The sequence below is a fragment of the Streptomyces sp. MNU89 genome (assembly GCF_020982505.1).
GTDB lineage: Bacteria > Actinomycetota > Actinomycetes > Streptomycetales > Streptomycetaceae > Streptomyces > Streptomyces xinghaiensis.
This window is the reverse complement of record NZ_JAJKLL010000001.1, coordinates 967,420-1,082,762: the sequence shown is the minus strand read 5'-3', so window position 1 is coordinate 1,082,762 and position 115,343 is coordinate 967,420. Positions and strand designations below refer to the sequence as shown.

Annotated in this window: 87 protein-coding genes, 13 pseudogenes and 1 CRISPR repeat array (1 of these 101 running past the window's edge); of the genes and pseudogenes, 60 read left to right on the top strand and 40 right to left on the bottom strand. The window is 70.1% G+C overall.

The features are described 5' to 3' along the window. The 5 genes and pseudogenes from E4N63_RS04710 to E4N63_RS04690 all read right to left on the bottom strand — a co-directional run. A protein-coding gene (locus E4N63_RS04710; protein ID WP_230239978.1) for an FAD-binding oxidoreductase crosses the window boundary here: on the bottom strand, window positions 1–727 show its 5' portion. 668 nt of this gene lie to the left of the window's left edge; the window shows 727 of its 1,395 coding nt (coding positions 1–727); it begins with the start codon at window positions 725–727; the stop codon falls past the left edge of the window. A 58-nt stretch (window positions 728–785) separates the two neighbouring features. Then, a pseudogene (locus E4N63_RS04705) lies at window positions 786–1,745 on the bottom strand (acyltransferase domain-containing protein); the annotation flags it as partial. 112 nt (window positions 1,746–1,857) lie between these two features. After that, the gene (locus E4N63_RS04700) at window positions 1,858–2,139 is read right to left on the bottom strand and encodes an acyl carrier protein (protein WP_230239976.1); all 282 of its coding nucleotides are present in this window, start codon (window positions 2,137–2,139) and stop codon (window positions 1,858–1,860) included. Window positions 2,140–2,153: 14 nt separating this feature from the next. Then, window positions 2,154–3,377, bottom strand: a complete 1,224-nt coding sequence (locus E4N63_RS04695) for a ketosynthase chain-length factor (protein ID WP_230239975.1) — start codon at window positions 3,375–3,377, stop codon at window positions 2,154–2,156. After that, window positions 3,374–4,644: pseudogene (locus E4N63_RS04690) on the bottom strand (beta-ketoacyl synthase). The gene E4N63_RS04695 and the pseudogene E4N63_RS04690 overlap by 4 nt, the downstream one beginning before the upstream one ends. Window positions 4,645–4,832: 188 nt before the next feature. On the opposite strand from E4N63_RS04690, the gene E4N63_RS04685 reads away from it, so the two are divergent. From E4N63_RS04685 to E4N63_RS04675, 3 genes are read left to right on the top strand one after another with little or no spacing between them, the layout of a single operon-like run. After that, window positions 4,833–5,633: an SDR family NAD(P)-dependent oxidoreductase gene (locus E4N63_RS04685; RefSeq protein WP_230239974.1), complete on the top strand. Its 801-nt coding sequence runs from the start codon at window positions 4,833–4,835 to the stop codon at window positions 5,631–5,633. A 27-nt stretch (window positions 5,634–5,660) separates the two neighbouring features. After that, entirely contained in the window at window positions 5,661–6,386 is a 726-nt protein-coding gene (locus E4N63_RS04680) for a class I SAM-dependent methyltransferase (RefSeq protein WP_230239973.1), read from the top strand. After that, the gene (locus E4N63_RS04675) at window positions 6,383–7,603 is read left to right on the top strand and encodes a thiolase family protein (protein WP_230239972.1); all 1,221 of its coding nucleotides are present in this window, start codon (window positions 6,383–6,385) and stop codon (window positions 7,601–7,603) included. Before E4N63_RS04680 ends, E4N63_RS04675 begins: the two co-directional genes overlap by 4 nt. Before the next feature lie 144 nt (window positions 7,604–7,747). Here the strand turns inward: E4N63_RS04675 and E4N63_RS04670 are convergent, their stop codons facing one another. Both E4N63_RS04670 and E4N63_RS04665 read right to left on the bottom strand, forming a co-directional pair. Continuing rightward, entirely contained in the window at window positions 7,748–8,524 is a 777-nt protein-coding gene (locus E4N63_RS04670) for an enoyl-CoA hydratase/isomerase family protein (RefSeq protein ID WP_230239971.1), read from the bottom strand. Next, window positions 8,521–10,095, bottom strand: coding sequence for a class I adenylate-forming enzyme family protein (locus E4N63_RS04665; protein ID WP_230239970.1), 1,575 nt, complete (start codon window positions 10,093–10,095; stop codon window positions 8,521–8,523). The genes E4N63_RS04670 and E4N63_RS04665 overlap by 4 nt, the downstream gene beginning before the upstream one ends. A 245-nt stretch (window positions 10,096–10,340) precedes the next feature. On the opposite strand from E4N63_RS04665, the gene E4N63_RS04660 reads away from it, so the two are divergent. Further along, window positions 10,341–10,796: a nuclear transport factor 2 family protein gene (locus E4N63_RS04660; RefSeq protein ID WP_230239969.1), complete on the top strand. Its 456-nt coding sequence runs from the start codon at window positions 10,341–10,343 to the stop codon at window positions 10,794–10,796. A 68-nt stretch (window positions 10,797–10,864) separates the two neighbouring features. On the opposite strand, the gene E4N63_RS04655 is transcribed toward E4N63_RS04660, so the two are convergent. From E4N63_RS04655 to E4N63_RS04635, 5 genes are all read right to left on the bottom strand, one after another. Further along, entirely contained in the window at window positions 10,865–11,716 is an 852-nt protein-coding gene (locus E4N63_RS04655; protein ID WP_230239968.1) for an AfsR/SARP family transcriptional regulator, read from the bottom strand. 1,391 nt (window positions 11,717–13,107) lie between these two features. After that, complete coding sequence (locus tag E4N63_RS04650) at window positions 13,108–13,914, bottom strand: APH(3')-V family aminoglycoside O-phosphotransferase (protein ID WP_374112683.1); 807 nt, start codon at window positions 13,912–13,914, stop codon at window positions 13,108–13,110. Between the two features lie 26 nt (window positions 13,915–13,940). Next, the gene (locus E4N63_RS04645) at window positions 13,941–15,176 is read right to left on the bottom strand and encodes an MAB_1171c family putative transporter (RefSeq protein WP_230239966.1); all 1,236 of its coding nucleotides are present in this window, start codon (window positions 15,174–15,176) and stop codon (window positions 13,941–13,943) included. Further along, on the bottom strand, window positions 15,166–15,684 hold the full coding sequence (locus E4N63_RS04640; protein ID WP_230239965.1) for a hypothetical protein: 519 nt from the start codon (window positions 15,682–15,684) through the stop codon (window positions 15,166–15,168). The genes E4N63_RS04645 and E4N63_RS04640 overlap by 11 nt, the downstream gene beginning before the upstream one ends. A 578-nt stretch (window positions 15,685–16,262) precedes the next feature. Continuing rightward, complete coding sequence (locus E4N63_RS04635) at window positions 16,263–16,772, bottom strand: hypothetical protein (protein WP_230239964.1); 510 nt, start codon at window positions 16,770–16,772, stop codon at window positions 16,263–16,265. A gap of 217 nt (window positions 16,773–16,989) precedes the next feature. Between E4N63_RS04635 and E4N63_RS04630 the strand changes: the two genes are divergently transcribed. From E4N63_RS04630 to E4N63_RS04565, 12 genes are all read left to right on the top strand, one after another. Further along, window positions 16,990–18,012 (top strand): zinc-binding dehydrogenase, encoded by a 1,023-nt coding sequence (locus E4N63_RS04630; RefSeq protein ID WP_230239963.1) that lies wholly within the window; start codon window positions 16,990–16,992, stop codon window positions 18,010–18,012. 79 nt (window positions 18,013–18,091) lie between these two features. Beyond that, complete coding sequence (locus E4N63_RS04625; protein ID WP_039823026.1) at window positions 18,092–19,366, top strand: DegT/DnrJ/EryC1/StrS aminotransferase family protein; 1,275 nt, start codon at window positions 18,092–18,094, stop codon at window positions 19,364–19,366. A gap of 55 nt (window positions 19,367–19,421) precedes the next feature. Further along, window positions 19,422–20,597 carry a 2-deoxy-scyllo-inosose synthase gene (locus E4N63_RS04620; protein WP_230239962.1) on the top strand — a complete coding sequence of 392 codons (1,176 nt, stop codon included), beginning with the start codon at window positions 19,422–19,424 and terminating at the stop codon, window positions 20,595–20,597. A 71-nt stretch (window positions 20,598–20,668) separates the two neighbouring features. Then, window positions 20,669–21,937 carry a glycosyltransferase family 4 protein gene (locus E4N63_RS04615; RefSeq protein WP_227957256.1) on the top strand — a complete coding sequence of 423 codons (1,269 nt, stop codon included), beginning with the start codon at window positions 20,669–20,671 and terminating at the stop codon, window positions 21,935–21,937. Further along, the gene (locus E4N63_RS04610) at window positions 21,934–23,769 is read left to right on the top strand and encodes an ABC transporter ATP-binding protein (RefSeq protein WP_230239961.1); all 1,836 of its coding nucleotides are present in this window, start codon (window positions 21,934–21,936) and stop codon (window positions 23,767–23,769) included. The genes E4N63_RS04615 and E4N63_RS04610 overlap by 4 nt, the downstream gene beginning before the upstream one ends. Then, on the top strand, window positions 23,766–25,550 hold the full coding sequence (locus E4N63_RS04605) for an ABC transporter ATP-binding protein (protein ID WP_230239960.1): 1,785 nt from the start codon (window positions 23,766–23,768) through the stop codon (window positions 25,548–25,550). The genes E4N63_RS04610 and E4N63_RS04605 overlap by 4 nt, the downstream gene beginning before the upstream one ends. 77 nt (window positions 25,551–25,627) lie before the next feature. Beyond that, on the top strand, window positions 25,628–27,253 hold the full coding sequence (locus E4N63_RS30445) for a GMC oxidoreductase (protein ID WP_268270960.1): 1,626 nt from the start codon (window positions 25,628–25,630) through the stop codon (window positions 27,251–27,253). Between the two features lie 50 nt (window positions 27,254–27,303). Next, window positions 27,304–28,203, top strand: coding sequence for a radical SAM protein (locus E4N63_RS04585; protein WP_230239958.1), 900 nt, complete (start codon window positions 27,304–27,306; stop codon window positions 28,201–28,203). Continuing rightward, window positions 28,200–28,871: a histidine phosphatase family protein gene (locus E4N63_RS04580; RefSeq protein WP_230239957.1), complete on the top strand. Its 672-nt coding sequence runs from the start codon at window positions 28,200–28,202 to the stop codon at window positions 28,869–28,871. The genes E4N63_RS04585 and E4N63_RS04580 overlap by 4 nt, the downstream gene beginning before the upstream one ends. Then, a complete protein-coding gene (locus tag E4N63_RS04575; RefSeq protein ID WP_019710663.1) occupies window positions 28,868–29,116 on the top strand; it encodes a DUF6137 domain-containing protein in 249 nt (82 codons plus the stop codon). The genes E4N63_RS04580 and E4N63_RS04575 overlap by 4 nt, the downstream gene beginning before the upstream one ends. Beyond that, window positions 29,109–30,170, top strand: a complete 1,062-nt coding sequence (locus E4N63_RS04570; protein ID WP_019710662.1) for a hypothetical protein — start codon at window positions 29,109–29,111, stop codon at window positions 30,168–30,170. Before E4N63_RS04575 ends, E4N63_RS04570 begins: the two co-directional genes overlap by 8 nt. Continuing rightward, complete coding sequence (locus E4N63_RS04565) at window positions 30,163–31,014, top strand: PIG-L deacetylase family protein (RefSeq protein WP_230239956.1); 852 nt, start codon at window positions 30,163–30,165, stop codon at window positions 31,012–31,014. The genes E4N63_RS04570 and E4N63_RS04565 overlap by 8 nt, the downstream gene beginning before the upstream one ends. Window positions 31,015–31,040: 26 nt before the next feature. On the opposite strand, the gene E4N63_RS04560 is transcribed toward E4N63_RS04565, so the two are convergent. Beyond that, the gene (locus E4N63_RS04560) at window positions 31,041–32,966 is read right to left on the bottom strand and encodes a phosphoribosyltransferase (RefSeq protein WP_230239955.1); all 1,926 of its coding nucleotides are present in this window, start codon (window positions 32,964–32,966) and stop codon (window positions 31,041–31,043) included. A 113-nt stretch (window positions 32,967–33,079) separates the two neighbouring features. On the opposite strand from E4N63_RS04560, the gene E4N63_RS04555 reads away from it, so the two are divergent. Beyond that, window positions 33,080–34,330 carry an aminotransferase class III-fold pyridoxal phosphate-dependent enzyme gene (locus E4N63_RS04555; RefSeq protein WP_095756584.1) on the top strand — a complete coding sequence of 417 codons (1,251 nt, stop codon included), beginning with the start codon at window positions 33,080–33,082 and terminating at the stop codon, window positions 34,328–34,330. Window positions 34,331–34,456: 126 nt separating this feature from the next. After that, entirely contained in the window at window positions 34,457–38,116 is a 3,660-nt protein-coding gene (locus tag E4N63_RS04550; RefSeq protein WP_230239953.1) for a hypothetical protein, read from the top strand. 38 nt (window positions 38,117–38,154) lie between these two features. Here E4N63_RS04550 and aac(3)-VIII read toward each other — a convergent pair whose 3' ends face one another. From aac(3)-VIII to E4N63_RS04535, 3 genes and pseudogenes are all read right to left on the bottom strand, one after another. After that, window positions 38,155–39,018, bottom strand: a complete 864-nt coding sequence (aac(3)-VIII, locus tag E4N63_RS04545) for an aminoglycoside N-acetyltransferase AAC(3)-VIII (protein WP_230239952.1) — start codon at window positions 39,016–39,018, stop codon at window positions 38,155–38,157. A 121-nt stretch (window positions 39,019–39,139) separates the two neighbouring features. Beyond that, window positions 39,140–39,496 (bottom strand): annotated as a pseudogene (locus tag E4N63_RS31410) (transposase family protein); the annotation flags it as partial. Between the two features lie 338 nt (window positions 39,497–39,834). Then, window positions 39,835–41,139, bottom strand: a complete 1,305-nt coding sequence (locus E4N63_RS04535; protein WP_230239951.1) for an aspartate aminotransferase family protein — start codon at window positions 41,137–41,139, stop codon at window positions 39,835–39,837. Between the two features lie 145 nt (window positions 41,140–41,284). On the opposite strand from E4N63_RS04535, the gene E4N63_RS04530 reads away from it, so the two are divergent. The 15 genes and pseudogenes from E4N63_RS04530 to E4N63_RS04460 form a co-directional block, all read left to right on the top strand. Then, window positions 41,285–42,517, top strand: coding sequence for a M20 family metallopeptidase (locus tag E4N63_RS04530; RefSeq protein ID WP_230239950.1), 1,233 nt, complete (start codon window positions 41,285–41,287; stop codon window positions 42,515–42,517). After that, window positions 42,514–43,329, top strand: a complete 816-nt coding sequence (locus tag E4N63_RS04525) for an IclR family transcriptional regulator (protein WP_230239949.1) — start codon at window positions 42,514–42,516, stop codon at window positions 43,327–43,329. The genes E4N63_RS04530 and E4N63_RS04525 overlap by 4 nt, the downstream gene beginning before the upstream one ends. A 107-nt stretch (window positions 43,330–43,436) precedes the next feature. Further along, entirely contained in the window at window positions 43,437–44,513 is a 1,077-nt protein-coding gene (locus E4N63_RS04520; RefSeq protein ID WP_227957243.1) for a substrate-binding domain-containing protein, read from the top strand. 44 nt (window positions 44,514–44,557) lie between these two features. After that, the gene (locus tag E4N63_RS04515) at window positions 44,558–45,517 is read left to right on the top strand and encodes a zinc-binding dehydrogenase (protein ID WP_230239948.1); all 960 of its coding nucleotides are present in this window, start codon (window positions 44,558–44,560) and stop codon (window positions 45,515–45,517) included. Continuing rightward, window positions 45,517–46,473 carry a thiamine pyrophosphate-dependent dehydrogenase E1 component subunit alpha gene (locus E4N63_RS04510; protein ID WP_230239947.1) on the top strand — a complete coding sequence of 319 codons (957 nt, stop codon included), beginning with the start codon at window positions 45,517–45,519 and terminating at the stop codon, window positions 46,471–46,473. The genes E4N63_RS04515 and E4N63_RS04510 overlap by 1 nt, the downstream gene beginning before the upstream one ends. Further along, entirely contained in the window at window positions 46,466–47,464 is a 999-nt protein-coding gene (locus tag E4N63_RS04505; RefSeq protein WP_230239946.1) for an alpha-ketoacid dehydrogenase subunit beta, read from the top strand. The genes E4N63_RS04510 and E4N63_RS04505 overlap by 8 nt, the downstream gene beginning before the upstream one ends. Window positions 47,465–48,125: 661 nt before the next feature. Next, window positions 48,126–48,332, top strand: a complete 207-nt coding sequence (locus E4N63_RS04500) for a hypothetical protein (RefSeq protein ID WP_157916241.1) — start codon at window positions 48,126–48,128, stop codon at window positions 48,330–48,332. A 431-nt stretch (window positions 48,333–48,763) separates the two neighbouring features. After that, window positions 48,764–49,843, top strand: coding sequence for a substrate-binding domain-containing protein (locus tag E4N63_RS04495; RefSeq protein WP_230239945.1), 1,080 nt, complete (start codon window positions 48,764–48,766; stop codon window positions 49,841–49,843). After that, window positions 49,840–51,354, top strand: a complete 1,515-nt coding sequence (locus E4N63_RS04490) for a sugar ABC transporter ATP-binding protein (RefSeq protein WP_230239944.1) — start codon at window positions 49,840–49,842, stop codon at window positions 51,352–51,354. The genes E4N63_RS04495 and E4N63_RS04490 overlap by 4 nt, the downstream gene beginning before the upstream one ends. Before the next feature lie 28 nt (window positions 51,355–51,382). Next, entirely contained in the window at window positions 51,383–52,414 is a 1,032-nt protein-coding gene (locus E4N63_RS04485; RefSeq protein ID WP_019710645.1) for an ABC transporter permease, read from the top strand. Further along, a complete protein-coding gene (locus tag E4N63_RS04480; protein WP_227957238.1) occupies window positions 52,411–52,902 on the top strand; it encodes a nuclear transport factor 2 family protein in 492 nt (163 codons plus the stop codon). The genes E4N63_RS04485 and E4N63_RS04480 overlap by 4 nt, the downstream gene beginning before the upstream one ends. Next, window positions 52,886–54,355 (top strand): amidase family protein, encoded by a 1,470-nt coding sequence (locus E4N63_RS04475; RefSeq protein ID WP_230239943.1) that lies wholly within the window; start codon window positions 52,886–52,888, stop codon window positions 54,353–54,355. The genes E4N63_RS04480 and E4N63_RS04475 overlap by 17 nt, the downstream gene beginning before the upstream one ends. Before the next feature lie 13 nt (window positions 54,356–54,368). Continuing rightward, window positions 54,369–55,181 (top strand): acetoacetate decarboxylase family protein, encoded by an 813-nt coding sequence (locus tag E4N63_RS04470; RefSeq protein WP_230239942.1) that lies wholly within the window; start codon window positions 54,369–54,371, stop codon window positions 55,179–55,181. Between the two features lie 25 nt (window positions 55,182–55,206). Further along, on the top strand, window positions 55,207–55,377 hold the full coding sequence (locus E4N63_RS04465) for a hypothetical protein (RefSeq protein ID WP_230239941.1): 171 nt from the start codon (window positions 55,207–55,209) through the stop codon (window positions 55,375–55,377). 69 nt (window positions 55,378–55,446) lie between these two features. Beyond that, window positions 55,447–55,614: pseudogene (locus E4N63_RS04460) on the top strand (DDE-type integrase/transposase/recombinase); the annotation flags it as partial. A 29-nt stretch (window positions 55,615–55,643) separates the two neighbouring features. On the opposite strand, the gene E4N63_RS04455 reads toward E4N63_RS04460, so the two are convergent. Then, the gene (locus E4N63_RS04455; RefSeq protein WP_230239940.1) at window positions 55,644–58,127 is read right to left on the bottom strand and encodes a SpoIIE family protein phosphatase; all 2,484 of its coding nucleotides are present in this window, start codon (window positions 58,125–58,127) and stop codon (window positions 55,644–55,646) included. Between the two features lie 353 nt (window positions 58,128–58,480). Here E4N63_RS04455 and E4N63_RS31405 point away from each other — a divergent pair, with 353 nt between their 5' ends. Beyond that, the gene (locus E4N63_RS31405) at window positions 58,481–58,615 is read left to right on the top strand and encodes a hypothetical protein (protein ID WP_374112682.1); all 135 of its coding nucleotides are present in this window, start codon (window positions 58,481–58,483) and stop codon (window positions 58,613–58,615) included. A gap of 1,141 nt (window positions 58,616–59,756) precedes the next feature. Further along, a CRISPR array of direct repeats spans window positions 59,757–60,390; the repeat unit is 29 nt; unit sequence GGGACCATCCCCGCGTGCGCGGGGAGCAG. Between the two features lie 643 nt (window positions 60,391–61,033). Here E4N63_RS31405 and E4N63_RS04445 read toward each other — a convergent pair. Beyond that, window positions 61,034–61,525, bottom strand: a complete 492-nt coding sequence (locus tag E4N63_RS04445; RefSeq protein ID WP_230239939.1) for a hypothetical protein — start codon at window positions 61,523–61,525, stop codon at window positions 61,034–61,036. 129 nt (window positions 61,526–61,654) lie between these two features. Then, window positions 61,655–62,608 (bottom strand): hypothetical protein, encoded by a 954-nt coding sequence (locus E4N63_RS04440; RefSeq protein ID WP_230239938.1) that lies wholly within the window; start codon window positions 62,606–62,608, stop codon window positions 61,655–61,657. Between the two features lie 816 nt (window positions 62,609–63,424). On the opposite strand from E4N63_RS04440, the gene E4N63_RS04435 reads away from it, so the two are divergent. Then, window positions 63,425–64,057, top strand: coding sequence for a hypothetical protein (locus E4N63_RS04435; protein ID WP_230239937.1), 633 nt, complete (start codon window positions 63,425–63,427; stop codon window positions 64,055–64,057). Window positions 64,058–64,725: 668 nt separating this feature from the next. Here E4N63_RS04435 and E4N63_RS04430 read toward each other — a convergent pair. Continuing rightward, entirely contained in the window at window positions 64,726–65,343 is a 618-nt protein-coding gene (locus tag E4N63_RS04430) for a DUF5959 family protein (protein ID WP_230239936.1), read from the bottom strand. A 310-nt stretch (window positions 65,344–65,653) separates the two neighbouring features. On the opposite strand from E4N63_RS04430, the gene E4N63_RS04425 reads away from it, so the two are divergent. Beyond that, entirely contained in the window at window positions 65,654–66,445 is a 792-nt protein-coding gene (locus E4N63_RS04425; protein WP_230239935.1) for a calcium-binding protein, read from the top strand. A gap of 154 nt (window positions 66,446–66,599) precedes the next feature. Here the strand turns inward: E4N63_RS04425 and E4N63_RS04420 are convergent, their stop codons facing one another. Then, complete coding sequence (locus tag E4N63_RS04420; RefSeq protein WP_230239934.1) at window positions 66,600–67,334, bottom strand: hypothetical protein; 735 nt, start codon at window positions 67,332–67,334, stop codon at window positions 66,600–66,602. A 724-nt stretch (window positions 67,335–68,058) separates the two neighbouring features. Between E4N63_RS04420 and E4N63_RS04415 the strand changes: the two genes are divergently transcribed. After that, a complete protein-coding gene (locus E4N63_RS04415; RefSeq protein WP_230239933.1) occupies window positions 68,059–68,994 on the top strand; it encodes an alpha/beta fold hydrolase in 936 nt (311 codons plus the stop codon). Window positions 68,995–69,125: 131 nt separating this feature from the next. Here E4N63_RS04415 and E4N63_RS04410 read toward each other — a convergent pair. Both E4N63_RS04410 and E4N63_RS30945 read right to left on the bottom strand, forming a co-directional pair. Continuing rightward, a pseudogene (locus E4N63_RS04410) lies at window positions 69,126–69,929 on the bottom strand (Tn3 family transposase); the annotation flags it as partial. Window positions 69,930–70,013: 84 nt separating this feature from the next. After that, window positions 70,014–70,523, bottom strand: a complete 510-nt coding sequence (locus E4N63_RS30945) for a hypothetical protein (protein WP_308188642.1) — start codon at window positions 70,521–70,523, stop codon at window positions 70,014–70,016. 632 nt (window positions 70,524–71,155) lie between these two features. Here E4N63_RS30945 and E4N63_RS04400 point away from each other — a divergent pair. Further along, on the top strand, window positions 71,156–71,848 hold the full coding sequence (locus tag E4N63_RS04400) for a response regulator transcription factor (protein WP_125623552.1): 693 nt from the start codon (window positions 71,156–71,158) through the stop codon (window positions 71,846–71,848). After that, complete coding sequence (locus E4N63_RS04395) at window positions 71,845–73,296, top strand: HAMP domain-containing sensor histidine kinase (protein WP_125623551.1); 1,452 nt, start codon at window positions 71,845–71,847, stop codon at window positions 73,294–73,296. Before E4N63_RS04400 ends, E4N63_RS04395 begins: the two co-directional genes overlap by 4 nt. Window positions 73,297–73,502: 206 nt before the next feature. Here E4N63_RS04395 and E4N63_RS04390 read toward each other — a convergent pair whose 3' ends face one another. The 4 genes and pseudogenes from E4N63_RS04390 to E4N63_RS04380 form a co-directional block, all read right to left on the bottom strand. Then, window positions 73,503–75,653, bottom strand: coding sequence for an MMPL family transporter (locus E4N63_RS04390; protein ID WP_125623550.1), 2,151 nt, complete (start codon window positions 75,651–75,653; stop codon window positions 73,503–73,505). 86 nt (window positions 75,654–75,739) lie between these two features. Then, window positions 75,740–76,012 (bottom strand): annotated as a pseudogene (locus tag E4N63_RS31400) (hypothetical protein); the annotation flags it as partial. Between the two features lie 57 nt (window positions 76,013–76,069). Further along, window positions 76,070–76,881 (bottom strand): annotated as a pseudogene (locus E4N63_RS04385) (ISL3 family transposase); the annotation flags it as partial. Next, a pseudogene (locus tag E4N63_RS04380) lies at window positions 76,871–77,196 on the bottom strand (transposase); the annotation flags it as partial. The pseudogenes E4N63_RS04385 and E4N63_RS04380, both read right to left, overlap by 11 nt. 170 nt (window positions 77,197–77,366) lie before the next feature. On the opposite strand from E4N63_RS04380, the gene E4N63_RS04375 reads away from it, so the two are divergent. Together E4N63_RS04375 and E4N63_RS04370 are read left to right on the top strand one after the other, a co-directional pair. After that, a complete protein-coding gene (locus E4N63_RS04375; RefSeq protein WP_125623549.1) occupies window positions 77,367–78,590 on the top strand; it encodes a monooxygenase in 1,224 nt (407 codons plus the stop codon). 261 nt (window positions 78,591–78,851) lie between these two features. Further along, window positions 78,852–79,094 carry a Rieske (2Fe-2S) protein gene (locus E4N63_RS04370; protein WP_230242346.1) on the top strand — a complete coding sequence of 81 codons (243 nt, stop codon included), beginning with the start codon at window positions 78,852–78,854 and terminating at the stop codon, window positions 79,092–79,094. A 27-nt stretch (window positions 79,095–79,121) separates the two neighbouring features. On the opposite strand, the pseudogene E4N63_RS04365 reads toward E4N63_RS04370, so the two are convergent. From E4N63_RS04365 to E4N63_RS04350, 5 genes and pseudogenes are all read right to left on the bottom strand, one after another. Beyond that, a pseudogene (locus tag E4N63_RS04365) lies at window positions 79,122–79,766 on the bottom strand (alpha/beta hydrolase); the annotation flags it as partial. A gap of 171 nt (window positions 79,767–79,937) precedes the next feature. Continuing rightward, window positions 79,938–80,603, bottom strand: a complete 666-nt coding sequence (locus tag E4N63_RS04360; protein WP_125623548.1) for a response regulator transcription factor — start codon at window positions 80,601–80,603, stop codon at window positions 79,938–79,940. Further along, entirely contained in the window at window positions 80,600–80,956 is a 357-nt protein-coding gene (locus E4N63_RS31395) for an ATP-binding protein (RefSeq protein ID WP_374112681.1), read from the bottom strand. Before E4N63_RS31395 ends, E4N63_RS04360 begins: the two co-directional genes overlap by 4 nt. 161 nt (window positions 80,957–81,117) lie before the next feature. Beyond that, window positions 81,118–81,551: pseudogene (locus tag E4N63_RS04355) on the bottom strand (transposase family protein); the annotation flags it as partial. Window positions 81,552–81,673: 122 nt separating this feature from the next. Further along, window positions 81,674–82,813, bottom strand: a complete 1,140-nt coding sequence (locus tag E4N63_RS04350; protein WP_125623547.1) for a CdaR family transcriptional regulator — start codon at window positions 82,811–82,813, stop codon at window positions 81,674–81,676. A gap of 86 nt (window positions 82,814–82,899) precedes the next feature. Between E4N63_RS04350 and E4N63_RS04345 the strand changes: the two genes are divergently transcribed. After that, window positions 82,900–83,958 carry a ferredoxin reductase gene (locus E4N63_RS04345; RefSeq protein WP_230239932.1) on the top strand — a complete coding sequence of 353 codons (1,059 nt, stop codon included), beginning with the start codon at window positions 82,900–82,902 and terminating at the stop codon, window positions 83,956–83,958. 7 nt (window positions 83,959–83,965) lie between these two features. Further along, a complete protein-coding gene (locus tag E4N63_RS04340; protein WP_125623545.1) occupies window positions 83,966–85,084 on the top strand; it encodes an acyl-CoA desaturase in 1,119 nt (372 codons plus the stop codon). Window positions 85,085–85,287: 203 nt separating this feature from the next. Here E4N63_RS04340 and E4N63_RS04335 read toward each other — a convergent pair whose 3' ends face one another. The 5 genes from E4N63_RS04335 to E4N63_RS04320 all read right to left on the bottom strand — a co-directional run bounded on the left by E4N63_RS04335 (window position 85,288) and on the right by E4N63_RS04320 (window position 90,112). Beyond that, entirely contained in the window at window positions 85,288–85,983 is a 696-nt protein-coding gene (locus tag E4N63_RS04335; RefSeq protein ID WP_230242343.1) for a response regulator transcription factor, read from the bottom strand. A gap of 23 nt (window positions 85,984–86,006) precedes the next feature. Beyond that, entirely contained in the window at window positions 86,007–87,182 is a 1,176-nt protein-coding gene (locus E4N63_RS04330) for a sensor histidine kinase (RefSeq protein WP_230239931.1), read from the bottom strand. A gap of 249 nt (window positions 87,183–87,431) precedes the next feature. Further along, window positions 87,432–89,021, bottom strand: a complete 1,590-nt coding sequence (locus E4N63_RS04325; protein WP_230239930.1) for an alpha/beta hydrolase — start codon at window positions 89,019–89,021, stop codon at window positions 87,432–87,434. Window positions 89,022–89,395: 374 nt separating this feature from the next. Then, complete coding sequence (locus E4N63_RS30440; protein ID WP_267134426.1) at window positions 89,396–89,530, bottom strand: hypothetical protein; 135 nt, start codon at window positions 89,528–89,530, stop codon at window positions 89,396–89,398. A gap of 294 nt (window positions 89,531–89,824) precedes the next feature. Continuing rightward, on the bottom strand, window positions 89,825–90,112 hold the full coding sequence (locus tag E4N63_RS04320) for a hypothetical protein (protein WP_125621559.1): 288 nt from the start codon (window positions 90,110–90,112) through the stop codon (window positions 89,825–89,827). A 17-nt stretch (window positions 90,113–90,129) separates the two neighbouring features. Here E4N63_RS04320 and E4N63_RS04315 point away from each other — a divergent pair, with 17 nt between their 5' ends. The 4 genes from E4N63_RS04315 to E4N63_RS04300 all read left to right on the top strand — a co-directional run bounded on the left by E4N63_RS04315 (window position 90,130) and on the right by E4N63_RS04300 (window position 95,534). Further along, window positions 90,130–91,005, top strand: a complete 876-nt coding sequence (locus E4N63_RS04315) for a hypothetical protein (protein WP_230239929.1) — start codon at window positions 90,130–90,132, stop codon at window positions 91,003–91,005. Beyond that, window positions 91,002–92,801: a hypothetical protein gene (locus E4N63_RS04310; protein ID WP_230239928.1), complete on the top strand. Its 1,800-nt coding sequence runs from the start codon at window positions 91,002–91,004 to the stop codon at window positions 92,799–92,801. The genes E4N63_RS04315 and E4N63_RS04310 overlap by 4 nt, the downstream gene beginning before the upstream one ends. After that, window positions 92,798–94,285: a hypothetical protein gene (locus tag E4N63_RS04305; protein ID WP_125621553.1), complete on the top strand. Its 1,488-nt coding sequence runs from the start codon at window positions 92,798–92,800 to the stop codon at window positions 94,283–94,285. The genes E4N63_RS04310 and E4N63_RS04305 overlap by 4 nt, the downstream gene beginning before the upstream one ends. Before the next feature lie 97 nt (window positions 94,286–94,382). Continuing rightward, the gene (locus tag E4N63_RS04300; protein WP_125621551.1) at window positions 94,383–95,534 is read left to right on the top strand and encodes a hypothetical protein; all 1,152 of its coding nucleotides are present in this window, start codon (window positions 94,383–94,385) and stop codon (window positions 95,532–95,534) included. An 81-nt stretch (window positions 95,535–95,615) separates the two neighbouring features. On the opposite strand, the pseudogene E4N63_RS04295 reads toward E4N63_RS04300, so the two are convergent. Then, window positions 95,616–96,495: pseudogene (locus E4N63_RS04295) on the bottom strand (IS630 family transposase); the annotation flags it as partial. 83 nt (window positions 96,496–96,578) lie between these two features. Here E4N63_RS04295 and E4N63_RS04290 point away from each other — a divergent pair. The 5 genes and pseudogenes from E4N63_RS04290 (at window position 96,579) to E4N63_RS04270 (ending at window position 100,199) form a co-directional block, all read left to right on the top strand. After that, the gene (locus tag E4N63_RS04290) at window positions 96,579–97,535 is read left to right on the top strand and encodes a carbohydrate kinase family protein (protein ID WP_230239927.1); all 957 of its coding nucleotides are present in this window, start codon (window positions 96,579–96,581) and stop codon (window positions 97,533–97,535) included. An 11-nt stretch (window positions 97,536–97,546) separates the two neighbouring features. Continuing rightward, window positions 97,547–98,556 (top strand): annotated as a pseudogene (locus E4N63_RS31390) (AraC family transcriptional regulator ligand-binding domain-containing protein); the annotation flags it as partial. Then, window positions 98,540–98,701: pseudogene (locus E4N63_RS04280) on the top strand (transposase); the annotation flags it as partial. The pseudogenes E4N63_RS31390 and E4N63_RS04280, both read left to right, overlap by 17 nt. A 121-nt stretch (window positions 98,702–98,822) precedes the next feature. After that, window positions 98,823–99,647: a site-specific integrase gene (locus E4N63_RS04275; RefSeq protein ID WP_230239926.1), complete on the top strand. Its 825-nt coding sequence runs from the start codon at window positions 98,823–98,825 to the stop codon at window positions 99,645–99,647. A 216-nt stretch (window positions 99,648–99,863) separates the two neighbouring features. Next, window positions 99,864–100,199, top strand: a complete 336-nt coding sequence (locus E4N63_RS04270; protein ID WP_230239925.1) for a hypothetical protein — start codon at window positions 99,864–99,866, stop codon at window positions 100,197–100,199. Between the two features lie 727 nt (window positions 100,200–100,926). Here E4N63_RS04270 and E4N63_RS04265 read toward each other — a convergent pair. After that, a complete protein-coding gene (locus E4N63_RS04265) occupies window positions 100,927–101,949 on the bottom strand; it encodes an AraC family transcriptional regulator (RefSeq protein ID WP_185831052.1) in 1,023 nt (340 codons plus the stop codon). A 240-nt stretch (window positions 101,950–102,189) separates the two neighbouring features. On the opposite strand from E4N63_RS04265, the gene E4N63_RS04260 reads away from it, so the two are divergent. The 6 genes from E4N63_RS04260 to E4N63_RS04235 all read left to right on the top strand — a co-directional run bounded on the left by E4N63_RS04260 (window position 102,190) and on the right by E4N63_RS04235 (window position 108,471). After that, window positions 102,190–103,137, top strand: coding sequence for a carbohydrate kinase family protein (locus tag E4N63_RS04260; protein ID WP_230239924.1), 948 nt, complete (start codon window positions 102,190–102,192; stop codon window positions 103,135–103,137). Next, on the top strand, window positions 103,134–104,333 hold the full coding sequence (locus tag E4N63_RS04255) for an MFS transporter (RefSeq protein ID WP_125621545.1): 1,200 nt from the start codon (window positions 103,134–103,136) through the stop codon (window positions 104,331–104,333). The genes E4N63_RS04260 and E4N63_RS04255 overlap by 4 nt, the downstream gene beginning before the upstream one ends. Further along, a complete protein-coding gene (locus E4N63_RS04250; protein WP_230239923.1) occupies window positions 104,330–105,715 on the top strand; it encodes a flavin monoamine oxidase family protein in 1,386 nt (461 codons plus the stop codon). Before E4N63_RS04255 ends, E4N63_RS04250 begins: the two co-directional genes overlap by 4 nt. Next, on the top strand, window positions 105,712–106,131 hold the full coding sequence (locus tag E4N63_RS04245) for a hypothetical protein (protein WP_125621541.1): 420 nt from the start codon (window positions 105,712–105,714) through the stop codon (window positions 106,129–106,131). The genes E4N63_RS04250 and E4N63_RS04245 overlap by 4 nt, the downstream gene beginning before the upstream one ends. 82 nt (window positions 106,132–106,213) lie before the next feature. Next, window positions 106,214–106,861, top strand: coding sequence for a class II aldolase/adducin family protein (locus E4N63_RS04240; RefSeq protein WP_228430313.1), 648 nt, complete (start codon window positions 106,214–106,216; stop codon window positions 106,859–106,861). Between the two features lie 101 nt (window positions 106,862–106,962). Beyond that, on the top strand, window positions 106,963–108,471 hold the full coding sequence (locus E4N63_RS04235; protein ID WP_228430314.1) for an aldehyde dehydrogenase family protein: 1,509 nt from the start codon (window positions 106,963–106,965) through the stop codon (window positions 108,469–108,471). A 572-nt stretch (window positions 108,472–109,043) separates the two neighbouring features. Here E4N63_RS04235 and E4N63_RS04230 read toward each other — a convergent pair. Beyond that, on the bottom strand, window positions 109,044–110,114 hold the full coding sequence (locus tag E4N63_RS04230) for a zinc-binding dehydrogenase (protein ID WP_125621535.1): 1,071 nt from the start codon (window positions 110,112–110,114) through the stop codon (window positions 109,044–109,046). A 272-nt stretch (window positions 110,115–110,386) separates the two neighbouring features. On the opposite strand from E4N63_RS04230, the gene E4N63_RS04225 reads away from it, so the two are divergent. Together E4N63_RS04225 and E4N63_RS04220 are read left to right on the top strand one after the other, a co-directional pair. After that, a complete protein-coding gene (locus E4N63_RS04225; protein ID WP_125621533.1) occupies window positions 110,387–113,602 on the top strand; it encodes a bifunctional cytochrome P450/NADPH--P450 reductase in 3,216 nt (1,071 codons plus the stop codon). Window positions 113,603–113,799: 197 nt separating this feature from the next. Further along, window positions 113,800–115,014: an MFS transporter gene (locus E4N63_RS04220; RefSeq protein ID WP_125621532.1), complete on the top strand. Its 1,215-nt coding sequence runs from the start codon at window positions 113,800–113,802 to the stop codon at window positions 115,012–115,014. Window positions 115,015–115,343 lie beyond the last annotated feature (329 nt).

Sequence of the window (115,343 nt, the reverse complement as noted above, 5' to 3'; positions counted from 1 at the left end):
CGTCGGGGGCGGTGGCCATGTGGTCGCGCCAGGCCCGGATGACCTGGGGTCCTTCGTCCAGCGAATAGTAGGTGCTGGCGAAACGGACAGGCCCGACCCGGTGGAGGCCGAACTCGAATGCGGTGACCACACCGAAGTTGCCGCCGCCGCCGCGGACGGCCCAGAACAGGTCGGGGTTCTGGGTGTCGCTTGCGGTGAGGACGCTGCCGTCCGCGGTGACGATCTCCACGGAGGTGAGGTTGTCGATGGACAGGCCGTACTTGCGGCTCAGCCAGCCGAACCCGCCGCCGAGGACGAGTCCCCCCAATCCGGTGTGGGAGACCACACCGGCGGGGGTAGCAAGCATGTGAGCCTGGGTGGCGGTGTCGAACGCCCCCAGCAGGCAGCCGCCCTGGGCTCGCGCGCGCCGCAGGCGGCGGCTGACCTTGATGCTGTTCATCAAGGTCAGATCGATGACGATCCCGCCGTCGCATACCGAGTGCCCGGCCATGCTGTGTCCTCCGCCGCGGACCGCGACCAGCAGGCCGCTCTTGCGGGCGAAGCTCACCGCGGCGACCACGTCCGGGGTGCTGGTGCAGCGGGCGATCAGCGCTGGGCGCCGGTCGATCGTGCCGTTCCAGATGCGGCGCGCCTCGTCGTAGTCGGCGTCGCTCGGCCAGATCAACTCCCCCCGGAACGCCGCGCTGAACGTGGCCAGGGTGGCAGGGTCGAGCTGTGGAAACTGCATGCTTGTCCCTTTCTGCGGCGCCACGGCAGGCGCTTGACAGGGCCGGCGGCTGAGGGGTTCAGAAGTCCGGCGACAGCGGGTCGCATCCGTAGGCGGCGAGCTGCTTCAGAGCGGCCCGTACGGCTTCGATATCGGCGTCCGGCTCGCCCGCCCGGGCCGGCAGCAGGGCGAGGGCCGTCGCGTCGCCGCGGGCAACCGCGGGCGTGCGCCGTGCCAGGGCGGTCAGGCTCTGTCCGGGGCCGGTTTCGGCCAAGAGGTGAGGGCCACCACTGCTCAGCAGATGCCCCAAGGCGGGGCCGAACAGAACCGGCTCGGCGGGTTGACCGGTCCAGAACTGCCAGTCGGTGGCGAGCTCGTCGGAAAGTTCCTGACCGGTGTAGGCGGAGTAGAGGGTGGTGTGGGGCGGGTGGAGGGGCGGACGGGTGAGCAAGCCCGCGTGGGCCGTGACGACCTCGCGCATCACCGGGTGGTGGAAGGGCTGCAGGGCGCGGGCCCGGGCATAGGTGATACCGGCACCGCGGAGGGCGGCTTCCACGCCGGCCAGGGCCTCTTCCGGGGCGGAGAGCAGCAACTGGCGCGGGGCGTTGACGGCGCCGATGACCACGCCCGGCACAAGGTGGGCTTCGACCTCCTTGGGGCTGGCGGCGACGGCCAGCATGCCGCCGCGCGGGGCGTGCCGGTAGACGCCGATGTATTCGGCCAGGTAGCGCAGGCCACAGTCGAAGGAGAACACGCCGGCCAGGGTGGCGGCGGACAGTTCCCCCACGCTGTGGCCCAGCAGGCCGTCGGGGCGCAGACCGGCCTCGATGACCATGGTGCCCAGCGCGCAGTTGACCGCGTACAGCAGGGGCTGGGCGTAGGAGATGTCGTCGAAGGCCGCGGGTGGAGTGGCCGCGAGCCATCCTTCGCGCAGGGTGCGTCCCGCCGGTCCGAAGGCGTCGAAGGCGTGGTCCATCGTGGAGGTGAAGGACTTGGAGACGCCGTAGAGGCCGGCGGCCATGCGGGCGTGCTGTGCCCCTTGGCCGGGGAAGGTGAGAACGACTCCGGGGCGCGGCGGACGGGGGAGGCGGGGGCATCCATCGGCTGGCTCCTGCGGTGCAAGAGGGGCGAGAGGTTGGGCGGACGGTGCCTCAGTTCCTGCTGGCGGGCACGTTGACGTACTCCAGGACGGCGCGCGGCGTCTTCAGGTCCCGGATGACGTCCTCCGGGATCTCGATGTCGTAGCGGTGCTTGAGCTGGGCGGAGGTCTCCAACAGGACCAGGGAGTCGTAGCCGAGGACCTCGAACTCGCGGTCGAGGATGTCGTCGCCCTGGGCGAGGGCCTGCTCGTCCCCGGAGCACTCGCTGAGGATCTGCAGGAGCTGGTCGATGCCGAGCATGCGGAACGATCCCTTCTCAATGGGTGGGAACACGGGGAGTAGTGGTGTCAGGGGGTGTGCTCGACGATGACGGCCGAGTTGAAGCCGCCGGCGCCGCGCGCGAGGACGAGGGCCCTCGACAGGGGGCACGTGCGGGGCTCGTCGCGGACGAGGTCGATCTGGTAGTCGTCGACAACGTCGGTGACGTTGACGGCCGGTGGGATGACGTTGTCGCGCAGCGCGAGCAGGGCACACACCACATCGAGTGGCCCGCCGCCGGCCATCAGGCGACCGACCATGGTCTTGGGCGCGCAGACGGGGACGCCGTACGGGCCGAAGACCGCCCGCAGGGCATCGGCTTCCTGGGCGTCGAGGTCGGCGACGCCTGCCGCGTCGGCGACGACGAGGTCGATGGCGTCGGGCTCAAGCCCCGCATCCGCCAGAGCCAGGTCAACGGCACGCCGCAGACCGGAGGGCCGTTGCGTGCCGGGGGCGGGGTCGAAGGTCGCCGCGTAGCCGGTGATCTTTCCGTAGGGACGTCGGTCGGTGCGTCCGCGCGCCGATTCGGCGTCCTCCATGACGAGGAGGGCACCGCCTTCTCCCGGCACATAGCCGCAGGCCCGCTGGTCGAACGGCAGGTAGGCGGTGGCGGGGTCGGTGGCCGTGCTGACGGTGCCGGAGGCCAGGTGGGACACCCAGCCCCATGGGTCGAAGGAGGACTCGACGCCGCCGGTGACCATCAGGCGACTGCGGCCGCGGGTGATCGTGCGGCGGGCGTGCCCGATGGCATCGAGGCCGCCGGCCTGTTCGGCGACGACCACGCCGCCCGGGCCGCGCATCTTGTGCCGGATGGAGATCTGGCCGGTGTTGACGGCGTAGAACCAGGCGAAGCACTGGTAGACGCTGACGCGGTCGGGGCCCTGCGTCCACAGCCGCTGCATCTCCCGGTGGGAGAACTCGAAGCCGCCGGTCGCGTTCGAGGTGACGACCCCGCACTCGTAGGTGCCGAGTTCGCCGACGTCGGCCTGGGCGTCCTCCAGGGCCCGGTCGGCGGCGACCAGGGCGAGCCGGGTGACGCGGTCGGTCTGCGGCAACAGCCGCCCGGGCAGATGCTCCTTGGCCTCGAAGCCGGTGATCTGCCCGGCCAGGCACGCCGTGTACTGCGTGGGATCGAACCCCTGCAGCGGTGCGATGCCCCGGGTACCGGCCAGGGTGGCGTTCCAGTACTCCTTGACGCTCAGGCCGGTGGGTGCGGTCACACCCATCCCGGTGATCACGACATCGGTGCTCATGCGCGGCCTCCTCGCCATTTCTCCAGGACCATGGCGCTCTGGAAGCCGCCGAACCCGCTCCCCACGGTGAGGACGACGTCAAGGTCCACATCACGTGCCTCAAGGGGGACGTAGTCCAGGTCGCAGTCCGGGTCGGGCTCATGGAGGTTCGCGGTGGGGGCACCACTCCGTTGCGGATGGCCAGCGCGCAGGTGGCGACCTCGATCGCGCCGATCGCGCCGAGGGAATGCCCGATCATCGACTTGATCGAGCTGACCGGGACGTTGCAGGCGTGCTCGCCCAGGGCCTTCTTGAACGCCTCGGTTTCATGCAGGTCGTTCTGCTTGGTGCCCGAGCCGTGAGCGTTGACGTACCCGACGGCAGCGGGGTCGGTGCGGGCCTCGTCCAGGGCGGTCGTGATGGCACGGGCCATCTCATTGCCGTCCCGGGACAGGCCCGTCATGTGGTACGCGTTCGAGTGCGCGGCGTATCCGGTGATGGTGCCGTAGACATCGGCGCCGCGCCGCCGGGCGTGTTCGCTCTCCTCCAGGACCAGCATGGCCGCGCCCTCGGCGATGGCGAATCCGTCCCGGGTGCGGTCGAAGGGGCGCGGGGCATGTTCGGGATCGTCGTTACGGCGCGTGGTGGCCTTGATCGCGTCGAAGCACGCCACCGCGATCGGGGTGACAGGAGCATCGGTGGCGCCGGCGACCATCACGTCGGCGCTGCCCTCATGGATGAGCTGGCAGGCATGGCCGAGGGCGTCGATGCCGGAGGTGCAGCCGGCCGAGATGACCGACACCGGTCCTTCGGCACCGGCCGCCCAGGCGATCTCGCGGGCAAGGGAACCCGGTACGAAGTAGTCGAAGAGGTGGGGGGACTGGTACTTCTGGTCGACCAGCCACTGGCGTCCCTCATCGGACAGCACGACGTACTCGTTCTCGATGCTCGTGGCGGATCCCACCGCGTTGCCCACGCTCACACCGATGCGGCCGGGGTCGATACCCGTACCGGAGGTGATCCCGGCTTCCGCCACCGCCCGTCTGGCGCAGGCCACGGCCAGCAGGCCGGCCCGGTCCAGACGCCGGACCTCGCGGCGGCTGAACCCGCAGGCCAGCGGATCGAGATCGACCTCTCCCGCCACCTGGGAACGGAACGGCGTGGGGTCGAATGCCGTGATCCTGCGGATCGCGCTCCGCCCCGCTGTGATCATCTTCCAGAAGCCCTCGGTATCCGTCGAACCGGGTGCGAGGACGCTCAGGCCAGTTATGACTACGTGTCGGCTCACACCTTGAGACCTTGCGGGGTGCTGCTCCAGCGGCAGTCCACCGCCGCTCTTCGGCTGCTCCAGAGCGCCTTGCTCGGGCTGCAGGGAGCGCCTTGCCCGGGCGTGGACCGGCCCTGCACCGCCGGCAGGGAGCCTCGTCGTCGGGCCTGCCCGTTCCGGCCGCCCCGACGAAGGGAGAAAGTCTCGCCATGCCCGCACACACCGAGTCCCCAAGCGTCGCCCTGGTCACAGGCGGCACCAGCGGCATTGGTCTGTCGATCGCCCAGGCCCTGCTGCAGGACGGGCTGAAGGTCATCATCACCGGCCGCGACCGCGGGAAGCTGGAGACGGTCGTCAGGTCGCTGAGGATGGAAGACGACCAATTCGACGTGGCCGGCTACACCTGCGACGTACGGGACCGCGACGCGGTGCACGACATGGTGGAACGGTGCGCCAAGGAGCACGGCGAGCCGAAGGTCCTGGTCAACAACGCCGGCCGCAGCGGCGGCGGCGTGACCGCCGCGATCCCCGACGAGCTGTGGCTGGACGTTATCAACACCAACCTCAACAGCGTCTTCTGGGTGACCCGCGAGGTCATCCGGAGCAGCGACGCGATCAAGCAGCCGGCCGGCCGGATCATCAACATCGCGTCCACCGGCGGTAAGCAAGGTGTCCCGTACGGGGCCCCGTACTCGGCGGCCAAGGCCGGTGTCATCGGCTTCACCAAGGCACTCGCCAAGGAATTCGCCGCCCACGGCGGCCCCACCGTGAACGCGGTATGCCCCGGCTACGTGGAAACGCCCATGGCCCAGGACATCCGCGCCAGTTACGCCAAGCTCAACAACGTCACCGAGGAGCAGGTCCTCGCCGACTTCGAGGCCAAAATCCCCCTCGGCCGCTACTGCACCCCCGAGGAGGTGGCGGGCATGGTGCGCTACCTGGTCAGCCCGGCAGCCGCGTCCGTGACCGCCCAGGCACTCAACGTCTGCGGCGGACTGGGCAGTTACTGACGCTTCGAGTGGAAGAGGGACGCGCGCATGACCATCGATGCATCCCACGAGTCCTCCGCCTTCGGCTTCGAGGGCCAGCCCTACTACGAACACCGGCGGCTGCGCCTGTATGACGCCGTGGTCGTCCATGCGTCGAACCGGCTGCTGTGGCGCTGCCCGAAGTCACGGCTGCTCGACCACTACAACGACTGGATCACCTCCCGCCACTTGGAGGTCGGCCCCGGCTCGGGCTACTACCTGGACCACTGCCGCTTCCCCGCGGGTACACCCGAGCTGACCCTGCTCGACCTCAACCCCGACCCGCTCAAGTTCGCCGCGCACCGCCTGCGCCGCTACACCCCGCGCTGCGTGCAGGCGGACATCATGGAACCCCTGCCCGACCTCGTCGGCAGCGGATTCACATCCATCGCCTACAACTACGTCATGCACTGCCTGCCCGAGCCACCGGGCGGCAAGCAGATCGTCTTCAAGCACCTGCGCGAGGCACTCGCGCCCGACGGCGTCCTCTTCGGCAGCACCGTCCTGTCCCAGGGCGTGAAACACACCGCCCTCTCCCGCCGCTTCAACATCCTTTACCAGCGCCAGGGCTCCTTCCACAACCAGCATGACAGCGTCCACGGGCTGCACCAGGCCCTGGAAGAACACTTCGCCAGCCACTGGATCGAGGTACGCGGCAGCGTCGCACTCTTCGCGGCCCGCGCATCGCAGCGCACCGCGCCCCGCCACCCCGGAGCATCCCTGGACTCACGATGAGTGAGAAAAGGCGCGTGACGTCCGGGGCCACCTATCGTGATGCGGCCATTCCCCTGACGGCGCTGTGGACCTCGCCCTTCGCGCGGTGGGGAGGCACCCTGTCCCACCTCTCCAGCCTCGACCTGGCCGTGGCCGCCACCGGCCGGGCACTGTCGGAGCGCGGCATCGACCGCGACGCCATCGAGGGCATGGTGCTGGGCTGGACCGTGCCGCAGCCCGCCATCTTCTACGGAGCCACCACGCTCGCGGCCCGACTGGGCATGCCCCATGTCTCCGGACCGATGCTCAACCAAGCCTGCGCCACCTCCGTCGCGGCCATGCACCAGGCCGCCGCGGCAGTGGGAACAGGAGTCGGCCCACAACTGATCGTCACCACCGACCGCACCAGCAACGGCCCGGACCTCTCCTGGCCCTCACCCGCCGGTTCCGAGCATGGACCGGTGCGCGAGAACTGGGTACGCGACAGCTTCTCCCGGGACCCCGTCACCGGACAGAGCATGCTCGCCACAGCCGAAGCCGTCGCGGCCGAGTGCGGTTTCACCCGCGACGACCTGGACGCCCTCGCCGTCCTGCGCTCCGAGCAATACACCGCCGCACTCAGCGACGACCGCACCTTCCAGCGTGACTTCACGGTCGGCATCGAGATCGAACAGGACGAACTCGGCACCGTACGGCTCCTGGCCGACGAGGGCGTGCGGCCGGTCACGACCGACAGCGCCGGTCAACTCCCGACAGTCCGCCCCGGCGGCGTCCACACCGCCGCCACGCAAACGCATCCCGCCGACGGCACCGCGGGGGCCCTGGTGACCACGACACCGCGCGCCCGGGAATGCGCCGACCGCGGACCGATCGTGCGCCTGGTCGCATCCGGCTTCGCCCGCGTGGAGCCGGCCCGCATGCCCAAGGCACTCGTTCCCGCCGCGCAGGCGGCGCTGCACGCCGCCGGGCTGAAGATCGACACGATGGATGCCATCAGCACCCACAACCCCTTCGCGGTGAACGACCTGTACTTCGCCCGGGAAACCGGGGTAACGCTGGAGGCCATGAACGCGTCCGGCTGCAGCCTCCTCTTCGGACACCCCCAAGGCCCGACCGGGCTGCGGACGGTCACGGAACTCGCTTACGTACTGAAGGCACGCGGCGGCGGGCTCGGACTGTTCACCGGGTGCGCCGCGGGGGACACCGCGGCAGCACTGATCATCGAAGTGACCGATTGACCCGGCCTCCTAGTGCCCAGTGCTGGGCGGACAGGGACACCTGCGGGCTGTGGTGAAGGAGGCTTTCGGCCTTCACCACAGCCCGTTCGGTTTGTGCCTCGGCGGCCCCCTTCGGGGTATGGGCCCGGCCCGCAGCAGCAAAGGTCACGTCCCGTGGCCGGTCAGCACCGTGGCGATGCCGGCCTGGGCAATGCCGCTCTCCTGGACCTGCCGCACGGCCGCGACCTCGCGCGCCATGGCCGCTTCCACCGCACTCAGCGAGGGCCGCATCAGCCGCAGATGTGCGGCCGTGGACGAACCCGGCTGAGTCCACCGGTGGATCAGCCGGATAGCGGCGGGAATGAGATCGTCCGGCTCGACGATGTCGTCGAGGAGACCGAGGTCCAGTGCCTGGCAGGCGCCTAGCCGGGCGCTGTTCATGATCAGGCACATGGCCCTGGACGCACCGGCCAGGCGGGGCAGGAACAGGCTCGCGGCGTTGGACACGGTCAGTCCGGCAGCGGTCTCCGGCCATGAGATCGCGGCCCGAGCCGTGGCGATCCGGGCGTCGAAGCTCAGGGCCATCTCGCCGGCGCCACCGACGGCGATGCCGTTGAGGGCGGCCACGACCGGAACTTCGGTGGCGAGAGCGGCACGGGTGATGTCGTTGAACAGCTCCATCTCCGCCGGCAAGTCGAGTTCCGGGCCGGTGACTTCACGCAAGTCCATTCCGGCAGAGAAGGCTTTTCCCCGACCGGTGACCACCACCCCGCGAGCATGGCTCCCACCGCCATAGTGGCGCAGCATCTCGGCCAGGCCCCGGCGCATGCCGCGGGTCAGGGCGTTGAGTTTCGCCGGACGGCTCATCGCGATCACGGCAACGCCGCTGTCGACCGTGACGGTCAGGTCGGCGAAGCTCGGCAACGGCGGTACGCCGCTCATGCCCACGCGTCCGCTGCGGCGTCGAACGCACCGGTGCGCTGGTCGTCCCCGGGACGAAGCAGCCGGCGCTTCTGGATACGGGCGGAGGGAGTCATGGGGAAGGAGTCGACGAACTCGACATAGGCAGGGACCTTGAATTTCGCGAGGTTGCGGCGGGTGTGCGCGAGGATGCTGCGGGCCGTTGCCGTGGTGGGGCGGTAGCCGGGACGCAGTTGCAGGAAGGCTTTGGGCAGCTCACCGAAGAGCTCGTCGGGGATGCCGGCGAGCGCGGCGGCCAGGACCGCCGGGTGGGCTTCGAGGACGCTCTCAACCTCGGCCGCTGCGATGTTCTCCCCCCCACGTCGGATCATGTCCTTCAGCCGCCCGGCGTGCACCACGCTCCCGGCACCCTCGGCACGTCCGAGGTCACCGGTGTGGTACCAGCCGCCGCGGAACGCCCGCTCGGTACTGTCCGGGTTGTTCCAATAGCCCTTCATCATGGGCCTTCCCCGCACCAGGATCTCGCCGATCTGCCCGGGCTGGACGGGGCGGTGGTGCTCGTCGGCGACGAGGACCTCCTTGCCGGCCGGCGGATACCCCATCGCGCCGCTGCCCACGGTGGCCTCCTCACCAGGCGGCGTGATCAAGTCCAGTCCGCTCTCGGTGGAGCCGTACACCTCCCGCCAGGCCGCACCCCAGCGGTCCTCGAACGCACGGTGCAAGTCGCGCGGGATGCCCGAGCACAGGACCAGCCGCATCGCATGATCGCGGTCGCCCGAGTGGGGCGGCTGCTTGTACAGCAGCATGGGCATGCTGCCCAGCACGTAGGTCAGCGTGGCCCGGTGCCGGCGGACGGAGTGCCAGAAGCCGGAGGCGGAGAACCGCGGGAGCACCACCAGCGGAACGCCGCCCATCAGGCACATCACGGCTTTCCACTGGGGATCCATGTAGGAGAACGCCTGGGCCGTCAGCACGATGTCGTCCGGACGGAGGCCGGAGTGGACAGCGATCATCCACGCCGTGCGCAGCCAGTAGTCGTGGCTGAGCATGCAGGCTTTCGGAAAGCCTGTGGTGCCAGAGGTGTACTGGAAGTTGACGGTGTCGTCCGCGTGCGCCGACAGGCCCGGACCGTCCACCGGCCGGTCGCCGAAGCCGGCCTCCAGTTCGCGTAGCGTCCGGACCGCACAGGGGCGCCCGATGGCGCCGCTCACGTCACGGGCCAAAGGCACGCAGCCCGGGGAGGCCAGGACCAGCACGGCCCGAGAGTCCTTCAGGACGTGCGTGAGGTCCGCGGCGCCGAAGCGGGTGTTGACCGGCACTGTGATGGCGCCGGCCTTGATGGCCGCGAACCAGCTCAACGGCCAGTCCGCCACGTTGTCCATCATGATCGCGACACGGTCACCCGGTTTGACACCCTGGGCGATCAGCGCCTGTGCCAGCCGGTCGGTGCGGGCATCGGTCTCGGAGAAGCCGAGCGTTCTGTCGCCGCATCGGAGGAACTCCTTGTCGCCGTGCAGCAACGCGGCATCTTTGACGAGTTCGCCGATGGTCTCCCAGCGCGGTCCCGCTTCGGGGCGGCGAACGTCGATCACAGATCGTGTGGGGGCCTGAGGGGCCGGTTCCATGCTTGTGGCCTCCGTCGCATCAGGCGGTGGCCCTTGCCACCGGTCTCCACTGGACAGCGCACCACCGGCACCTTGAGGGGCAAGCAAGACAGCATCATGGGCTGCTGTCGCGACTTGCCCTTGCCGTGCTTGTCTCTTTACCGGGCGTGGAGAAGCAGCCCTCACCGTGACTACGGCAGGAGTTGACCCGACCGAAGCAGAGGGAGAGCGCCTTGACACAGGCCCCGTACAAGCCGGAGGAGACTGCGGTGTCCGCGGCGTTGTTGGCAGAGATTCAGCAGTTCTACGGGCGCCACATGCGGGCCATGGACGAAGGCCGAGTGGAGGACTGGACCGGAGACTTCATGCTCGACGCGGTCTTCGCGACCAACGCCCGCCCCGAGCCCCAGCGCGGGCGGGCCGAGATCGCCCGAAACGCGGAGGCCGCAGCGCGGCAGTTGCAGGAGAAAGGCATCCTGCGCCGCCACTGCGTCACCACCCTGGAACTCCAGCAGGCGAGTGGACCGACGCTCCTGGCCAAGACCTACGCCCTGATCACCAAGACGGTGGTGGGGAGTCGTTCGGAGTTGGAGTTCGTGTGTACCTGCGAGGACGTGCTCGTCCGGCACGAGGGCCGATGGCTCATCCGGCACCGCCAGGTCTTCCGGGACGATCTCCCCAAGGGGTGAGACGACAACGTCCCAACAACCCTCGGCCGGCACAACGCAGCGGCTCCGCGCTCAGCCGCCGCTGCGCCTCACACCTTCCAGGGGCTGGCCGCCGGCCACGGGACCTGCAGAGGAGCCGGATCAGCGGTCGTGCGCAGGAACGGGGTCCGCTCAGCGGTGTCCAGCCGAGGGTCCGCGGACAGAATCGCCTGCTGCAACATCTGCAGCTCCCGTGAGGGCTCCAGTCCCAGCTCGGTCACGAGGGACTGCCGCAGCTGGTTGAACACCTTCAGCGCCTGCGGACGTCTGCCGCAACGGTAGAGTGCGAGCATCAGTTGACGGTGGAATCCTTCGTGCTGCGGACACTGCGACGCCAGTCCGCTCAGCTCGCTCAGCACCTCATGATGACGCCCCAGTTCGAGTTCCGCTTCGATTCTGGTTTCCTGGACCCCGATACGGCTCTCTTCCAGCCTGACGATCTCAGCCTCAAGATGCATCCCACGCCGGACATTCGCCAGAGGCGGCGCCGAAAAGATATGCAGAGCGGCGCGGAACTGCTCGACAGCAGCCATGTTCTCGCCCGTTTGGAAGGCTTGCTGGCCGGCCAGCCGATGCCGTTCGTAGCGTTGCAGGTCCACGTTCTCCGGCGGGACGCGGAATTCATAGCCGTTCGGCGTGGTCACCAGGAGCTGCTTAGGGCATTCACCTGGACGGATCTTCCTCAGCAGCTGCCGCAGCTGGAACACGTACGTCTGCAACGCACTGAGCGCGCTCCGAGGAGGCTGCTCGGCCCACAGCTCTTCGATCAGCACATCGGTGCTGACCATTCTGTTTGCATTGACCAGCAGGAGGGCGAGGACCTGCCTGGCCTTGGGGGCGCTCGGTGTCCGGCGCTCATCGCCGACCTTCAGCGTCACATGCCCGAGAACTTGGACGTCCACAGCTCTTTCACCCCGTTGACTGTTTGATTTTACCACGCAGTGGGCAGCGAGACGATTTCGCATGCCATTCCCTGAGTCAGTTGACACGCGTGAGGCGCGCGGCTGTACGCACCACTTGGAAAATCGCTTGCATTACCGGCCACTGGGGCGTCGATGCCACAGCACGACACAAAAACATGACCTCCGCATATGACTGACCGTATCCGCACGGAAATTTCAGGGTCAAGGACTCGGGAAGCGAAACCGGCCACACGGCGGCCCTTTCGTTCCGCTTCTCCGTCGGCGTCCCACCCGGGAACCTCTCCGCACCTGCGTGCGAGAGCGTGGCATCGCGCCGCTTCCCCACCTCTTCCCTCTCGCGAGGGTAGAGTCCAGTGCCAACGCGAGGCCCTTCCCGCGCTGGGCGCGCGACGGCAGTGATCGCGGACGTGCGCCGCGCACCGACGGCGCACACCCGCCGAGCCTCGCGCGGGCCCTCCGGACGCCCTCGATCAGGGAAAGGTCCGCTTCTGGCTCCGCCCCCAGCTAGCGGCGTCGGGCCAGGTCAGCGCCTTACTGCGCATGCCGCCCCTCCGTACTTGCCGGCAAGGGGAGCCGCGACAGCCGGTTGGGTCAGGAGTATGGCGCAGCTTGTCTGATTACCGATGCGACGGCCAGATGCTCCGTGTCCACATCATGCAGATTGCGCGCTGTGGCCGAGAATCGCACACCTTCTGCCACGTCGAGCGCATGCATGGCTACCCGGCATGACCGGGTGCATCGCTCGTGAGCCGGAGTCTCCCGCGAAGGGCCCTTCGGAAGTAGTCTGCTCACTTGCCGGCCGAACTCGGGCATCCGCATTCATCCGGTCACGCAGCGTGGCGGTGAAGTCCTCGGCCGTCGCCAGTCGCGCGTAGCGTCTCGCACCCGCGTCGGCCACCTCTAGCGGTCGCTCGCCGCCACTTCGGCTTCCGGGACGCAAAAGGCACGGCACAGGGGGCTGCTCGCCCCGGCGTACTGCGCGGCCATGGCGCGCAGATACTCGGCCTTGTGACGGTAGAAGAGCCAGGCGGCCGCTTGCTCACCGGTCTGCTCCCGAGTCCGGGAGAGCGGCGGGTGCGGGACCTCCTGAGCCTGCGCCGAATGTGCTGGGCGCAGAAGGCGGAACCGAGCCACTGGGAGCCGACGTTGGTGAGCTTGGGGCACCGCCATCCGGCTCGGTGCCGACCGGGGCAATGACAGATAGGTGCCCAGAGCCCGCTGCTCCTGGTCGAGCGCGGAGAGCCCAGCACGGCCGTACCTCCAGGATCTTCGGACTCCCACCGGCAAACGACAGCAAGATCACGAGCGGAGATCAACCACATCATCAAGACCTCGGTCCCCGCGAGCGAAGGACCGAGGTGAGAAGCAGGTCAGAAGAACTCATCGAGTAGCTGGTAGAAGGCCATCTTGTCCTTGTCGACGCGGTGGGCGCCGTACTGCTCGAGGAACCGCTCGGCGTATGCGGGGCCGAACCAGGGGTCCTCGTCGATCTCCAGCTCGCGGGCGGCGAGGGCGAGGTCGGCGTGGCGGTCGGCGACGCCGAGGCGGCCCACATCGATCACTCCGGTCACCTGGCACGTCTCTGGGTCGAGCAGCACGTTGTTGGGGCACAGGTCGCCGTGGCAGACGACCAGGTCCTCCTTCTCGGGCCGGGCGCGGTCGAGTTCGGCGAGGAGCTGGTCGCCGGTCCAGCCGGCGTGCTCGTCCTGGAGGTCGTCGAGGTCGACCAGGCCCTCCCGGACGTTGTGCCGGGCCTCGGCGACCGCCACGTCGAGGCGGCGGTCGAAGGGGCAGTCGTCCACGGGGAGTTCGTGGAGGGTGCGGGCCAGTTCGGCGATCGCCTCGACGACGGCGGTCCGCTGGTGTTCGGGCCACTCCTCAGAGGCCGCGGCGCCGGGCACGGCTTCGGTGACGAGCCAGACGGTGGTGTCGTCGGCGCCGCGCTCGACGATATGGGGAACGGGGATGCCGTGGCGCGCGAGCCATTCGAGGCGGTCTGCCTCGCCGACGAGGTCGAAGGCGGGGTTCTCCGGGGTACGCGGCGCGATTTTCGCATAGAGCTCGGGCCGGTGGCCGGTGAGGTGGTACACGAAGGCACCTGAATCCCCTTCGTTCACGAGGCGCCATGCGTGGTGCGGGTATGTCCGGCGTAATGTGCTGTCCATGGTCGGAATCATGGCAGAGACTGCCTTCCTCTCCTGGGTCATTTTCCTGGACGGTTTCGGACAGGGCGGGGAAAGGTCACCGGTCTTCTCCTGCGGCGGTACCCCGCGGCGGCCGCCACCCCCGGGCCGAAGTCCTTTACGCAGGGGGAGAGATAGGCCTCCGTGAGGAGCAGCAGGAAGGCGGTTTCGGCGGCGAGGTCGCCGGCTTCCTGGCTGCTGGTGAGCATTTCGGCCGCGGGGTCGGGCCCTGCGCCGGCGAGTTTGGCGGCGCGTGCCCTGCTCAGCACGCAGGCGGTCACGTAGGCGTCGGTGTGGTCGGCGGGAATGCCGCAGCGGACCACGTGGGCGCGGGCGCTGCGGGAAACGGCCGGATCGGTGTAGTGGCTGAGGACGAGAATGACGTCGCGTACTTCGATGACCTTCCGGTAGGCGATGAGCCGCCAGGAGAGCTGCGGCTGGAGAAGGACCAGCAGGCGGGAGCGGGTGGGGGAGAGGGCGACGTGCGGCACGGCGTCGACCAGGTCCCGCCACAGCGGCCAGATCCGCCAGATGGTGCGGGCGTGGTCGGCGGTATGGCGCAGCTGCATGACGGTGGGTACGAGAAGCGCGGCGGCGCGCAGCACCGCGTGCAGGCTGATGATGAGGCAGAGAGGAACGCCCGGGCGGGAGCCGGCAGCCAGCAGGAAGTAGTGAGTGAGCCAGAAGAGGCCGGCGAGGGCGGTGCCCCAGCCGAAAAGGGTCAGGCCGAGGTTGACGGACGCATGGGGGCCGCGGCGGCCGTACGTCCAGCAGACCCGGACGCACGCGGCACAGGCCACCACGTGCGCGGTGATGAGGAGAAGCCAGTACGCGGCACAGGATGGCCGGGCGAGGGTGAAGGGTGGTCCGTGGCCCGGCGCCGGGGCGGCTCCCAGGCCGGCGAGGGCCAGGAGTGCGGCCATCACGGTGATCATGGCGACCAGGACAGCGCCCGTGTGCCGGCGACCGCGGGTCGCGTACACGGCGAAGTGCAGCACGGCCGCAGCGGACATGACGCCGACCTGGTTCTTGGCGAGAGCGACAGCCCGCGGGGAGCCGGTGAGTTCGGCGGCGTACGCGCTCACCGGCCCCAGGTGCAGGGTCATCGCGACGGCGGCCGAGGCCACGGCGAGCCACAGTCCCCGCTGGTGCGGGTTGCGTACGGCTGGGCGGGCCCGGAGCAGGACAGCGGCCCAGAGGAAGCCGACGCTGAACGTCTCCAGAGTGCCCCAGGCCCCCGGTAAGTCACAGCTCATGGTCGGTGCTCACTCCGAGGGCCGCGTGCAGTTTGCCGTAGGTGTCGGACGGCGGGCACCGGACAGGCCCGGTCTCGCCGGTGCGGATCAGGGTGGCCAGCATCTCGGCTTCCTGCTCCTGGCGGGTTGAGTAGTTGGCACGGGCGAGGATGCGGCGGACGAGCCGAGGGCTGAGGTCGCCGAGGAGGCCCCCGGGTGAGCCGGCGGTGTCCGTGACGGCGTGGTGGTTGAAGAGCATGTGGCCGATCTCGTGCAGCACGATATGTTCCTGGTGGGACCGGGCTGTGCGCTGCTCGTAGAAGATGTGGTCGTCGGTGTCGGTGGCCACCCACAGTCCGCACGCTCCTGCCGCGGCGGCCTGGGGAGGCAGCGGGTGCAGGTGGAGAGGGCGCCTGCGGCGTGCGGAGAGGTGGGCGCACAGCGGCTCGATGGAGAACGGACGGGGCAGGGCGAGTTGGTCCAGCAGCGGTCGACAGCGTCGGCGCAGCCTGGCGATCCTGTACGGCATGCGGTGTGTACCGTTTGGCCTTCCTCGGTCGGCGTTGACGGGCGTGGCGGGAACGGTCCGTCCGCCGGGTTCGCCCGCGCTGCAGGGCGCCTTCGCGGCACGGCGGCATGGCCGCACGGTGCCGTTTTTGCGGTAGCGCGACTCGGGCGTCAGCGGGATGACGGCCGGCCGGGGCCACCTGGTCGTACGGTGAGCGCGCCGGGGTGCTTCCGGCGCGGGTCGGCATGCCGGGGCGCGCGGAGCGGGTCCCGTGTGGTGGTCGCGGCTGTACGGACGGGCGGTTTTGGCGGCGGCCTGGTCAGAACCGGCTGTGTGGCCGGTGGTGGGTTACCACTCCGCTGTGAAGGAACCTGGGGCCGAACTCGCGGGGAAACCCGAGAGGGAAGCCGTGTGGGGAACCGCGCGGACATCCGTGCCGGAGAAGGAAACGATTCTCCGCTGCCTTGCGATGCCTGTCGGGCCATGAACGATATGAGAAATGATGACAGCCTCCCCATGCATGACGTCTCTCCAGACGACGCCAGCGGCCATATTCCGTAGCCTCTGCTGTTGCTGGGCCCGTTGTTCCGTAGCCCCGGCTACGTCGTGCTTCCGGACGTTCCGGTCGGGCCGCCGTCCGGTGCGCCCATGTGGTCTTGGTCGTTGAACGCTGCAAGGTTTTGCACTCTGCGGGCCTCGTTGACCATGATGAGCAGAGCGTCCAGGCTCTCCGCGGACAGGCCATCGGCCCGCAGGGCGAGGTTGCGCACGCGGGCGTCGCGCAGCGCCGTGGCCAGCTTGAGCTGTGAGTTGACGCGTTCGGCCGTCTCCTCGTTGAGGAAGTACTCGGGCGGTACCCCGAAGAACTCGGCCAGCACGTCCAGTTGCTCGAGCGTGACGTTGCGCTTCTTGCCCGTGGCGAGTTCCCACAGGTAGGTCCCGGAGATGGCACCGCCGGTGGTCTCGCGGATCTCCTTCGCCAGCCGGGCGTAGCCCGGTCGCTTGCGCCGGTCCGGGTACATGGCGGCGATCAACTCGTTGAGCCGCTGGCCGAACTCCCGCACCAGCGGCCGCTCCGGCGGCTCAGGGACCTGCCCGCTACCCGCCATGCGCATCTCTCCCTTCCGTTCCGGCTCCCCCGGACACCTGGCGCGCTTCCGTGACCGCTTCAGCGGACAATGCTCACCCGATCATCAAACAACCATCAGCCACTGTTGACAAGTTGACATCGACTCAGCGTACGATCCTGCCAAGCTTCATCAACTTTAGCGAACGCCACTCGCCCGGGGACCGCCGGGCGCTCCCTGACCACGGAGGTCCGGCACGATGAAGGCTCTGGTGTTCGAGGCCCCCGAGCGGGCCGTCCTCACCCACCGCGACATACCGGATCCGGCACCCGGCGAAGCTCTCGTCCGCATCGCCTACAACTCCGTCTGCGGCAGTGATCTCTCCTTCTACAAGGGCGTCTGGCACGGTTTCACGTACCCGGTCGTGCCCGGACACGAGTGGAGCGGCACGGTCGTCGACGTCAACGGCGCCCGGGGAACCAACCTCGTCGGCAGCAACGTGGTCGGCGACCTGACCTGCTCGTGCGGCATCTGCGCACACTGCGTAGCCGGGACGCCGACCCTCTGCGAGGACCTGGGCGAGCTCGGGTTCACCCGGGACGGTGCCTGCGCCGAGTACATGACCATTCCCGTCGCCAACCTCAGGCGGCTGCCGGACACCCTTCCGCTGCGCGCCGCCTGCCAGGTCGAGCCGCTGGCGGTCGCGCTCAATGCGGTGGACCGGTTGGGGGTCGCCGGCGGCGAGAAGGTCGCCGTCATGGGCGCCGGCGGCATCGGGCTGCTACTCGTCCAGGCCGTACGGCTGCGCGGTGGCACCGTCACCGCGGTGGCCGAGCCCGTGCCCGAACGCCGCGCCGCCGCCCTGGCCATGGGCGTCCCCGCAGCCGTGTCCGGCGCCCCGGGGGCCCTGGTCGAGTTGACCGGCGCGAACCCGGACGCGGTGCCCGATGTCGTCCTGGAAGGGTCGGGATACCCGACTGCGGTACAGGAGGCCGTGGAGGCCGTCCGCCCGGGCGGACGCGTCGGCCTGGTCGGCTACCGCATCGAGGAGTCGGCCGTGATGGCCCCGCACCACATCGTGCTCAAGATGCTCACCGTCCGGGCGTCCATGGGCCCCGGCACCTGCTTCGAGGAGGCCATCGACGTCCTGGCGTCCGGCGCCGTCGACGTGGACGGCCTGCTCAGCCACGAGTTCCCGCTCGACGACCACGCCAAGGCCCTCGACGTGGCCCTGCGCCGCACGGACGGCAACACCCGCTCGTACTTCAACCTCCACGCCTGAACGACGCCGTGCCCCGCGCCGGCCGCCCCTCCCGTACCTCATCCGCACATCCACGGCATGACATCAGGAAGGAAGGTCCATGGTTTCCCGGTTGGCAGTGAACGGCGGCGACGCGTTACGCACGCGCCCCTGGCCCGCATGGCCGCAACCCGCGCCTGGGGTTGCCGGCGCAATGGCGGATGTCCTCGGATCCGGCCGGTGGTCGATCAGCGGCCCCTACCGCGGCACCGACTCCTACGAGCGGCGCTTCGCCCGGGCGTTCGCCGCCTACAACGGTGTGCCGCACTGCGTGCCCGCCGCGAGCGGCACCGCCGGCCTGATGCTGGCCCTGGAGGCGTGCGAGGTGGGCGCCGGAGACGAGGTGATCGTCCCCGGCCTCTCCTGGGTCGCGTCCGGCTCCACCATTCTCGGTGTCAACGCCGTTCCCGTCTTCTGCGACGTCGAAGCCGACACGCTCTGCCTCTCACCCGACGCGGTCGAGGCCGCGATCACCGAACGCACCCGGGCCATCGTCGTGGTCCACCTCTACTCGGCCCTCGCTGACATGGACCCGCTCCTGCGGATCGCCGAGCGCCACGGGCTGCCCCTCATCGAGGACTGCGCCCAGGCGCACGGCGCCACCTACCGGGGAGTCAAGGTCGGTGCGCTCTCCACCGCCGGAACCTTCAGCATGCAACACAGCAAGGTGCTCACCAGCGGCGAGGGCGGCGCCGTCGTCACCCGTGACGCGCACTTCGCCCGTCGCGTGGAGCACCTGCGGGCCGATGGCCGCTGCCTGTCCGCCACCCTGCCCAGCCCCGGAGCCATGGAGCTGGTCGAGACCGGCGAGCTGATGGGGAGCAACCGGTGCCTGTCCGAATTCCAGGCAGCCATTCTCACCGAGCAGCTCACCATCCTTGACGAGCAGAACGAGACCCGCCGCTCCAACGCCGCCCGCCTCGACGGCCTCCTCGGCGGGCTGGGCCTGCGCCCGCAGACCACGTCCGCCGGCACCACCTCCCGTACCTATTACACCTACGCGGTGCGGCTGCCCGACGGCGTGCTGGAGGACGTCCCCGTCACCGAGGTGACAGACGCGCTCACCGCCGAGCTCGGCTTCCCCGTGCTGCCCTGCTATGCCCCGATCCCGGCCAACAAGCTGTACGCGCCGCACACCCGCAGGCGCTACACGCTGGGTCTGGCCCACGAGGAGCGCATCGACCCCAAGAGGTTCGCGCTACCCGTGTGCGAGGGCGCCGCGCGGCGGACAGTGACCCTGCACCACGCCGCCCTGCTCGGTGGCGAAGAAGACATGGGTGACATCGCCGCGGCCTTCGCCAAGGTCCTGCGGCACGGCGCCGAACTGGTGCATTGACCACGGCAACCCACCGCATCCCAGTCCCGCGAACCGCCGGAGGATCCGAAGGATCATGCAGGTCACACCCATCGCGATGGAAGACGCCTCATTCCCCTACCGGCTCGGCACCGAGTGTGCCGAGGACGTCATCACCTGCCTCGCCGCACTCGGCGCCAGCAGCTACCTGGTGGTGGCGGACACCACGGTGGCCGAGCTCTACGGCCTCGACCTCGCCACCCGCATCGGCAAGGAGGCCGGCCCGGCCCACCTCCTCACCCACGAGGCGGGCGAGGCGCACAAGGTTCTGGCCACCGTGTCCGCGCTCGCGGAGCAGGCCCTGGAGTGCGGAGCGGACCGACGCTCCCTCGTCGTCGCACTCGGCGGCGGCGTCACCGGCAACATCGCCGGCCTGATGGCGTCGCTGCTGTTCCGCGGAATCCGCCTCGTCCACGTGCCGACCACGGTGGTGGCCATGCTCGACTCGGTGCTCTCGCTGAAGCAGGCCGTCAACGCCACCTTCGGCAAGAACCTGGTCGGCACCTTCTACCAGCCCGTCGAAGTCCTGGCCGACACCGCCTTCCTGCGCACACTGCCGCCCCGCGAGATCCGCTCCGGCATGGGCGAGGTGGTGAAGAACGCCCTCGCCATCCGGCCGGCCATGCTCGACCGGCTCGCGGGCGCCCTGCGTGTTGACGCGCGCTACGACGACGAGACCCTGCGCTGGATCATCGCGGAGAGCCTGGCCGCCAAGGCCGACGTCACTCGGGACGACAAGCACGAGCGTCGCTCCGGCCTCGTTCTGGAGTACGGACACACCGCCGGGCACGCCATCGAGCACGCCTCCCGTGGCGAGGTTGCCCATGGGGCGGGCGTCGCCGTCGGCATGACCGTCGCCGCCGAAGTCTCCCGCCGTCTGGGCCACGCCGACGCCGGCCTCGTCCCTCTGCACCGCGAACTGGTCGCAGCCGCCGGGGTGGAGCCCGCGATTCCGGCACACGTCGACACATCACTGATCAGGAACTGGCTGGCGTACGACAACAAGCGCGGCTACCTCGACAGCCCGCCCGGGCACACCCCGATGGTGCTGTTGTCGGCGCCCGGCGACGTCCTGCACACGGGGACCCTGCCGCTCGTGCCCGTCCCCCTCGCCCTGCTGGACGAGGTTGTCGACGAGGCGGCTTCGCGCGGCGGGGCCGCCGAGCCCGCAGCGGCGTACGCGGGCTCTCCACCGGCCGGCCCGCTGCCGTAACCGGCACAACCGCGCCACCCCGTACCGCGTATCGCCTTCGCCAACCGCCCTCCCTTTCCGTGGAGTTCCCCGTGCGTGTGCTGCGGCTCACCCCCTTCTTCCACCACGACTGCGTCACCGCCTGGCCCGCGGAGTTCGACGCCGTCGGGGGCATGCAGGTGCAGATCCTCCGCCTCTCGCGGGAGCTGGCCGACCGTGGCGTGGAGCAGCTCGTCATGACCGTGGGGTTCCCCGGACTGCCCCGGGAGCGGGTCGACCGGCCAGGGCTCACGGTCCGCGTCACCCGCGCTCCGCTTCCCCGACTGCGCTCCGAGCTGACCGGCCTCGTCGGGCTCAACCAGGCGTGGCTCGCCGCGGTGCCGGCGGCGTGCCGGCCACTGCGCCGCACCTGGCAGCCGGACCTTGTGCACGTCCACGCGGACGGACAGCTGTGGGCGCTGCTCGCCGGGCCGCTCGTGTCGCGCATTCTCGGCGCGCCGTACGTCATCACGCTGCACTGCTCACGGCTGGCGGTGTACGAGCCGATGTCCCGGTTCGACCGGCTCCAGCACCGGCTGGTGACCGCGGCCGAGCGGTACGCCCTGCGGCACGCCCGCCGGGTCTCGGTGCTCACCGCGCGCACCGCGGACACGGTGGCGCGGCTGCTGCCGCTCGATCGTGCCCTGGTGGACGTGCTGCCCGACTCGGTCGGGGATGTACGGCCCGTGCCGCGGCGGCGGGCGGAAGAATATGTCCGTTCACTGGGCGTGCCGGCCGGTGTGCCGGTGGTCGGCTGGGTCGGCCGGATCGCGCACGAGAAGGGATGGCGGGACTTCGTCGCCATGGCGGGCCGGTGGGACGCCACGGTTTCGGCGGCGCCCGGGGCGGTGTTTCTCGTGGTGGGTGACGGGCCGCAGCGGGAGCGGATGCGGGAGGCCGTCGGGGCGGCGGGGCTGGCAAACCGGTTCGTGTTCACCGGGTTCCTGCCGCACGACGCGGTGCCGTCCGTGATGACGGCGCTGGACGTGCTCGTCATGCCGTCCGCCCACGAGGAGCTGGGCGGCAGCGCGCTGGAGGCCATGGTGTGCGGGACGCCGGTGGCGGGTTACGCCGTCGGCGGGCTGCCCGACACGGTCGGTTCGGTCACTCCGGGGCTGCTTGTTCCGCGCGGCGACGTGGCGGCGCTGGCCCGCGTCGCCGGTGAGGCGGTCACGGAGGCGGAACGGCACCGCAAGACGGTGGCCTCGGCGGTGCCGGACCTGCTGAGCCGTTATGGGGCGGACACCGTGGAGCGGGCGCTGGCACACTACCGACGGGCGCTCGGCCGGACCTCCGGGGGAGGTGCCGGGTGTACGCCATGACGTCGCTGCGACGCTGCGCCCCCTATCTGCGCCCGCACCGCTGGCTGATGGCGGGGGCGTGCGGCGCCGCCTTCGGGTCGATGCTCGCGGGTCTGGCCATGCCGCTGGTGCTCCAGCGGCTGGTGGACGGGCCGGTCGTGGAGCGGGACCTCGCCGCGCTTCCGTGGTTCATCGGCGGGTTCGCCCTCCTCGGTGTGGTCGAAGCGGTCCTGCTGGGCGCGCGCCGGCTGCTGGTGGTGCGCCCGGCGACCCGGCTGGAGACGGCGATGCGCGCCGACGTGTCGGCGCACATCCAGCGGCTGCCCCTGTCGTTCCATTCCCGCTGGCAGTCCGGTCAGTTACGGTCCCGGACCGTCTCGGACGTGATGGAGATCGGCCGGTTCGCGGCCTTCTCTGCCATCTACCTGATGGTCAACGTCGCGGCGCTCGCCGTGGGTCTGGGCGTCCTGGCGTGGCTGGCACCGGTGCTCGCGCTGATCGTGTTCCTGGCGTACGTGCCGATGGTGGTGGCCACCACGGTGTTCGAGCAGCGGTTCCGGGTGGTGGCACGCTCCGCGCAGGAAGTGGGCGGAGACCTGTCCACGACCGTGGAGGAGTCGGTGCTCGGTGTGCGGGTGCTGAAGGTGTTCGGGCGCGGCCCGGAGGCGGTGCGCCAGTTCACCGGCCGGGCGCGTCGGCTGCGGGACTTGGAGCTGCGGAAGCTGTCGTACACGGCGGCCCTGTGGTGGATCATCACGGCGCTGCCGGACCTGGCGATCGTGGCGATGATCGGATATGGCGGCCACAGTGTCGCCACTGGCGCGCTCACACTGGGCACGCTGATGGCCGCGGTGACAGTTGCCACGTATCTGCGCTGGCCGGCCGACACACTGGGCTGGCTGACCGCCGACGCGTCGACGGCGGCCACGGCGGCCGACCGGTACTGGCAGGTGCGGGACGAGCCGGTGACGGTGACCGACCCGGAGCGGCCCCGGCCTCTGCCGTCACCGGTGCGTGGCGAGATCCGCCTGGAGGAAGTGCACTACGCGCACCCGGGTGGCCGCACCGCGACGCTGCGGGGCGTCGACCTGACGGTCCGGGCGGGCACCACGGTGGCCGTCGCCGGGGCGACGGGCTCCGGCAAGAGCACGCTGCTGTCGCTGCTGTCCCGGCTGGACGACCCGACGTCGGGGCGCATCACCCTGGACGGTGTGGATCTGCGCGATCTGGCCCTGGCCGACCTGCGGTCGGTGGTGTCCGGAGCGTTCGACGACCCGGTGCTGTTCTCCGGCACGGTGCGGGCCAACGTCACGCTGGGCCTACCGGAGACCGGTGACGCGGCTGCGGGCGAGGACGGTGATGCCGCGGTGTGGGAAGCGCTGCGGACGGTACGCGCGGACGCATTCGTCTCCGCTCTGCCCGACAAGCTGTCCACGGTGATCGGTGAGGAGGGCCTGGGCCTGTCGGGCGGTCAGCGGCAGCGGCTGGCGCTGGCCCGGGCCATCCTGCGCAGGCCGACGGTACTGGTGCTGGACGACGCGCTGTCCGCCCTGGACGTACGGACCGAGCGGGAGGTGGAGACCGCTCTGCGCGGGGTGCTCTGCCGCGTCACCACGTTCGTGGCCGCGCACCGACCGGGCACTCTGCGCCTGGCGGACCAGGTGGTGTTCCTCTCCGGTGGGCGGGTCGCCGCGACGGGCACGCACGACGAGTTGATGGCTCGTGAGCCGGAGTACCGGCTGCTGGTCGCGCCGTCGCTGCCCACGGTCATCGCGCGCCCGGAGGACGACTCCGACGACATCCTCGACGACATCACGGCGGACGGCATGGCAGGACGGGGGCGGACACGATGAAGGGACACGAGGAAGCACCGTCCCGGGCCCAGCGGGACGCCCTGCTGCGCATGCTGCTGTGGCCCAAGCGGCGCCGGCTGGCGGCCGCCACCGCGCTGGCCCTGCTGGAGAACGTGTGCGGGCTGGTCCCGCCGCTGCTGATCGCCGCCGCCATCGACCGGGGTGTGCCCGCGGCAGCGGACGGCCGGTGGACGCCGCTGATCGGCTTCACGGCTGCGGCACTGGCTGCCGGCCTGACCACGGCCACGCTCAAGTGGTGCTTTCTGCGCTACTCCGGCGGCATTGCCCAGGACCTCTTGTTCGAGCTGCGGCACCGGGCCTTCACCCATGTGATGGGCCAGCCGCTGGCGTTCCACGAGTCGTACCCCTCGGGGCGGGTGATCGCCCGGCTGTCCAGCGATGTGGAGTCGGTCGAGGAGATGCTGGAGATGGGCTTGGACGGGCTGTTCTCCGCGCTGTTCTCGATGGTCGGAATCCTCGCCGTGATGCTGTGGATGGACCAGCCGATGGCCGCGGTCGTGATCGTGCTGTTCATCCCGCTGTACGTGCTGACGCAGTGGTTCCGGAACCGGTCGCGGCGCGCCTACCGGAGCACCAGGACGGCCGTCGAGGGCGTAGTGCAGCACACGGTGGAGGCCTTCAACGGCATCAGGGCCGTACAGGCGTTCCGCCGCGAGGAGGCCAACGCGGCCCGGCTGCGCCGGCTCGACGCCCGGTACACGGTGGCGCGGGCGGACGCCGGCTGGGTGAGCGCCACCTTCAGCGGCGGAGTGAAGCTCATCGGCAACCTGTCGTTGGCCGGGCTGCTGACGTTGGGCGTGTTCCGCATGGACCAGGGCCAGTTGGCCATCGGCACGCTCACCGCGTTCCTGCTGTACGTGCACCGGCTGTACGACCCGATCGACGAGCTGGCGAGTTTCGCCAACGCCTTTTCGGCGGCGTCGGCGGGCCTGGAGAAGATCGGTGCGCTGTTCGTGCCCCACCCGGCGGTGGCCGAGCCGAAGCGTCCGGTTGCGTTGCCGGCGGACCCGCCGGGCGGGCGGGGCGCCGTGAGGTTCGAGGGCGTCCACTTCCGGTACGGCGATGAGGGCCGCCGTGTGCTGTCCGGCGTCGACCTGGTGCTCGAACCGGGCCGTACGGTCGCCCTGGTGGGCACCACCGGCGCCGGCAAGTCCACGATCGCCAAGCTGATGGCGCGGCTGTACGATCCCGCGGCGGGCCGGGTCACGCTGGACGGGGTGGACCTGCGGGAGCTGGCCGACGCCGAACTGCGCGGCGCCGTCTCGATGATCACCCAGGAGGCGTTCCTGTTCTCCGGGTCGGTCGCGGACAACATCGCGCTGGGCCGGCCGGACGCTTCACCAGCCGAGATCCGGGCGGCCGCTGAGTCGGTGGGCGCGCACGGATTCATCAGCGCGCTGCCCGGTGGCTACGACACGGACGTGCACAAGCGGGGTTCGGGCCTGTCGGCCGGCCAGCGGCAGTTGATCGCCATGGCGCGGGTGATGCTGACCTCGCCGCGCGTGCTGATTCTCGACGAGGCGACGTCCAGCATGGACACCCCGTCGGAGCGGGCCGTGCACGAAGCGCTGACCCGGGTCCTCGCGGGCCGCACCGCGGTGATCATCGCGCACCGGTTGTCCACGCTCGCCATCGCCGATCGCGTCCTGGTCATCGAGAACGGGGCGGTGGTCGAGGACGGCAGTCCGGCGCAACTGCTGGATACGGGCGGACGGTTCGCCGGCATGCAGCGGGGCTGGCTGGCCGTCACGACAGCGTGACGTCGCCATGCCCCGGGAGCTTCTGCCCGGTGGCTCTCCCCGCCTCCCCGTAATCACCCTTCGACGAAAGGCACACGATGAAGCGCCTTCGGGGCCCCCTGCCCTCGGACACCGCGCACGCATGGCACCCCGAGCCGCTGGGGCCCGTGCACCGCGACGGGTGGGACCCCCGGGACGACGGCCGGATCTGGGACGTCGTCGTGATCGGCAGCGGTGCCAGTGGTTCGGTGGCCGCAGACCGGCTCGTCCGGCAAGGGCTGGACGTCCTGATGGTCGAGGAGGGTTTCCGGCTCTCTCCCGGCCTCGGCAACCCGGAGCTGGACGACATGTGCCGCACCGCCCTGGCCCGTGACGGCAACGGCGGCTGGACCGACGAGGGCTGGCCGTGGACGACATCCAACCTGGGCGGTGGGACGGTCTTCTACGGCGGAGCCTCGTGGCGCTACCGGCCGTTCGACTTCGATCCGAGCGAGCTGATCGACGCCGGCGACCTCGATGTGCGCTGGCCGTACGGGCTCGCCGAACTCGCCCCGTACTACGACGTGCTGGAGCGGCGGCTCGGGGTGTGCGGCGGCGAGGAGGGGGGAGGCAGTCGCGGCCCGGCGCACCCCCCAACAGCCGCGGCCGAGGTTCTGTATGAGGCGGGCACCGAACTCGGCTACGACCCGTTCCCCACACCACTGGCCATCAACCGCCATGCTCACGACGGGCGTTCGGCGTGCGCGCGGGACACGCTGTGCGTGAGCCACCAGTGCCCGACGGGCGCCAAGGGGGACGCCGTCGCCGTCTTCCTCGCCCCGCTCGCCGGACACCCCGGCTTCGCGCTGCGGACTGGGCTGCGGGCACTGCGCCTGGACCAGGAGAGGTCGGACGCGGTCACCTCGGTCACCTGCCTGGACCGGCTGACCCGCACCGCGCACCGGATCCGGGCCAGGTCGTTCGTCGTCGCGTGCAACGCGATCCAGACGGCCGCGCTGCTGCTGCGGTCCCACGGTGGGCACGCACCGGGCGGCGTGGGCAACCACTCGGGCCTCGTGGGCCGCGGGCTGACGATGAAGCTGAGCGAGTACGTCAGCGGCTTCGTCGAGGTGTCGGCGGAGACGACGCTCGCCGACTGGCGCACACACTCGGGCCCGTTCTCCACGATCGCGTTCCTCGACCACTACGTGGACCCCGGCTGCCCCACAGGCGTGGGCGGCATGATCTACGAGTCGAAGAACGACATGCCCGAGCGCATCCGGCACGACGTGCTGGAGCTGCGCGTCGAGACGATCCTTGCCGACCACCCGAACCTGGACAACCGGGTCCGGCTGTCCCGCCGCGTCGACGAGGACGGCGTGCCGGCCGTCGTCATCGACTACACCACCGACCCGCGCGACCTGCGCCGCCTCGCCTACATGACCGGCAAGTGCGAACGGCTGCTGCGGCAGGCGGGCGCGACCGCTATCCAGCACGAGGAGAGCGGGTTCGCGCAGGGCAGCTGTCATCTGCACGGCACCTGCCGGGCCGGCGACGACCCGGCCACGTCGGTGGTGGACGGCTGGGGCCGCGTCCACTCGGCGCCCAACGTGTACGTCGTCGACGGCAGCTTCATGCCGTACCCGGGCGGCCTCAATCCCACCCTCACCATCCAGGCGCACGCGCTGCGCAGCGCCAAGGCGGTGGCCGGCGACCTGGTGTCCCGGCACACCGCGCATGTATGAGCCACCGCACCGCGGCCGGTTCTTCCCCACCCCGAGCGAGGAGTCACACCATGGCATCCGACATCGTCTGGCCGCCGCCCGTGCGCCGGGTGCGCACCTACCGCAATATCGTCGTCGACGGCGCCTGCAACATCCGATGCACCTACTGCGAGGTCAAGAAGACCAAGGTGGACCAGCCGGCCACCATCCGTTCGCTGGACCGGATCTTCGCCGAGTACGAGCCGGACACGGTGCTGTTCCGGGTGGAGTCCGACGGTGAGATCACCCTCTACCCGAAGATCGTCGACCATCTGCAGAAGCGGGCGGCCGAGGGCTACCGCATCGAAGTGCTGAGCAACGGCACGAAGCTGCCCCGAGCCCTGGAGGGACGCCCGGACCTGCTGTGGGTGTTCTCGGTGGACGGCCACACCGAGGCGATGAACTCCAAGCGCGGTCTGAAACAGGGACAGATCGACCGCATCCTGGACGCCGCCGTCGAGCTGAAGGCGGAGCTCCAGACCGTGTACTGGGGTCAGCCGGTGGAGGAGGTCAACGCGTACATCGATCTCCTCAGGTTCAGGAATTACCAAGGGCTGCTGCACTTCATGCCGCTGCTGGCCTTCAAGGGACAGCCGCTGACCGTGAACCTGCGCTACCAGGACCTGAACCCGGCGGACTTCCTGGCTCCGCCCGAGTACTTCCGCCGCTGGAATCACATCTACGAGACCGGCAAGCGGGACGCGGTCTGCGACCAGATCACCAACGGCTACAACTACCAGGTATCCGGGGAAGAGATTCGGATGGTCAAGTGCGACTGCTACTCGGTGCCCAAGCACTTGGTGCACGGCTTCGGCCCGATCCGCGAGTTCGACGACTGGCCGTGCGGCACCTGCATAGCCAACCAGGAGTTCAACAACTCGCGTGAGCGTATGCGTGTCCCGCAGGGCCGCGTCCCGCTGCCGGTCGTATGACGGCCGCCCAGAGGTTCGTGCTGGTCCGGCACGCCGAGGCGAGCCTGAACGTGTTGCGCGACGACGACGTCCTGCCGGGCTTCGACCCACACGCCGGACTCACCCAGCTCGGCGAACGGCAGGCCCGGGCCCTCGCCGACCACCTGCCCCGGGACCCGGCGGTGGGCCCACCGGACCGTGGGCCGGGCGCCGCCGTACGGGTGTACTCCAGCCCGCAGCGGCGGGCGGCCCGCACCGCGGAGGTACTGGGCGCCGCCTTGGGCGTGCCAGTGGTGGCGGACGCCCGGCTGGCGGAGCTGCGGGCGCCGGAGGCCTTCCCGCGGCCCCTCGTGGTCCGCGAGTGGGACGCAGTGCTGGAAGACCGGCTGCGGCATCCGGCGGCCGAAGTACGGGGCGTGGAGAGCTGGGTGGCGCAGAGGCGCCGCATCGGGGAGTTCCTGGCCGCGTGCTGCCCCGCGGGCGGGGATGGCGCCCGATGGGTGCTCGTATCGCACTCCGAGACGATGCAGGCCCTCCTCTTCGAGCTGCTGGGCCTTGACGACGCGCTGCTGCGCCGCACCCGCTTCAAGATCAGCAACACCGGTGTGTTCATCGTGGACAGAACGGAGGACGGATGCGCTTCCCTGGTGGTGGCGAACAGCAAGGCGCACCTGGCCAGGACGGCATGACCCGCATGCTCGTCCTGAAGTGCCTCAGCGACGAGACCGGCGACGACGCCGGGGACATCGTCGCCCAGGGGTTCGTGGACGTGGACGACCGCGAGTTCCTCAACATCGTCAACCGGCTGGAGGGCTACTTCGACTGCACGCTGTCGCTGAGGTCACGGCCGGGCCGGCGACTCGTGGTGCAGGACCTGGTGGAGCTGGTCACCGAGGCCACGGGGCACGGCCCGCGGGAGGTGCGCCATGGCTGAGCCGCCCGCCGGACCGGCCCTGTTCGAGATCTACGACGAGGGCTTCGACTCGCCGTCGTGGGGTGGCGTGGAGACCGCCCTGTGGCACCTGGTGCGGTCGCTGCGCGAGGCGGGGGTCGCGGCGGACTTCTACCGTGCTTCGGAGGGCGCCGACCTGGACGTGCTCGCGGCGCGGATGGAGCGGGATCGCGTGGATGCGGTGTTCCCGCTCGTGGAGAGCGAGCTGTTCGAGGGGGCGCAGTCGAAGCGGCTGCCGGAACTGCACGCCAGAACCGTACGGATCTGGCACGACGTCAGCAGGCTGTCGGAGGACCTGTCGGCGCCGCCGCCGTGCCCGGTACACGCGGTCGCTCCCGCCGTGCCGGGCGCGCCCGGGGCGGCGGGATGCCCTGCGCAGGACACGCACCCCGATGGGCCGATGCACGAGGTATTCCTGCTGGACCTGCCCTGGACACGCTGCTTCCCGGACCGGTCGGTGATCCCGTGGGCCGCAGACCACGTCCCGGCGCAGAACCTGCACGACCCGTCCGGTCCGGTGGTGCTCCAACTCGGCAAGATCGACACGGCTGACGCGGAACGCTGTCTGCGCCGGCTGGCCGGGGCCGGAGTGCCGCTGCGCGTCATGTTCGCCACCTGGTCGCGCCGGGGCCGGGAGGCGCGTGAGCTGGTACGGGCACACCAGGGGGCGGGCCGGCAGATCGAGGTGCTGGACGCCTATGACATTCGTACCGACTGGGATCGGGTCTTCGGCGGTGCGGCGCTGTTCCTGCTGCCGTCGGTGTTCCACGAAACCTTCAACTTCGCGGCGGCGGAGGCCGTGCAACTGGGTGTGCCGGTGGCGACCCTCGGCGAAGGTGGCAATCTGCCCCGGTTCGCGTCACTGCGCGCCCAGACGCTGGACGCTCTGCTGGACCGGGTCGTTGCGGGTGCGGGCCGCACCCTGGCGGCGAAGCCGCGCCTGACGACGGGCTGGCGTGACGTGGCCGCCCGGTACGCCGAGATCATCCGGAGCCGGCGGGTGCAGACGGGACGGGAGGAACAGCACGATGGGTGAGCCCACACGGAAGGCGACGGACGGAACAGACCGGGCCCTGTCCGCGCGGCTGCGTGAGGGGCGGACGCTGCTGGTGTCACCGCACCCGGACGACGTGGCGTACTCGTGCGGTGGGCTGCTGGCCGCGGTGGGACGCCCCGCGCATGCGACGCTGCTCACGGTGTTCACCCGCTCCGGCTGGGCGCTGCCCAGGCGGCTGCGGCGCGCCGGGGTGCGGGTGATCAGCGCCCGGCGCCGGGAGGAGGAGCTGGGCTACTGCCGGCTGCGCGGGCTGGCGGACTACCGTCCGCTCGGTTTCGACGACGCCAGTCTGCGCGGCTACGACGACGAGGCAGAGGTGTCGTCGCCGGCCGAGGCGGACGAACTGCGCGGTGCCGTGGAGGAGGCGATCACGCAGGCGGTGCGCGCGTCGGGCGCCGACACGGTGCTGGCCCCGGCCGCGGTCGGCGGGCACATCGACCACCTGCTGGTGCACGGCGCGGTGCGCGCCGCGGTCGGGGACGGGGACGGGGACACGCGGGCACTGTTCTACGAGGACCTGCCCTACGCGGGCCAGTACGAACTGGCCGATGTCGAGCGGACGCTGCGCGAGGAGCGGGGTCTGGTGCCGTTCGCGGGCATCGACATCTCCGCTGTGGTGGAGCAGAAGGTGCGCGGCATGTACGTGTACGGCAGCCAGACCGACGCCGAATGCGTGCGCGAGACGCTGCGGCACGCCCGCCGCACCGCGCAGGGTCCCGGCTCCGGGGCCGTGCCGGGCGGTGCGGGTGAGACGGCCCGGCGCGGGCGTGCGGCGCACGCCGAGCGGGTGTGGGCCGCGGCCGCTCCGGCAGGAGCCCGATGAGCGGCCACGGCGGGTGCCGGCGCGGATCAGAACAGGGCGGCGACGTACCGTGCCTGCGCGGCCAGTTCGGTCTCGACACGGTCAGCGGTGACCCCGGTGAGGACCGGACAGCGCCGCAGCCACGTCTTGACGTTCCAGTAGAGCGCCTCGCCGGCCAGCCGAAGCCCGGCGTCGAAGGCCCGGGCGTCACCCGTGGCCGCGGCGACCGCCTCACCCAGCACGTTCACAGCGGATTCGTCGAGCCGGTTCTCAACGACGAACGAGGCGATCTCGCTCTCCAGACAGCCACCCCCGCCCCAGATCCAGTCCAGGCCGAACCGCCGCACGGTGAGCCCGGTCGCGCAGTCCCCGTCCCCAGCCAGTTGCCAGTGCCAGTGCCCGTGCCCGTACGGCAGCGGGGTGCGGAACAGGATGCCGTCGACGCCGCCGATGGGTGCCCGCTCCGGCAGGTGCCGGGCTGTCCATGCCCCGTCCACGGGAAGCGGGCGGCCCATGCGGTGGCGCAGCCGCCGCAGCGCCTCATCGAGGCGAGCCCGCGGGTTGTAGGCGGCGCCGCGGCCCGGACGGCCCAGCTCGCCGAGGCGCCGCAGTGCCTCCCAGGAGGCGGCGACCGTGCCGAGCGCCCCGCGCTGTTGCGGCGGGGTGAGCGCCGGCAGCTCCTCGCGCAGCGGGCGCAAGCCGGTTTCGTGACGGGTGATCAGGTAACCGTCGGCGAAGGTGTGGCCGGCCGGGAGCAGGTCGCCCATGGCTCGCAGGGTGCGGTGACAGTGCAGCCCGTGCGTGCCCGTGCCGATGAAACGGAAGTGGTACGCCTCCGGGGCGCTGTCATGCCCGTCGCGGCCCGTGCCCCGGAGGCCGTCCGAGTCGGCGATCAGAGTGAAGGGCCGCTTGTGCGGGGCGATGCGGTGAACCCCGCCGTCCTGCGCCGGAACGGCGGCCGTGCCGTACGCGGTGAGGAACGGGCCTCGGAATGGCCTGATCCGGTGGACGGCGCCGACGGCGAGCGGCACCCCGGCGGCGCGGGCGCGGGCGACCAGCCCGGCGGTGTCGCCCGCGCCGGCCAGCTGCCACAGGCGGGAAGTGCCGGTGCGGACGACAGGCCGTTCGGTGAGGACCCGCACGGCGGGACCGTTCAGATCGTGGAGCCGTCCCGGCGCGGCGAGGACGATGTCCCGCACGCCGGGGAAGCGTTCGGCGAGCCGGTCGCGCACGGCCCTGGCAGTGGCGCCGGTGTCCGGCTGGTCGTCGACCAGGACCACTGTGGTGCCGGGTCGCAGTTCGCGCGGCAGCGCGGCGAGTTCGGAGGCCGGCAGGATGATGCCTCCGGCGCCGCGCACCGGGCGGACGCTGTGCCAGGGGCCTGCCGCCAACCCGGCGTCCTCAACACCGGCCTGCCAGAAGGGCGCCAGGTAGGAGCCGCCGGTCCGGACGCCCACAACCAGGACGGGTGTATCGGCGGGGCGGGCCGCGAGCCAGCCGGCGGCCTGGTCCAGAGAGAGTTCGGGATCGGCCAGGTCGTAGCCGTAGCACTCCGGGGTCTTCCAGTCGGTGGCGTGCCGCAGCAGGGCGGCGGTCTCCTCGTCCGTCCGGGCGGAGGGGGAGCGCCACAGCGTGTCGGTGGCGTCGGTGGCTGCCGCGAGAGCGTGCTCCACGGTTGTGAGCTGCCGCTCCGCGCCACGGACCGGTTGGGAGGGGCCGGCAGCCATGTCCCGGGCGAGTACGGTGCACAGCTCCCGCAACCGACGTGCGGCATCGGTCAGTCCGGCCGTGTCGGCCGCGGGGGCCGCGCCGGCCGCAGCCGCCCGGGCCGCCGCGGCGGCGGTATCGGAGAGCAGTTGTTCCGCGAAACAGGAGCAGGCGTGCAGGGCGGCCGTGCTCCCGTCCTGCCGGGCCGTGTCCACGAAAGCACGGTGCAGGGCTGGCAGCGCCATGCCGGTCGTCACCACGTCCATTCCTCCAGGGTTCGGGGTCACTTGTTTCCGGTGCTTCTCACGCCCGGACTGCGTGAACACTCTGCACCCGCCAGAATTCACGTTCAATATCTCCCTTTCCCATGAGGTGAATTATGACGGAAAACTCTTCCCTGCTGGCCGAATTCCCCACCTGTCCGCGCGATTCGCGGGACCGCCCCCGGGTTTTCACTTCGGCCGCCGGAGCCTATGTGACCGATGAATCCGGATTCCGTTGGATTGATTTCGACAATGCCCGGGGATCGATTCTGCTGGGACACGGCGACCCGGGTGTTGCGGAGGCCGTGGCCCGGGCCGCGACCGGCGCGGACGGCACGGCCACGGGCTGGAGCCCGCGCATCGACGCGGTGCTGACACGGCTGCACACCCTGTGCGGCGGCGATGCCGTGGGGTTGTTCCGGTCCGGTACGGCGGCGGTGCGGGCGGCGGCGCTGGCGGTGCGCGAGGCGACCGGGCGACACCTGCTGCTGAGCGCCGGCTACCACGGCTACGACCCGATGTGGTACCCGTCGGGGGCACCGCTGAGGCCCAACGCGGACGGGGTGGTGGACTTCTTCTTCGACCTGGGCCTGCTGGAGGAACTGCTGGCCGCACCCGATCGGGCGGCGGCCGTGGTCGTGTCACCGGACCACATGCACCTGTCGCACGGCTGGTACCGCGAGCTGCGCCGGCTTTGCTCGGCCGCCGGGGCAGTACTGATCGCGGACGAGGTGAAGGTGGGCCTGCGCTACGGGCCCGGCCTGTCCACGTCCGGGCTGATCACCCCGGACGTATGGGTGGTCGCCAAGGGCATGGCCAACGGGCACGCCGTATCCGCCGTCGGCGGGCCCCGGGCGCTGTTGAGGCCGCTGAAGGAGGTGTCGTTCACTTCCTTCTTCGAGCCGACGATCCTGGCCGCGGCGGACACCGTGCTCGACCGGGTCGCCACCGGCGAGCCCCAGCGGGCGGTGCGCGAGGCCGGCGACCGGTTCCTGCGCCACGCCCGCAAAGCGCTCGAGGACGCGGCGCTGCCTGTGGAGATCGCGGGCGACGGCACATTCTTCCAGTTCGTTCCGGCCTCGGAGCAACTGGAGGCCGCCTTCTACGAGGCGGCGAACGCCGAGGGCCTGCTCTTCTACACGGGCGACAACCAGAGCGTGTCGGCCGCCTTCGACGACGCCGTGCTGACGGACGCCGAGCAGCGGTTCACCCGGGTCTGCGACCGGCTGTCGGCGTACGCGGGCGCCGAGCCGGTCGACGAGGCGGCCCGCTACCGGGTGGCGTGGAACGTGATGGACGGTCTGCGCGAGGCCCGCCGCGACCGGGCGGACACCGACGGATGGCTGGCGCGGCTGCTCGACGACTGAACCCGGCCCCATTCCCCGAACCCAGGACCAGAGAGATTGAGGCACCTTTCCATGGACAGCCCAGCGATTGTCGGAACCGCCGGTGGGCCCGATCAGGGGTTATCCGATGAGGCCGAGAAATACGGCATGAAATGCGCCCGACTGCTCCGGTTGTACCACGATCCGGAATTCATCGAAGTGGCCCTTCCGGTGTATCCGCTCAACCCTGCCGACGCCCGGGAATTCATCGCAGCGGCGGACGCGGAGGGAACGTCGCAGAAGAAACTCGTTGCCGGGTACGCGGGATTCCTGCGCGAGCGGCACCCCGGTCTCGCCGCACTGCTCCGCGAGGTGTGCGGCGAGGGACCCTGGATCGTCCGCAGCTCGGGCGCGGAGGACCAGGAGGACAACGTCAACGCGGGCGGCTACGAGAGCCTGGTGTGCCCGCGTCCCGACGACCTGTACGCCACGGTCGCAGCGGTCGTCTTCAGCGGGTACGGCGAGCACGCCGTCGCCCAGCAGCGGCTGACCGACCCCGGATACCGCCCCTCCCCGATCGCCGCGTTCGTCCAGCCGCTCGTCAGCGACGCGGACGACACCGTGGACGCGGCTCGGGCCGTCGTGGCGGACCAGCCGGTCTCCCCGGCGGAGACACCGCTGCTGGACGACGCGGACGTGGCCGCGCTGAGCGGTCTGCTGACGCGGCTCCACCACAGTTTCGGCATGCCGCGCCTGGACTCCGAGTGGGTGCTGGAGACCGACGCGGGCACGGTGTCCGTCACCGGGCTCACCGAGCTCGCGCCGGACGACCGGCTCGTCGGCCAGCTGTCGCTGGGCTTCGGTTTCGCCTCCGCTCAGCGCCTGGGCGACGGTGACAACAGCCTGGCCTGGCTGACCGGCCTGCCCGGTACGACGCTGTGGCGCGGGGCGCTGCTGCGGCGGGTGGAGACCACGCGGACGCGGCTGGTGCAGATCCGGCCGGCCACCGCGTTCGACCCGGAGCCCTCGTTGGACGTCCTCACGGACGCGTGCCGGGACGTCTGGCGCGGCACGTGCGCGGCCGCGCCCGTGGACATCCTCGTGCCGCCGCGCCGGGTGCGCGCCTCGTCGTTCCTCATGTCGGTGAGGCTCGAGGACGCTTGGAGCCGCTACCTGCGCCTCGAACCTGATCAGCGACGGCGGCTCGGGCATGTCCTGGTGGAGCGCGGCGGCCCCGGCGAGCACGCCGCAGTGATGTTCCGTCAGGAGGGCGTCGCCGTGCTGCGGGGTCGCCCGGAGGACATCCCGGAGACCGCGTCGTACGCGCTGGCCGACCCGTGGACGCAGGAGTGTTATTTCGGCACCGGCCGTCCCCCGGCGGTGGAGACGGGAACGCGGCGCATGTCGGCCGTCCCGCAGGGCTGCCGACTCCTGTTCGCACCGGCCGACGCCACGGGCGCGGCAGCCGCGGCGCGGACGGACGGTACCGGGCCGACCCTCGCGCTGATGCCGGGCGTCGGCCGGCTGTACGAGCTGCCGCACCTGCCGCCGCGGGTGCGGGACCGGATCGTGCTGGACAGCTTCCTGCCGTCCCCGGACGTGTTCATCCGGCGGGGCGCCCAGGTGTCGTCGCCGGCGTTCACGGCCCGCTGCGCCGAGGTGCTGCTCGACGGTGGCCTGCCGGCAGAGCGGGTGGCGGAGCTGCTGCCGGACGCGGCGCGGGCGTACGCCCGCGGGCTGGGGGCCGCACGGGCGGCCGGCGCCGCCGACGTGCGAACGGCCGTCGCGGTGGCGCGTCTCGAAGCGGCGGGCACGGTATCGGACACGGCGCTGGAAACCGTCCTCGCGTCGGCCCGCGCCCTCGCGGACGACGGCGGGCGTGGCACGGAGGCGGGCCTCGCCCTGCTGGACGCGGTGACGTCCCTGGCGTCGTCCCTGCACGCCCTGGACGTGTACTCGGCTGCCGAGCGCGACGACATTCTCACCCGGACCGTGGCAGCCCTGCCGCTGGACGACACCGCCCGCACCGAGGCGCTGTGCCGGTTCGCCATGCGCTCATCGGCGCCGCCCGCGGAGACACACCGGCTGCTCGCGGCGGCCGCCGGGGACGAGGAGTTCGCGGCACGGTACCTGGCGGTGGAGCGCGGCCGGGTCGACTTGGCGGCCGCCGACCCGCAGGAGGCGGCGCAGCGCAGTTGTGCGCTGAACGACGCCTACCGGGCGTACGCGGCCGCCGGGACGTGGGACGGCGGGGACGCGGTGCTGCTGGACCTGACCAGGAGCGACCTCATCGAGGCCTACGACAGCACTCTCAAACGCCTGCTGCTGGAACTGGTCGACCACCCGGAGCCCGGCCTCTACCGCGCGTACCTCGACGTGCTGGAGCAGTGGCTGGACCTGGTGGGCACGTTCGGCCTCACGCCCGGGGAGCGCCGTGCGGTGGAGGGGTTCGGTGCGTGGGTCGTGGCGTGGCGCGGAGAACCCGTGCCGGACGACTTCGGCCTGGACGAGGAGCTGACGTGGAGCCGACTGCTGGAGCGGGCGGCGGCCGACGCCGGGGACGGGCCGGCCAATCCGCACCAGTTGCACAACGTGCTGCACCAGTGGCTGCTGGCCAGGACGCCCCGCTACCCCGCCGAGCGGGCGCCCTCCGGGGTACGGGAACTCCAGCGGCTGTCGGACCGGTTCGGCCCGGGCGGCAACAAGCTGCTGCGGTTCACGCGGGACGCGGTCGAGCTGGACGTCCCGCTCGGCATCCACAAGGCGAGCCTGCTGTTCCGCCCGAACCGGGTGGAGGGCGAGTGGACTGAGCCGCCGGACGTCACCGAGGAGGAGGCGGGACGGCTGACCGGTCTGACGGTCCTGCTGGACCGATGCGGCACGTGGTTCCCGGAACTCGTGTTCCGCTGCGAGCGGGTCCTGTTGGCGGGGACGTGGACGCTTCAGGTGGAGGCACGTCCCCCGGCCGGCATGGAGCGGCTCACGCTCTCTCAGATGCGCCTCGCCCTGGGCGTGTTCCGGACGCTCTTCGACGGTTCGTACGACTTCTCGTACGTGCCCGCCGAGGACGTGGCAGACCTGCCGGAGGCCTTCCGGGAACCGGAATGGGCACAGGTATTCCGGGCGCTTGTGGACTACCGGCTCGTCTACGACGACTCGGAGCTGTTCGAGACGCTGGAGACACTTCCGCTGGGCACCGCCGTCGGCATGCTCTGTACGGAGGAACGGATCCGCGCCGAGGTGCTGGCAGCCTCCGCCGCAGGCCCGGAGGGCGCGCTGGCGCGGCTGGACGCGGCCTGGCGGCGGCTGGCCGCCACGGAGGACCCGGGCGACTGGATCGCCGCGCACAACGTGGTGCAACAACTGGCGCTCCTTGTGGCGGCCCGGTTCCCGGACTCGACGGCGGCAGCACTCGCCGCTGCGGAACCGACGGGCTGGGCCGACGTGCTGGGCGCGGCGCTCCTGGCCCGCGCGGACGCAAGGGACGCGGTGGTGCGGGCGTTCGCCGGGCGGCCCGGCGGTGACGGGCCGCTGCTGCGGAGGGCGCCCTGGCTGGTCGTGTCGGAGGCGAACGCCGCCGACGTGGCCCGCCGGCTCGCGGACCGGCCACGGGCGCACCGCCGCTGCAAGCAGTACCTGGCGCACCGGTACGCGGATGTACTGGCGGAAGCGGGGCTGCTGACAGGACTCGTGGCGGATCTGGAAGTCGTGCCGTACGGCGACGGGCCCCGCCGGGAGGAACTGCTGGCGGCGGCCGCTGCCGCGGTGGGCGGGCGGCTGCGCCGCGACATCCGCGCGAAGACCGGTGCGGGAATGCCGGCGGTCTGACGGGCCATCGGCCACTCCTCGGCGGGCGGCCGGCGGCTTCAGCGGTCGTCGGCCGCCTCCCCGAGCCGGCTCTCGATCCACTCGACGCCGAACTGGACCACGTCCGGGGCCTCGAAGAGATGGCTGGGGGCGGCGCCGACCCGGCCGGTGCGGCCGATGCCCGCAACCAGCATGTCCTCGGCGATGACCGTGAACGGCCACACGCCCTCGGGCACCACGCGCCCGTACGGGAAGGCCTCGGTCTCGGTATCGATGTCCCGGAAACGCCGCCACTCACGACGCCCGTCGACGATGACAGGCTGCTCGTACTCGACATACCGCTTGCCAGGGGCCTCGGCCAGGGCCTCTGCGTGGTGCAGCAGTGTCAGCGCGTCCAGCGGGGCGCCGAGGAGCAACACCCGGCCGCCGTCCCGGGCGAGCCGGGCGAGCGGGCTGTCCGGGCCGTGCGGATCTTCCCACGGGTGGTCGTCCATCAGCCGGTGGGCGGCCGGCCCCACAGCGACAAAGCTGGCGTCGGGGTGCCGGCTGCGGGCGGCGCCGGGCCAGTGCCGCAGCGCCTCGGGGACGCGGCCGACGCTGTGGTCGGCTTCGCTGAACAGCGGATCGTACGCGGGCCATTCGGCGCGGGCCGCCTGCCGCCACCCCAGCGGCCAGTCGGCGAGGTCGTATGGTGGGGCGTCGTTCCAGCCGCAGTACGCCATGAGGGTGCCGGCGTCACCGACGGTGTCGAGGAGCGCTCCGATGAGGGTCTGCGTGCCGCCCACGACGTACCCGACCGCGGACATGCGGGTGTGCACCATAACGGTGTCGCCGCCGCACACGCCCAGTGCCCTGAGGTCGCGCACCAGACGGCCGCGGGTCACCGGGCCGCCGGCCCGCTCGATCAGTTCCTTCTCGTCCACGCACCTGAACCTAACGGCACACGGGCACAGCCCGCCCTGCGTGGTCGGTTTCCGGCCGCTGTCATCCCCGCGTGCGCGGGTGCATCGTCGGAAGCGGTGGCGATCATGGACAGCCGTCGACGCGATCACGGACCGGGATAAGGGTGCCGTCCACGATCCACAGCCGCTCGACTGCTTCCCGGGAGGTGCGGGCCGGCTCGAGCGCGAGCAGCGGACCGAGCCTTTGGACGCCCCGGCACACGGTCGCGGGCGAGACGCCGAACAGCGGGGCGAGCTGCCGCGTGGTGAGGTTCGTGCGGTAGTACATGGCCACCAGCAGCACCCGCTCGGCCAGCGGGAGCCGCCACGGCCTGCCCCATCCACACCCCTCGCCACCACGTTCCCGGACCGCTTTCAGTAGCCGGCCCAACTAATCCACCGCAGCCCGGTGAACGTCTCCACCCACACCCCGCTCGGCCCTCAACACCCAGCCATACAACGAAGATGCCCAGTTCAGATCGAGAAGCAGGCGCCGGCCCGGTGGCAGGCGGCGATGAACCCAGCATTGTAGAACTGCGAGTCGGCCCGCAGGATGCGGGTCCCGGAAGGCGTTACCCGATAGGGACCAGAAGGACTGACCTGCTACAAGAAGCTCGCACCACTTGCCACGTGAGACAAGCGCTACTGATGATCTTGGCGTCATGTCGCTTTATGGCCAACCGCCTTCGCAGTTCAAGCGCAAGGCGGTCTGCGACATCGCGCGTGGAATCTCAGTAAGTCATCCGGCCCACCGCAACCGTCACGCTACCGAGAGGACTTCACTGAACCTTGGCAGGCCTATTCGGGCGTCTGCGCCAGGGTCTGGTCAAGTATTTCGAGCGCGGTGGAGCATTCGTCGCTCGTGACCGTCATCGGGGGAGTCACGCGCAGCACATTGCCGAGCAGTCCGCCCCGTCCGATAAGGAGACCGAGTTCTCGCGCGCGCTCCAAGACGCGCAGTGTGCAGGCGGCATCGGGGGTCTTGGTGCCGGGGACGACCAGTTCGACGCCGATCATCAGTCCTTCACCGCGGACGTCCCCGATGGCGGGGTACTTCTCCGCAAGCTTCCGCAGCCCCGCAAGCAGTTGATCTCCGCGGGCAGCGGCGTTGGACTGGAGGTCGTGATCAAGGATGTAGTCGATCGTGGCATTGGCGGCAGCCATGGCGATGGGATTGCCGCCTGCTGTTGAGATCGAGTTTGCCTCGATCGCATGCATGAGCTCGGGGCGCGCGACCACGCCCCCGATGGCAAGCCCGTTGGCGAGACCCTTTGCGAAGGTGATGACGTCTGGCGTGACACCATGTGCGTGCATATTGAAGAAGGCGCGGCCTGTGCGACCCCAGCCCGATTGCACCTCGTCGGAGACGAGGGGGATGTTGTATTCGTCGAGCACGGCCTTGGTGCGCTGGAAGAATCCTGGGGGCGGAGAGGCGAAGCCGCCGGCGCCCTGGATCGGTTCTGCGATCATGCAGGCGACCCGACCGCTCGTCGTGGTTTCGATGATTGTCCGGAGCTCATCGACGCACGCTTCCGTGAACCCGTCGTCGGGAAGGTGTCCGAAGGGACTCCGATACCGGTATCCGCTGTGGACATAGCTCACCTGGAGCGGGCTCAGGCTTGTCGCCGACCAGGCGCGGATCCCGGTTGTGGCCACTGTTCCGAAGGTCCGGCCGTGGTAGCTCCCGCGCAGCGCCAGCACTTGGTTGCTCTTGGCCGCCGCCGTGGTCAAGAGCAACGCGGTCTCCACGGCCTCGCTGCCGGAGTTCACGAAGAAGACGCGAGCGTCGTCGATGCGGGAGTGTTTAGCGATCTTTTCGGCAAGGTCGACCTGTTGCCGGATGAGGTAGAGCGTCGAGGAGTGCAAGAGCTTCCCGGCCTGCGCACGCACAGCTTCGACGATCTCCTGAACGTTGTGCCCCACCATCGTCGCGAGCAGCCCGCCGAAAAAGTCGAGGTAGGTGCGGCCGTCGCCGGCGACGACATGTCTGCCGTCGCCGGCGACCAGTTCCAGCGGTTCGCGGTAGTAGAGGGCCATCCAGTCGGGCATGACGCGCTTGTGCCGACTGAGCAGGTCAGCACCCGGTATCTGTGATTCCAGCATGGTGCCACGCTACTGCCGTGACCTCTTCCGCTCCTCGTTCCGCGGGTAAGATTTCAAATATTCGAACATTGCGTTCATATGGGCAAAGCCCCAACAAGGGCGCTCGTAGTTTCGAGTAATCGACCGGAGCGAGGAAGGGGTGGTCATGGAAAGTGTCGCGAGTCGCATCGAGACGGCGGTTGCCCGGCTGGCGCCGGAGTTCCTCGAGTTCCTGGCGGAGAGTGTCCGGTGCCAGAGCGTCACGGGCCACGAAGAGCCGGTCACCGAGTTCTATGAACGAGAGCTCCGCGCCCTCGGCTGGGAGGTCCGCTCAGTGCCGTTGGCAGGCTCGGCCCTGTGTGCCGACGAGCCACGTGTCGGGCAGCGGGCGAATGTGGTCGCTTACCGTCCCGGCGCAGGCGACGGCCTGACCGTCCTGAACGGGCATGTCGACGTCGTGCCTCCCGGTGATCCGTCGGAGTGGAGGGAATCACCATTCTCCGGTCACGTTCGGGACGGGCGTCTCTACGGGCGTGGCTCTGTCGACATGAAGGGCGGTATCGCCGCGGCCGTCCTCGCGCTGGCGGCTCTTGAGGATTGCGGTGCGCAGCCCCTGCGTGACATCCGGCTGGAACTCGTCATCGGTGAGGAGAAGACCGGTGTGGGAACGCGGCTCATGGTGGAGGCCGAGAGTGAGGCTCCGAGCGCGGTGATCGTGATGGAGCCATCCGGCGGCCATATCGTCCCGCTCAGCACCGGCCTCCAGTTCTTCACCGTGGAGGTCTCCGGGATGGCTGCCCACACGTCCGCACCCTGGCGTGGGGTTGACGCCTTCGAGAAGCTTCTGGCCGCCCGTGATCGGCTGCGGCGTCTTGCCGCCGCACGGTCGGACTCGTACTCCCACGAGCTCTTCCAGGACGTCCCCACGGGCATCCCGTTCGCAATCGGGAAGATCGCCGCCGGCGACTACCCGGCCTCCATCCCCGCCTTCGCGACGATGTCCGGCCGCATGGGCTTGAGGCCCGGAGAGGATCCGGAGGGGCTTCGCGCCGCCATCTCGGCGGCTCTCGAGTCGCTCGCCGAGGATGACGACTGGTTCCGGGACCATCCCGCGGCCGTGAAGTGGGGCAACGCCGGTCTGCGCGGGTGGGAGACCCCTCGGGAGCATGAGCTCGTTCAGTCTCTCGTACGCGCCCAGGAGCATGTCGTGGGCGCGGCGACGATCGCCGCGTTCACCGCAGGATCGGATGCGGCGTTCTACGGAGGCCGCGGAATCCCGACGGCGATCTTCGGGCCCGGAGACGTGGCCCTTGCACATGCGCCCGACGAGAGCATCGCCGTTGCCGATGTCTTCACCGCAGCCAAGGTCCTGGCGATCGCTCTGGCAGGTGCGGTATGAGTGTTCCCGAGACGACAACACTCTCCACGCTGGAGCGCGGACTCGCCGTGCTTGAGTACATCTGCGAGCACGGGCCCGCGAATGCGAAGCGTATCGCGAGAGATCTCGGGCTGCGGCAGGGGACCTGCTATCACATTCTTCGCACTCTGGCGGTTTCCGGGCACGTGGCCCGCCAGCCGGACGGCCAGTATGAGCCTGGGCCCCACGCGTATTGGGTCGCGCGGCAGATACAGAAGCGCGTCGCCGTCGTCCCCGAGCTCAGTGTCATCCTCGCCCGCCTCCACAACGTCACGGGCGGTGAGACGAGCTACATCACCCGCTGGCAGGACGGGGCGGCCATCCTGCAGCATTACCTGGCGGGCACCCAGGCCACGAACGTGGGAAAGCTCGAAGTGGGCTTCGGGGGGGACCTCCACGCGCGGGCTTCGAGCAAGGCAATCATCGCTCTGCTCCCCGGCGACCAGGTCGAGGCCCTCTTCAAGGGAGTGAAGCTCGCCCAGCTGACTCCGGCGACCATCACGGACTACGAGGAACTCCTGGTCGAGCTTGCGCAGATACGACGGCAGGGCTACGCGATGGATCGCGAGGAGTTCGCAGAGGGCGTGCAGTGCGTCGCCTCGGGGTTTGTGTCGCCTGACGGCACTCCCGCGGGCGCGTACACGGTCTCGGTTCCAACCATCCGATTCGCCAAGCTCAAGCCGACTCTCGTCGCAGCGGTCGTCGAGGCGGCAGCGATGGCCACGCGGTTCCTTGCCGGTAAGCGTCCGGTCGACGCAGTGACGGCGGGCCGGCACCACCCAGGGCAACCATGACCGATTCCGATGTCAGACGGACATCGCCGAATAAGGAGAGCACAATGCACAGCAGGCGCCAGTCGCGCAGTCGAAGACCCCAGCGGTGGGCTGCGATCCCCCTCCTCATGACCGTGGCAATCCTGTCCGGCTGCGGAACAGCGGGAGAGCGAGCCACAGGTGAGGGCGACGACGCGAAACTCTTGTCGGCTGCCGCCGAACGGGTGCGCGTCGCCACGGCTCCGGTTGAAGCCGAGTGGTCCAAGTCCGCGGTCGCCGCTGGGACTGACAAGCGCTCGGTCGTCCTCGTCCCGTGCAACCAGAGTCAACCTGGGTGTACCCAGCCCGCCATCGGCGCGCGGCAGGCGATCGAGGCGCTCGGCTGGAAGGCGCACATGATCGACGGGAAGGGAACAGGCGACAACCAGAACGCCGCGGTCATGCAGGCTCTCAGTCTGCGGCCCGACGCCATCATGACGTTCGCCATTGATCCCTCCACGATCCAGCAGTCCCTCAAGGCGGCGAGGGACCAGGACGTGCCCGTGATTTCTTCGGCGGGTGAGAAGTCGGATCTGGTCGCCTCTTCGGTGAATCCCCGCGCCGACGTCTACACCACGACCGGATCGCTCCTGGCGGACCTGGCAATCGTCGAGAACGACGCACAGGTCAAGGCCCTCGTTCTCCACGACACCGGCTTCAGTGTGTTGGGGCCGCGCTACGAGGGGTTCGTGAATCGGTTGGGCGAATGCGCGGGGTGTGAAGTGCTCGAAGAGCAGAACTTCACCGCGGCGGATCTCGCGGTGGGGCTGCCCCGCCTGGTGCAGCAACTGGTACAGCGTCACCCGGACTTCAACACGATCTACGTGGACTATGACGACGCGGTGCCCCCTCTCTTGCAGGCGCTGAAGTCGCTGGGCGTCAAGGACAAGACCGTTCTTGCCTCGAACGGCACGGTTCAAGCAACAGAATGCATTGCCCAGGAGTGCGGACAGACGGCGACGACGGCCTTCTCGCTGGAGGGCATCGGCTGGGCCGCCGTGGATCAGCTCACCCATATGTGGGCGGGCGAGGACCCCGCGCGGGCGGTGTATCCGCTGGGGGTGAAGCTGATCACTTCGGAGAACGCCGACCAGATCGACGGGATGTGGGATGGCGACTCCGACTACCGGAAGATCTATCTCAAGCGGTGGGGAGTCGAATCGTGATGATGCGGGCCGCAGTGCATTCCGGAGGGCCGGGCGTTGCGAATGTGTCGCTCTCCGAGGTCGAAACACCGGTACCAGGGCCGGGGGAGGTCCTTCTGCGACTCGCCTATGCGGGTCTCAATCGCCACGACATCTTCGTCCTGAACGCGAGAGACGAGAAGTCGGCGCCCCTGGTCGTGGGATCGGATGGAGTGGGTGTCGTCGTCGACGCCGGGCCCGGAGTCGACACATCCGGTCTCAGTGGCGAGTGGATCATCAACCCCTGTCTCGGCTGGGACAGTCCCGATGAGGTTCCTCCGGTCCCCGAAATCCTCGGCGATCCCCGCTGGGGGACGCTCGCCGAGTACGTCGTCGTCCCCGTGTCGAACCTGGCACGCCCGCCGGCACATCTGAGTCAGGTCGAGGCAGGTGTTCTCTCTCTCGCGAGCATGACTGTGTACCGGGCCCTCTTTTCGGTGGGCCGGCTCCGGGAAGGGGAGCACGTTCTGATTCCCGGTATCGGCGGTGGTGTAGCCGCTCTGGCGATGGACTTCGCGAAGGCGGTGGGGGCGAAAGTCACCGTGACGTCGCGCCGACGAGCCGTCCTTGACGACGCGGTCGCCCGCGGGGCGGACCATGCAGTGGTCACCGGTGCTCAGTGGTCTTCGGAGGTCGAACCCGTCGACGTCGTCGTGGACACGGTCGGGACGGCGGTCTTCGACGAGGCTCTGCGGGTCCTGCGGCCGGGCGGTCGCTTCGTCAGCATCGGGGCGACCACCGGCGCGGAGACAGCACTGGATCTGCGAGACCTCTTCTTCCGCCAGATCTCCGTAGCGGGAACCTCCATGGCCAGTGCGAAGGAGTACACGGCGATGCTCGAGTTCGTGACCGAGCACGGGATCCGGCCGGTTGTGGGGGCAGAGTACCCGCTCACTGGGGCTGTCGAAGCCCTTCACGCGCTCGAAGCCAGCACACACGTAGCAAAGATCGCCGTAGCGCTTGGCGACAGGAAGGGGGGCGTCTGATGAGCGACACCCAGGGCCTCACCGCTTATCTGACGGAGATGAGGCGGATTCGCGCGCTCGAGGAGAAGGTCGCGGAGTTGCGCGCCGGCAATGACATCGTCGGTTCGGTCCATCTGTGCAATGGACAAGAGGCGATCTATGTCGGTTCCGTGGCGACGCTCGACCTGACACGGGACGCTGTGTTCCCGACATACCGGGGGCACGGCTGGGCCGTTGCGTGTGGGGTTCCGATGCGGGCAATCCTGGCTGAGCTCCTCGGGCGTGAGACGGGTATCAGCGGCGGCCGGGGCGGGTCTGCGTACTTCACCGCTCCCGCATACGGGTTCTACGGAGAAAACTCGATAGTCGGGGCGGGCGCTCCGATCGCGGCCGGCGCCGCCCTGGCCGGAACATACGACGGGTCAGGGCGGGTGGCGGTGGCGGCGTTCGGTGACGGCGCCATGAACCAGGGTGCCGTGCACGAGGCGATGAACTTCGCCTCCATCCGGAGACTGCCGGTGATCTTCGTCGTCGAGAACAACTCCTACTCCGAACTCACCCCCATCGCCGACATGGTGCGAGTGGACCAGTTGTTCCGCCGTGCGAACGCCTACGGCATGACCGGCGCCCAAGTCGACGGGAACGACCCTGTTGCTGTCGCTTCCGCGATGCACCAGGCGGTTGCCCGCGCACGCCGCGGACTCGGGCCTGTCCTTCTGGAGATGATGACGCAGAGGCTCGTCGGTCACTACATCGGCGATGTTCAGCACTACCGGCCCGAAGGCGAACTGGACGAGATCGCGAAGTCCGAGCCGATCGTCCGGATCGAAGCACGTCTGCGCGGTGACGGAGTGCCACAGAGCGCGCTGGATCAGATCCGGCAGACCGTTGCCGACGAGGTCGAGCGTGCCGCTGCGGAGGCGCTCGCAGATCGGCTCGAGCCCACCACGAGCGTATTGGAGCACTTGTATGTCTGAGATCAAGAAGCTGTCGTACGCGGAGTCGGTGAACGCGGCTCTCGCGCGCGCACTCTCAGAGCGGTCCGAAGTCCTCGTGTTCGGGGAGGACGTCGGAAAACCGGGCGGAGTCTTCGGCGTGACCAAGGGCCTGCACCGGCAGTTCGGCGACCGGGTGTTCGATACTCCGATCTCCGAAGCGGCCATCCTGGGCGGCGCCGTCGGTGCCGCGATGTTCGGGGCCAGACCCGTCGTCGAGATCATGTGGGCCGATTTCTCGCTCGTCGCTCTCGACCAGCTCGTGAACCAGGCCACGAACGTCCGTTACCTTTCGCGAGGCGCCTTGAGCGCACCCATGACGGTGCGGACACAGCAGGGGAACGCCCCAGGTGCGTGTGCTCAGCACTCACAGTCGCTCGAGGCGATCTTCGCGCACGTCCCAGGCCTCCAGGTGTGCATGCCGGCCACTCATCAGGACGCGTACGACCTTCTCCTCACCAGCATCTGGAGTGACGACCCGACGATTGTGATCGAGAACCGAACGCTCTATCACGCGGGCAAGGCCGAGGTGGTGCTGGGTGGCCCGGTCGAACCGGTCAATGGCGCCCGCATCCGTCGCCAGGGCGCTGACGTCACAGTCGTGACGTGGGGCGCGATGCAGTTCAAAGCGCTCGACGCGGCCCTCGTGCTGGAACGCGAGGGGATTGATGCCGAGGTGATTGACATGCGGTGGATTCGTCCGCTCGACCACGACACCATGCTCTCAAGCGTGGAGAGGACGGGGCGAGTGGTCATCGCGCACGAGGCCCACACGGTGGGTGGCGTCGGCGCCGAGATCGCCGCGCGGATCGCCGAGCACGGGATCACCCTGCGCGCCCCGATCTCCAGGGTCGGCACGCCCGATGTCCGCATCCCGGCAGCCCCGCACCTCGCTGCCGCGGTCATCCCCAGCGCTGAGTCCATTGCCGATGCGGTTCGCCGTGTTGTGCACGGCACGCTCAGCCTCGCCTGAAGGTTCCTCTGATGAAGGAATGCCCGCTCCAAGATCTGCACGCCGGGCAGCAGATCAACCGTCTGCAGGCGTGCTGCCCGGCGCTGTGCGATGACGGATTGCCTCCCGCTGAGATCGCTCAGGTGTCCACGAGGACGGGGACAGGGGAGAGCAGCCCAGCGGTCGGGTACTCCGAAGGACAGGCAGCGATCGCGCAGCACGTCAGGATCGCGGGCCCTTGTTTGAAGACCGCGCGTCTATGCGTGGATCGTGGCGTTCTCTGTCGGCCTGCGTCGACAGGAGCAGCCGTGAAGGAACGGTGGGCCGGCTCGCCGGCACATGGACGAACGAGGTCGTTCGGGAAGCACGTGGATGGCGCCTTCCGCGCCTTAGCGTCCACGGCGCCCCACCCGGCGGATTGGGCGGCTGACCGTTTCGCCCGCCCGCCTGGTCGCGGTGCCGGCTGACCCCCTGTGTTTCAGACACGAAGGAGCCACGACATGGATGGCAAGCCTTGGAGCGGGGTACTCATCGCGGCGCTCGCAGGTCCCGCTTTATGGTGCTCCCCGCGTGTGCCGCAGCCCCGGAACCAGCCGGCCCGGTAGCGCCTCTACGGCGACTCCGTGATCACGGCCGTTTGAGGCCGGCCCTCCAGGCGCTCTCGCGCAAGCACGCTCAGGGCGTGGTCACCATGGCGCCTCAGGTGCTGGAGACCGGCCTCGCCGCTCCCTGGGAAGTGTCAGAGCGAGTCCGGCCTGACAACGGATCCCTCTTTGCGGACTCGGCCGCGGCAACCGGCGGGCAGGTCGGAGCGCTCGTGGTGCGCGACACGGATTTCGAGGTTCTCGAAGCGCACCACGAGGCGTTCACATCCCGGCTCGCCGAATGAGCGCGATGCAGGGCCCCGGAAGAGCAGGGTTCATGTCCGCCGACCGTGCCACGGCGATGCCCCGTCCGGTTCAGCCGACGAACCGCCGGAATCCGTCTTCAACATCGTTTCCACATCGACGTCGACCAAGCGGTCGCGACCGTCACACAGGCCTCAGGTCGACCGGCAGACGGACCGCACCGTTCTCGGATCTCAGGATCCAGGCGGCCCCCGGGAGCGGATTTGGAACGGAGAACAGGCGGTGACACGGCTCCGAGGAACCTCTGGATGTTGAGGACAGGCGTCCTGCGGAGAATCAGCAACTTGCCGAAATCACCACGAGAAGGCGTGAAAGACGTAGCTCCAGCGACGGAGCGCAAGATCTCACTGAGGAAGCAGGAATGAGAACTCGGAAACGAATTCTCGGTGCTGCGGGAGCTGCGCTGAGTTTTATGATCATCCTGGCGGGTTGCCAGTCCTCCCAAGGGGACGCGGCAGGAGGCGGCACCGCGGGCCCGGCGGCTGCCGAGGCGGCGCGTGAACGCCTGAAGGCCGCCAAGGCACCGATCGCGGCCAAGGTGCCTGATAGCGGCCCGATGGCGCAGCCGGACAAATCCGTCGTGCTCGTACCCTGCTCGGTCGCGTCCGAGGGCTGCGCTCAGCCAGCCTATGCGGCGCGGCAAGCAGCGGAGGCAATCGGCTGGAAAGTGAAGCTGATCGACGGCAAGGACACGGCTGACAGCCAGAACGCGGCAGTGCGTCAAGCGCTCACGCTCCATCCGGATGCGATCATCACCTTCGCGATCAATCCGAGCACGATCCGGGGTTCGCTCGAGCAGGCTCGGGAGGACGGCGTCACCGTCATCGCGTCGTCGGCCGTTCAGTCCGATCTGCCGGATTTCTCTGGCATCCCGAGTCGCACGGTCTGGGAGGAGACCGGTTCGCTGCTGGCGGACTATGCAATCGCGGAGACCGACGGCGATGTCAAAGCGCTCGTGCTCCACGATACGGGCTTCGAGGTACTCGGGGCGAGATTCGACGCCTTCACGGGACGCCTTGAAGAGTGCGAGACCTGCGAAATTCTCGAGAGCCAGAGCTTCACCTTCGCGGACCTTGCCACAGCGGTGCCGCGCATGGTTCAGCAGATGGCGCAGCGGCACCCCGACTTCAACACGGTCTACATCGACTACGACTACGCCGTTCCTGCGGTTCTTCAGGGCCTTCGCGCCATCGGTGCCGAGGACAAGATCGTGCTCGGATCCGAAGGGACCTCGACGAGCATCGCATCGATCCGTCATCAGGACGGACAGACCGCGACGACCGCGGTAGCTCTCGACTGGATTGGATGGTCGAACGTCGACGCGCTCAACCGCATCTTCGCCGGCGAGTCTCCCGAGCCCGCTGCCGACGCCCTTGCTGTCAAGCTCATCGATCACGCAGTCGCGATCGAGCAGGGCATCGAAGGGCTCTGGGACGGCGATGTCGACTTCAAGTCGGCGTACCTGAAGCTCTGGGGTGTTGATCGGACATGACCGAGTCCTCTATCGAAGTCCGGAACGCTGTCAAGATCTTCGGTGCTCAGCGTGCGTTGAACGACGTCAGCATCTCGTTCACCCGCGGTGAGATCCATGCGCTGGCGGGCCTCAACGGATCCGGGAAGTCGACGTTCGTCAAGGTCCTCGCGGGTGTGCACTCCCTGGACGCGGGCGCTGTGCTGGTGGACGGCGCCGGCGCGGGAGAATTGACGCCGTCGAAGGCGAGTGAGCTGGGGCTGCAGTTCTTGCATCAAGACCCGGTCTCCTTCGCACATCTCACCGTGACGGACAACATCGCCGTCGGCGCGGGGTACACCCGGAGTTCACACGGCAGGGTGGACGTCAAGCGAGAGAGAGCCTGGGCCGCAGAGGTTCTTGCCCGGCTTGGTGTCGACGACATCAGTCCGCGCGCGCAGATGGGCGGTCTGTCTCAGGCGCAACGAACGATGGTGGCGATCGCCCGCGCGGTGCAGTACCAGTGGAGTGACCGGGGGGTCCGCCTGCTCGTCCTCGACGAGCCGACCGCGTCCCTTCCCAAGCACGAGGTCGCACTCGTCTCCGACATGGTGCGCCGTGTCGCCGCCGAAGGCGTGACGGTCCTGTTCATCACGCATGACCTCGACATGATTCTCGATCTCGCGGATCGCGTGAGCGTGCTCCGCGACGGGAAGCTGATCACCACAACGGACAGTTCGCACTTGGACAAACCACAACTTGCCTCGCTCATGGTGGGGGAAGAGGGTGTCGCAGAGCAGTCCACGGCAGCGCGGCGGAGACCACCGTCGTCGAGTACCGCTCTCCGCGCCAGAGAGGTGTCCGGGGGGCGGGTCGACCGAGTGTCGCTCGATGTCGGTACCGGCGAGATCCTTGGCATCGCGGGTCTGCTCGGCTCGGGCCGGAGCACCCTTCTGAGCCTCCTCTACGGCGCTCAGACCCGAGACGGCACCGTTGAGCTGAACGGCAGGCCGTTGAAGCCGGGCAACCCGCGCGCCGCGCGCCGCGCCGGGGTCGGATTCATTCCTGAAGACCGGCGGAGGCACGGCTCGTTCCCGCAGATGTCGATGGCGGACAACGTCACTGTCGCGTCGGTCAGGCAGTACGCGAGCCCCTACTGGATTCCCCAGCGGGGAGAGCGCGAGTCGGCTCTCAGGACGATGGAAGAGTTCGATGTCCGACCCTGTGACCCCGACAAGCCGTTCCGGCTGTTCAGCGGTGGCAACCAGCAGAAGTCGATCATCGGGCGATGGGCGCGGACCTCACCCGCGCTCCTGCTCTTGGACGAGCCGACCCAAGGCGTTGATGTCCATGCCCGCGTGCAGATCCACACCGCGATCAAGCATCTGGCGGAAGAGGGGCTGAGCGTGATCGTCGTCTCGTCGGATTTCGGTGAACTGCTCGAACTGAGCGACCGGATCCTCGTGATGCGCAGAGGCCGGGTGCGGCGGGAAGTCGACCCGGCCGCAATCAAAGAAGACCAGCTGCTCCACCTCGCCGCAACGGACGAGTGAAGCGAAACTCAGAAGGACTCCCAAGGCCATGACTGTCACAGACAACAAGACCTCGACGGCTACACCGTCGGCCGGCAGGGGCACGGCGCCGGCACCGCACCGCGGCGTGCTCGCACGATTCGCGGATCCTCGCTGGTACGGCTTCTACGTGTTGGTCGTCATCGTCACACTGTTCAGCATTCTCCTGCCGCGGACGTATCCGACGATCGCGAACGGCACCGCCATCATGAGCAACGAGGCGGTGGGCCTGATGCTCGCCGTCGGTATGCTCATCCCGCTCGTCGCAGGCTACTTCGACCTTTCGGTCGCGAGCGTTCTCACCCTCTCGATGATCGTGTCGGTCGGAGCGTTCCAGTTCTTCGAAGCGCCGACCTGGCTTGCGTGCCTGGCCGGCGTGCTTACCGGCACCGCTGTGGGGGCGCTCAACGGATTCAGCGTGGCATGGCTGCGGATCAACTCGATGGTCGCGACCCTCGCCACGGGAAGCATCGCCCTGGGGATCGCGCTGTGGTGGACGGACGGTTCCATCTTCGCCTCCAACGTCCCCGCCTCCTTCCGCGCGCTCGGTGACCGCGTCTTCGGCCTCCCGCTCCCGGTCATCTTGGCCGCACTGCTCTGCGTCGTGATCTGGTGGGTGCTGGAGAAGACGCCGACAGGCCGGTACCTGTACGCCATGGGCGACAGCCAGGACGCCGCTCGGCTCGCCGGCTTGCCGACGCAGCGGCTCACGGTGGGTTCGTTCATCGCGTCGGGCACCGTCGCGGGATTCGCAGGGGTGGTCGAGGCGGCGATCCTGGGGTCTGGCAACCCGCAAGTCGGAGCTGGTTTTCTCCTGCCCGCGTTCGCGGCCGTCTTCCTCGGGGCCGCCATTTACACGATCGGTCGCTACAACGTCATCGGAACCGTAGCCGCTGTCCTCGTTCTCGCGGCGCTGGTTGCGGGCCTGCAGCAGTTCGGGCTGCCGTTCTACATCGAATCGCTCCTGAAAGGCACAGTCCTGCTCGCCGCCGTCGCGTTCACCTCAGGCCGTTTCAGCGCACTGGTTGAAGCACGCCGATGAACAGCTCAGCGAACCTGGAACGTCGCCTTGCACGGCTCGAGGCGCGCGATGAGATACACGAGCTGAAAGCGGCGTACGCGGACCTCTGCGACACCGGCTACGAAGGCGCGGCGATCGCCAACCTGTTCACCGAGGACGGTGTGTGGGAGAGCAACACCTATCCGGCGGTGCGGGGGCGGGGGGAGATCGCCAAGTTCATGACCAGTATCGGGGACAATGTGTTTCCGTGGGCAGTTCACCTGCTCAGCAACGAGCGGGTCCAGCTGGACGCGATGCTGGCCACCGCAGAAGGGCGATGGGATCTCCTCCAGTTGGCCTCCCGAGGGCCGGATTCCGTCGTCGCTGTCGGCAAGTACGTAGACGTGCTTCGGGTCGAGAACGGCCGGTGGCGGTTCTCAGCGGTCCGCGTCCAGTTCTCCTACGTCGGGACCCTGAAGGCGGGCTGGGCCTTCGGGAGCGAAGGGTTCGTGCATGATGAGCCGAGATAGCCGGGAGCCATCGCTGCCCTGTGCCGAGCGGCACAGCAGAGACGGCGACGGCGCGTTTGTCGAAGAGCTCTGCGAGGCGGCGGCAGCGCTGCCTCCGGCTCCCCTGCTTCCCCGGACGGTCACGCGTGTTCGCGCGGAGGCTGCTCCACAGAAAGATCCGTACAACGCCGTCGTTCGCTGGGTGGACGTGAGCGCCGATGCCGATTCGGGTGCGCTCGCGGGCATCGGGGTGTCCTTGAAGGACTCCGTAGCCATCGGCGGTATCCCGCTGACGGCAGGCTCTGCCGCGCTTCAGAGGTTCATTCCCTCAGGGGACGCCACCGTCACACGCAGACTTCTCGAGGCCGGCGCGAGCATCCGGGCGGTCACCAATATGGACGACCTCGCGTTTTCAGGCGCCGGCGACACCAGCTACTACGGACCTGTGAGGAATCCCCACGATCCTGCGGTCCTGGCCGGAGGGTCGTCAGGAGGTGCGGCGGCTTCCCTCTTTCTCGACGGGATCGATGTCGCGATCGGCACCGACCAGGGCGGATCCGTGCGATTGCCGGCGGCCTGGACCGGGGTCTATGGACTGAAGCCCACTTTCGGGCGAATCCCCTACACGGGTGTCGTAGGCATGGAAGCCCGGCTTGACCACATCGGGATCCTCGCCCGGTCCCCCGAGCTGATGGGACGTGTCCTGGCGGTTCTCGACGGTCCCGATGGACTCGACGGGCGTCAGGCCCCATGGGGCCGTCCGCTTCCGGCCGCATCCGGACCCGTGACGGTACGTGTGGTGACCGCTTCGTTGCTGCACGCCGAAGACCGAACGCGGGCGCTGTTGGAGCGGGCGCTCCGGACATGGTCGGACGGCGGCGTCATCGTCGAGCCGACCAGCTTCGACCCGGCCGATCACGGGCCCGTGCCCGCAGCTCTGTTCATCGAGGGCGCGTTGGCCACGCTGCGCGGGACGTCTGCTCCATGGACCGGCCCCGCCTTCTACTGGGAGGAACTTCAGCAGCATTTGAGCCGGGGAGTAGCCGATCACATCCACCGCCTGTCGCCCTCGTTCAGATTCGCGCTCGCCGCAGCGGAGGAACTTCAGCGCAGAGAGCCCGGCCGTGCGTATGGCCGCGGCCTGGCCGCGCGTACGAGGTTGATCGCGGCCGTTGACGCGGCGTTGGAGGGGGCGGATTTCCTCGTGCTCCCGACGGCACCATGTGGAGCGCTCCCGGTTGGTGAGGGCCTGAGCGATATCGAGCGCACGACCCGCGGCTGGGGGGTGCTCGGCAACACCGGCCCCTTCAATGTCACCGGCCACCCGGCTTTGTCGGTGCCGGTCGCTGTTTCCACAGGATTGCCGGTAGGGGCGATGCTCGTCGGCCGACACAACGCCGACGAGGAACTGCTCCGGTTCGCACAGCGGCTCGCCAGTGCCGACCAGCAGGCCGGCTGTCACTTCGAACGCTGAGGGGAGATATGAGATGACCGAACCGATCCCTGCGTCCCTGCCGTCGGCTCCACGCGCCACTGCGATGCCTGCTTACGCACCGCTTTTCGTCGCAGGCACGGAGCGGGTGAGAGTGCGGTGGCTGACCATCACCTACCCCACCGATGCCCGGGTGCTCAGAGCACTCCTACCCGAGCCAATCGAGCCCGGTAACGAACTGGAGGCTGCGATCTGGGTCGCAGAGTTCATGGGGGCGGAGTTCACGGGACCAGGCGGGGTCATCGAGAACCGCCCCGCCTACACGCAGGGCGGAGTCTCGGTTCGGTGCACTCACTCCGGTGTTGATTCCGCTTACGCGGTCGTCACCTTCGTCGAAGGGTTGAACCACGGCATCCTCGGTCGCGAACTGTTCGGGCTGCCGAAGAAACAGGCGCGTGAGGTGCGCCTTGTTGAGGATGACCGAACGCTGGAAGCGGGGTTCACGACTGGGCGCGGCGTGCAGCTTCTCACTTCCACGGTGACCCTCGCCCCCGCTGCTGTCGCCTCGCGCCCCGCTCCGGGCTGGTTCGACAACCACCTGACGTTGAAGCTGATCCCGAGCGCCGAGGGCGAGGGCTTCGACATCAGCCGCCTCGTCCAGATCCCGTGGTCGTTCAGCGACTCACGGTACGTGCGTCGCGGGGCAGCCCGCGTCGAGTGGGCGGTTGACCGCGCCGACCCCCTCTGCATCCTCGTGCAGAACGGCGAGGCAACTGCCACCTACGGCGAGAGCACCCTCGCCATCGGGTACGGGCGATACCGCGAACACGTCGCCGACTTCCGTACTTTCGGACTGCCGACTTGGTGACCGTCACTGGCACCAGGCGGGTTGTATGCGCGACCCCCTCGCATCACGCCCGGAGATGGCGGCCCCACCCTGGCTCGTTACAGCCCTCGCCCAGCTCACGGGTGAAGGCCGCGGAGGCGACCTCGACTCCTGGAAGAGCGGGCCCGCCACGGCGGGGCAGCACGGCGAGCACGAGCACGGAGAAGAACACGGTTGATTCCCCGCCGACGGGCCGAGGAGCATCAGGCCGAGAACGAGGCCTTGCCCCGGGAGCTGGTGGCGGTGCGCGCCGAACACCAAGTACGTCGGGGACATCACGTACTTGCCTGCGGGGGATGGTGAGTTCCGGTATCTGGCGACGGTGATCGACTGCTTCTCGCGCCGCCTGGTGGGCCGGTCGATCGCCGACCACACGCGCACAGTACAGCGCACGCATTCGCAAGCCTCGCGGTGACCTACTCGTACCCACTCGGCAGACAGGAACTACGCGCGTTGGGGAACTGGGCTCGTTGCGAGGACTGGAATGCCCTGCTCGGCCCAGATGATCTTTCCAGTGGTGGTGTATCGGGTGCCCCAGCGCCGGGCGAACTGCGCAATGAGGAACAGCCCGCGGCCGCCCTCGTCGGTGGTGCGGGCGTGCCGCAGGCGGGGTGAGGTGCTGCTGCCGTCGGAGACCTCGCAGATCAGCACATTCTGCCTGATCAGCCGCAGGTGGACGGGCTCGCTGCCGTGGCGGATGGCGTTGGTGACCAATTCGCTGACGATCAGTTCCGTGGTCAACTGCAGCTCTTCCAGGTCCCAGTCGGTGAGTTGGCGGGAGGCGAGGTCGCGGGCTTCGGCGACGATGGCCGGGTCCGAGGTCAGTGGCCAGGTGGCGACCTGGTCCGCGTCCAGGCCGTGGGTGCGGGCCAGGAGCAGGGCGGCGTCGTCGGACGGTGGACCAGTTGGCAGGGAGCCGACCACGTTCTCGCAGACGGCCTCCAGGTGCGCGGCGGGGCGGGAGAGGGCTTCGGTGAGCCTGGTCAGCCCGACGTCAACGTCCGCATGGACCCCGAGGAGGCCGTCGGTGTAGAGGGCGAGCAGAGCGCCGTCGGGCAGCTCCAGCTCAGCGGCCTCGAAGGGCAAAAACCCCAGGCCCAGCGGAGGTCCGGCTGGCAGGTCGGGGAAGGTGACCGTGCCGTCGGTCCCGACGAGCGCGGGCGGGGGGTGACCGGCGCGGGCCAGCGTGCACCGTCGGGTGACCGGATCGTAGGCCGCGTACAGGCAGGTGGTCCCCAGGGCCGAGGCGGCGATGTCCGGCGGTCTGTCCGCGGTTGCCTCGTGGCCTTCCTCCTGCTCCACCAGGCTGATGACGAGATCGTCCAGGTGGGCCAGCAGCTCATCGGGGGGCAGGTCTAGATCGGCCAGCGTGCGCACGGCCGTGCGCAGGCGGCCCATGGTGACGGCGGCGTGCATCCCGTGCCCGACCACGTCTCCCACGACCAGAGCGACCCGGGCGCCGGAGAGAGGGATCACGTCGAACCAGTCACCGCCCACCGCGTGCGGGGCGTGGGCTGGCAGGTAGCGCGAGGCCACCTCCAGAACGGTCCCATCGGGCAGGCTGTGCGGAAGCAGGCTGTGCTGCAGCACCAGGGCCGCCCGGTGCTCCCGGGTGAAGCGGCGGGCGTTGTCCAGGGACACTCCGGCCTGGGCCAGGAGTTCCTCGGCCAGGCTCGCGTCGCCCCGGTCGAACGCATCCGGGCACTCGGACCGCGCGAAGGTCGCCACGCCCAGGCAGACCCCCCGCGCGCGCACCGGCGCGACCAGAAACGAGTGGATCCCGGATGCGCGGAGCTCGGCCGCCCGCGCCGGGTCCTCGGCGAGCCAGGCGCTGGCGGAGGGGTCCGCGAGCGATTCCACCACGGCCAAGCCGTCGCCCAGGCAGCGTTCCTTGGGCGCGGTAGGCAGGAGGCGGAGCAGGTCGCCGACCTCCCCGATCGTCTCGGGCCCCCTCCTGTGGACCGACTGCTGCCCGGCGCGGCGCAGGGCGTCACTGCTGCCGGCTGGCCCGGGAGGAGGTTCCTCACCGCGCAGGACGGGCTCCAGCAGATCGACGGCGACAACATCGGCGAAGCGCGGCACCGCGACATCGGCGAGTTCCTGCGCGGTCCGTTCGACGTCGAGTGTGCTGCCGACGCGCTCGCTGGCCTCGGCCAGCAGAGCCAGGCGTTCCCGGGCCCGCCATTGCTCGGTGACGTCCAGGGCCATGAACCACACGCCCAGCACCCGGCCGGCCGAGTCCTGGAGCGGGAGGATGTTTTCCCACCACGCGCGCCGCCGGGTCGGGTCCGTCGGATTGGGCATGAGGCTTTCGCGGTTGAGCAACGCAACCCCGGTCTCCAGCACCCGCCGATACTGCGCCTCGGTTCGTTTGGATTCCTCGCTCGGTATCATCTCCGTCAGTCGCCGGCCCAGCCGTCGTTCGCGGGGCCACTCACCACCGTACGTCAGCATGTCGTTGACCCAGACGTGGCGCAGGTCCGTATCCAGTACCGCCACGGCGATCGGCGAGTGCGCGAGTAGCGCCTCGAGCATCTTCTGGTCCAGCCCCGGGCCCGGCGTCTGCCGCTCATTCCAGGCCAGCACTGCCCACCGGCCGCTCCCGGCCGGATCAACCAAGGGAAAGACCCGCACCCTCAGCGTCAGAGTCCGTCCGTCGCGGTGCCGCACGGGAACGACGCCGTCCCAGCCGTCCTGCGCGCGGCACTGCTCTGCTACGGAGGCGGCGGCCGCCCGTTCCTCGGGCCGGTCCAACAACGCCGCGGCGGGCCGGTTCAAGATTTCGTCATCCCGGTAGCCGACCAGGCCTTCCGCTGCGACGGTCCAGCTCGTGACCACTCCCTGTCCGTCCAGGACCGCGAGGGCCATCTGCGCCACGTTGAACATTCGCCCAGACCCGCCGGGCATGGGCTCCTTCGGGACCGTCATCGCCGCCTTGCCTCCATCATCTCGGGGGTCTCCGGGGCATCCGGCTGCGGCTCCTGAACACACCCGCCGGTTCTTCCTCCGCCTCCATCATGTGCCAAGTCCCTGGTCAGCGCCCAGTTCAGAGCTGCCGCGAATCGTATGTCGTTGTGTGCCGGTGTCAGCCGGTATGCGTCTGGCCCGGGTCCGAGATAGGCTTTGGTCGTGTATTGCCGCCGCGGAGTGGGCGTTGCGGCGGAAGAGGTCGGCGAGTCCACAGTCGCGTCGATCTTTGTCCTGGTGGAAGTTCTCTGCGATGCCTTGGTGGGGCCGGTGGGTCCAGCAGTTCGCGTCGGCACGTCTGCACACACCGTTCCATGAGCGCGTTCATCCGCGGCATCCGGACCCCGCTGAGTACGACCTCGATCCCCGCCTCCTTCAGGATCTCCCACACCGTGGAGGCGGCCACCTGCACGCCCACAACCAGCAGCTCGCCGTGGACGCGCCGGTAGCCCCAGCCGGGATTCTCCCGCGCCAACCGCGCGGGAGTCGCTTCAGCAGCGCGGCCAGCTCTCAGGGGTAGCCCTACGGCGCTCTACGGCTGTTCAGGGCTTTGCTGCGGGGCCATGGCGCCGTGCTGGGGGTCAAGGGGTCGCAGGTTCAAATCCTGTCGTCCCGACCAGCGTTTTCGCAGGTCGTAGGCCGTTTCCGCGGGTAGCGGGAACGGCCTTTGCCGTTCCCGGGGTGGGAGCAACGGGGAGCCCTCTGGGAGCCCTCGCGCTCCCACCTCGCAGACGTGTCAACCACGCCCGTTTCGTCCGTCACCCGATCCGGTAGACGTAGCCGGCCGTACCGCGCCGCTGGGTGCCGCCGTCAACCCTTCACCTCTACGGTCACCCACCCGCGTCGGTCCGATCCGGCCGACGACCGGCCAAAGAACCCCTTGTCCGCTCACCGGCCTCTTCCCGACTGGGAGCACCGGAGCCGCTCCCCATACGACGGGGACCACCGTGCTCCTCGCCGAGGCGCCGTTTGTGGGATACGTGCAGGCCAAGAGGGGGCCATGGTGCCGGGCTGGCGACGACATCCCGGGTCGGGGACGGCCAATGCCCCTTGGCGTTTGGCCGCAGACGGGGCACTCCCACAACCGCCACGCCGCACAGGGCAGTTCAGCGCTCTACCAAGCTCCACCGTTCCGGCCTTCCAGAGGTGGTTTGGGTGCGCTGCGCGGTGAACTTCATGGCGTCCTGCGGCCGCTGATGGTGACAGCGGCCGTCTCATACCCGGCGTACAGACCGACTCGTCCGCTGACGCTGCCCCGAACTGGCTTATATCCGGGTCAGGCTCATCTTTCGTTGGCTTCGACCAGCCGTTCCCCGGCGTGGGCGGCAGCTGTTGATCCAGATGATTGTGCGGCTGAACCGGTAGACGTCGACGTTTGGCCGCAGGTTCGAGTCCCCGGCAGGAGCCGCAAAACATGGGAAGCCGGATCGGCGCTGATGGGGGGGCGAGACGCTGATGGTGACGGCGGTCGTCACACTCTGAACCCGGTGTACAAAGCCGACCCGTCCGCCTTCATGGCCCTGACGCCGAGGGGACCCGGGTCAGGGCCATTGCTTATTCGCGGCGGTGCCTGAAGATCGGTGAGCGGGAGGGAACATCCCCGCGAGTGCGGGGCCGACCTCGACAAAGGCATGCTGTGCACCGCCGACCGGGGAACATCCCCGCGGGTGCGGGGCCGACCATGTCGGAGCAGTCCGCGACGTGGCTGGGACCATCCCCGCGTGCGCGGGGAGCAGTTGTTCGAGGGTGAGGAAGGCGTGGGCGGTGAGGGACCATCCCCGCGTGCGCGGGGAGCAGGCAGGCCCGTTCCGGTGGATTCCTCCGAGCCGGGGACCATCCCCGCGTGCGCGGGGAGCAGTTGACGATCCACTTCGCGACGTCGGCACCAGAGGGACCATCCCCGCGTGCGCGGGGAGCAGGCGTCGGCGGGCGTCCGCGATGCGGGCGATGCGGGACCATCCCCGCGTGCGCGGGGAGCAGGGCCGGAGGCGCGTCGTGACCGGCCAGCTCCAGGGACCATCCCCGCGTGCGCGGGGAGCAGTCGCTCTCGTCTGCTGGTTTGGTGATCTGCACGGGACCATCCCCGCGTGCGCGGGGAGCAGCAGCTCCTTCTGCGTGGGCATGTCGTCCTCCTGGGACCATCCCCGCGTGCGCGGGGAGCAGGGCATGGTCGCACAGAGGTGTGGCCACAAGCCGGGACCATCCCCGCGTGCGCGGGGAGCAGAGTTCGCGACCTGCGGGTTTACTGGCGAGGGACGCTGTTTTACTTACTTTCGCCGATCTGCGCGAATGCGGTGAAACGGGCATAGCGCGCGTCTGTTCTTTCATAGGCTTCGCACCCCTCGCAGCATTCTTCCACCCGTCCACCCCGGCACCGGCCACGTCCTGATACCACCCCTGACCGCCCGCCGTCTGTCTCCGCCGTCGGCGAGCCGTGGGCGCTTCACGCGCTCCGCCGATTCGCGCGGGATCTTGCTGACGGCCAGGATGGACGGTCCCGGCCCGCCGGCAGAGCTCCAGCACCGGGTGGGCGGGACCCCTACCGGTCGTCGGCGAATCACCCTCCGTGGCGGCGTAGTCCAGGACCAGCCCGCATGCCCGGCCGCCGCGCCGGTTCACGGGTCTGCCTCGCCTCGGCGTTCGACGGGCAGACGCGGCAACTCATGCAGCGGAAGGCCGTATTCGGTCCGCCGTTGTACCCGATCGCGGTTGACCCAGTGGATACGGTGCCGGTCACCCCCCCAGGGCACCTTCCGCTGGCCTGGAAGCAGACCGGCTTGGCTGTCGCGCCGCTGTCGGGTGACACCCTCGCTGCTTCGGGCACAGCCGGTTGCTGCCTCTGGAGTCCGCCGCAGCGGCAGGTGCCTTCAAGCTTTCCCAGGAGCCGGGCGGGTGTGGATTGGGTTGGTGGCGCTTCGTGGCGCGGGCCAGCACAGCAGCAGGTAGTCCTCGTCAGAGTCGTCGCGGAGGGCGCCGGGCGCGGTGTCGCGGCCGCGGGCGTGGGCGCGCAGCCGGTACCAGCCGGGGCCCGCGTGGGCGAGGTCGGGCAGGTCGAGGTAGGTGTCCGGGTAGGTGTCGGGGTAGAGGATGTCGACGCCCAGTTGCCCGGTGTGGGTGTAGATGCTGGCTTCGGTGATCTCTTCCCAGGGGCCGGGGTCGGGCTGGTCCGGTGGGTCGTTGAGGGGGCGGGCTGTGACGTGGACGGTGCCGGTGTGGATGCCGGTGCGGATCATGGCTCCGCGGGCCATCACCAGGATCAGGCCGTCCGAGTAGTCGGCTGAGGTGATGTCGTAGGTGTCGGAGTCCACGACGCAGAACAGGTGGTTGCTGACGTGGACCGGGACACGTGGCTCCGTCATGGCGCGCGTGGCCTCTCGATGCGGTGGGCGAAGTGTCTGGGCCCGGCCGGGCGGGACGCATCCGCGGTGTGTCTCCCGACGCGGGCCGGGAGACACCGAGCAGTCGCCGGCGGAGGCGAGTTGTGGGCCTCAGCCGACTATTTTGACGGTGAAGCGGTCACCGTCCAGGACTCGCTGCTGGGTGTAGAAGGCGGAGTTCAGACCGCCCTGCGCGTTCTGGTCCCGGACGGGGATCATGCAGACGCTGACGCCTTTGGACCCCGTCTGCGTGGGCAAGCCGGTGAAGGAGCAGCCGTCGAAAGTGCGTCGCTCCCCGCCGTTGCTCAGCCCTTGGCGTGTGGTGGCGAAGGGGTACTCGTCGCAGCTGAGGCCGGTGAGGCTGGGGGCGTCTCCGCATGCTCTGGTGCGGTTGGTGTTGATGACCGCTGCGTCGGTGGTCCGGATCAGGGGGGCCTCGGCGGTCGCTCCCGGCAGCCCGGATTTCTGTGCACGGTCGACGTGGGAGGCCAGACCGGGGTAGTCGCTGCGGCTGTAGGTCAGGGTGGGCGCGTACCACGGTACGACGCAGCCGACGGTCCGCCACCGGCCTCCAGTGGCGTTGTCGCAGCGGATGTGGTCCCGGGCGAACCGGGTGGTCCGGGTGGGATGCCCGGAGTTGGTTATGTCCATCTTCCAGGTCGTTTCGCACTTCCCTATGGCGCCTCTGGCGGTGGCGGTGGTTTGGAAGCCGGCCTCTCCTTGGCGCCAGGTGGCCGCAGGGAACAGACGTCCTCGGCTGAAAGAGGATCCCTGGCTGTCGGGCTTGCAGTCGCCACTGGCGGAGGCGTCGGCGGAGACCGAGGCGTTGCGGGCGGCGCCCCAGCTGGCTTCTGTCGCGGCGACCTCGAATTGATGGATCCAGTTCGGGGCTTTGGTGCTGGAGTATGCGTAGTTGATGACAGTCAGGGAGGCCTCGCCGGTTACGGTGCTCTGGCCGTTCTGCTGACGGTAGGTCTTGTAGGTCCACGAGGAGATGTCGCAGACCTGGGTGCGTGTCCCGAGGATGGTCCCGGGGTTGTCCAGGCACCATTGCGGGATCGGCACGATGGCCTGGGCGGAGGTATCGCTGTACTTCTGCAGTGGTCTGAGGGGTTGTGCGGAGTTCGTGGCCGGCTGCAGGCACGCTCCGGTTTCACCGTCGGCGAGGGGCGGGCAAGCGGCGGACTGAGGTCCGGGCGCCTGGGGCGCTTGTTGCGGCTGACCGCCCTCGGTCAGGACTCGGGCGGCTGCAGTGTTCCGAACGGTTATTGGCCCGTCGGCTGTGTGGGCACCGGCGGGCGCGCTCAGAGTAACTACCCCGAGGAGCACGACTCCCGCTACGGCAGCGGCCTCGACGGCTAAGGATCTTCCCTGCTTGGCGGACATGCCACTCCCCCTGTGCGGTGATGAGCTCACGGACGGATTTTGTGACGCACAGTGAAACTAGGAGGGTGGGTTGCCGCCCAGCAAGAAACTTCCGATCTTCGGCTGAAAGGCTGCGTTTTTGCGCTGGCTCTCCTGGCCGCGGCAGCGGAATTGCCAGTCGGCGACCTGCGCAGGAAAGGATTGCTACGCCTTCTGTTCACCACGCGGACGCCAGATATTCGATTTCCGCGTACGGCTTATCTGTGCCTTGCGGATCACGTCGATTTCGTATAGCCCCAAGCGCATCATGCCCGTCTCTCCTGTAGGAGGCTGGCTCCCGGCTGGGATCGTTTGCTAACCTCCAGACGAGTTCATGAGGATCCCGTAAAAACCCGGGGTGAACCTGGAGGGAAGAGAATCCAGGTTCAATAACTCGCCATGTTTTCTCAATTCCAGAACCTACGGCGAACGGGTGGGCTCCAAAATTGGTCTGGATATTCATGAGAAGGGGGCAATGTGCGACGTACAGGTGCTGTTGTTCTGGTCATCGCCGGCTTGATGGCGTCCTCCGTGCTGGTAGCACCGGCAGGCTCCGCCGCTTCGTCCGGCCGAGCGCTCGCCCCGGCGGGCTGGGAGGTGCTCGACGGGGACAGCGCTGAGGCAGCGGCCAAGAGCGGGGGCGCCACCGTGACCGCTGAAGACGACCCGGCGGTCATCGCGATCCAGTCGTTGCGCAACACCAACTTCGTCACGGCCGAGCGAAACTACCCGGATCCACAGACCGGCGTGCTGCGCGCCCGTTCCACCGATCTCGGCGGCTGGGAGAACTTCGACCTGGAGTGGGACCCCGCCAACCAGGCGTACGCTCTCAAATCGCAGGCCACCGGCTTGTACGTGGCGGTGGAGAAGAACCTGACCGGTGACTTGCAGAACGCCCTACGGGCTCGGTCTGCGAACGTCGGTGGCTGGGAACGGTTCGAGTTGCTGTACAACGAAGAGCTCGACCACTGGGCGATCCGGTCCAAGCTGAACGGCCTGTACGTCACGATGGAACACAACTACACCGGCACACTCCAGTACGCGTTGAGGGCCCGTTCCACCAGCATTAGCGGATCGTGGGAACAGTTCCTTCTGTACGACCGCAGCTGAATACGGTCACTTTCGCAGAAACCGTCTTCCTCGAGCAGGAATCTCCGTGGCGCGTACTTTCGTGCAGTCAGCTGCTTCGGCGCGAGTATCGGCGCGGTTTCAGAGGCGTCTCCGGGTTCTACATCCCCGAATGATCCCAACCCTCCGCCCACCTCAGCTTCGCTCGAGATTGCCCAGCCTTCAGGGGAGTTGCTCTCTTTTCCATTTCGGGCTCACTGACCGATCGGAGGCTGAAAGCCTCGACGGTATGTGGGGCTTGTTGATCGGTCGGCAGGCGGTCCTGCACAGGCCGCACCACGCGCCACCAGGGCGGGGCCATCCCCGCGTGCGCGGGGAGCAGACGGCGACACGACGGCGCCTTCAAAGCACTCCGGGGCCATCCCCGCGTGCGCGGGGAGCAGCGGATCGACACGGGATTCCAGCTGCCTGGTGAGGGGCCATCCCCGCGTGCGCGGGGAGCAGAGTTCGCGACCTGCGGGTTTACTGGCGAGGGACGCTGTTTTTACTTACTTTCACCGATCTTCGCGAAAGCGGTGTAACGGGCGTAGTAGGCGTCTATATCTTTCATAGGCTTCTGCAACCCCTGCAGCATTCTTCCACTTGTCCGCCCGGCACCCGCCCCGCCCTGACGGGTCGCCCCTGGCCGCCCGGCTGGCCGCCGCGCCGGTTCACCGGTCTTGCTGCACCGCCCGCATCGGTGCGGACCCGGAGTCGTCCCCGGGCTCGGACATCCCCGGACCGATCCCGACCTCCGCCAATTCGGCTTCGCTGAGGTCGCCCCAGCCGTCAGGAGAGTTGATTCTTCTCGCCATTTCCGGTGGCACCCTGACATCTTTGCCCGCCACACGAATCGTTGGCTGCTCCGAGTCCCCCTGCACGACCGCTGCCCTGACCCGGCTGAGTCGCAACCGGTTCTCCTCCAGCCACTCGGTGGCGACATCGAGGGGTACCCGCACCGCGATCTGCGTCGACGGCGAGTCCTGCACGGTCACCTCCACCGGATCACCGGGCACCACCTCCAGCCACGCGCTGCGGTCTCCGCTGGGCCACTCCACTGCTTCGTCCTCCGCCAGGATGTCGAGACACCCTTCCCAGTCGTTCAGATCCTCCAGCGAGACCATCAGGCCCACCCGGCCGCTGACGAAGCCGCTCACCAGCACGACCTCGGCGGCGTAGAACCGCTCGTCACCCATGACAACGGGTGCGTCACACGCCACCTCGACGGTGACGCTCTGCGTCCGGTCGGCAAACCGGACCAGCTCAAGCGCTCGCGCTTCCTCGGCCACAGCCACTCCTTGATGAAGTCGGAGGATCAGACTGCTCACGTTCCTCCCCCGCCCCTCGGTGCCCAGGGGCGCCTTTGAACCCACCCTGCGTTGTCACCTGGACGACACCGTCGCCGCCGCCTTTGCGGTCCAGAACTGGAGGCTGGCGTGAAGCGCAAGGTCGGCTACGCCTGGAAGCTCAGGCGTGTGATGGGTGGGCAACCATTCCTGCGACCTGATGGTCATGTCCGTGCCACCCGCGTACTGGGTGGGCATTGTCAGCCTCGCCTCGGGACGTTCCTGAGGCGCAAAAACATGGGGGAAACGCCTCGTGCATCACCGCACCACCGTGGCAGGCCTCGCCGGGGCGGCCCTCGCCCTGACCGCGCTCGCGATTCCGGGGGCCGCCCAGGCAGATGAGGTCTCGGGCGACATCAGGATCACGAAGGTGGTCGTCAACGGAGGGAAGAACATCGTCCTGGGGACCACGGACGTGAAGACGTTCACCATCGCGGTGACCGCCACGGACGACTCGGGCATCGAGGTCGGAAACACCTTCCCGGTCATGTGGCACACGCCCCTCCCGAACGGCGACTCCTACGGTCTCGTGATGCCCGACGACATCGCGGGCACGTGTGTGCGCCAGAGCGTCACCACGACCACCCGCACCCACACACTGAAAATGAACCCGCGCATCCACCCCCAGGACAACACCACGGCCGGCACCTGGACCGTGAGAGCCCACGCCCTGGCCAACGACGGTGACTACATCACCAAGGACTCCGCCGCGAAGGCGAAGGTCCTGCGCAACTCCAGGCTGACGGTCAACGCCTCGCCGGAACCGGTGAAGAAGAACAAGACGATCACCGTCACGGGGGCCCTGACCCGCGCCAACTGGGAGACCTACAAGTACGGGGGCTACACGAAGCAGCCGGTGAAGCTCCAGTTCAAGAAGAAGGGCACCAGCACCTACAAGACCCTCAAGACCGTCACGACGGACAGCAAGGGCAAGCTGAGGACGACGACGAAGGCCACGGCGGACGGCTACTTCCGCTACTCCTTCGCAGGCACGTCCACCACCCCGGCGGTTGCCTCAACGGCGGACTACGTCGACGTGACGTAACTCCCGGGAGGGTCACCATCCCCAGCAGGCTCAAGAAGGCTCGACCGGACACCCTTCGGCCCGAGCCTTCTTGAGCCCCGGTCTGTTTCCCGGCCGGCGGGCCGGTCAGCCGCCGCTGCACCGCCGAACCGTGGCCCCTCACAGACCAGACCAGTCACCGGCGGAGCCCCCCGCGCCCGATCCGGGGGCGCTCCGGCGGAAGCGTCTGTCGTCTCGGCCGCTGAACAGCCCGAGGGGGCTGCGCCTCCCGCCCTGCCTCTCGTACGAGCACGTTGTGCGCCGCGGCGTCCAGACGAGCCCGCGGGACGGGCGTTCCGCACCGCCCCGCGGCGTGGATCAGCGCGCTCGCGGCGGTTTGCTCCGGCCGGAGCACGGCCTCGTGGACACGGATCAGGTCCTGCACCTGCTGCTGCGAGACGGGATAGAAGGGCAGCCCGCCGTCCAAGTCGGCGGGCCGGCCCTCGATGTCGTCCGTGACCAGGCCCTCCTGAGCCCGCCGTACGGCCAGCGGCGCTGCCAGGTCGAGCTGCCAGCCGGTCGCCGGCAACCGGTAGAGCGCCGCCGCGAGCGCACCCGGCCCGCCGCAGTCGGCGAGCACGTCCTCCACAGGCCTGGCCCGCATCGCCGTCTCTCTCCGCTCGGCAGTCCACTCCGGCCCGTACAGCAGCCTTCCCACACGCAGAGCCGACGTCCACGCCGTCACCACGGCCGGGTGGGGATCCACCCGGGGCAGCTGCACCACCCGGCCCAGGTGGCGGAGCAGGTAGGGGGCCTTCGGCAGTGCGGGGTGATGGCGCGGGTCGGCCAGGTCCACGGCGCGGTGCCAGGCGGCCGACGCCTGCTGCCACGCGACCGCGGCCGTGCGCAGCGCCGCGGCGGCCTCGCGCAACGCCCCGGCCTCCGGGGACTGCTGCGCGGCGTGCAGGAGCAGCCGGCCCGACAGGAAGTGGCCGAGAGCGAGCCACTTGGACAGGTCCTGGATGTCCGATCCGCTCAGCCGGTGACCGGACCGGCCGCGCAGCGTCTCGAAGGCGGCCCGCGACAGCCGCTCACAGTCCTCGGCGAGACGGCGCGCCCCCTCCCGGGGCGTCTCCGCGGGAGAGATCCGGACCGGTTGGCCGGGCAGGGCGAGGGGCAGGGCGTCGACGGTTGTGCCGGCGTCGCGGACCCTGGCGTCGCTGAGGACCAGGCCGCGGCCGAGCGCGAGCCGTACGTCCAGGAGCGCTGCCGCCGCGCCGGGGTGTCCTTCTCCCAGGGACAGGGCGTGGGCGACGTGGCCGGCCTCGTAGGCGAGTTCGGCGGACCGCCGGGTGAGGTGGTCGCGGGCCTCCCGGGTGCTCAGCGCGGCGGCGTACGCGGTCAGAGGCTCGCCGTCGGCGCCCCGGTGGCCCGCGATCAGATCGCCGACTGCCGCCAGAGCGCGCGTGGCCTCGTGGACGAGGCCTTCGGCGACGCCGGTGCCCGTCCGGACCGGCGCTCGCGGGGGATGACCCCACCGCGCTCGCTGGTCCCGGCGCCACCACCAATAGACATGTCAGCCGGATCGTGCGAGCTGCCGGGATCTCGAATGATTGGGCAGACACGACGCGCCCTCTGCTCTCGAAGGATCACTCATGTCCTGCACCCACCGCAGGCACCGGTCCACGTACCGCGTGCTGTCGTCTCTCGCCGTGCTGACCCTGGCTGCCGGCACCGCCACGGCGTGCAGCAGCAACGACTCCTCGTCCAGCTCCTCGGCCCCTACGTCCGCCATCCCGTCCGCCTCTGCGGGGACCGGCAAGGCGGCCGAGGCGAAGCTGCACATGGTCGACAACGACGGTCACCGCCTGGCCTTCTACGCCATACAAGGCAGCGGTTCCACCATCGTCCTGGACTCGGGCGGCGGCGAGGACTCCTCGCAGTGGAAGGACATCGCCCCCAAGGTTCATGCGGCCACCGGCGCCACCGTCATAACCTACGACCGGGCCGGCCTCGGCAAGAGCGACGTGGTGCCCGGCGCGTGGAAGGTCCAGAGCGCCGTCAGTGACCTCAAGGCGGGCCTCAAGCAGTTGGGCATCACCAAGGACGTCACCCTGGTGGCCCACTCCCAGGCCGGCGAGATCGCGAGCAACCTTGCCCAGGACGATCCGGAGATGCTCTCCGGCGCGGTCCTGGTCGACGCCAATCTCCCTCAGTTCTTCACCGACGAGGAAATCCCCCGCCTCGTCGCCGCGACCCAGCCGGACGTCGACGCGGCGAAGAAGGACCCCGAGAAGCCGGCCAACCGCCAGCTCATCTCCACCGCGGAGGGCTTCGCCGAAGCGCACCAGGTCTTCCACAAGGTGGTGTGGCCCGCCTCGGTGCCCGCAACGGTCATGGTCTCGGAGAAGACCCCGTTCGCAGGCTCTCCCCCGGACGCCCAGCACTGGCGTGATGCGGCCGCCTCATTCGTCAAGGAAGCGCCCAACCGGACGCTCGTCACCGCCAAGGGCACCTCCCACGAGGTGCCGACGGAACGCCCCGACCTCGTACTCAAGGCGATCGAAGACAGGTTTGCCGCACAGCACTGACCCCAAGGGCGCCGGCGGTCTTGGGGTCCTGCTCGGTGCCCTCGCCTGGGTCGGGCTTCCCGGCCCAGGCCCCTGCTTCTTCCCACGGTCGAACAGCCCTGCCCTGACGGACCGGAGGGCCGGACAGCGTTTTAGACGGTGCCGTCCTCGTCGTCGTCGAGTTCCGGTGCCTCCGGATCGCGCAGCGGGCGCAGAGCGCCGGCGGCCGGGGTGGAGGCGGTGAAGCTGTAGCGGCCCAGGACGTTCAGATTCTTGTGCTTGAGCGGGGAGAGGCGGGCAATGTCCTCGTCGCGGATCTCGTGGCCCTCGGCGCGCAGCTGGGTGACGGCGGCGTCGATGTACCTGGTCGTCCAGAGCACCACCGCATTGAGAACGAGACCCAGCGACCCCAACTGATCTTCCATCCCGTCCCGGTATGCCTGGTGGATGGTGCCCTTCTTCCCGTGGCAGATGTCGCGGGCGAGCTTGTGCCGGGACTCCTGGACGGTGAGCTGCTTGTGCATCTGGCGCCGGTAGGTGTCGTCGACCGGGTCGACGACCGCGAGCAGGTGCAGCGTCTTGGCGATCCGCCCGTACTCGGCGAACGCCTGCCCCGGCGGGGTCGGGTGCCCCTCCCGGCCGAACATCCGCAGCAGGTCGTACGCCCGCACCTGGTTGGTGACCAGGGAGCCGGCTACCCGCAGCATGTCCGGCCAGGCGGTGAGGACCTTCTTCACGTTGACCTTGTTGCGGGCGAGCGCCTCCAGCGGCCCGTACCCGCCCGGCGTCTCGGCGCCGGGCATCTGGGCTTTCCAGAACCGCTGGTCGGCCAGGTCCTTGAAGCGCGGGGAGAAGCGGTAGCCGAGCATCTTGAAGATGCCGAAGACCATGTCGGAGTAACTCGCGTTGTCGGTGGCGATTATCTCGGGCTTCACCCCGCCGTCCAGATTGAGCAGGGCGTGCGTCAACTTTTCCGCTCGGGACCCGGATGGGGTCGGGACCCGCAATGGCGCTGGGCGCAACGACGCGCCCCGTACCGGTCAACTCGGAGTGAGACTCCCGGCCGCCGTGCATAACCTGCATGACGATCCGGCCACCGTCTTCGTGGGCGGCGTCGGCCGCCTTGGCCCAACCGTCGACATGTGCTTGAGTCTCGATGCCTGGGGCCATCGTGTGGTCATGCGGTCGATGGTTGCCTGGCCGCGGTGTGACGAGCCGTTGTTCACGATCCAGAAGACGCGGTTGGCGCTGACGTATGGCTCGGTGTTCATGGCCTGCTCGACGAGTCTGCCGAACGGGGCGATACCGGTGGTCGGTTCGCCGTGGCCGGACACCTTGCCGCGGTGCATGTCCCAGGCGGCCAGGTAGGCCAGCGACCCGCCACGATCGTATTGGTGTTCCACGCGCATCGTTCTGGCCCGGCCGGGAGGCAGAGTGGGATGACAACGGCAGCGGGCCTGGATCGAGGTCTTCTCGTCGGAGCACACCACGTAATCGCCTGGGCCGAGCAGCTCAGCGTCGAAGAGCCGGGCATACAGGTCGAGCACCACGGCCGCCCTGGATCAACGCGAGCAGCACGGCTCGTTCATCGATGGAAGCTGGATCTGGTACCGGCTGGACGGAGGCATCGGCATGTTCTGCCAGAACGAGCCGCCGGTCTCGGCAGCGACACGCCGCCCCCGGTGGGGTTGGATCGAGGTCGTGCCCAAGCCGCCACCCGCGTCGACCAAGATCAGCCTGCGGCAACGCCTGACCCAGCGCGCCCAGGCCCGCTGGCCCGTCCTGGCCACTGTCAGCGTGCACTACCGAGGGGTGCTCGCCTATATCGACGGGCACCTCAGCGACGGGACGATCCTGCCGCTGTACCGGCTGCGATACAACGGCTCGGCGAGCATCTGGGTTTCGCGATCTACCTGGCCAGCCGCGACGGATACGAAGACAACATCCTGCCCAGCGGCCTACCCGCCGGCAGCCCCGAAGAAGGCCTCGACTGCGTCTGCGGCCTCTACCTCAACGACCCCACCGGCTGGTCCCTACCCCCGACGAATTAACGGCGCGGACCACTTAGGTATCCGTATGAGCACGGCCCGCGGGCACCACAGCGGCGACGCTCTAATCCTGGCCTCAGGTTGATCGGGGAGAATGAGCGGCAAAAACATCGACTGGAAGGGGGCGGGCTGGCGTGCGGATCATGATCGCGGATGATGACCCGGCCATCCGTGCGTCGCTGGAGCGGGTGCTCCAGGTCGAGGGTTACGACACCAGCATCGTCGCCAACGGTCTCGCCGTGCTCGACAAGGTCGGTGGGGCCAGCGGTGACACGCTGGATCTGCTGCTCCTCGACGTGATGATGCCCCGCCTCGGCGGGTTGGAGACCTGCCGGCGGTTGCGGGCCGCGGGTCGGGATCTGCCGGTGCTGATGCTGACCGCCCGTGACCAGGTCTCCGACCGGGTCGCGGGGCTGGACGCGGGCGCCGACGACTACCTGCCCAAGCCGTTCGCCACCGAGGAGTTGCTGGCCCGGGTGCGGGCCCTGCTGCGCCGGCGCACGCCGACCGACGAGGAGTCGCAGATCCTGTCGTTCGCCGACGTCCGCCTCGATCCCGACAGGTTCGAGGCGTGGCGGGGCGGGCGGCCACTGCGCCTGACCCGGACCGAGTTCTCCCTCCTGCAGGTCCTCGTGTGCAACGCGACCCGGGTCTTGACCCGCGACGCGCTGTTCGAGGCGATCTGGGGCTTCGGCATGAGCTCCACCGCCAACAACCTCCAGGTATACGTGAGCTACCTGCGCCGCAAGATGGAGGCCGAGGGTGAGCCGCGATTGATCTACACGCTGCGCGGCCTGGGATACACGTTGCGGGAGACTCCTCCGTGAGCAGGCCCGCCGGCCGGGAACCGCGCCGGCTGACCCGATGGTGGCGCCGGCGGTCCCTGCGGACCAGGCTGACGGTGATCGCGGCGACGGCCATCGCGGTCAGCGTGTTCGTGGCCTTCCAGGTGGCCAGCGAGCTACTGGACTGGGAGCTGCAGGACACCGCCGAGAATCAGTTGCGCGCCGACTCCCGCGTCCTGGCGACGAACGCGGAGCGCGCCGGTCTGGCGCAGGTCCAGCTACCGCCGTATCCCGGATCCGGTCGGCTGGTGCGGGTCATCCTGCCCGACGGCTCGATCCGGACGCCGACCGGCCAACCCTCGCTGCCCCCGGTCAGCGAGCACGCCGGGCGCGTGGCGCAGGGCGCGTCGGCCGACCTGATGGAGTCGAACGACAGCGACGAAGACGGCTACCTCATCTACACGCTGCGGGCGGGCGACGGCGCGGTCCAGGTGGCCCGCGTCGTCGACGACGGCCCGATCAACCAGTTCGGGTTGGGCATGCTGCTGATCGGGCTGCTCTGCGTGGTCGGCGGCGCCCTTGTCGGGCGGACCGTGGCGCGGACCGGGCTGGCACCGATCGACCGGCTGACCGCCGCCGCGGTACGTGTCGCGCACACCCGGGATCTCGACGCCGACATCCCGGATGAGGGCGGTGGGGAGATCCGGCGGCTGATCCAGTCGATCAACGACATGCTCGCCGCGCTCCGGGACTCCCGGCGGGCCCAGCGGCTGCTCGCCGAGGACGCCGCCCACGAGCTCAAGACCCCGCTCACCAGCCTGCGCCTCAACGTCGAGCTGCTGATCCGGCTCGATCGGCGCGGCACCCTGGACAGCGCACTGCCGGCGGAGAGCCGGACCCGGATGCTCAACGATCTCGGCGCCCAGGTGGCCGAGTTGAGCACCCTTGTCGCCGAGCTGACCGACCTGGCGCGCGGTGACGTCAGCGACGAGAGCACCGAGGTGCTCGACCTCGCCGACGTGGTGGTGGCCGCCGCGACCCGGGCGGGTTCCCGCGTGCCCGACATCGAGGTGGCGCTCGACGTGACCTCTGTGTGGGTGAGCGGGCGTCCCGCTGCGCTCGAGCGAGCGGTGCTCAACCTCATCGACAACGCCGGTAAGTGGTCCCCCGCGGACCAGCCGGTCCAGGTCCGGCTTCGTGCCGAGGGCGCGTCGGTGGTGCTCGAGGTCGACGACGCCGGGCCGGGCATCGACGCCGCCGACGTACCGCGGGTGTTCGACCGGTTCTACCGTGCCGACAGCGCCCGGGCGTTGCCGGGATCCGGTCTGGGGCTGTCGATCGTGCAGCGGGTCGTCGACGCCCACGGCGGCCGGGCCGCCGTCGCCCGCTCCGCACGCGGTGGCGCGCTGCTTCGGGTCGACCTTCCGGCCGCGGCCCCGCCCGCCCCGGTCGCGCGGCTCACCGCCGGGGAGGACACCGCGGCGTGCTGACCCGCCCCGGCGGCGCGGCGCAGGACAAGGGACGGCGGCCCTCGGGCATGGCCCCGCGCGGCTCACCGTCGGGGCAGGACACCGCGATGCGCCGACCCCAGCCCCGGCGTGTGGCGCAGGACCAAAGGGCTGCGACCGTCGGGCCCATGAAAAAAATCCGGGACGGGCCTGGATCCCCGTCCCGGATCTCGTCCGTGCCGCCGCACTCACCGTTGCAGCGCGGGCTCCTCCTCGTCGGCGAGCGGCTGTTGACCGTCCGGCAGCTCCGCCGCTGGACGGGACAGCCGGCTCGGCCACCAGATCCGGCGGCCGATCAGCAAGGTGAGGGCGGGCACCAGGACCGACCGCACCAGCAGGGCGTCGAGCAGCACGCCGAAGGCGACCAGGAACCCGACCTGGATCAGCATCACCAGCGGAAGTGTGACGAGGACCGCGAACGTGGCCGCCAGGACCAGGCCTGCCGAGGTGATGACGCCACCGGTGGCCGAGAGGGCTTTGAGCATGCCCTCTCTGGTGCCGAGACGCACGGTCTCCTCCCGGGCCCGGCTGGTCAGGAAGATGTTGTAGTCGATGCCGAGCGCCACCAGGAACAGGAATGCCAGCAGCGGCACCGAAGAGTCGATACCCTTGAACCCGAGGATCGTGTCGAAGACGAACACGCTGCCGCCGAAGGCTGCGGCGAATGAGACGATCACGGTTGCCATCAGGACCAGCGGGGCCAGGATCGCGCGCAGCAGCAGCCCGAGGACGATCAGGACGACGACGAGCACCAGCGGGATCACCAGCTTCTCGTCGCGCTTGGTGGTCACCTCGGTGTCGAGGTTCTCCGCACTCGGCCCGCCGACGATCGCCTCCGCCCCGCTCACCGCGTGCACGGCGGTACGCACCCGCTTGATCGTGTCGTACTCTGCGGCGGTGTCCGGCGCGTCCTTCGGGAACACGGAGATGTTGGCCCAGTCACCGCTGGTCTGCTCCGGGATGGCCAGGGCCACACCGCGAGTGTCCTTGACGATGTCGAGCACCTGCTCCTGGTGCGCCGGCCGCGTGAAGATCGTCATCGGCTGGCCGCCGAGCTCCGGGAAGTGCTGGCGGAGAACGGTGAAGCCGGTGACCGACTCCGGCGCGGACAGGAACTGGTCCTGCTCCCGCAGAGCGTTGGTGTTGCCCGCCAGCCCGAGGGCGAGCACGCCGAGGACTCCGAGCGAGCCGAGCGTCGCCACCCACCGGCGGCGGTTGATGGCGGTGCCGAGCCGTCCCCACAGCCCCGGCTTCTCCTCCACGGCCGTGCTGAACCGCGGGATGGCCGGCCAGAAGATCCGCCTGCCGAGCACCACGAGCACCGCCGGGAACAGCGTCAGCATGGCCACCAGCGCGCACAGGATGCCGGCCGCACCGATCGGGCCCAGGCCGCTGGTGCTGTTCAGGTCCGCGACGAGCAGGCAGAGCAGGCCGGCGACCACGGTGGCCGCGGACGCGACGATGGCCGGCGCCGCGCCGCGTAGCGCGTGGACCATCGCGACCCGGACGTTCTCATGGTGGTGCAGTGCCTCCCGATACCGAGCGATGAGCAACAGCGCGTAGTCCGTGCCGACGCCGAATACCAGGATCGTCAGCAGCGCCGAGTTCTGGTCGTTGACCACGATGCCGAAGCCCTTGACGAGCAGGTAGACGGTCCCCATCGAGGTCAGTGCGGCCGCGCCGACGGCCACCAGCGGGATGATCCACAACACCGGGCTGCGGTAGGTGAGGATGAGCAGGAGCGTGACGACGACGATGGTGGTGATGAGGACCTGCTCGTCGATGCCGTCGAAGACGGCATCCATGTCGCCGTCGATCGCGCCCGGGCCGGTCACGTGGAGTTCCAGGCCGGAGGGGCGGTCCTTCGCGGCGTCACGCAACGGGCCGACGATCTCCTCCGGTGCGCCGTAGGCCGTGCTCACCTCGAGGGTGAACATCATCGCCTTGCGGTCGGTGGAGAGGCTCGTCGGTGATCCCTCGTCGTCCTCGCCGGCCGCCGCCGTCGCCTTCGGCGGGTACCGCTTGGCAAGGGTGTTGTAGTGGCGCTCGACCGTCGCGCGGTCGGCGTCGGTCATGCCGTCGTCGCGGTGGTACACGAAGACGAACGTGTTGTTGTCACCGCCGGGGAGACTGTCGTCCAGCACCGCCACCTTGGTGGACTCGGCACTGGCCGGCAGGGTGTCCACGGCGCTGTCGGTGGTGACCGAGCTCAACTTTCCGCTCAGCGGCACCACGCCCGCCGCCAGCACCAGCCACAGGCCAATCACCAACCATGGCACCCACCGGCCTGCCAACCGGCCGGCCGGCGCTTGCCCGGACGGCGCTGCGTTGACTGCCATCACTAGCCTCCTGCATACGGGTTGCATCGCTTATCTGGATGCCTACTTCCTACTGAGCGAACCTGAGACGACTGTTAATACGGCGCTCAGGCCGGTCGGCCGAACCATGTGCCAAGCGCACGCACCAGCGTGGTGGCGTCGAGGTCCTGCCCGGTGGGCAAGGCCCAGGCGACACAGCCGTCGGGCCGGATGAGCAACGCGTCGACGTCCACCCGGTCCGTGCGGGCGGTGACGGTGTTGACCCGTCCGGTCCACGCGGCCGCGGCGTCGCGGACCTCCGCGCGGTCGACGAGGTGGAGCAGGAGCCCACGACCCTCACGCAGCAGGTCCGCCGACCGGGTCACCGCGGTGACGACGTCCGGGTCGGGCCGCTCCAGCGTCAACTGCACGTCCGGGCACAGGGTGCCGACGAGCCGGTGGTCGTCGCCTCTGAAGCCGCCGGTCTCGAGCAGGCTGCGGGCGATGTATTGGGTCAGGTCGCGGAAGCCGAGGGCGCTGCCGCGTAGCTGCTCGAGGCGGCCGTTGATGGCCTCTGTGGGTCCGTTGGACGTGCCGGGTCGGTCGAAGTAGGCCAGCACGTCAGCGGCGCGCTTCTTCAGGTCCGCCCGAGGGTGGTGACCTCGCTCAGCGCGGCCGGGACTCCACGGCTGAGGGTCTCGATCAGCTGGGTCATCATGGTCCGGCCGGCGGCGCGGTCGGGGTGGCGGTAGGCGGCGATGACAGCCTGGTAGACACCCCAGGTGACCTCGACGGCGACGTGGTCCTCGTCGGCGAACAGGGCGGCGATCCCGGCGCGTTGTCGGTCGGTGAGCAGGTCGGCTCAGCTGTGCAGGGTCCGGCCGGCGCGGTGGAGCGGGTCGCCGGCGAACTCGCGGTGACCGTGCAGGTCCTGCTGGATCCGTCGCCGGCACCGGTCCAGGGCGTCCCCGGCCAGGCGGGCGACGTGGAACGGGTCCATCACCGCGACCGTCCCGGGCAGCTGTTCGGTGGTCGCGGTCGTGAACCCGGTGAAGGCGTCCATTGCGACCACCTCCAAGCCGTCCCGGAAGACAGCAGGCCGGGCGGCGCGTCGCCAGGTGGCGAAGGCCTGCTTGGAGCGGCCGGGCACCATGTCGAGCAACCTCGCCGGGCCAGTTCCGTCGCGGTTCGGGGCCTCGGCCAGCACCGCTTGGTTGGCGGTGTGCCACGAAACCGCCAGCCCTTCGGCGATCCTCGCGACGCTCAGGTGCTGTCGGGGCTGGTGGCGGCGTCCAGGCGCAGCCGGGCGTGACGTCCACGGCCAGGACCAGCCGCCCGCGCACCGCGGTAGCGGCAGCCCTGTGAGGACGCCACGAAGCCGTTCGACCTCGATCCAGCCCTTGTTCAGCGCGTCGTACGACGCGCCGTGCCCGCGCCGGTGCTCGGGCGGCAACGACAACCCGACCAGGGTTCGTACCGGCCCATCAGTACAGAGCACCGCGTCGGTGAGCTCGAACAGCGCGTCGACCCGCGCGATCAGACAGGCGTAGAAGTCGGTTCTGAGCTGAGTTTGGCTCCCGTCCATCGCCGACGGACTCTCGTGGGCGTGACTTCGGGCCCAGTTGCGACGGGCCTTGATTCTCGTGCGGGTGTCGAACGGCGCTCCGGAGAGAAGTACCGTGGTACCACCTCCCTCCCGAAGATGACGACCACAGTACGACGAAACAGGACGGAATCGAGCCTAGCGTTCAGGCTATGACGAAACCTGGAAGTCCACTGCGGAGGTTCGGGGCGGCCACCATCGCGCTGGCGACGGCGTTCGCTGTCGTCGCCTGCGGGTCGGACGCCGACAACAGTGCGGCGCCCGCCGCGGCCGACTCGCACAGCGCGCACGCGGGCGGGTCGTCGGCTCCACCGCAGCCGCTGCGCGCCGGCGAGCGGTTCGTCGACCTGAAGATGGCCGAGGCCTACACGCCCGCGCCGCCGGACGGCGCCGTGGACGAGTACCGGTGCCAGGTGCTCGATCCGGGCCTGACCAAGGAGGCGTTCCTGACCGGGACCCAGGTCATGCCGGAGAACGTCGCCATCGCGCACCACGGCATCGTGTACGCGGTGCCGCCGGGCGGCGCTGCCGCGGTGCGCGAGCAGGACGCGAAGACTCCCGGCCTCGGCTGGCAGTGTTTCGGCGGGACCGGCGTGGACGGCGCCGACGTGGAGGGCGACGACGAGGGCGCCGACCCGGGCGCGGCGTGGGTGGACACCTGGGCGCCGGGCGCCACGGAGACGCTGCTCGACCAGGACGCCGGCTTCAAGCTGGAGCCGGGCAGCCTGATCATCCTCCAGATGCACTACAACCTGCTCGCGACCGACGGCAAGCCGGGCGGGTCGGACCGCTCGGCGGTGCGGATGCGGCTGACGGACGGCACGCCGCAGACCCGGGAACTCGAGACGTGGTCGCTCGACGCGCCGACCGACCTGCCCTGTGCCGCCGACGAGTCGGGTCCGCTCTGTGACCGGGCGGCCTCGATCGCGGACGTGACGAAGCGGTTCGGGCCGGAGGTCGGCGAATTCGCGGACCGTCAGGTGGAGGAGTGCAACGAGGGCGGCGTGCCGAAGCCCGGTGACACCCAGTCCTGCGACCACGAGGTGGAGGAGCCGGTGACGGTGTTCGCCGGTTTCGGTCACATGCACATGCTCGGGCGTTCCATGAAGGTCGAACTCAACCCGGGCACGCCGAAGGCCAAGGTCCTGCTGGACGTGCCGCAGTTCGACTTCGACAACCAGCGGATGGTGAAGCTGCCGTCGCCGGTGGAGGTCGGTCCGGGGGACACGCTGCGGGTGACGTGTACGCACGACGCGGGGCTGCGCAAACAGCTGCCGCAGCTGAAGAAGCTGCCGCCGCGCCACGTTGTGTGGGGCGACGGCACCGGCGACGAGATGTGCATTGGCATCATAACGGTCTCCTCCCGCAAGTCCTGACGAAGCGTCGAACGTGTGTGAGCTCACTGAGGTCAACAAGCCGAAAAACACCACTGTTTGCGCTCAGGAGGCATCGTCTTGCCAGATCCAACACGCCGCACGGTTGTCTGCGGCCTGCTAGCCGGTCTGGTCGCACCGGTTTCCCTAGCCGCCTGCTCGTCCGGGACACCCGCCGCCAACCCGCCCGCCGGAGGATCCTCCGGCTCCGGTGGCACGCCGTTGGCCAAGCTGGCCGACGTTCCGGTCGGCAGCGGGGCGATCGTGGATGGACCGTCAGGCAAAGTCCTGATCGTCCGGCCATCGGAGAACGAGGTCAAAGGGCTCGACCCGGTCTGCCCGCACGCGGGCGTCACCGTTTCCCAACCGGCGGGCGGCACCATCACATGCCCCGGCCACGGCAGCGTCTTCGATGCCGCGACCGGCGACATGAAGAAAGGGCCGGCGACTACCGGCCTGACCCCGATCCCGGTGAAGATCAGCGGCGACTCGGTCGTGACCGCCTAGAAAGGTGTCGGCGGCCCGCCGGAACTCGGCGGGCCGTTCGACCCAGGGATAGTGGCCGCACTGGTCGATCAGCACGACATCGCCGTTCGGGAAAAGCCTCGCCAGCGCCTTCACCGGCCGCACACCCGTCAGACAGTCCTGCGCGCCACCGAGCACCAATGTCGGTGCCTTCACCGCAGCGAGCCTTCCGGCCAGGTCTTCCGGTGGCTGCACGCTGAAAAACGCCTGTGCCGCGGCGAGGTCGAACTTCCCCAGTTGTGCGTGCTTCTGTTCGGCTGCCGTCCAGACGGCGTACCCCATCGGGGCGCACGCCTGCTGCCAGGTATTGAACGCTGTCTCGTCGGACAGATCGGCGCCGCCTTGGAACGCGGCAACAGCTTTGTCGAACACCGGGTCGCCACTTCGTTCACCGATGAGCTCCGCCGCGTCGGCGGGCTCGTCCACCAGATAGGTGGACGGCGGCGTGACGAGAAGGAGTCGGGCGACCCGCTCCGGATACTGCGCCGCGTAGCTGATCGCGAGCCTGGTGCCGGCAGAATGGCCGATGATGGTCAACCGCTCCTGCCCCAGATGCTCGCGCAGCGACTCGACATCACGGGCTTGAGTCCAGTACGCGCCGGTTTCGGCGCGCTCCGGCTTTGGTGACTTGTCGACAGCTCTGAGCTCACACACGTCCGCACTGAACTCACACCCGTGCGGCGTTGTGGCAGTCGGACGGGCGGTGACGTGGGCGGCTGCAGGCGGACCCGGCAGCGGAGCGGTCGATCACGCCGAGCGGATCGGCCCGGAGCGGTGCGGCTGGGAACTACGGTCGCGCCCCCGACGGACGCGCGAGACGAAGCGCTAAATCGGCCGGGTGAGTCTCAGGTCGTAGGCGAGGATGACGGCCTGGATCCGGTCCCGTGCGCCGATCTTGGCGAGGACCCGCCCGACGTGGGTCTTCACCGTCGACTTCGACAGCGTGAATCGTTGCGCGATCTCGCCGTTGGTGAGGCCGTGGCCGATGGCGACGAGGATCTCGCGCTCGCGGCCGGTCAGGGAGTCCAGCCGGGGATCCTCCCGCACGGGCCCGCAGAGGTCATCGCCGAGCCGGTCGGCGAACGTGTCGAGCAGCCGCCGAGTCAGCGCCGGCGCGATCACCGCGGCCCCGGCGGCGACGGCCCGGATGCCGGCGAGGAGCTCCTCCGGGCGGATGTCCTTCAGCAGGAAACCGCTCGCCCCGGCCCGCAGCGCGGCGAGCGCGTACCGGTCCACGTCGAACGTCGTCAGCACCAGGATCCGCGAACGCCCACCGGCGGCGACGATGCGCCGGGTGGCCTCGATCCCGTCGACGCCCGGCATGCGGATGTCCATCAGCACCACGTCGGGATGCAGCTCGGTGGTCCACCGAACGGCCTCGGCGCCGTTCTCGGCCTCGCCGACGATCTCGGTGTCGGGGGTGCTCTCCAGCAGCATGCGAAACCCGAAGCGCTGCAGCGGCTGGGCGTCCACCACGAGCACGGAGATCATGAATGGCTGCCTTCAGGGTCGCGTAGACGGTCCAGCCGCCGTCCGATGCGGGGCTGACGCTGACCGTGCCGCCGTAGAGCGCGGCGCGTTCGGCCATGCCGGCGAGGCCGAGACCCGCGTCGCCCGGCGATGCCTACTTCATACCGAGCGAACCTGAGACGACTGTTAAAACGGCGCTCAGGCCGGTTGGCCGCCGGCGCGGGTTCGTCGTCGGGCGGGCCGCTGTCGTGCACGACGATGTGGACCCGGCAGGAGTCGGCCGCCAGGCTCAGGTCGACGGTGGTGCGCGGGCCAGCGTGCTTGAGGGCGTTGGTCAGGGCCTCCTGCACGATGCGGAAGGCGGCCAGTAGCATGCCGAGGTCCAGCCGGTCGGGGCTGCCGGATCGCAATCATTGCAACAGCCGATTTCTCAGCGCTCGGATCTCGTTCTCCAGGGCGGCGTTCGACTCCTTGCGGTGCTCGATGATCACGCTTGTCTCGATCGGGGCTGGGAGACACGGAACGCTTTCCAACCTCATGCTGATGCGGCGAGGTGGAGGATGAGGACGGCCTGGACCAGGCCGGTGATGCGAGTGGTGGAGCAGCGGAGCTTGCGCAGCAGCCGCCAGGACTTGAGGGCGGCCACCGCCTGTTCGCCCAGGGCGCGGATGCGGGCGTGAGAGCGGTTGTGGGCCTGCTGCCCGGCCGAGAGCTTCTCCCAGCGGCCCCAGTAGGGCACCCGTGTGGTGCCGCCGGCGCCTCGGTAGGCCTTGTCCGCCCAGCAGGCCGTGCCGGCCTCGGCCAGGGCATCGATGACGCCGTGGGTCCGCGCGGCCTTGATGTCGTGGACGGCTCCGGGCAGGGCCGGGGAGGCCCAGAGCAGCCGCCCGGCCGGGTCGGCGATGACCTGCACGTTCATGCCGTGTTTTGTCTCCCGGAATAGAAGGGCCGGTCGGCTGCTATCCGGTCGGTGCACGGTGCCCTCGATGACGGTGGTCAGGACAGGCCACGGGGGCAGGCAGGACCGGGCTGCCTTGCATGCCGAACCAGTGGCCCGGGTGCGGCTGGCTGGTGGTGACCACCAGTACGCGTCAGCTGGCCCGAAGACCGACCGCCAGCGTCAGTTCGAGGACCCGCTGTGGCGATGCGAGATCCGGGAACAGGTCCCGCAGCTGCGACATCCGGTAGCGGACCGTCTGGGGGTGGACGAACAACGCCGCCGCCACCTCCTCCCGCCTGCCCTGGTGCAGCAGCCAGGCCCGCAACGTCTCCTCCAGCCGCCGTGCGGTCGCGACAGGCAGGGTCCGCAACGGTGCGAGGGCGCGGGCACGCAGGTCTGTGAGCGCGTCCATGTCGGCACTCAGCACCAGCTCCGGCAGGTGCTCCTCGGTGTCGCGGATATCGGAGGAGAGGGACCGGGCGCGTACCGCTCGTGCGTACGAGGCGGACGCACGAGTCCATGGCCGGGCCGGGCCGACCACGGCGGCGCGACCGGTCAGCTGCCGCAGGAGATGTGGCCGGTCGGCATCGGGGACGAGCAGCACACCGGTGGCGTCCGGCAGATCGTCGAGGACGAGGGTGTTCGGGTCGAGCGCGCGGTAGGCGGGCCGGGCCTGGGCGGCGGGCAGCAGGACCGCGGTCAGCGAAACCGGAGGCTGCCAACCGGCCCGCTGAACGGAGGCCAGCAGCATGTCGGGGCTGGCCCCGGCGAGGAGGTCGCGGGCCAGGTGTTCCAGGTGGCGCTCGTGGGCCCTGCCCCGGGCGGCCAGTTCGTCGGCGTGCCCCGCGGCGCTCGCGGCGGAGAGCTCGTCGATGTAGGCGAAGGTCAGCTCGGCGAACTTGGCGACCTCGGCGGCGGGCAGACCCGCCGGTACGGCACCCGCCGCCAGGCATCGCCAGGCCACGCGGGCGCCGACGCGGTAGGCGCTGAGCAGGGCGTCCATCGAACGGCCGTCGCGCACCTCGCCGCGGCCGAGCTCGTAGGCGGCGTCACCGGCGTCGCCGCCCGTGGCCTTCCCGCTCGCGAGGTCCAGGTAGTGCCCCAGGGCGGTGCGGACGGCCCGGCGGATGGTGACGCCCATGTGGCCCGTGAGGGCGTTGGCGTAGGGCGGGACCTCGTCGATGATCGCCTGGACGACCTCGTCGGCGGTGCTCTTCAGCGCGGCCCGAAGTGCGGTGACCGTCGTCTCATCCAGGGCCAGTTCGCTGGCCCTCCGGATTGCATGGCTCATGTTTTTGTTCCCTGCGAACAATCTAGCCGACCAGATTTACGTCCTGCGGTCAGGACTTTACGCCTTGGGCGCAGCAAGCTGGAGTCATGACGAGTGCAGCCCTCCGCAGCAGGGCGTGGAAACTGCTGGAGATGGTCACGACGCCGCTGCTGCCGTCGGACTACCTCGACCTGGTCAGCCCGCTGCGTGCGGGCGCCGACCTGCGTGGGCGCATCGAGGCCGTGCACCCCGAGACGCGCGACGCCGCGACTGTCGTGATCAGGCCGGGACGGGGCTGGCGCGGCCACACGGCCGGTCAGTACGTGCGGATCGGGGTCGACGTCGACGGGGTGCGCCTGTGGCGGGCCTACTCCATCACCTCGCCGACGAACCGCCAGGACGGCCGCGTCACGATCACCGTGAAGGCGATCCCGGACGGCAAGGTCAGCAACCACCTGGTCCGCAGGGCGAAACCGGGCACGCTGATCCAGCTCGACCAGGCGACCGGTGACTTCGTGCTGCCGCAGGCCAAGCCCGCCAAGGTGCTCTACCTGACGGCCGGCAGCGGCATCACGCCCGTGATGGGCATGCTGCGCGACACCGAGCTCGACGACGTCGTCATGGTCCACTGCGCACCACAGCCGCAAGACGTGATCTTCCGCAACGAACTGCACGGCCTGGTCGCGGACAAGAAGCTGCGGCTCACCGAGGTGCACACCGACACGGACGGCATGCTCGACATCGCCCGTCTCGACGAGCTCGTGCCCGACTGGACCGAGCGCGAGACCTGGGCCTGCGGGCCCGCGGGCCTGCTCGACGCCGCCGAAAAGCACTGGGCCGAGCACGGCGTACCGGAGCTCCTGCACACCGAACGCTTCCGCCCCGGTGTCGTCGCCGGCGACGGCAGCGGCGGCGAGGTCACGTTCCGCGCCACCGGCAAGACCGTCGACGCGGACGGCACCACGCCGTTGCTGGACGTCGGCGAGGAGGCCGGCGTGCTCATGCCCTCCGGGTGCCGCATGGGCATCTGCTTCGGCTGTGTCACGCCGCTCACGGCGGGCGCCGTCCGCGACCTGCGCACCGGCGAGATCACCGAGGCCGAGCCGGGCGTCCTCATCCAGACCTGCGTGTCCGCCGCGGCGGGCCCCTGTGACATCGAACGGTAGGAGCATCTTGACCGCCATCGACCCCACCGCCCACCTGACCGCGGAGCAGATCGAGGAGCTCGGCCGCGAGCTGGACGCGATCCGCGACGAGGTGATCGCCGACCGCGGCGAAAAGGACGCCGCCTACATCCGTAAGGTCATCTCGGTGCAGCGCAAGCTCGAGCTGGCCAGCAGGGGCGTGCTCCTGTTCTCGATCTTCCCGCCGGCGTGGCTGCTCGGCACCGCCGGTCTGTCCGTGGCGAAGATCATGGACAACATGGAGATCGGCCACAACGTCCTGCACGGCCAGTGGGACTGGATGCGGGACCCGAAGATTCACTCCACCACCTGGGAGTGGGATCACGTCTCGCCGTCCGAGCAGTGGAAGCACTCGCACAACGAGCTGCACCACGCGTACACCAACGTGATCGGCAAGGACAACGACCTCGGCTACGGCATCATGCGCGTCGACGAGGACCAGAAGTGGTACCCGTTCCACCTCGGCCAGCCGCTGTGGAACTTCCTCAACGCCTGCTTCTTCGAGTACGGCATTGCGGCGTACGACCTGGAGCTCGGCAAGAACCTGCACAAGCGCCGCCGCAAGAACCCGGAGTTCCGCGCACGGGCCAAGGCCGTGGGCCGCAAGATCCGCAAGCAGGTGCTCAAGGACTACGTGATCCACCCGCTGCTGTCGGGCCCGTCGTTCCTCACCACGCTCGCCGCCACGTTCACCGCGAACGTGGTCCGCAACCTCTGGTCCCACTCGGTGATCATGTGTGGGCACTTTCCCGAGGGCGTGCAGGTCTTCGAGCGCCGGTCGATCAGGGGCGAGACGCGGGGCCAGTGGTACCTGCGCCAGATGATGGGCTCGGCGAACATCAGCGGCAGCAAGGCCATGCACTTCATGACGGGCAACCTGTCGCACCAGATCGAGCACCACCTCTTCCCCGACCTGCCGAGCAACCGGTACGCCGAGGTCGCGGTGAAGGTGCGCGCGCTGTTCGAGAAGTACGAGCTGGAGTACGTCACCGGGCCGCTGCCCAAGCAGGTGTTCTCCGCGTGGCGCAAGGTCTTCCGGCTCTCGCTGCCGAACAGGAAGCCCAAGGTCAAGACCCCGGACCGGGAGCAGGAGCTCGTCGCGGCCTGATTCACGGTACCGCCTGATTCGCGGTACCGGTTCGGATCTTCCGGCCGGCCCGGCGGCACCGCCGGGCCGGCGAGATCCGTCACGGCCGGCCCGCTCGTTCAGCCACGGGAGGCCCCGATCTTCCGGACGGCGCTCCGCCGCGGAACACGGGCCGGGCGCCCGGCCTCGGGGACTCACGCGGAGCGGGAGCCACGCCGGTCCCGTCACTCCGGGGGGACGAGCCCCGCCTCCTGCACGAGCAGTGCCACCTGCACTCGGTTGTTGAGGTCCAGCTTGGTGAGGATCGCCGACACGTGGGTCTTGACCGTGGTCAGGCCGAGGTGGTGCCGGGCAGCGATCTCCGCGTTGGTGCGACCGGCGCCGATCTCGGCCGCGACCGTCCGCTCCCGTTCGGCGAGTGTGCCGAGACGACGCCGGGCGGCGTCCCGCCGCGTGTCCCGCCCCGACTCCGCGACGCGCGCGATGAGCCGGCGTGTCACCTCGGGCGAGAGCACGGGGCGCCCCTGCGCCGCGTGCCGGATCGCGACGACGAGCTCCTCCGGCGGGGTGTCCTTGAGGAGGAACCCCGCCGCGCCCGCCCGCAGGGCACGGAGTACGTGGGCGTCGGCGTCGAAGGTGGTGAGCACCATGACCTGTGGGGCGGACGGCCGGCCGCGCAGCGTTTCCGTGGCGGTGAGCCCATCGGTGCCGGGCATCCGGATATCCATCAGCACCACGTCGGGCCGGTGGCGCCCGGCCAGCTCCACCGCCTCCGCGCCGTCGCTCGCCTCGGCCACCACGCGCAGGTCGGGAGCTCCGCCCAGCATCATCCTCAGCCCGAACCGGACCACCGGGTCGTCGTCGGCCACCAGTACGTCGATGACCGGCCGGTCGCCGGCAGGCACGTCGCCGGAGGGCATGTCGCCGGCAGGCAGGGGGCGCGTCACGACGGCCAGGGTAGCCGGAGCCTGACCCGCCAGCCGCCCGAGTCCGTCGGCCCGTGGTCGAGTTGCCCGGTCACGAGCCGGGCGCGCTCCCGCAACCCGCGCAGGCCCGCCCCGCAACCGCCGGGGTGCGACGGCGGCCCCGCCGGTGGCGCGTTCACCACCTCGGCGGTCACGTGGTCGCCGGGCCGCCCGGTGATCCGTATCACCACCAGCGCGCCCGCGGCGTGTTTGCGGACGTTGGTCAGTGCCTCCTGTACGAGGCGGTAGAGCGTGTGGCCCTGTGTCCCCGGGAGGCTCGGGCCGCCGGTCGTCACCCCGGCCTCGTCCCGCAGTTCGACCGGTGTGCCGGCCCGCCGGGCCTCGTCGATCAGCTCCGGGACGTCCTCGGCGCCCGGCGGCGGCAGTTCGCCCACGGGGGCCCGGAGCACCCCGATCACCTCGCGGAGGTCCTGCAGGGCGCGGTGCGCACTCTCGCGGACCACCTCCCCCGCACGCGCCCGGTCCTGGGCCGACGCGCCGCGGTGGTAGGTGAGCGCGCCCGCATGGACGCTGAGCAGCGAGAGCCGGTGTCCGAGGACGTCGTGCATTTCCCGTGCGAGGGACTCCCGCGCCTCCCGCTCGGCGTGCTCGGCCCGGAGCTGCGCCTCGACCTCGGCCGCCGCCACCCGTTCCCGCAAGGACGCGACCAGTGCCCGGCGGCTGCGCACGGACAGCCCCGCCGCCACCGTGGCGAGGTGCCCCAGCCCGATGATGACGAACACCGTGAGCGGCGGGACCGCCGCCTCGGGCCACCGCAGTTGATACCCGCTGAGTGCCGCGAGGCTGATCGCGCAGACCGCGGCCGTCACCCTGGCCGGGCGGTGCACCGCGACGGTGAACAACGCGACGATCGCCGCCGCGGCGGTCGTCTCCGAGAACGAGCTCGCCACGGCCAGGGCGATGCCGACCACGACGGGGTACCGGCGCCGCCACCACAGCGCGAGAAGGCCCAGCGCCCCCGTTACCCAGTCCGCGTACAGGACCCAGGCGGACACCGGCACCGGTTCGTTCGCCTGGTCCACCACCGTGATCACCATCACCGCGGCGGCCGGCACGATCAGGGCGGCGTCGGCCACCCGGTCGCCCACGGTCTCCCGGAGGGTCCGCACCGGGGTCTCCGTCACTGCGCTCACCGGCCCGAGCCTAGTGGTGTGTCCCATGGTCTCCGTGTCCATGCCCGATCGGGGAACGTTCGGCGGGGCTCCGGCGGTCCTGCCGCGCCGGATCGCGGCCGCCGGGCGAGGAGCCCTCGGCCGGCCCCGGTGGGTGTCCGGGATGCCGGCCCCGGGCCCTGGACCGGGCTCGCCGGGCCCTCCGGGTGAGGCCCCGGCGGGCCCGTACACGGCACCACGGCCCGGCGTCCGCGCGTCACCCTGCCCCGCCTACGGGGCGGGCGGCCGGGTGGTGCCGGCGGGTGCGTCGTCGCAGACGGTGCCGTCGGCCGGCAGCTTGCCGTCGATCAGCGCGGCGTCCACTGCCGCGTCGACGCACGGGCCGCTGGTGCGGTAGGAGGTGTGGCCGACGCCCTCGCGGGTGAGCAGGACGGCGCCCTCCAGCCGCTCGGTCATCGCCTCGGCCCAGTGATGCGGGGAGACGTTGTCCAGCCGGCCGCCGACCACCAGGATCGGCGGAGCGCCGGCGCCGGTGAGTTCCCGGGTGAAACGGTCCTCGTTCGGGGCGGGCCACAGCGCGCAGTTGAGCGCGCTGTAGGCGGCCCGGCTGCCGAGCCGTTCACCGCGTGCGGCGATCTTCTTCGCCGCGGCCCGGTGCTCGGACAGGTCGCCCAGGTCCGGCCAGTCGGCACACCGGACGCCGGTGTGCGGCTCCTGGAGGGTCGCGAACGGTCCGCCGAACGGTGCGACGGTGACGAACGAGGCCACGAAGAGCAGGCCCCTGCCGTTGCCCCGCTCCGCGGCGAGCAGACCCGCGGTGAGCGTGGGCCACAGGGTCCGGACGCCCGCGGCGGCCCGCACGGCCTCCAGGGCCATGGCCCCGTCGAGCGTGCCGCCCGGTGAGCCGCCCTCGGTCGGCGGGACCTCCAGCGGCTCCGCCTCCAGTTCGGTGATCAGGCGGTCGAACGCGGCCTCGGGGTCACCGTCGCCAAAGGGGCACGCCTTCACGCCCTCGGAACGGCAGGTCGCGAACCAGGCGTCGAGCGTCTCCTCGTTGGACCGGGAGACCTCGTCCAGGAGGCGCAGCGGGTCGTTCTGCCACAGGCCGGTGTCGACCGGGGCGTCGATCACCATCCGCCGTACCCGGTCGGGGAAGAGCGTGGCGTACATCGGCCCCACCACCGTGCCATAGGAGGCGCCGTAGAAAGTGATCTTCTCCTCGCCGAGCGCGGCGCGCACCTGGTCCAGGTCCCGGGCCACGTTGTCGGTGGACAGGCTCGCCAGGAACTCGTGGCTCTGGTGGTCCAGGCAGCCCTTGGTGAAGGTGCGGGCCTCGGCGAGTAGTTCGCCGAACCGCTTCCCGCCGGGGAGGGACGGGTCGCGGTCCTCGGTCGCCTGCTCGGCCCGCTGCTCGTCGGTGAGGCAGCGCACGGCGCCGGACTCACCGACCCCGCGCGGGTCCACGCCGACGACGTCGAACCGGGCGACGACGTCGGGGGAGTAGGGGCCCTCGCCCTTGGCGGCGTCGATGGACTCGACCGTCTCGGTGGCCGGCACCCCCGGCCCGCCGGGGTTGATGAACAGGCTGCCGATGCGCCGGTCCGGGTCGGTGGCGCGGTGCCGGGTCACGGCGAGCGGGATCCACTCGCCGCCGGGGTCCGTGTACTCGAGCGGCACCTCGACGGTGGCGCAGTCGAAGCCCTTCCCGCACTCCTCCCACTCGACCGGGCCCGGGGCCGGCGCGGGCACGGGCGCGGCCGGGCCGGAGGCCCTCGCCGTGCCGGTCCCGCCGGCGCAGCCGGTCAGGGTCAGCGCGGCGGCGGCCAGCGCCGCGGCCATCCGTAGCGGCGGCGATGACATGCGGATCCGTCGGGGGGAAAGTGACATACCGGCGACGCTAGGCGGGCCGCCCGTCTCCCGGCGTCCGCCGAAGGGTCCGGATCGGCCGACCGAAGGAGGAGGGCGGCCGGCGGCTCCGCCGCCCCGGGGTCCGGGCGGACCTGACGTCCTGCCTGTGAACGCGAGGCCGGTAAGGCGCCGGCGGACCGGGGTGCCGCGAAGGTCGTCACCCGCCCCCGCCCGGCCCCGGCCCCGGCCCCGCCTGGAGGATCTCCTCCGGCCCGGAGCCGGGCACCCGTGATCGCCGCGCCGGTGGGTGTCACGGCCTCGGCGGCCGCAGCACCGACCCGGCCGGGCGCCGGCGAAGGCGCGCGTTCCTCACCGAGCTCAAGAGCTCAGGAGGCGACGAGCTCCAGTCCGAACAGCCCGCCGCCCACGGGGTACGTCTTCGAGCGGCGCCACCCCGAGGCCGCGAAGAGGGCGTCGAACTCGTCGGGGTCCCGTTCCATGCCGTCCGTGATGGCCAGCATCCCGGTGTTCTGTGGACATACGCTGTGTTGCCTCATGTCGTGTTGCGGCTGAGGGAGTCAAGTGGCGTTCGAGTGGCGTCTGTTCTGGGTGGGCGACGGAGGCACTCCGGCAGAAGGCTGGCCCGTGCCCGGCTGGGAGGACTTGGAGGAGCGCGAGCGGGCGCTCGGGCTGCGCGAGCGGCAGCCGATCCTCGTCTCGCCGGATGGCCGGGTCGATCCTCGGCTGAGTGAGTGCCTGCGACGCTCGGCGTTCTCTGCCAAGGCGCAGGGCACGCAGGTCACGTACGCCCCGCTCTACCGGCTGTTCTTCACGTTCCTGTGGCAGCGCGGGCTGGACTGGGACGAGGCGTCGGAGGACGACGTCGAGGACTGGGAGGACTGGCGCCGGCGCGGGGCGACGAATCCGGCGCCGGTCGACGGCGGCACGTGGGCGAAGGAGCAGGCCGCGTTGAAGCTGCTGTACGGCATCGCGGCCCAGCGCGGCCTCGTACCGGCGAACCCGGTGACGCTCACCTCGCCGTCGGACGTGAAGACCTCGGACGTGAAGTGGCTGTCGCCCCGGGCCTTTCGGCTGTGGCGCAAACGTCGGGCTCGGCGGCATGCTGCCAGGCGGCCTGGAGGACGAGGCGTGGCGCGGCCGTTCGACTGGCCGGGATACGGCGTACGCCGACCTGATGTACTCCAGCGGCCTGCGGCGCCGCGAGGGCGGCACCCTGCTGCTCTGCGAGCTGCCGGCGCTCGGGCGACAGAACTACTACGCGGGCCGCGTGGGCCAGGCGGTGGCCAAGCGGGCCGGCTACACCTTCTACGTCGGTCATCCGGCGCTTCAGCGTGTCGAGGGCTACCGGATGAGCACGCGCGCCTTGGCGGTGGCCCGCGCCCGGCGGCGTGGCGTCTACGACCGGTTGCCCGGCCTGCGCATCGTCCAGAGGGTCAGCCGGGCGGGCCGCGTGCAGTGGAAGGGGCGGGACGGGCGTGCGGGCGAGAGTGCGCTGGGGCGGCTGACGGCCGCTGAGCGGATGCGGTTGTTCGTCGAGGGTGAGGACGGCCTGGAGCCGGCGATGCTGTGGCTGACCGAGAGCGGGCTGCCGCTGCGGTACACGAGCTGGACGAAGGTCTTCGAGAGGGCGAGCGACCGGTGCGCGGCCGCGGAGCTCGACGTTTTCGCGACGCCGAAGATGCTGCGGCACTCCATGGCTCTGCGGACGCTGATCGCGCTGCACAACGCGCTGGACCGCCGGCTCGGTCTGACACCGGCCGAGCGCCTGCACTACGAGGAGATGTACGGGCAGGTCTGGCTGATGGTCAAGGACATGCTCGGGCACCGCAGCGAGCAGGTGACGCGGGACGTGTACCTGGAGCCGGTGCGCGGGCTGCAGCTGGAGTCGCTGCTCGGCGACGACGACAACCCCGTGAACGCGGAGAAGATCGCGGAGCTGGCGGCCCGTACGGGTCTGATCCTGGACGCGGCGTGAGCGGGCGGGGGCGCCGGGCGGCGCTGCCGCCGACGGACTACCGCAAGGCGCCGGTGCTGGACGAGGACGGCCTGGTCATCCGCCCGGTCAGCGGCGCCGGGAAGCCGCTGGGCGTGTACGACTTCCGGGACAGCCCCGGCCCCGTCGACTTCCGGCGGGAGCTGGTGGCTGGGCTGGCCGCGCAGGGCCGGGGTTGGGGCAGCGCGGACACCTACCAGACGAACGCCAGCACGCTGCGGCTGCTGTTCAGGGACGCCGCGGCGGCCGAGCCGCCCGTCGCCGCGACCGAGCAGATCACGGTGGAGTGGTGGAAGCAGTGGACCGGCGACATCCACGTCCGCCGGGTCCTGGCCGCGGTCGTACGGCGGGCGCCCGGGCTGCCGGAGGCGACCCGGGTGTTCCTTCAGACGCCGCGGCGTCGGCCGCCGTCCCGGCGCGGACGGCCGCGCAAGCAGGCCCATACCCGGGAGGAACTGCGCCGGATCCGGGACGCGGCCGCCGCGACGGTGCGCGCCGGGCGGCTGCGGATCGCGGCGAACACCGCTGTCCTTCAGCGGTGGCGGGCAGGGGCGATCGAGCGCGGGGAGGGTGACTGGCCCCTCGGTGAGGTGCTGGACGTGCTGGCCCGCGCCGGGGACCTTCCGCGCTACCCCAACAGCGCTGACCACGCGGTGACCGCGTACGCGGAGCGCGCGTGCGGCTTCGAGGGCAACGCCGCCTCGCTGAGCCGGCTCTTCGCGACGCCGGCGGAAATCGGGGCGGCGGCCGTGCTGCTGATCGTGCAGGAGGCGTGGAACCTGTCGGTGCTCAAGAAGATGGACGTGCCCACCTGGTGGCCGAACGCGGACCGCGAGGACCCTGCCGTGCACCAGGTCGACACGGACAAGGCGAGGCGTGGCCGTCGCCGGCACGCGAGCAACACGCTCGTCGACGTCGGCGAGGGCTCCAGCGGCCGTGCACTGCGGCACGTGCTGGAGCTGACCGCGCCGGCCAGGACCATCCTGGAGACGCTGGGCCGTCCCACGACGAAGCTCCTGGTCGGCCACCGAGGCCTCGGCGGAAGCGAGAATCTGCGCGACCACGCGCTCGGTGCCGCTCTGGACGGGGCGATCCGGCGCTGGCAGCAGCAGGTCCGCGCCGGCGGCGTCGACTTGCCCGCCCGGGTGAACTCCCAGGCACTGCGCCACAGCGCGCAGGCGCACCACGGTCGGGCCCGCAACAACACCCAGGCCACCCACGAGCGCGACTACCAGCTCCAGGACGAAGACGTCCGCGCCGCCTCGCGCGGCGCGGTGGAGCTCGGGCTGGCCCAGGCTCTTGCCTCCGCCCGGCAGACGGTCGCCATGCGCCTGGTCGCGGAGGCCGACGCCGAGGGCGAGGTGAGTGCCGAGCTCGTGGCCAAGGAGGCCGGGATCGACGTGGAGGTGGCGCGCCGGATCGTGGCCGGCCGACTGCGCACCCCGGTTGCCTCGTGCGCGGACTTCCTCAACTCCGACCACAGCCAGGCCGGGATGCCGTGTGCGGTGTCGTTCCTGCTGTGCTTCGCCTGCCGCAACGCGGTGGCCACCGGCCGCGACCTGCCCCGCATCGCCTACCTGCACCAGGCGCTGGAGTCCCTGCGGTCGGCCGTGACGTCGGCGGTGTGGGCTGCGGACTGGGCGACGCCCCACGCGCGGATCGGCGACTTCCTGACCACCTACACCACCACCGACGCGCGGCCCCAGCTGGTCGCCGCCGTGGCCGACAGCGAGCGGGAGCTGATCCACGCGATGCTGGAACGGAGACTCGACCCGTGAGCGCGTCCTCGCCCGTCCCCGTAGGCCCGGACGTCGTCGACCCGGCCCCGGACGCCTTCGTCCTCCCGTTCAACCGACTGCGGCCCGGCTTCGATCCGGAGCAGCTGCCGCGTTTCCGTGATCTGGCCTGGCGCCTGGCGCTGATCAGTCCCAGGGAGTCGAAGCGCTCGCTGGTCATCGACTGGAGCCGCTGCCCCGCCGGGTTGCGGCCCGGCTTGATGCGCGCGGCCTTCGCCGAGCTGAACATCCCCACCCCGGCCGTGCTGCTCCAGCAGCGGGCCGCGCGCTCCACCACTCAACCGGGCACGCTGCGCCACAACTTCCAGATCTGGATCCGCTTCGCCTCCTGGCTCGACGGACGCGGCATCACCGAACTCTCCCAGGTCACGACCAATGATCTGGAGGCCTACGCCGAGCACCTGCGCCCGCTCGGCCGCCGGTGGCGCACCGACGCCAAGGCCCTGTGGGTGATCTCGCGGCTGTGGGCCTACGCCCCCTACCTGCCCGAGAGCGACCGGCTGGTCATGCCGCCGTGGGAGGACCCGGCCGCGGTCATGTCCGACTTCCTCGGCACCAACGACGACACCCCCAACGGCGAGAACAGCGTCGCGATCGTGCACCCGGCCGTCATGGGCCCGCTGCTGGTGTGGGCGCTGCGCACGGTCCTGGACCTGTCCCCAGACATCCTGGCCGCCGCCCGCAAGCACCGCCGACTGCTCGCCGCCATCCCCGCCCGCGCCCCACTCGGCGGCGCCGAGGCCGCGGTGGCCCACCTGCGCGGCCTGCTCGCGGCCGGCGAGAAGCTGCCCTCCAGCGGTGCGCCCGGCGCCACCGCCGTGCGCGCCCGCTACGGCGGGGCGCTGCCGCCGATGGCCAACACCTTCCTGGCCGGCACCCTCGGCGTCACCACCTCCCAGGTCGCCCGCGCCCGCCGCATCCTGTCCGACGAGCTCACCCCGGCCAGCTTCGGCCCCGCCCCACTCCTCGACCTTCCGCTCGCCGCCCGGATCGGAGCCGCCCGCTGGCGAGAGCAGATCGGCTTCGACGACGTGGACGTTCTGGTGCTGCACCTGTCCACAGCCGCCCTGATCTGCTGCGCCTACCTCTCCGGCATGCGGCCCGAGGAGGTCCTGGCCCTGCGCCGCGGCTGCTGCACCCGCGTGGAGCGCGAGAACGGCACCGTACGGTTCGAGGTCCGCAGCCGGCACTTCAAGGGAGTGCTGGACGAGGACGGCAACGCGATCGGCGAAGGAGAGGAACGAGCGGACCCGTGGATCGTGCTGGAACCAGTCGCCCGCGCCATCGCCAACGCCGGGAACTCGAAGACGGCGAGCAGCTGTTCACCCGCACCCTCTACCGGTACGCCAAGGGCACCTGCATGCCCCGCACCGGCCTGTCCTCCGACAGCGCCGTGTAACGCATCCGCGCCTTCACCGCCTGGGCCAACCAGCTCGCCGCCGCCCACGACCGGCCCCACGAGCTGATCCCGCCCGATCCCGACGGCGCCGTCACCCTGCGCCGCTTCCGCCCACCATCGCCTGGTTCATCTACCGCCAGCCCGGCGGCCGGATCGCGCTCGCGGTGCAGTACGGCCACGCGGCCACCGCCATGTCGGAGTCCTACGCCGGCCGCTCGAAGGCCGACATGCTCGAGGTCCTGGACCAAGAGAAGGGCCTTGCCCCGGCCGAGACCCTCACCGAGGCCGGCGAACGCATCGACGTCGGCGAGAAGGTCTCCGGCCCGGCCGCCGACCGCTACCGCGCCGCGGCTGCCGAGTTCTCCGCCCGCTACGCCGGAACCTACCTCGGACGACGAGAACTGCGAGCGCTGGTCGCCAACCCCCGCCTCCAGGTCTACGAGGACCCGAAAGCCTTCCTGACCTGCAACCACGACGCGTTCACCGCGCTGTGCAACCCCGACCGCGACCGGGCGGGCGACAGCGGACGCAGCACCCCCGACCACTCCCGCTGCCCACCCGGCGTGCGCGAACATCAGCCGCACCGACAGCCAGATCACCGCCCTGCAGGCCGAGGTCGCCCGGATCGACGCGAACGCCGACGCCGGCCTCGACCCCTACCCCATCGCCGCCCGAGAACAGCAGCGCAAAGCCCACCTCACCGCCATCATCCACCGTCACGAAGCCCAGCAGCCGACCGACACCGAACCCACGGAGCGCCGATGAACACCCCCACCGCGGCTGCCCCCGGCCCGCGCGACGGCGCGGCGCTGGCCCAGCTCATCGGCGACGCCCTCACCCACGCTCAGGGCCACGCCGACACCGAGGACGCCGCAGAGGTGCAGGCCATCACCGACGCCATGGTGCGCCTGCTGATCGGCGCCCCGCTGCACTCCGACGGCAAGCTGACCATCGTCTCCCTGGCCACCGAAGCCGGACTGCGCCGCAATAGGCTCACCCACAAGCACACCGGCCTCAAGGCCCTGTTCTACGCCTTGGTCAAGGCCCGCACCATCGTCCCCGAAGCGCTGTCCGACTCGGCGCGGGCGCGCGCGGCCAAGCAGCAGCAGGACTTGGCCCGCGTCCGAGCCGAACGTGACGATCTACGCGGACAGGCGCAGCTCCTGGCCCGGATCGTCCACGTCCTGGAGATCGAAAACCACCGGCTCAAGGTGACCAACGCGGCCCTGGAAGAGCAACTCGCCGTACAGAGCGGCGTCATCGACCTCACCAGCCGTCGCCCACCATCACCAGAGGGAAGAACCGACAGACCGTGACCTGAAGCCTGCACGACGCACGGGGCGCGGGGTGGGCCCCGCACTCCCGCTGGTCTCTATTGATCCGAAACTCAATCGGTTCTATTCGAGGGTGTAGCGGACGTGTGGGCCGCCGAAGTAGCCGCGGACGATGTGTGGCTGCCGTTGGCGGCGGTGGAAGAACCGGCGGGTCTCGGCCGCGAGTTGGGCCTGGGTCGCGGGCCCGGCTGCGCATGGGCAGGCTCCGTTTGAGGTCGGCGTTGACCAGCTCGTCGGCGTTCAGCTCCGGCGAGTACGACGGCAGGAAGTGCAGCTCGATGCGGTCCGGGTGATCGGCGAGCCATGCGCGGACCTTGCGGGAGCGGTGCGCGGAGTGGCGGTCCAGGACGAGGTGCACCTTGCGGTCGAAGTGGCCCGCGAGCCGGTCCAGGAAGCGGCACATGACGTCGGCGTCGAAGGTCTCGGTGAAGACCATGAAGTGCATGCGGCCCTTGGTGCTGATCGCGGACATCGCGTTGACCGAGAACCGGTTGCCCGTGCGGCGGACGACCGGGGTACTTCCTTTGGCGCCCCAGGTGCGTCCCGTGACCTGGTCGGAACGGATGCCGACCTGGTCGGCGAAGAGCACCTCCCCGCCCTCGGCCTTCGCCCTGGCCCGGATCGTCGGCCAGGTCTCCTCCCGCCAGACGCGGACCGCATCCGCGTCCTGCTCGACGGCCCGCTTGTCCGGGCGCTGGAACGACAGCCCCCACCGGCGCAGATACTTGCCCACCCCCTGCTCGGTCAGCCGCACCCGGTACAACTTCGCGATCAGATCCCCGACCCCGGCCCGCGTCCACAGCTGCCCCGCCAGCCCCAGGTCACAGGGGCGGTGATCCAGAACCGCCTGCCGGACCGCCTGCTGCTCGACCGCACCGAGAACCTGATGCTCGCCGACCCGGCGCCCACGCGGCTGGGCCACCAGCGCTTCGCGCCCGCCGGCAGGCCGCCGCATCGCCGCCGCGATGCGGCGCGGCGCGGCTACGGCACCACCCACCCCCTGAAATGAAAAGAGAAGAGCCGTTGATGAGCCAGTCAGTCATAGCACTCGGCGCCCACGTGTTCGACGTGCTGGTCCGTCCTGTCGAGGCCATCCCGGAGGGCCAGGGCGCGGCACTGGTGGACCAGATCCGCTTCAGCCCGGCGGGTACGGCCGCCGGTACCGCGCTGACGCTGGCCAAGCTGGGCGCGATGGTGCGCACCGCCGGTGCGGTGGGCACCGCCGGTGCGGTGGGCACCGACCCGGTCGGCGACCTGCTGCTGGGCATGCTGGCCGCCCACGGCGTGGACACCTCTCTCGTCCTGCGCCGCGACGACACCCAGGCCTCGGCCTCGGTGCTGCCCATCCGACCCGACGGCAGCCGCCCCGCTTTCCACGTCCTGGGCGCGAACCTCTCCTATGGTCCGGACGACGCCCCCCACACGGAGATCGCCGGAGCCACCCATCTGCACCTGGTCGCATCCGAGTTGATGGGCGGTGAGGCTGCGGCGAAGATTCTCGCTCCCGCACGGGCCGTGGGTGTGGTCACCTCCGCCGACCTGCTCGCCTCCGCCGACCTGCTCGCCTCCGGCGACAGCGGCTTGTTCGACTGGATCGCGCCCGCGCTCCCGTATCTGGACCACCTGCTGCCCAACGAGGCGCGCCATACCGAACAATCCGTAGGACACCGCGGCCACCGCTGCTCCCTGGGCGGCGAACACCGTCGCCACGACCCGTCGGGCCGGCGCATGCGGGCTCCGGCGCACAGATCGTCGCCGAGCCGGGGTCTGAAGAGGTGCAGTCATGGTGAGCCTTCGTTTCTTGCGCTCTCGCGCCGGTGTCCCATGCGTCACGGACGGCAAGGCGGGGAGGTTCCACAAAAGGTAGGGAGGGCGAAAAGGCCGTGTGCAGCGCGTCAGAGGCCGAAATGGGGGCTCTGGCGGCCATGCCCGCGACAGGCGGGGGCCTGGCTGCTTACAGTGAAGCGAGAAACGCCCTGGTGAGAGGGAACGCGATGCCCGATGCTCCCGCTCCGGTCACTTCTCCGGGAACCAGCCGCAGCACCTCGGCCACCATCGCGCCGAACATCCTCACTACCTCGTCCGGGTCACCGACGCGTACGGCGTCGACCTGCAGCCGCTGCTGAACAGCGTAGGGCTGGACCTGAAGGTGATGGGCTCCGCCGAGCTGCGGGTCTCCTACCGGCAGGGCAGCGACGTCATCCGCCAGGCGGTGGAGCTGACCGGGGACGAGCATCTGGGACTGCGTGTGGGCGCGGCGCAGCACCTGACCGCGTGGGGGCTGCTCGGCTTCGCCATGATGGCCGCCGACACTCAGGAGGAGGCCATCATGGCGGGCGTGCGCTACCAGAACCTTTCCGGGGCGATGACCGTGTGGTCGGCCCGCTGGGAGGACGTCGGCTACGTGTTGTCCGCCGATCTGCCGGACCCCGCGCTGGATCCGACGGTCGCCGTCTTCCTGATCGAGGAGGCGTACTCCAGCGTCGTCACCCTCACCCGTCTGAGCCTCGGAGCCGCATTCGCCCCGCAGGCGGTCGAGTTGACCTTCCCCGCCCCGCGCGACACCGGCCCGTTCGACGAACTGTTCCGCTGCCCAATGCGCTTCGACGCCGCCCGCAACCGCATGGTGATCCCCACTCGGTGGGCCCGGGCGGCCATGCCGGGGCGGAACCCCATCACCTACGCCTCGGTGCTCGACGTGCTGGAGAAGCACATGACGTCACGGCGCGAGCAGCAGGACCTGCTCGAGGTGCTGGAAATCTCCATCGCGCAGAGCCTGCCGGCCATCCCCTCGTTCCTCGAGCAGGCCCGCAGGCACGCGTCCAGCGAACGCACCCTGCGCCGTCGCCTTGCCGAGTGCGGCACCACGTACGAGGCGATCGTCGACGGGGTACGCCGCGAACGGGTCGAACAACTGCTGAGACGACCGGAACTGACGCTTCGTGACATCACACGTCAGGCAGGTTTCGCCGACGTGAGTGTACTTTGGCCTGGGCATCTTCCGCTATGTGGTCGAGCGCAGGATCTCCTGGCTGCACGGCTTCCGCCGCCTGCGGATCCGCTGGGAACGACGCGACGACATCCACGAAGCCTTCCTCGGCCTCGCCACCTGCCTGATCACCCACCGCCACGTCCAACACCTTTGTTAGGACCTCTAAGTACCTGGAGATGTGCGAGCGGGAGAACGTCAATCCGCTGACTGCAAACCGGGCCCATATCGCCGTCTATGTAGGGGAGTTGACCTCACGCCCGAGCCGTCGGGGTGCGAACGTGGTCTCGATCGACTCGGGCTCGGGTCTGGCCAACGCCACCATTCAGCAGCGCCTGGTGCCGGTCCGGCTGTTCTACGACTTCCTCATGGAGGACGGGCAGCGCGACTCCAACCCGGTCGGACGGGGCCGCTACACGCCCGGCCGCCGACGCGGCGGGCACGAGCGCGGCCTCGTGCCGAGGCTGACGAAGCTGCCCTGGATACCCACCGAACAGCAGTGGATGGATGTCCTCGCGGTCGCTGCCGAGGAGCCGATACGCAACCGCGTGATGCTCGCCCTCGCCTACGACGCCGCACTGCGCCGCGAAGAGCTGTGCTCCCTGCGTACCGACGACTTCGACCCGGCTCACCGAACCCTGCGGGTAAGGGCGGAGACGACCAAGAACCGGCTGGAGCGCGTTGTCCCGTACTCCGCGCCGACCGGCGTCCTGCTGTCGGGCTACCTCGCTCACCGTGCCCGGATCAGCCGGGCACGCGGACCGCTGTTCCTGTCGGAATCCCGGCGCAACCACGCCCAGCCGCTGAGCTTGTGGACCTGGTCGAAGGTGATCCGCCGGATCGCGCTGGCTGCCGATGTCCCGCGGTTCTCCACTCACACCACGAGACACCTGTGCTTGACCGACCTCGCCCGGATGGGCTGGGAACTGCACGCCATCGCCACTTTCGCCGGCCACCGCCATACCGACTCCACGCTCACCTACCTCCACCTCTCGGGCCGGGACCTGGCCGACAAGCTCAGCCGCGGCATGGAGCAGATCCACGGCTGGCGAGTGCAGATGCTGGCCCGCCTGGGCGAGCCCATGAAGGAGGCGGTCTCGCAGTGACCGCGCTGACCGCCGCGTCCGCCTCCACGACGGACACGTCGCTGTCCTGGCCATGGCCGGTTGAGCCGGACCGCTACGACCGGCGCCCCGAACTCACCGGCGACGAACGGGAGGCGCTTGTGTCCCTGGGAACGGACCTGCGCCGCTACCCTGGCGGTCACGATCCGCAGGCCCCGCAGTTAGACCGTTCGGCGGCTGCTTCGCCCGCTCGACGACGTGCGCGCATCGCTGTGGTGCCCGGACGACGGCAGCTACCGCCGTGGCGTCGACGACGCCATCGCCCTGATTCTCCTGCGCTGTGCTGCACGCCGCCGAACGGTCTGGGCCTGGTCGGCCGAGGACTGGCTCGCTCTGATCGGCACCAGCGCCAGGCAGTTCACCGCGAACGCCCCGGGATGGGCCGAGGGAACCGCGCGCCCGTATCTGACCGCATACGCCTACCTGCTCGGTGGCTTCACCGAGTTCGACCAACTGGGCAGCTTCCGACGGCTGCCGCTGGCCTGGCGAGTGTTCGGCCTGCTGGCGTTCAACGCCCTGCCGGACGGGCGGTAGGCCGACACCGCCCTGTACGCTACGACGCCGGGTGCTCGGCAGCGTTCTCCTCCACGGCGGTGGCTCGATCGCCATCGCACGGTCGCTGACCGGCCCGCCTGCGTCGGCTGCCAGTGCCCGGCCGCCCTGGGGATGGACGAGCCGGGCTCAGGGATCGCAGCCCGCAGGCCCTGAGCCGCCCGCCGGAGCAGCACCGCGCCGTCCGGTACCGAGGAGCGGATTGCTTCTTCGGCCGACCCGACTGTGCCACCGCATCCGTCATGCATCCAGGCCGGGTGCGAGGCACTTCCAGGCCGGGGTGGCACGCAAAGCCGAGCCACCCCGGCGGGCCCCCTCGGATGTACGTCGCCGACTTGGCGGCGGCGTGGTGGAGACCCCCTTCAGCCGGTCCGACCGCCAACGCCCGAGGGAAACACTTGTCAGCACCACATAGCGGAGAACCACCCAGCGCGCGGCGTGACGCGGCGACGCGGACCGCTCTCGGTCTCGTACTTCTACGCATTTGTTGAGGCCGTCGTCGCAGTGCCGGCCTGCCCCCGAACCCGACATGGCAGCCCCCTCCCCGGCAGCTCCTTCTGCGCGCCGCCCCACGCCCGCAGGGGGGCGGAAGAGACTGCTCACCGGCTGCCACCGCTGAACCACCGGCCACCTCGACCAACTCCAGCGCTGCTGTCCCAGCCCCGACCAGGACGGTTGCAGACGGACCGCCTGATCCACGACCTTCACTTCAAAAGAGCCGCACGCTTTGTCGCGCTTGGGTGGGCGTGGTGTCGGTCCATCGTTTGTAGGCGCGGCGGAACTCACGCGGGTCGCTGTAGCCGAGTTCGGCTGCGATGGCGGTGATCGACCTGCGTGTCTGCGTCAGCAGTACGTCGGCCTGCTGCCGCCGTACCCGGTCCTGAATCGTGCCAAAGCTGTACCCGGCTCTGGCGAGGTGACGATGAAGGGTGCGGGGACTCATGCCGAGCGCGTCTGCGACCTGCGTCGCCGTTCTTCGGGAGCGGAGGTCTTGGCGAAGTGTGCCTTCGACGGCTGCGACGAGGTCGTCGACCGGGTCGGACTCCAAGATCGCGCGCGTCGCGTGCAGAGCGGCCTCGAGCTGTGTGGCGTTCGCCGTGGGAACGCGCCGCTCTTCGAGGGCACTGGGCATCGTGAGAGTCGTGTGTTCGCAGTCGAAGGTGACCGGACAGCGCCACAGTCGGGTGTACGCCGCAGCCCACGGTGGCGGCGGGTAGGACAGGTCCGCGGCCAGCGGGCCGGATGACGGGCCGAACATGAGCCGGGTGAGGACCACGATCCCGGCGAAGGCCTCCTCGCTGAGGAAGACCAGCAGGTCCGGCTCGTGGGTGCGGGGCAGGAGTTCGACCACGTTTCCCTGGTCCGTGCGGGACACGATGTAGTCCAGCATCGTGCCCGCCCCTTGGTGGAACTGGGTGGCGACCTTGCGGGCCTCGGCGCCCGTCGATGCGGACCGCACGGCGGTGCCGAGCGTTCCCCAGGTGAGGAGTGGATCGCGGCTTCCGATCATGAGGCCGATCGGTCCGGCGGGCAGTTCTTTCAGGGCGCGGCGTATCACGGTGATTGCCTGCCGGTAGGAGACCAGCGTCCGGGACTGCTCCAGCCGGGCACGGTCCAGGCCCGTGCCCGCGAACCACCTGGCCGTCTCGATTCGGTCGTGGTCGGCCAGTTCGAGCAACCCGTTCAGGATCACCGGAGGAATCGTGGCCTGGTTCGGCTTGGGTTTCTCCACAGTCCGCCTCCTCGACATCCTGCCGCCGCAATCTCCCTCCGCCCGAGGCGAAGAGGGTGCGCGTTCGCGCCACGACGGGGGGAAATGTTGCCACAAGCGGCACGCCGCGCCCAGATTCAAAACGGCGCTTCCTACCGTCACTCAACCGTTCGTGGTCGCGGCCAGGCAACCGGCCGCCGCGCAGCGATGGACATCGCACCACGAGCCGGGAGCCGGAGCAAGGCGGAGGAGAAACACACGATGAGTGACGTGATGAAGCTGGCGTGCGTGGGCGTGCACGTGCTCGACCATCTGGTGATCGGGATCGAGTCGATCCCCGAGCACAACAACGGTCAGGTGGTCGAGACCATCCGCGCCACCGCCGCGGGTACCGCCGGCGGGACAGCGCTGGTGGCGGCGCGACTGGGAGCCGATGTCCGCAGCATCGGAGCGATCGGGGAAGACGTCCTCGCGGACACTCTCCTGGCGCTCCTGGTCCGCGAAGGCGTGGACACCTCCGGCCTGGTACGCAAGGCGGGCCACCAGACATCGGCCTCCGTGCTGCCCGTCCGCCCCAACGGCGACCGCCCGGCCTGGCACTGCATCGGGGCGAACGCGGCGTTCACCGTTGCCGACGTCTCCGACGAACAGCTGCGTGACCTGACGCATCTGCACCTCGGCGGTCCGGAGTTCCTGGGCGGCGACGCCGCCGCCTCGCTGCTGGCCCGGGCCCGCGCGGGCGGTGCGACGACCTCGGTCGACATCCTCGCCCCCGGCGACCCGGGCATCCTGGAGTGGATCGCCGCCGCGCTGCCCCACACCGACTACCTGCTGCCCAACCACGAGCAGGTGCTGGGCTTCACCGGCGCCGACGACCTGGTCACCGGCGCCCGCGCGCTCGTGAGCGCCGGCGCCGGGTGCGTGGCGGTGACCCACGGTGCCCACGGTGCCGTGGTGGTGACCGCGGACGAGGTGGTGGAGGTCCCGGCGTACGCGGTGGAGGTCGTCGACACCACCGGGTGCGGCGACGCGTTCAGCGCGGGCTTCCTGCGCGCCCGGTCGCTCGGGCTCGGGCTGCGGGAGGCGGCCGAGTTCGGCTGCGCGACGTCGGCACAGGTGGTCGGCGGCCTCGGGACGGACGCCGGCACCTACACGCTCGACGACGTCCGCGCGTTCGCCGCGAGCGCCGACTGTCTGGCCACGCGATGAGCCGCCATCGGAGACCGACCGCGACGACGCTGATGGTCTGCGCGGCATACGCCGCCCAGGGCCTCGGCTACGCCGCGGTCGTCACCGCGCTTCCCGCGGCCAAGGACCGCATGGACTTCAGCGACACCGTCCTCTCCGCGAGTCTGCTCGGGGTCTGCGTCGCCGCGGTGTTCGGGTCGGGGTTGGCGGATGCGGTCGCTGCGCGCCGCGGGAGCCGAAGTGCGCTGTGCCTCGGATTTCTGCTGCAGTCCGCCGCCCTTGCCGGGATGAGCCTCGCCCCCGACCGAGTCGTCTACCTGGGCGCGGTCGCCGTCTACGGTTTGGGCCTGGGCACGGTCGACGCGGGCAACAACATGCAGGGCGTCGCCCTGCAGAACCGCACCGGGGTGCCCATGATGGGCCGCCTGTACTCGGCCTTCACCGCCGGCGGCATCATCGGAGCGCTCCTCAGCGCGGCTCTGGCCACCGGCGGCGTCTCGGCGCTGACCCTGGTCGGGGGCGCTTCTCTGCTGCAGCTCACCGTGGCGCTCACCGGCCGGATCTGGCTCGTGCCGCAGCCTCCGGCCCGCCCGGCGGACACCACCTCGCCCGGCCGCCGGCGCACCCCGCTTCCACGAGCGGCGATCTGGACTGTCGGGTCGCTCGTCCTCGTCGCCTACGTGCTGGACGCGGCGGTCTCGACCTGGAGCACCGTCTATCTCTCCGACGGGTTGAAGACCTCCGATGCCGTCGCCCCGGTCGGCTATGCGGCCTACCTGGCAATGGTCCTGCTCGCCCGGCTCGTGACCGACCCGGCCGTGCTGCGCTGGGGCCGACGTGGCGTCGGTGTGGGCGCCCTCGCCCTCGGAACGATCGGGTGCGCCCTCGTCGTCGCCGGCCCGGGCGCCGCGGCGGCGGTCGCAGGATTCGCGGTCGCCGGAATCGCCACCGGCGTCCTGGTGCCGATCGCCTTCGAGGCCGCCGGTCAGTTGCTGCCCGCCCGCAGCGACGAGGTCATCGCCCGCGTCAACATCTTCAACTATGCCGGCGCCGTCACCGGAGCCGTCGTCCCGGGCCTGCTCGGCACGGGTGCCGGCCTCCGGCTCGGGTTCGTGGCACCGGCGCTCGCGCTCCTGCTCGTACTGCCCCTCGCCCGCCGGCTCCCGACCCGTCTCTCCGTTTCCCCCAAGCCTCTTCCCGAAGGAGAACCAGCATGACCGACAGCGTCGATTTCGATGTCGTGGTGGTGGGAGCCGGGCTTTCCGGCCTCGCCGCGGCCCGCAGCCTGCAGCGGTACGGACTGCGCGTGAAGGTGTTCGAGGCGCTCGACAGAGTCGGCGGCCGGGTCGACTCCGCCACCGTCGCCGGTGCGCGTGTCGACCTCGGAGGCACCTTCGTCGGTCCCGACCACGACCACATCAACTCCCTCGCCGACGAGGTCGGCGTGGGCCGCTACCTCACGCACGAGGCCGGGGACAACCTGCTGATGTGGCGCAAGGACCGCAAGCGGTACCGCGGGGCCGTCCCCCCGATCGGCGCGACCTCGTTGCTGGACCTCGCCCGTATCCGTTCCGCCCTGGAGCGGATGAGCCGCAGGATTCCCGTCGGCCGCCCGTTGGACGCCCCCGACGCGGCGGGCCTCGACGCCCAGACGCTCGGCGGCTGGCTCACCGCCAAGCACGCCGGCCAGGCCACCAAGGACCTGATGGCGGTGGTGTGCAAGACCTCGTGGGGCTGCGAACCCTCGGAGATCTCGCTGCTGCACGTGCTGCACTACATCGCCCAGGCTGGCGGGCTCGACTCGATGCTCGACACCCGCGACGGCGCCCAGGAGCAGCACTTCGTCGAGGGCTCGCACGAGGTCGCGGTCCGCGTCGCCGAAGGACTGGGCGCGGACACCGTCCGCCTGGGGTCGCCGGTCCTGCGGATCGACTGGAGCGACGACGCCGTGACCGTCCACACCGACGACGGCCCCACCACCGCGCGGCGCGTCATCGTCGCGGTTCCGCCGGCCCTGCGACGCCGGATCCGGTTCGTCCCCGAACTCCCCGCCGCGCACCGGCGCCTCTCACAGCGCTGGTCGCCCGGCATCCTGTCCAAGATCTACGCCGTCTACGACACACCGTTCTGGCGCGAACAGGGCCTCAGCGGCACGACGATCTCCGACGAGGGCCCCATCTTCATCACCTTCGACGCCAGCCCTCCCGACGCCTCCCGCGGTGTCATCCTCGGCTTCATCGGAGGCGACTACGCACGCGAGTGGGACGAGGTGGACGCCGACGAACGGCGGCTGCGCGCGCTCTCGGCGCTCGGGGACCTCTTCGGTGAACGCGCCCTGGAACCCCGCGGCTACACCGACCAGCGATGGGGCGAGGAGGAATGGCTCGGCGGCGGCCCCACGGCGGCACCGGGCCCCGGATCGGTCGCCTCGTTGCACGCCCGGCTGGCGGAGCCGGTCGGCCCCATCCACTGGGCCGGCACCGAGACCGCGCGACGCTGGGCCGGATTCATGGACGGCGCCGTCGCAGCCGGCGAACGCGCCGCCCGCGAGACCGCCATCGAACTCACCACCACACACGACGAGAAGGCACGCCGATGACCTGGAGCACCCACCACAGCCAGCTGACCACCGCCACCGCCGCCCAGCTGTGGAAGCGCTGGACGACCGCCGCCCTGTGGCAGCTCGACGACCCCGGCGTCGCATGGGCCCAGATCGACGGCCCCCTCACCGTCGGAACCACCGGACTCGTCAAGGACCACGGCGCCCCCGCCCAGAAGATCGAGTTCACCCGCGTCGAACACGAACGCGCCATGGACTTCGTCATCCGGCTGCCACTGGCCACCCTGACCATCACCCACGACATGGAGCCCTTCGGCGAGGGCATGCGCGCCACCCACGGCGTCGTCCTCGACGGCCCCCTGCACCGCCTCTACGCCGTGTTGCTCGGCGGGAAACTCGCACGCCAGCTCCCCCTCGTGGTCCGCAACGTGACGGCCGGCGCCCTGACGCACTGAGCCGCCCGAACAAACCCGAAAAGCCATCACCCGTTGCGACGACATGAGGCAACGGCACAGGAACGGAAGCGGTGAATACACAGTGGACGACACGAACGAACTGAAGACCCGGCAAGCTCTCGTCGACGCCAGCCGGCACCTCCACGACACCGGGCTCGTCACCGGCACATCGGGAAACCTCAGCGTCCGCGTCGGCGACCAGGTACTCGTGACGCCGTCCGGAGTGAGCTACCAGACGCTGGAACCCGGCGACATCGCCCGCGTCACACTCGACGGCGAGGTCCTCGACGCGGGCGCGACCTCACCTTCCTCGGAAACCCCCCTCCACCTGGGGATCTACCGCACAACCGACGCCCAGGCGATCGTGCACACGCACGCGCCGTGGGCCACCGCCGTCGGCCTGGTGCGCGACGAGCTGCCGAGCGTCCACTACTCCATCCTCCTGCTCGGAGGCCCGATCCGCGTGGCGCCCTACGCGACCTTCGGCAGCCAGGAGCTCGCCGACAACGTGCGCCTCGCGATGCTCGACCGGAGGGCCGCGCTCATGCGCAACCACGGCGCGGTCGCCAGTGGCGCCACCTTGGCCGAGGCGGTCCACAACGCCGAATCGGTCGAATGGCTCGCACGCCTGTACCTGCGGGCAGCCCAACTCGGAGAGCCGGCAACGCTGACGAGCGAGCAGCTCGAAGACGTATGGCGCCGTGCCACAGCCAGCGGATACCGGCCCTGACCCAACCTCCGGGCGCCAGCGCCACAAGGCCCGCGGGCGCCCACAAAGCACCGTAACGACCCGCCCTCTGAGCCATGCCACGTCGAAGCGAAAGGGATTTCGTGAGTCCTACCAGCCAAGCAGCCGTCAGCCGGCGCGGAGCCACCGCCGCCACGTTCGACTCGCTCGACCCCGCCACCGACGAGGTCGTCGGTACCCACCCGGTGCACACCGACGAGGAGGTACGCGCGGCCGTCGACCTCGCCCGCACCGAGGCCGCGTGGTGGGCCGGCCTCAGCTTCACGGAGCGCGGGCGGCACCTGACGGCGTGGAAGGCCACGATGGTCCGGCGACTGCCCGAGCTCATCGAAACCGTGCACCGCGAGACCGGCAAACCGCTCGGCGACGCGACGCTCGAAGCAGGGCTCGCGATCGAACACATCGCGTGGGCCGCCGGACACGCGAGGAAGGTGCTCGGTCGGCGCACGGTGTCCGCGGGCCTGCTGATGTTCAACCAGTCCGCGTCGGTGGCCTACAAACCGCTGGGAGTGATCGGCGTGATCGGGCCGTGGAACTACCCGGTCTTCACACCGCTCGGGTCGATCTCCTACGCACTGGCGGCCGGCAACGCCGTGGTCTTCAAGCCCAGCGAGTACACCCCGGGTGTGGGCGTGTGGCTCGCCGAGCGATTCGAGGAGGCCGTGGGCCGTCCGGTCCTCAAGGTCGTCACCGGCCTCGGCGCCACCGGCGCCGCACTGTGCCACGCCGGGGCCGACAAGATCGCCTTCACCGGATCGACGGCCACCGGCAAGAAGGTGATGGCCGCGTGCGCCGAGACACTCACACCGGTGGTCATCGAGGCCGGGGGCAAGGACTCCCTGATCGTCGACGCCGACACCGACGTCCCCGCCGCGGCCGACGCTGCGCTCTGGGGCGCGTGCAGCAACGCCGGGCAGACGTGCATCGGCGTCGAGCGGGTCTACGTACACGAGCAGGTGTACGACGAGTTCGTCGACGCGCTCACGGCCAAGGCCGCCGGTCTGTACGCGGGCTCCGGCGCCGAGATCGGGCCGATCACCATGCCGAGCCAGCTGGACGTCATCTGCCGGCACGTGCGGGACGCCCTCGACAAGGGCGGTCGCGCGCTGGTCGGCGGCCTTGACGCCGTGGGCGAGCGCTATGTACAGCCGACCATCCTGGTCGATGTGCCGGAGAACTCCCTGGCGGTGCGGGAGGAGACCTTCGGACCGACGGTGACCGTCGCGAAGGTGCGGGACATGGACGAGGCCGTCGAACTGACCAACGCGACCGCCTACGGTCTCGGAAACACGGTCTTCAGCAAGCGCCACGGCATGGCGATCGCCGAGCGGATCCGCTCGGGCATGTCGTCGGTCAACGGCGTGATCAGCTTCGCCGGCATACCGGGCCTGCCCTTCGGCGGCGTCGGCGAATCCGGCTTCGGCCGCATCCACGGGCCCGACGGCCTGAAGGAGTTCACCTTCGCCAAGGCGATCGCCCGGCAGAGGTTCAGGCCGTTGCTCGCACTGACCACCTTCGACCGCACCGAGAAGACCGACAGGCTGTTCACCTGGGTGATCGGCCTGCTCCACGGGCGCGGGCCGAGGAGGTAGCGCAATAGCACCCAGGGCCATCAACGACGACCTCGCCCTGCTCCCGAGCCCGCCGGATCGACAGCACGCCGACCGGGCCCGGTCTCGGTGGTAGGTCGTACGGCACATGGCGCGTCCCCCACCTCCGGCTCCCGTACGGGCCTGGTACCGCCAAGCCCTGCGGCCCGCACGAGGCCATCCACTCCTCGCGCCGCATCGTGCCGCCTGCCCAGGAGCATTCGCCGCCTGTCAGACGTACAGCACCGGCCATACGGCCATCCGGCGCCGGATGAGCTCCGTCGCGACGCAAGCCTGAGCCCGTACGGCCTGCTCTCATCCAGCCCTGTCGGGCCGCCGGAGCGGGCCTCGAGCAGCGCCTGGTGCTCACCGCCCGACTCCTGGCCACACCGGTCCACCCGCGGAGGGCGGGCCGTCCGCCGGAACCGTCTGAGGGAGCGTGGGGCCCCGCGACGTCGCGGGGAAGGTGGACCGGGCGGAACACGGAACGCCCGGAGCCCCTCCGTGGCAGTGGGTTGCCGTCGGAGGGGCTCCGGGCGTTCTGTGGGGCTCGGGGGGTGCGGGCGCTCGGTCCCTCAGGGGGTGAGTACGAACCTGATCGGATCGCCGATCTTCTTCTCCAGCCGAGCGACCGCGTCCGCCGCCTCCGCCAGCGGGACATGGGCGGTGATGGAAGGCGCCAGGTCGATGCGCCCGGCGGACGTCAGGCTGATGAGCTGTTCCACGTGCTCGGGGCCGGAACCGTAGTGGCCGCGGATCTGGTGACCCAGGTAACTGAACTCCGTGCTGTCCCTGACGACGATCGGTTCCGGGGTGAGCCCGGCCAGCACCAGGACCCCGCCGGGCGCCAGTACGGCGGTGGCCTGCGCGCGGGCCGCACCCACGCCGGCGAAGTCGAACGCGACCTCGATGCCCCGCCCGCCCGTGGCCTCGGCCAGCGCCGCCGCGAAGTCGTCCGCGGTCGGGTCGAGCGCGAAGTCGGCGCCGAAGACCAAGGCGCGCTCGCGGGCGGCGAGGATCGGATCGACGGCGATGATCGGGGCCGCGCCGACCATGCGGGCGAGCCGGATGCCGTGTGCTCCCAGACCGCCGGCACCCCAGATGCCGACCGACTGCGCGGGGCGAACCGCGCCCGTCTCGACGATGGCCGCGTACGGGGTGGAGACCGCGTCGGGGATGATCGAAGCCTGGTCGAAGGGCAGGTCGTCCGGGATCGGGGCCAGGGTGTCCTCACGGGCCAGCGCGTACTGGGCCCATCCGCCGTCGTAGTCCACGCCGCGTGTCAGCGGCCGCAGGCACGATGCGCGACGCAGGCAGCCGACGCAGCCGCCGCACGCCTGTCCGGCTTGGAGCACGACCCGCCTGCCCGGTGTCCAGTGGCCGTTCAGATCCGGGCCGAGGGTGTGGACGACGCCCGCGACCTCGTGGCCGAGGGTGACGGCACGGGAATTCGCTACCGCGTCGACGGGGAAAGACGGGCTGAGGCTGCCGTCGATCAGATGGACGTCGGACAGGCATACTCCGGCGGCCCGGACCTCGACGAGGACCTCGCCCGGTCCGGGGACCGGTACCGGGACCTCTTCGACGGCGAACGTATTGCTGTCCAGGTGAAGCCGTCCGGCGAGCATGGTGGTCGGAACGCTCATGTGGGGAACCTCGATTCCGCTGGGCTGGTTCGATCGTTTTGATCGATTGACCTTGTCGCTCGACAATGTCATTTAAACATGTCGAGCCCTGCCGTCAAGTGCCGGTCGGCCGCCGTTCGCCATCGCCCCTGACGCCTCAACCCCCGTTCTGGTTCCGTCGGTCGATCATGTCGGTCAACACAATCAATCGACATTGTCACTCGACAAGGTCGTGTGTATGGTTGCGGCAAGCGACAGCCACGACAGCCGGTGTGCGAACGAAAGGCATGCTCATGACCGATGTGACCCTGCGGGGAACCGAGCCGATCCCCATGCGCCCCGCTCTGCCCCTGGTCGGCCATGCGCTGAATATCCCCGGTGGCGCCGACGGGCTGCTCTACGTGATGAACGAGGCCAAGGAGCTGGGGCCGCTGTTCAAGATCCGAATCTTCGGCAGCGACATCCACATCGCTTCCGGTCTGGACCTCGTCACCGAGCTGGCGGACGAGAGCCGGTTCCAGAAGAACGTGCACCCCGACCTGGTGATTCTCCGGGCGATCGGCGGAGACGGCCTGTTCACCGCCTTCAATCACGAGCCCAACTGGCAGAAGGCGCACGACATCCTGATGCCGGCGTTCTCACTCGGCGCGATGCGCGGCTACCACGCGACGATGCTCAAGGTGGCCCGGGACCTGGTGGGCAAGTGGGACCAGGCGGCCGGGACGGAGCCCGTGGACGTCGCCGCCGACATGACGCGGCTGACCTTCGACACGATCGGCCTGTGCGGCTTCGGCTACGACTTCGAGTCGTTCGGCCGAGGGGAGGAGAACCACCCCTTCGTCACCTCCCTGGCGCGGGCGCTCGACTTCGCCCAGGCCAAGGGCGAGTCCATCCCCGGCCTGGAGGTGTTCAAGCGGAAGCAGACGGAGCGGTTCCGCGGCGACGTCACCCTCATGAAGGACCTGGTCGACGATGTGATCCGGCAGCGCCGGGCGTCCGGCGACCAGAGCACCGACGACCTGCTCGGGCGGATGCTGAACACCCGCGACACGGGGGGCGACCCCCTGGACGACGTCAACATCCGCAATCAGGCGATCACGTTCCTCATCGCCGGCCACGAGACCACCAGCGGGGCTCTGTCCTTCGCGCTCTACTACCTCGCCAAGCACCCCGAGGTGCTGGCCCGCGCCCAGGCCGAGGTGGACGCGCTGTGGGGCGACGAGGACGCCCCGGACCCCGATTACGGGGACATCGGCAAGCTGACGTACATCCGCCAGGTGCTCAACGAGGGCCTGCGGCTGTGGCCCACGGCGCCCGCGTACGCGGTGGAGCCGCTTGAGGACACGGTCATCGGCGGGAAGTACGCCGTGTGCAAGGGCGAGTCGATCCAGATCCTCATCCCGACGCTGCACCGGGACCCCGCCTGGGGCGACAACGTCGAATTGTTCGACCCCGACCGGTTCCTGCCCGAGCAGGAGGAGGCCCGCCCGGTCCACCTGTTCAAGCCCTTTGGCAACGGCGAACGCGCCTGCATCGGACGCCAGTTCGCGCTGCACGAGGCGACGCTGGTCCTCGCACTGGTGATCCACCGCTACCGCCTGATCGACCACACCAACTACCAGCTGAAGATCAAGCAGACGCTCACCATCAAGCCCGACGAGTTCACCCTCAACCTGGCCCGGCGCACCGCCGGCGAGCGCCGCCTGCCCGCCGTCGCGGCGAGCAGCGCGACCGCCAGCCAGGACCGGCCCACCGTGCGGCGCGTGAGCGGCACGGCGCTGACCCTGCTGCACGGCTCCAACCTGGGTACCTGCGCGGGCATCGCCCGCGATCTCCTGGCGGACGGCGACGAGCGCGGCTTCCTCCCGTCCATCGCGCCCCTTGACGACGCCGTCGGCAAGCTGACCGCCGACGCCGGCCCGGTGGTGATCGTCGCCGCCTCCTACAACGGCCGGCCCACCGACGACGCCGCCGAGTTCGTCCAGTGGGTCGAAGGGCTCGCGCCCGGCTCGCTCGACGGTCTCCAGTACGCCGTACTCGGCGTCGGCGACCGCAACTGGGCCGCCACCTACCAGCGCGTCCCCACCCTCATCGACGAGAAGCTGACCGCGGCCGGCGCCACCGCACTGCTGGGACGCGGCGCCGCGGACGCCTCCGGGGACTTCGCCGGCACGGTGGACCGGTGGACGGACGACCTGTGGACCACCCTGCTCGAACGGTACGGGGCCCCGGCGACGGCGCGCGAGGCGGAGCCGGACGCCGCCGAGCAGGAAACGGGGCTGTACGAGCTTGAGGACGCGACCGACTCCGTCATCGGCGGACTCGCGGCACGGCACGGCGTACAGCCCATGGAAGTGCTCGACGCGTACGAACTGGTCGACATGGACCACGAGTTGGGCCGCTCCAAGCGCTTCCTGCGGCTGCGGCTGCCCGACGGTGTCACCTACCGCACCGGCGACCACCTGGCCGTACTCCCGAGCAACCCTGACGAACTCGTCCGCAGGGTCGCCGACCGGTTCGCCCTCGACCTGGACCGCACCGTACGGCTGCGTGCCCGCCGCCGCAGCCGGGGCGCCCTTCCCGTCGACCGCCCGCTGACCCTGCGCCGCCTGCTGACCGACTTCGTCGAACTGCAGGACGCCGCCACCCAGGAGCAGATCGCCGTGCTCGCCGAGCACACGGCCTGCCCGCCCGAGCGCCGCCCCCTGGCCGAACTCGCCGGGGCCGACCCCGACACCTTCCGCGAAAAGGTGACAGCGGCCGGACACAGCGTCCTGGACCTGCTGGAGCGCTACCGCGCCTGCGAACTGCCGTTCGAACGCTTCCTGGAACTGCTGCCGGTGCTGCGCCCGCGCCACTACTCGATCTCCTCGTCCGCCGACGCGACGCCCGGCGAGGCCGACCTGATGGTGTCGCTGCTCGCCGCGCCCCACCGCGCCGGCGAGGGCACGTTCCACGGCATCGCCTCGCACTATCTCCAGAACGTGACGGCAGGTGACACCGTCCAGGCCAGGGTGCTTCCGTGCAGTGAGGACTTCCGCCTGCCCGAGGACCCGTCCGTACCGGTCATCCTGGTCAGCGCGGGCACCGGCCTCGCGCCTTTCCGTGGCGCCGTTCTCGACCGCCACCACGCCGGGTCCACCGGAACGCTGCTGTGCTACTTCGGCTGCGACCACCCCGACGTCGACTACCTGCACCGCGAGGAGTTCGAGGCCGCCGAGGCCGCCGGAGCCGTCAGCATGCGTCCGACCTTCGCCCACGCACCGGAGAACGGCGCCCTCTTCGTCCAGGACCGCATCGCGCGGGAGAGCGACGAGGTCTGGGCCGCGATAGAGGCCGGCGCACACGTCTACGTCTGCGGAGACGGCCGCCGCATGGCCCCCGCGGTGCGGGAGGCGTTCATGGCGATGTACCGCACGTACACGGGCGCGGGTGACGAGGAGGCCACCAAGTGGCTGGCCGCTCTCGCCGAGTCCGGCCTCTACGTCGAGGACGTCTGGGCCGGCTGAACCCGGCTGAACCCGCCGTTCCTTCTCGCCTGGCCACGGGTGCCCCGACGCACCCGTGGCCCGCGTGTCCGGCAACGCATTCCGAAGAATTCCGCCCCAACTGGTGAGGTTTTCATGCTTGTTGCATGCTCGGCGGCCCGCCGAGGCCCCGTGCCCGTCCCCTCCTTCTCGCAGCCCTTCTCACAGCGGGGGTGCCGGTGAAGGCGCAGAAGGCCTCCGTCCTGACCTTCGGCGTGGTGGTGGCGCTCATCGCCGGAGTGACTCTGGGCAGCGGCGGAGCGAACGTGATGCCCGTCTTCGTCGACGACTTCGCGTCCCGTTTCTCTCTATCGGACTCCAGCGCAGGGCTGGTGGCCGCGACTCAGCTGATGGCGACCGCGGTCGGCACCCTGCTGCTGGCCAAGCGGGCCGCCCGACCAGGACGTGTACGGATGACCCGACTCGGCCTGCTGCTCGCCGGGCTCGGCTTCCTGGGCGCCACCGCGGCGACCGACATCGTCAACCTGATGGTGGCGAACCTGGTCATCGGCGCGGGGCTGGGAGCGGTCTACGCCGCTGCCACCGCCTCACTCGCCGCCACCGACGACGCCGACAAGGCATCCGCGGTCACCATCTCCGGCACGGTCTGCGTGACAGCGCTGCTGATCATGGCGGTGCCCGCGGCCAACCACGACCTGGGCGAGGGCACCGGCTTCCTGCTCATGACGGTGTGCTGTGTGCTCGCCTGGCCGCTGGTGCGCGGGCTTCCGGACGGTCCTGCCGGGACGGGCGCGGGTCCCGCGGACGAGGGAGGCAAGGCCGGGGCGGTCGGCAAGGACGGGGAGGTCGGGACGCGCCCCGCGCTGCTCCTGCTGTGCGGCACGGCGCTGCTGTGGGCCGTCACCCAGGGCGCGTGGTCGTACGCCTCGGTCCTGGGCCGCCAGCACACCGGTATGTCGCACACGGCCGTGTCCGCCGTCCTCGCCATCTCGAGTGTGGTGGCGCTCGCCGGAGCTGTGGTCGGCCCGCTCGCCGCGCGGCGACTCGGGCGTATGCGGTCGATGGCCGCCTTCGTCGGGGTACAGGCCCTCGCGATGGCCGTGCTGATCACCACCCACGACCCCGTGCTGTTCATCGTCGCGGCCGTCGTCTGGCAGGCCTGCCAACTCGCGGTGCTGGTGCAGATGCTGGCCGCCGCCGCGGTCATCGACCCGACCGGCCGCCTGGTGGCGTCCCTCAGCGGGGCGGGCGCGCTGGGCACCGGCCTCGGGCCGCTCGCTGTCGGCGCCGTGCTTGACGGGGCGGGAGCAGGCGTCCTCGGTGTTGTCCTCGCGCTGGGCACATTCGTCGCCTCACTGCCCCTGCTGAGGATGACGGTCGCCAGCGCGGCGGCGTCCGATGAACCGCAACTGCGGAAGGCGCCCATGGCCTGACGGGCGGGGGCGCCGGGACGCGCGCGTCGGCATCCGTTCCTCACCGGTACAGGCCGGTGCTCCGGCCGTCGAGGTTCTTCGGGTCGGTGGCCGGGCTGCCGCTCACCGCGGCAGAGGGCAGTGGTGGTTGGGGCCGGCCGGACCGCGTCCTGCCCGACCTGGACGCGGGACCACACTGGAGGAGCGGAGGGAGGCCCGTCCGGTCTCCTGAACCGACCCCGCACCCGAGAGGACGAGGCCCCGGCCCGAGCGGTTGACACCGCCTGGCTGGGGCCTCGTCCTTGTGCATGTGTTTGTGCCGGGGACGCGCCGAGGCCGGCCGGCGTCGG

Excerpts from the sequence above, each read along its gene's own strand:
- E4N63_RS04695 (WP_230239975.1), bottom strand. The coding sequence starts at position 3,377 with ATGAGCACCGATGTCGTGATCACCGGGATGGGTGTGACCGCACCCACC.
- E4N63_RS04685 (WP_230239974.1), top strand. The coding sequence starts at position 4,833 with ATGCCCGCACACACCGAGTCCCCAAGCGTCGCCCTGGTCACAGGCGGC.
- E4N63_RS04680 (WP_230239973.1), top strand. The coding sequence starts at position 5,661 with ATGACCATCGATGCATCCCACGAGTCCTCCGCCTTCGGCTTCGAGGGC.
- E4N63_RS04675 (WP_230239972.1), top strand. The coding sequence starts at position 6,383 with ATGAGTGAGAAAAGGCGCGTGACGTCCGGGGCCACCTATCGTGATGCG.
- E4N63_RS04670 (WP_230239971.1), bottom strand. The coding sequence starts at position 8,524 with ATGAGCGGCGTACCGCCGTTGCCGAGCTTCGCCGACCTGACCGTCACG.
- E4N63_RS04650 (WP_374112683.1), bottom strand. The coding sequence starts at position 13,914 with ATGATTCCGACCATGGACAGCACATTACGCCGGACATACCCGCACCAC.
- E4N63_RS04645 (WP_230239966.1), bottom strand. The coding sequence starts at position 15,176 with ATGAGCTGTGACTTACCGGGGGCCTGGGGCACTCTGGAGACGTTCAGC.
- E4N63_RS04640 (WP_230239965.1), bottom strand. The coding sequence starts at position 15,684 with ATGCCGTACAGGATCGCCAGGCTGCGCCGACGCTGTCGACCGCTGCTG.
- E4N63_RS04635 (WP_230239964.1), bottom strand. The coding sequence starts at position 16,772 with ATGGCGGGTAGCGGGCAGGTCCCTGAGCCGCCGGAGCGGCCGCTGGTG.
- E4N63_RS04630 (WP_230239963.1), top strand. The coding sequence starts at position 16,990 with ATGAAGGCTCTGGTGTTCGAGGCCCCCGAGCGGGCCGTCCTCACCCAC.
- E4N63_RS04625 (WP_039823026.1), top strand. The coding sequence starts at position 18,092 with ATGGTTTCCCGGTTGGCAGTGAACGGCGGCGACGCGTTACGCACGCGC.
- E4N63_RS04620 (WP_230239962.1), top strand. The coding sequence starts at position 19,422 with ATGCAGGTCACACCCATCGCGATGGAAGACGCCTCATTCCCCTACCGG.
- E4N63_RS04610 (WP_230239961.1), top strand. The coding sequence starts at position 21,934 with ATGACGTCGCTGCGACGCTGCGCCCCCTATCTGCGCCCGCACCGCTGG.
- E4N63_RS04605 (WP_230239960.1), top strand. The coding sequence starts at position 23,766 with ATGAAGGGACACGAGGAAGCACCGTCCCGGGCCCAGCGGGACGCCCTG.
- E4N63_RS30445 (WP_268270960.1), top strand. The coding sequence starts at position 25,628 with ATGAAGCGCCTTCGGGGCCCCCTGCCCTCGGACACCGCGCACGCATGG.
- E4N63_RS04585 (WP_230239958.1), top strand. The coding sequence starts at position 27,304 with ATGGCATCCGACATCGTCTGGCCGCCGCCCGTGCGCCGGGTGCGCACC.
- E4N63_RS04580 (WP_230239957.1), top strand. The coding sequence starts at position 28,200 with ATGACGGCCGCCCAGAGGTTCGTGCTGGTCCGGCACGCCGAGGCGAGC.
- E4N63_RS04575 (WP_019710663.1), top strand. The coding sequence starts at position 28,868 with ATGACCCGCATGCTCGTCCTGAAGTGCCTCAGCGACGAGACCGGCGAC.
- E4N63_RS04570 (WP_019710662.1), top strand. The coding sequence starts at position 29,109 with ATGGCTGAGCCGCCCGCCGGACCGGCCCTGTTCGAGATCTACGACGAG.
- E4N63_RS04565 (WP_230239956.1), top strand. The coding sequence starts at position 30,163 with ATGGGTGAGCCCACACGGAAGGCGACGGACGGAACAGACCGGGCCCTG.
- E4N63_RS04560 (WP_230239955.1), bottom strand. The coding sequence starts at position 32,966 with ATGGACGTGGTGACGACCGGCATGGCGCTGCCAGCCCTGCACCGTGCT.
- E4N63_RS04555 (WP_095756584.1), top strand. The coding sequence starts at position 33,080 with ATGACGGAAAACTCTTCCCTGCTGGCCGAATTCCCCACCTGTCCGCGC.
- E4N63_RS04550 (WP_230239953.1), top strand. The coding sequence starts at position 34,457 with ATGAAATGCGCCCGACTGCTCCGGTTGTACCACGATCCGGAATTCATC.
- E4N63_RS04535 (WP_230239951.1), bottom strand. The coding sequence starts at position 41,139 with ATGCTGGAATCACAGATACCGGGTGCTGACCTGCTCAGTCGGCACAAG.
- E4N63_RS04530 (WP_230239950.1), top strand. The coding sequence starts at position 41,285 with ATGGAAAGTGTCGCGAGTCGCATCGAGACGGCGGTTGCCCGGCTGGCG.
- E4N63_RS04525 (WP_230239949.1), top strand. The coding sequence starts at position 42,514 with ATGAGTGTTCCCGAGACGACAACACTCTCCACGCTGGAGCGCGGACTC.
- E4N63_RS04520 (WP_227957243.1), top strand. The coding sequence starts at position 43,437 with ATGACCGTGGCAATCCTGTCCGGCTGCGGAACAGCGGGAGAGCGAGCC.
- E4N63_RS04510 (WP_230239947.1), top strand. The coding sequence starts at position 45,517 with ATGAGCGACACCCAGGGCCTCACCGCTTATCTGACGGAGATGAGGCGG.
- E4N63_RS04505 (WP_230239946.1), top strand. The coding sequence starts at position 46,466 with ATGTCTGAGATCAAGAAGCTGTCGTACGCGGAGTCGGTGAACGCGGCT.
- E4N63_RS04495 (WP_230239945.1), top strand. The coding sequence starts at position 48,764 with ATGATCATCCTGGCGGGTTGCCAGTCCTCCCAAGGGGACGCGGCAGGA.
- E4N63_RS04490 (WP_230239944.1), top strand. The coding sequence starts at position 49,840 with ATGACCGAGTCCTCTATCGAAGTCCGGAACGCTGTCAAGATCTTCGGT.
- E4N63_RS04485 (WP_019710645.1), top strand. The coding sequence starts at position 51,383 with ATGACTGTCACAGACAACAAGACCTCGACGGCTACACCGTCGGCCGGC.
- E4N63_RS04480 (WP_227957238.1), top strand. The coding sequence starts at position 52,411 with ATGAACAGCTCAGCGAACCTGGAACGTCGCCTTGCACGGCTCGAGGCG.
- E4N63_RS04475 (WP_230239943.1), top strand. The coding sequence starts at position 52,886 with ATGATGAGCCGAGATAGCCGGGAGCCATCGCTGCCCTGTGCCGAGCGG.
- E4N63_RS04470 (WP_230239942.1), top strand. The coding sequence starts at position 54,369 with ATGACCGAACCGATCCCTGCGTCCCTGCCGTCGGCTCCACGCGCCACT.
- E4N63_RS04465 (WP_230239941.1), top strand. The coding sequence starts at position 55,207 with ATGCGCGACCCCCTCGCATCACGCCCGGAGATGGCGGCCCCACCCTGG.
- E4N63_RS04455 (WP_230239940.1), bottom strand. The coding sequence starts at position 58,127 with ATGACGGTCCCGAAGGAGCCCATGCCCGGCGGGTCTGGGCGAATGTTC.
- E4N63_RS31405 (WP_374112682.1), top strand. The coding sequence starts at position 58,481 with ATGAGCGCGTTCATCCGCGGCATCCGGACCCCGCTGAGTACGACCTCG.
- E4N63_RS04445 (WP_230239939.1), bottom strand. The coding sequence starts at position 61,525 with ATGACGGAGCCACGTGTCCCGGTCCACGTCAGCAACCACCTGTTCTGC.
- E4N63_RS04415 (WP_230239933.1), top strand. The coding sequence starts at position 68,059 with ATGTCCTGCACCCACCGCAGGCACCGGTCCACGTACCGCGTGCTGTCG.
- E4N63_RS04390 (WP_125623550.1), bottom strand. The coding sequence starts at position 75,653 with ATGGCAGTCAACGCAGCGCCGTCCGGGCAAGCGCCGGCCGGCCGGTTG.
- E4N63_RS04375 (WP_125623549.1), top strand. The coding sequence starts at position 77,367 with ATGACGAAACCTGGAAGTCCACTGCGGAGGTTCGGGGCGGCCACCATC.
- E4N63_RS04360 (WP_125623548.1), bottom strand. The coding sequence starts at position 80,603 with ATGATCTCCGTGCTCGTGGTGGACGCCCAGCCGCTGCAGCGCTTCGGG.
- E4N63_RS31395 (WP_374112681.1), bottom strand. The coding sequence starts at position 80,956 with ATGCTACTGGCCGCCTTCCGCATCGTGCAGGAGGCCCTGACCAACGCC.
- E4N63_RS04350 (WP_125623547.1), bottom strand. The coding sequence starts at position 82,813 with ATGAGCCATGCAATCCGGAGGGCCAGCGAACTGGCCCTGGATGAGACG.
- E4N63_RS04345 (WP_230239932.1), top strand. The coding sequence starts at position 82,900 with ATGACGAGTGCAGCCCTCCGCAGCAGGGCGTGGAAACTGCTGGAGATG.
- E4N63_RS04335 (WP_230242343.1), bottom strand. The coding sequence starts at position 85,983 with ATGCCCTCCGGCGACGTGCCTGCCGGCGACCGGCCGGTCATCGACGTA.
- E4N63_RS04325 (WP_230239930.1), bottom strand. The coding sequence starts at position 89,021 with ATGTCATCGCCGCCGCTACGGATGGCCGCGGCGCTGGCCGCCGCCGCG.
- E4N63_RS30440 (WP_267134426.1), bottom strand. The coding sequence starts at position 89,530 with ATGCTGGCCATCACGGACGGCATGGAACGGGACCCCGACGAGTTCGAC.
- E4N63_RS04315 (WP_230239929.1), top strand. The coding sequence starts at position 90,130 with ATGCTGCCAGGCGGCCTGGAGGACGAGGCGTGGCGCGGCCGTTCGACT.
- E4N63_RS04290 (WP_230239927.1), top strand. The coding sequence starts at position 96,579 with ATGAGCCAGTCAGTCATAGCACTCGGCGCCCACGTGTTCGACGTGCTG.
- E4N63_RS04260 (WP_230239924.1), top strand. The coding sequence starts at position 102,190 with ATGAGTGACGTGATGAAGCTGGCGTGCGTGGGCGTGCACGTGCTCGAC.
- E4N63_RS04255 (WP_125621545.1), top strand. The coding sequence starts at position 103,134 with ATGAGCCGCCATCGGAGACCGACCGCGACGACGCTGATGGTCTGCGCG.
- E4N63_RS04250 (WP_230239923.1), top strand. The coding sequence starts at position 104,330 with ATGACCGACAGCGTCGATTTCGATGTCGTGGTGGTGGGAGCCGGGCTT.
- E4N63_RS04245 (WP_125621541.1), top strand. The coding sequence starts at position 105,712 with ATGACCTGGAGCACCCACCACAGCCAGCTGACCACCGCCACCGCCGCC.
- E4N63_RS04230 (WP_125621535.1), bottom strand. The coding sequence starts at position 110,114 with ATGAGCGTTCCGACCACCATGCTCGCCGGACGGCTTCACCTGGACAGC.
- E4N63_RS04225 (WP_125621533.1), top strand. The coding sequence starts at position 110,387 with ATGACCGATGTGACCCTGCGGGGAACCGAGCCGATCCCCATGCGCCCC.